General features: G+C 70.3%; 115 protein-coding genes and 1 pseudogene (2 of these 116 only partly in view). 45 read left to right on the top strand and 71 right to left on the bottom strand.

The window, feature by feature from the left end; translation table 11 throughout:
• On the top strand, positions 1-737 hold the 3' portion of the coding sequence (locus BCF44_RS32630) for a neutral zinc metallopeptidase (RefSeq protein ID WP_116178277.1). 640 nt of this gene lie to the left of the window's left edge; the window shows 737 of its 1,377 coding nt (coding positions 641-1,377); its start codon lies beyond the left edge, outside the window; its stop codon occupies positions 735-737.
• A gap of 43 nt (positions 738-780) precedes the next feature.
• Positions 781-1,173, top strand: a complete 393-nt coding sequence (locus tag BCF44_RS32625; RefSeq protein WP_116178276.1) for a VOC family protein — start codon at positions 781-783, stop codon at positions 1,171-1,173.
• A gap of 80 nt (positions 1,174-1,253) precedes the next feature.
• Here the strand turns inward: BCF44_RS32625 and BCF44_RS32620 are convergent, their stop codons facing one another.
• The 4 genes from BCF44_RS32620 to BCF44_RS32605 all read right to left on the bottom strand — a co-directional run bounded on the left by BCF44_RS32620 (position 1,254) and on the right by BCF44_RS32605 (position 7,409).
• The gene (locus tag BCF44_RS32620) at positions 1,254-1,508 is read right to left on the bottom strand and encodes a hypothetical protein (protein WP_147328716.1); all 255 of its coding nucleotides are present in this window, start codon (positions 1,506-1,508) and stop codon (positions 1,254-1,256) included.
• 9 nt (positions 1,509-1,517) lie between these two features.
• Entirely contained in the window at positions 1,518-5,837 is a 4,320-nt protein-coding gene (locus tag BCF44_RS32615; protein ID WP_116178274.1) for a Hint domain-containing protein, read from the bottom strand.
• Between the two features lie 362 nt (positions 5,838-6,199).
• Complete coding sequence (locus BCF44_RS32610) at positions 6,200-6,925, bottom strand: helix-turn-helix transcriptional regulator (protein WP_116178273.1); 726 nt, start codon at positions 6,923-6,925, stop codon at positions 6,200-6,202.
• 31 nt (positions 6,926-6,956) lie between these two features.
• The gene (locus BCF44_RS32605; RefSeq protein ID WP_116178272.1) at positions 6,957-7,409 is read right to left on the bottom strand and encodes an ArsI/CadI family heavy metal resistance metalloenzyme; all 453 of its coding nucleotides are present in this window, start codon (positions 7,407-7,409) and stop codon (positions 6,957-6,959) included.
• A gap of 81 nt (positions 7,410-7,490) precedes the next feature.
• Here BCF44_RS32605 and BCF44_RS32600 point away from each other — a divergent pair, with 81 nt between their 5' ends.
• From BCF44_RS32600 to BCF44_RS57925, 6 genes are read left to right on the top strand one after another with little or no spacing between them, the layout of a single operon-like run.
• Positions 7,491-7,841: an ArsR/SmtB family transcription factor gene (locus BCF44_RS32600; RefSeq protein WP_116178271.1), complete on the top strand. Its 351-nt coding sequence runs from the start codon at positions 7,491-7,493 to the stop codon at positions 7,839-7,841.
• The gene (gene arsB / locus BCF44_RS32595) at positions 7,838-8,914 is read left to right on the top strand and encodes an ACR3 family arsenite efflux transporter (RefSeq protein WP_116178270.1); all 1,077 of its coding nucleotides are present in this window, start codon (positions 7,838-7,840) and stop codon (positions 8,912-8,914) included. The genes BCF44_RS32600 and arsB overlap by 4 nt, the downstream gene beginning before the upstream one ends.
• Positions 8,898-9,308: an arsenate reductase ArsC gene (locus BCF44_RS32590; protein WP_116178269.1), complete on the top strand. Its 411-nt coding sequence runs from the start codon at positions 8,898-8,900 to the stop codon at positions 9,306-9,308. The genes arsB and BCF44_RS32590 overlap by 17 nt, the downstream gene beginning before the upstream one ends.
• Before the next feature lie 20 nt (positions 9,309-9,328).
• Complete coding sequence (locus tag BCF44_RS32585) at positions 9,329-9,850, top strand: DUF2306 domain-containing protein (RefSeq protein WP_211353313.1); 522 nt, start codon at positions 9,329-9,331, stop codon at positions 9,848-9,850.
• A 19-nt stretch (positions 9,851-9,869) separates the two neighbouring features.
• Entirely contained in the window at positions 9,870-10,190 is a 321-nt protein-coding gene (locus tag BCF44_RS32580) for an ArsR/SmtB family transcription factor (protein ID WP_116178268.1), read from the top strand.
• Positions 10,187-11,311 carry a GNAT family N-acetyltransferase gene (locus BCF44_RS57925; RefSeq protein WP_246015848.1) on the top strand — a complete coding sequence of 375 codons (1,125 nt, stop codon included), beginning with the start codon at positions 10,187-10,189 and terminating at the stop codon, positions 11,309-11,311. Before BCF44_RS32580 ends, BCF44_RS57925 begins: the two co-directional genes overlap by 4 nt.
• Before the next feature lie 27 nt (positions 11,312-11,338).
• Here BCF44_RS57925 and BCF44_RS55820 read toward each other — a convergent pair whose 3' ends face one another.
• Together BCF44_RS55820 and BCF44_RS32560 are read right to left on the bottom strand one after the other, a co-directional pair.
• On the bottom strand, positions 11,339-12,439 hold the full coding sequence (locus BCF44_RS55820; RefSeq protein WP_170217864.1) for a DUF6114 domain-containing protein: 1,101 nt from the start codon (positions 12,437-12,439) through the stop codon (positions 11,339-11,341).
• 73 nt (positions 12,440-12,512) lie between these two features.
• A complete protein-coding gene (locus BCF44_RS32560; RefSeq protein ID WP_116178267.1) occupies positions 12,513-13,169 on the bottom strand; it encodes a DUF6230 family protein in 657 nt (218 codons plus the stop codon).
• 236 nt (positions 13,170-13,405) lie between these two features.
• Here BCF44_RS32560 and BCF44_RS32555 point away from each other — a divergent pair, with 236 nt between their 5' ends.
• Positions 13,406-14,827, top strand: coding sequence for a neutral zinc metallopeptidase (locus BCF44_RS32555; RefSeq protein ID WP_116178266.1), 1,422 nt, complete (start codon positions 13,406-13,408; stop codon positions 14,825-14,827).
• A gap of 22 nt (positions 14,828-14,849) precedes the next feature.
• Here the strand turns inward: BCF44_RS32555 and BCF44_RS32550 are convergent, their stop codons facing one another.
• The gene (locus BCF44_RS32550) at positions 14,850-15,467 is read right to left on the bottom strand and encodes a response regulator transcription factor (protein ID WP_170217863.1); all 618 of its coding nucleotides are present in this window, start codon (positions 15,465-15,467) and stop codon (positions 14,850-14,852) included.
• Positions 15,468-15,475: 8 nt separating this feature from the next.
• The gene (locus BCF44_RS32545; protein ID WP_116178264.1) at positions 15,476-16,654 is read right to left on the bottom strand and encodes a sensor histidine kinase; all 1,179 of its coding nucleotides are present in this window, start codon (positions 16,652-16,654) and stop codon (positions 15,476-15,478) included.
• A 63-nt stretch (positions 16,655-16,717) separates the two neighbouring features.
• Between BCF44_RS32545 and BCF44_RS32540 the strand changes: the two genes are divergently transcribed.
• Positions 16,718-17,860: a fibronectin type III domain-containing protein gene (locus BCF44_RS32540; RefSeq protein ID WP_147328715.1), complete on the top strand. Its 1,143-nt coding sequence runs from the start codon at positions 16,718-16,720 to the stop codon at positions 17,858-17,860.
• A 34-nt stretch (positions 17,861-17,894) separates the two neighbouring features.
• Here BCF44_RS32540 and BCF44_RS32535 read toward each other — a convergent pair whose 3' ends face one another.
• Positions 17,895-18,857 carry a tetratricopeptide repeat protein gene (locus BCF44_RS32535; protein ID WP_116178262.1) on the bottom strand — a complete coding sequence of 321 codons (963 nt, stop codon included), beginning with the start codon at positions 18,855-18,857 and terminating at the stop codon, positions 17,895-17,897.
• An 80-nt stretch (positions 18,858-18,937) separates the two neighbouring features.
• Here BCF44_RS32535 and BCF44_RS32530 point away from each other — a divergent pair, with 80 nt between their 5' ends.
• Positions 18,938-20,275: an MFS transporter gene (locus BCF44_RS32530; protein ID WP_246015847.1), complete on the top strand. Its 1,338-nt coding sequence runs from the start codon at positions 18,938-18,940 to the stop codon at positions 20,273-20,275.
• A 69-nt stretch (positions 20,276-20,344) separates the two neighbouring features.
• Here BCF44_RS32530 and BCF44_RS32525 read toward each other — a convergent pair whose 3' ends face one another.
• From BCF44_RS32525 to BCF44_RS32515, 3 genes are read right to left on the bottom strand one after another with little or no spacing between them, the layout of a single operon-like run.
• On the bottom strand, positions 20,345-20,695 hold the full coding sequence (locus BCF44_RS32525; RefSeq protein ID WP_116178261.1) for a nuclear transport factor 2 family protein: 351 nt from the start codon (positions 20,693-20,695) through the stop codon (positions 20,345-20,347).
• A 1-nt stretch (position 20,696) separates the two neighbouring features.
• Complete coding sequence (locus BCF44_RS32520; protein WP_246015845.1) at positions 20,697-21,566, bottom strand: SCO6745 family protein; 870 nt, start codon at positions 21,564-21,566, stop codon at positions 20,697-20,699.
• Positions 21,563-21,859, bottom strand: coding sequence for an MTH1187 family thiamine-binding protein (locus BCF44_RS32515; protein WP_116178260.1), 297 nt, complete (start codon positions 21,857-21,859; stop codon positions 21,563-21,565). Before BCF44_RS32515 ends, BCF44_RS32520 begins: the two co-directional genes overlap by 4 nt.
• Positions 21,860-21,960: 101 nt before the next feature.
• On the opposite strand from BCF44_RS32515, the gene BCF44_RS32510 reads away from it, so the two are divergent.
• Positions 21,961-22,464, top strand: coding sequence for a MarR family winged helix-turn-helix transcriptional regulator (locus BCF44_RS32510; protein WP_116178259.1), 504 nt, complete (start codon positions 21,961-21,963; stop codon positions 22,462-22,464).
• Here the strand turns inward: BCF44_RS32510 and BCF44_RS32505 are convergent.
• The 4 genes from BCF44_RS32505 to BCF44_RS32490 all read right to left on the bottom strand — a co-directional run bounded on the left by BCF44_RS32505 (position 22,461) and on the right by BCF44_RS32490 (position 28,513).
• Entirely contained in the window at positions 22,461-22,781 is a 321-nt protein-coding gene (locus BCF44_RS32505) for a DUF3817 domain-containing protein (RefSeq protein WP_116178258.1), read from the bottom strand. The two genes, BCF44_RS32510 and BCF44_RS32505, sit on opposite strands and share 4 nt — an antisense overlap.
• A 181-nt stretch (positions 22,782-22,962) precedes the next feature.
• Positions 22,963-24,009 (bottom strand): ABC transporter permease, encoded by a 1,047-nt coding sequence (locus tag BCF44_RS32500; RefSeq protein WP_116178257.1) that lies wholly within the window; start codon positions 24,007-24,009, stop codon positions 22,963-22,965.
• A complete protein-coding gene (locus BCF44_RS32495) occupies positions 24,006-24,914 on the bottom strand; it encodes an ABC transporter ATP-binding protein (RefSeq protein WP_116178256.1) in 909 nt (302 codons plus the stop codon). Before BCF44_RS32495 ends, BCF44_RS32500 begins: the two co-directional genes overlap by 4 nt.
• Before the next feature lie 305 nt (positions 24,915-25,219).
• Entirely contained in the window at positions 25,220-28,513 is a 3,294-nt protein-coding gene (locus BCF44_RS32490; RefSeq protein ID WP_246015843.1) for a GH92 family glycosyl hydrolase, read from the bottom strand.
• A 353-nt stretch (positions 28,514-28,866) separates the two neighbouring features.
• Between BCF44_RS32490 and BCF44_RS32485 the strand changes: the two genes are divergently transcribed.
• A complete protein-coding gene (locus BCF44_RS32485) occupies positions 28,867-29,853 on the top strand; it encodes a LacI family DNA-binding transcriptional regulator (protein ID WP_116178255.1) in 987 nt (328 codons plus the stop codon).
• A gap of 74 nt (positions 29,854-29,927) precedes the next feature.
• Here BCF44_RS32485 and BCF44_RS32480 read toward each other — a convergent pair whose 3' ends face one another.
• Complete coding sequence (locus tag BCF44_RS32480; RefSeq protein ID WP_116178254.1) at positions 29,928-31,055, bottom strand: RNA-guided endonuclease InsQ/TnpB family protein; 1,128 nt, start codon at positions 31,053-31,055, stop codon at positions 29,928-29,930.
• Between the two features lie 125 nt (positions 31,056-31,180).
• On the opposite strand from BCF44_RS32480, the gene BCF44_RS32475 reads away from it, so the two are divergent.
• The 4 genes from BCF44_RS32475 to BCF44_RS32460 all read left to right on the top strand — a co-directional run bounded on the left by BCF44_RS32475 (position 31,181) and on the right by BCF44_RS32460 (position 35,082).
• On the top strand, positions 31,181-32,200 hold the full coding sequence (locus BCF44_RS32475) for a class I mannose-6-phosphate isomerase (protein ID WP_116178253.1): 1,020 nt from the start codon (positions 31,181-31,183) through the stop codon (positions 32,198-32,200).
• Positions 32,201-32,273: 73 nt separating this feature from the next.
• Positions 32,274-33,038, top strand: coding sequence for an ATP-binding cassette domain-containing protein (locus BCF44_RS32470; RefSeq protein ID WP_116178252.1), 765 nt, complete (start codon positions 32,274-32,276; stop codon positions 33,036-33,038).
• Positions 33,035-34,066 (top strand): ABC transporter permease, encoded by a 1,032-nt coding sequence (locus BCF44_RS32465; RefSeq protein WP_116178251.1) that lies wholly within the window; start codon positions 33,035-33,037, stop codon positions 34,064-34,066. The genes BCF44_RS32470 and BCF44_RS32465 overlap by 4 nt, the downstream gene beginning before the upstream one ends.
• 26 nt (positions 34,067-34,092) lie before the next feature.
• Positions 34,093-35,082 (top strand): ABC transporter substrate-binding protein, encoded by a 990-nt coding sequence (locus BCF44_RS32460; protein WP_116178250.1) that lies wholly within the window; start codon positions 34,093-34,095, stop codon positions 35,080-35,082.
• 149 nt (positions 35,083-35,231) lie between these two features.
• Here BCF44_RS32460 and ku read toward each other — a convergent pair whose 3' ends face one another.
• The 4 genes from ku to BCF44_RS32440 form a co-directional block, all read right to left on the bottom strand.
• Complete coding sequence (gene ku / locus BCF44_RS32455; protein ID WP_116178249.1) at positions 35,232-36,101, bottom strand: non-homologous end joining protein Ku; 870 nt, start codon at positions 36,099-36,101, stop codon at positions 35,232-35,234.
• Between the two features lie 110 nt (positions 36,102-36,211).
• A complete protein-coding gene (locus tag BCF44_RS32450; protein ID WP_246015841.1) occupies positions 36,212-36,559 on the bottom strand; it encodes a hypothetical protein in 348 nt (115 codons plus the stop codon).
• 42 nt (positions 36,560-36,601) lie between these two features.
• Positions 36,602-37,564 carry a methylmalonyl Co-A mutase-associated GTPase MeaB gene (gene meaB, locus BCF44_RS32445; RefSeq protein WP_116178247.1) on the bottom strand — a complete coding sequence of 321 codons (963 nt, stop codon included), beginning with the start codon at positions 37,562-37,564 and terminating at the stop codon, positions 36,602-36,604.
• A 2-nt stretch (positions 37,565-37,566) separates the two neighbouring features.
• Positions 37,567-38,754 (bottom strand): acetyl-CoA C-acetyltransferase, encoded by a 1,188-nt coding sequence (locus tag BCF44_RS32440; protein WP_116178246.1) that lies wholly within the window; start codon positions 38,752-38,754, stop codon positions 37,567-37,569.
• Between the two features lie 123 nt (positions 38,755-38,877).
• Here BCF44_RS32440 and mce point away from each other — a divergent pair, with 123 nt between their 5' ends.
• The 4 genes from mce to BCF44_RS32420 all read left to right on the top strand — a co-directional run bounded on the left by mce (position 38,878) and on the right by BCF44_RS32420 (position 43,305).
• A complete protein-coding gene (mce, locus tag BCF44_RS32435; RefSeq protein ID WP_116178245.1) occupies positions 38,878-39,327 on the top strand; it encodes a methylmalonyl-CoA epimerase in 450 nt (149 codons plus the stop codon).
• A 191-nt stretch (positions 39,328-39,518) separates the two neighbouring features.
• Entirely contained in the window at positions 39,519-41,033 is a 1,515-nt protein-coding gene (locus BCF44_RS32430; protein WP_147328714.1) for a beta-mannosidase, read from the top strand.
• 158 nt (positions 41,034-41,191) lie between these two features.
• Complete coding sequence (locus BCF44_RS32425; RefSeq protein ID WP_342775672.1) at positions 41,192-42,334, top strand: nucleotide disphospho-sugar-binding domain-containing protein; 1,143 nt, start codon at positions 41,192-41,194, stop codon at positions 42,332-42,334.
• Positions 42,331-43,305, top strand: a complete 975-nt coding sequence (locus tag BCF44_RS32420) for an NAD-dependent epimerase/dehydratase family protein (protein WP_116178242.1) — start codon at positions 42,331-42,333, stop codon at positions 43,303-43,305. Before BCF44_RS32425 ends, BCF44_RS32420 begins: the two co-directional genes overlap by 4 nt.
• On the opposite strand, the gene BCF44_RS32415 is transcribed toward BCF44_RS32420, so the two are convergent.
• Positions 43,302-43,880: a TetR/AcrR family transcriptional regulator gene (locus BCF44_RS32415; RefSeq protein WP_116178241.1), complete on the bottom strand. Its 579-nt coding sequence runs from the start codon at positions 43,878-43,880 to the stop codon at positions 43,302-43,304. The genes BCF44_RS32420 and BCF44_RS32415 overlap by 4 nt on opposite strands.
• Before the next feature lie 17 nt (positions 43,881-43,897).
• On the bottom strand, positions 43,898-44,257 hold the full coding sequence (locus BCF44_RS32410) for an SPW repeat domain-containing protein (RefSeq protein WP_116178240.1): 360 nt from the start codon (positions 44,255-44,257) through the stop codon (positions 43,898-43,900).
• 142 nt (positions 44,258-44,399) lie between these two features.
• Here BCF44_RS32410 and BCF44_RS32405 point away from each other — a divergent pair, with 142 nt between their 5' ends.
• From BCF44_RS32405 to BCF44_RS57920, 3 genes and pseudogenes are all read left to right on the top strand, one after another.
• A complete protein-coding gene (locus BCF44_RS32405; RefSeq protein WP_116178239.1) occupies positions 44,400-44,957 on the top strand; it encodes a dihydrofolate reductase family protein in 558 nt (185 codons plus the stop codon).
• A 101-nt stretch (positions 44,958-45,058) separates the two neighbouring features.
• Positions 45,059-46,390 carry a crotonyl-CoA carboxylase/reductase gene (gene ccrA / locus BCF44_RS32400; RefSeq protein ID WP_116178238.1) on the top strand — a complete coding sequence of 444 codons (1,332 nt, stop codon included), beginning with the start codon at positions 45,059-45,061 and terminating at the stop codon, positions 46,388-46,390.
• 57 nt (positions 46,391-46,447) lie between these two features.
• Positions 46,448-47,374 (top strand): annotated as a pseudogene (locus BCF44_RS57920) (chromosome segregation protein); the annotation flags it as partial.
• 931 nt (positions 47,375-48,305) lie between these two features.
• On the opposite strand, the gene BCF44_RS32390 reads toward BCF44_RS57920, so the two are convergent.
• Positions 48,306-48,998, bottom strand: coding sequence for an alpha/beta fold hydrolase (locus BCF44_RS32390; protein WP_116178237.1), 693 nt, complete (start codon positions 48,996-48,998; stop codon positions 48,306-48,308).
• 26 nt (positions 48,999-49,024) lie between these two features.
• Here BCF44_RS32390 and BCF44_RS32385 point away from each other — a divergent pair, with 26 nt between their 5' ends.
• Together BCF44_RS32385 and BCF44_RS32380 are read left to right on the top strand one after the other, a co-directional pair.
• The gene (locus BCF44_RS32385; protein ID WP_116178236.1) at positions 49,025-49,567 is read left to right on the top strand and encodes an AAA family ATPase; all 543 of its coding nucleotides are present in this window, start codon (positions 49,025-49,027) and stop codon (positions 49,565-49,567) included.
• 27 nt (positions 49,568-49,594) lie between these two features.
• Positions 49,595-50,089: a GNAT family N-acetyltransferase gene (locus BCF44_RS32380; protein ID WP_116178235.1), complete on the top strand. Its 495-nt coding sequence runs from the start codon at positions 49,595-49,597 to the stop codon at positions 50,087-50,089.
• Here BCF44_RS32380 and BCF44_RS32375 read toward each other — a convergent pair.
• Entirely contained in the window at positions 50,076-50,819 is a 744-nt protein-coding gene (locus BCF44_RS32375) for an alpha/beta hydrolase (RefSeq protein WP_116178234.1), read from the bottom strand. The genes BCF44_RS32380 and BCF44_RS32375 overlap by 14 nt on opposite strands.
• A gap of 49 nt (positions 50,820-50,868) precedes the next feature.
• Between BCF44_RS32375 and BCF44_RS32370 the strand changes: the two genes are divergently transcribed.
• Positions 50,869-51,210, top strand: coding sequence for a hypothetical protein (locus BCF44_RS32370; RefSeq protein ID WP_116178233.1), 342 nt, complete (start codon positions 50,869-50,871; stop codon positions 51,208-51,210).
• Position 51,211: 1 nt separating this feature from the next.
• Here the strand turns inward: BCF44_RS32370 and BCF44_RS32365 are convergent, their stop codons facing one another.
• Positions 51,212-51,508 carry a hypothetical protein gene (locus BCF44_RS32365; protein WP_116178232.1) on the bottom strand — a complete coding sequence of 99 codons (297 nt, stop codon included), beginning with the start codon at positions 51,506-51,508 and terminating at the stop codon, positions 51,212-51,214.
• 48 nt (positions 51,509-51,556) lie between these two features.
• On the opposite strand from BCF44_RS32365, the gene BCF44_RS32360 reads away from it, so the two are divergent.
• A complete protein-coding gene (locus tag BCF44_RS32360; RefSeq protein ID WP_116178231.1) occupies positions 51,557-51,754 on the top strand; it encodes an FmdB family zinc ribbon protein in 198 nt (65 codons plus the stop codon).
• On the opposite strand, the gene BCF44_RS32355 is transcribed toward BCF44_RS32360, so the two are convergent.
• From BCF44_RS32355 to dhaK, 9 genes are all read right to left on the bottom strand, one after another.
• On the bottom strand, positions 51,751-52,158 hold the full coding sequence (locus tag BCF44_RS32355; RefSeq protein WP_116178230.1) for a type II toxin-antitoxin system VapC family toxin: 408 nt from the start codon (positions 52,156-52,158) through the stop codon (positions 51,751-51,753). The two genes, BCF44_RS32360 and BCF44_RS32355, sit on opposite strands and share 4 nt — an antisense overlap.
• Positions 52,155-52,436 (bottom strand): FitA-like ribbon-helix-helix domain-containing protein, encoded by a 282-nt coding sequence (locus BCF44_RS32350; protein ID WP_211353310.1) that lies wholly within the window; start codon positions 52,434-52,436, stop codon positions 52,155-52,157. The genes BCF44_RS32355 and BCF44_RS32350 overlap by 4 nt, the downstream gene beginning before the upstream one ends.
• A complete protein-coding gene (locus tag BCF44_RS32345) occupies positions 52,390-52,650 on the bottom strand; it encodes a hypothetical protein (RefSeq protein ID WP_147328713.1) in 261 nt (86 codons plus the stop codon). Before BCF44_RS32345 ends, BCF44_RS32350 begins: the two co-directional genes overlap by 47 nt.
• Before the next feature lie 20 nt (positions 52,651-52,670).
• Positions 52,671-54,443 (bottom strand): 3-hydroxyacyl-CoA dehydrogenase family protein, encoded by a 1,773-nt coding sequence (locus BCF44_RS32340; RefSeq protein ID WP_116178227.1) that lies wholly within the window; start codon positions 54,441-54,443, stop codon positions 52,671-52,673.
• 214 nt (positions 54,444-54,657) lie between these two features.
• Positions 54,658-55,365, bottom strand: a complete 708-nt coding sequence (locus tag BCF44_RS32335) for a class F sortase (protein WP_116178226.1) — start codon at positions 55,363-55,365, stop codon at positions 54,658-54,660.
• Between the two features lie 9 nt (positions 55,366-55,374).
• Positions 55,375-55,992, bottom strand: coding sequence for a hypothetical protein (locus BCF44_RS32330; RefSeq protein ID WP_116178225.1), 618 nt, complete (start codon positions 55,990-55,992; stop codon positions 55,375-55,377).
• A 109-nt stretch (positions 55,993-56,101) separates the two neighbouring features.
• Positions 56,102-56,767, bottom strand: a complete 666-nt coding sequence (gene dhaM, locus BCF44_RS32325) for a dihydroxyacetone kinase phosphoryl donor subunit DhaM (protein ID WP_116178224.1) — start codon at positions 56,765-56,767, stop codon at positions 56,102-56,104.
• The gene (dhaL, locus tag BCF44_RS32320) at positions 56,764-57,384 is read right to left on the bottom strand and encodes a dihydroxyacetone kinase subunit DhaL (protein WP_116178223.1); all 621 of its coding nucleotides are present in this window, start codon (positions 57,382-57,384) and stop codon (positions 56,764-56,766) included. The genes dhaM and dhaL overlap by 4 nt, the downstream gene beginning before the upstream one ends.
• 1 nt (position 57,385) lies before the next feature.
• Positions 57,386-58,387, bottom strand: a complete 1,002-nt coding sequence (dhaK, locus tag BCF44_RS32315; RefSeq protein ID WP_116178222.1) for a dihydroxyacetone kinase subunit DhaK — start codon at positions 58,385-58,387, stop codon at positions 57,386-57,388.
• A gap of 101 nt (positions 58,388-58,488) precedes the next feature.
• On the opposite strand from dhaK, the gene BCF44_RS32310 reads away from it, so the two are divergent.
• Complete coding sequence (locus tag BCF44_RS32310; protein ID WP_116178221.1) at positions 58,489-59,493, top strand: ABC transporter substrate-binding protein; 1,005 nt, start codon at positions 58,489-58,491, stop codon at positions 59,491-59,493.
• 61 nt (positions 59,494-59,554) lie between these two features.
• On the opposite strand, the gene BCF44_RS32305 is transcribed toward BCF44_RS32310, so the two are convergent.
• The 5 genes from BCF44_RS32305 to BCF44_RS32285 form a co-directional block, all read right to left on the bottom strand.
• On the bottom strand, positions 59,555-61,063 hold the full coding sequence (locus tag BCF44_RS32305; RefSeq protein WP_116178220.1) for an aldehyde dehydrogenase family protein: 1,509 nt from the start codon (positions 61,061-61,063) through the stop codon (positions 59,555-59,557).
• Between the two features lie 109 nt (positions 61,064-61,172).
• Positions 61,173-62,120, bottom strand: a complete 948-nt coding sequence (locus BCF44_RS32300; protein WP_116178219.1) for a hypothetical protein — start codon at positions 62,118-62,120, stop codon at positions 61,173-61,175.
• 276 nt (positions 62,121-62,396) lie between these two features.
• On the bottom strand, positions 62,397-62,693 hold the full coding sequence (locus tag BCF44_RS32295; RefSeq protein WP_116178218.1) for a hypothetical protein: 297 nt from the start codon (positions 62,691-62,693) through the stop codon (positions 62,397-62,399).
• 16 nt (positions 62,694-62,709) lie between these two features.
• Entirely contained in the window at positions 62,710-64,404 is a 1,695-nt protein-coding gene (locus tag BCF44_RS32290; RefSeq protein ID WP_116178217.1) for a sodium:solute symporter family protein, read from the bottom strand.
• A gap of 180 nt (positions 64,405-64,584) precedes the next feature.
• Positions 64,585-64,992 carry an HIT family protein gene (locus BCF44_RS32285; RefSeq protein ID WP_394468131.1) on the bottom strand — a complete coding sequence of 136 codons (408 nt, stop codon included), beginning with the start codon at positions 64,990-64,992 and terminating at the stop codon, positions 64,585-64,587.
• A 51-nt stretch (positions 64,993-65,043) separates the two neighbouring features.
• Here BCF44_RS32285 and BCF44_RS32280 point away from each other — a divergent pair, with 51 nt between their 5' ends.
• Entirely contained in the window at positions 65,044-65,958 is a 915-nt protein-coding gene (locus BCF44_RS32280; RefSeq protein ID WP_246015838.1) for a cytochrome c oxidase assembly protein, read from the top strand.
• Between the two features lie 150 nt (positions 65,959-66,108).
• On the opposite strand, the gene BCF44_RS32275 is transcribed toward BCF44_RS32280, so the two are convergent.
• Positions 66,109-66,588 (bottom strand): transglycosylase SLT domain-containing protein, encoded by a 480-nt coding sequence (locus tag BCF44_RS32275; protein WP_116178215.1) that lies wholly within the window; start codon positions 66,586-66,588, stop codon positions 66,109-66,111.
• A 443-nt stretch (positions 66,589-67,031) separates the two neighbouring features.
• Here BCF44_RS32275 and BCF44_RS32270 point away from each other — a divergent pair, with 443 nt between their 5' ends.
• Positions 67,032-67,925 (top strand): glycoside hydrolase family 25 protein, encoded by an 894-nt coding sequence (locus tag BCF44_RS32270; protein ID WP_116178214.1) that lies wholly within the window; start codon positions 67,032-67,034, stop codon positions 67,923-67,925.
• 4 nt (positions 67,926-67,929) lie between these two features.
• Here BCF44_RS32270 and nucS read toward each other — a convergent pair whose 3' ends face one another.
• Positions 67,930-68,589, bottom strand: coding sequence for an endonuclease NucS (gene nucS, locus BCF44_RS32265; RefSeq protein WP_116178213.1), 660 nt, complete (start codon positions 68,587-68,589; stop codon positions 67,930-67,932).
• Between the two features lie 62 nt (positions 68,590-68,651).
• Here nucS and BCF44_RS32260 point away from each other — a divergent pair, with 62 nt between their 5' ends.
• The 3 genes from BCF44_RS32260 (at position 68,652) to BCF44_RS32250 (ending at position 70,990) form a co-directional block, all read left to right on the top strand.
• Complete coding sequence (locus BCF44_RS32260; RefSeq protein ID WP_116178478.1) at positions 68,652-69,188, top strand: NUDIX domain-containing protein; 537 nt, start codon at positions 68,652-68,654, stop codon at positions 69,186-69,188.
• 268 nt (positions 69,189-69,456) lie between these two features.
• The gene (locus BCF44_RS32255; protein ID WP_116178212.1) at positions 69,457-70,335 is read left to right on the top strand and encodes a LysR family transcriptional regulator; all 879 of its coding nucleotides are present in this window, start codon (positions 69,457-69,459) and stop codon (positions 70,333-70,335) included.
• Between the two features lie 10 nt (positions 70,336-70,345).
• A complete protein-coding gene (locus BCF44_RS32250) occupies positions 70,346-70,990 on the top strand; it encodes a methyltransferase domain-containing protein (RefSeq protein WP_116178477.1) in 645 nt (214 codons plus the stop codon).
• A 47-nt stretch (positions 70,991-71,037) separates the two neighbouring features.
• On the opposite strand, the gene BCF44_RS32245 is transcribed toward BCF44_RS32250, so the two are convergent.
• Positions 71,038-73,335 carry a discoidin domain-containing protein gene (locus BCF44_RS32245; RefSeq protein WP_116178476.1) on the bottom strand — a complete coding sequence of 766 codons (2,298 nt, stop codon included), beginning with the start codon at positions 73,333-73,335 and terminating at the stop codon, positions 71,038-71,040.
• Positions 73,336-73,709: 374 nt separating this feature from the next.
• Complete coding sequence (locus tag BCF44_RS32240; protein WP_116178211.1) at positions 73,710-74,483, bottom strand: enoyl-CoA hydratase-related protein; 774 nt, start codon at positions 74,481-74,483, stop codon at positions 73,710-73,712.
• Between the two features lie 401 nt (positions 74,484-74,884).
• On the opposite strand from BCF44_RS32240, the gene BCF44_RS32235 reads away from it, so the two are divergent.
• From BCF44_RS32235 to BCF44_RS32210, 6 genes are all read left to right on the top strand, one after another.
• Positions 74,885-75,883 (top strand): ABC transporter permease, encoded by a 999-nt coding sequence (locus tag BCF44_RS32235; protein WP_116178210.1) that lies wholly within the window; start codon positions 74,885-74,887, stop codon positions 75,881-75,883.
• 62 nt (positions 75,884-75,945) lie between these two features.
• Complete coding sequence (locus tag BCF44_RS32230; RefSeq protein WP_116178209.1) at positions 75,946-77,703, top strand: ABC transporter substrate-binding protein; 1,758 nt, start codon at positions 75,946-75,948, stop codon at positions 77,701-77,703.
• Between the two features lie 75 nt (positions 77,704-77,778).
• Positions 77,779-78,789 (top strand): ABC transporter permease, encoded by a 1,011-nt coding sequence (locus BCF44_RS32225; RefSeq protein ID WP_116178208.1) that lies wholly within the window; start codon positions 77,779-77,781, stop codon positions 78,787-78,789.
• Positions 78,789-79,835 carry an ABC transporter ATP-binding protein gene (locus BCF44_RS32220; protein ID WP_116178207.1) on the top strand — a complete coding sequence of 349 codons (1,047 nt, stop codon included), beginning with the start codon at positions 78,789-78,791 and terminating at the stop codon, positions 79,833-79,835. Before BCF44_RS32225 ends, BCF44_RS32220 begins: the two co-directional genes overlap by 1 nt.
• A 4-nt stretch (positions 79,836-79,839) precedes the next feature.
• Positions 79,840-80,868 (top strand): ABC transporter ATP-binding protein, encoded by a 1,029-nt coding sequence (locus BCF44_RS32215; RefSeq protein WP_116178206.1) that lies wholly within the window; start codon positions 79,840-79,842, stop codon positions 80,866-80,868.
• Between the two features lie 372 nt (positions 80,869-81,240).
• Entirely contained in the window at positions 81,241-82,062 is an 822-nt protein-coding gene (locus BCF44_RS32210) for an alpha/beta hydrolase (RefSeq protein ID WP_116178205.1), read from the top strand.
• Positions 82,063-82,115: 53 nt separating this feature from the next.
• Here the strand turns inward: BCF44_RS32210 and BCF44_RS32205 are convergent, their stop codons facing one another.
• Positions 82,116-84,107, bottom strand: coding sequence for a protein meaA (locus BCF44_RS32205; protein ID WP_116178204.1), 1,992 nt, complete (start codon positions 84,105-84,107; stop codon positions 82,116-82,118).
• A 202-nt stretch (positions 84,108-84,309) separates the two neighbouring features.
• Between BCF44_RS32205 and BCF44_RS32200 the strand changes: the two genes are divergently transcribed.
• Positions 84,310-84,915, top strand: a complete 606-nt coding sequence (locus BCF44_RS32200; protein ID WP_147328712.1) for a hypothetical protein — start codon at positions 84,310-84,312, stop codon at positions 84,913-84,915.
• Positions 84,916-84,938: 23 nt separating this feature from the next.
• On the opposite strand, the gene murA is transcribed toward BCF44_RS32200, so the two are convergent.
• Positions 84,939-86,207, bottom strand: coding sequence for a UDP-N-acetylglucosamine 1-carboxyvinyltransferase (gene murA, locus BCF44_RS32195; RefSeq protein WP_116178202.1), 1,269 nt, complete (start codon positions 86,205-86,207; stop codon positions 84,939-84,941).
• Positions 86,208-86,285: 78 nt separating this feature from the next.
• Here murA and BCF44_RS32190 point away from each other — a divergent pair, with 78 nt between their 5' ends.
• Complete coding sequence (locus BCF44_RS32190) at positions 86,286-86,858, top strand: cob(I)yrinic acid a,c-diamide adenosyltransferase (protein ID WP_116178201.1); 573 nt, start codon at positions 86,286-86,288, stop codon at positions 86,856-86,858.
• Positions 86,859-86,957: 99 nt separating this feature from the next.
• Here BCF44_RS32190 and BCF44_RS32185 read toward each other — a convergent pair whose 3' ends face one another.
• The 15 genes from BCF44_RS32185 to BCF44_RS32115 all read right to left on the bottom strand — a co-directional run bounded on the left by BCF44_RS32185 (position 86,958) and on the right by BCF44_RS32115 (position 98,908).
• A complete protein-coding gene (locus BCF44_RS32185) occupies positions 86,958-87,383 on the bottom strand; it encodes a DUF2550 domain-containing protein (protein ID WP_116178200.1) in 426 nt (141 codons plus the stop codon).
• Positions 87,384-87,410: 27 nt separating this feature from the next.
• The gene (locus tag BCF44_RS32180; protein WP_170217861.1) at positions 87,411-87,776 is read right to left on the bottom strand and encodes a F0F1 ATP synthase subunit epsilon; all 366 of its coding nucleotides are present in this window, start codon (positions 87,774-87,776) and stop codon (positions 87,411-87,413) included.
• Positions 87,777-88,037: 261 nt separating this feature from the next.
• On the bottom strand, positions 88,038-89,462 hold the full coding sequence (gene atpD, locus BCF44_RS32175) for a F0F1 ATP synthase subunit beta (RefSeq protein ID WP_116178199.1): 1,425 nt from the start codon (positions 89,460-89,462) through the stop codon (positions 88,038-88,040).
• Between the two features lies 1 nt (position 89,463).
• Positions 89,464-90,354 (bottom strand): F0F1 ATP synthase subunit gamma, encoded by an 891-nt coding sequence (locus BCF44_RS32170; RefSeq protein WP_116178198.1) that lies wholly within the window; start codon positions 90,352-90,354, stop codon positions 89,464-89,466.
• Between the two features lie 9 nt (positions 90,355-90,363).
• The gene (gene atpA / locus BCF44_RS32165; RefSeq protein WP_116178197.1) at positions 90,364-92,004 is read right to left on the bottom strand and encodes a F0F1 ATP synthase subunit alpha; all 1,641 of its coding nucleotides are present in this window, start codon (positions 92,002-92,004) and stop codon (positions 90,364-90,366) included.
• A gap of 49 nt (positions 92,005-92,053) precedes the next feature.
• Positions 92,054-92,872: a F0F1 ATP synthase subunit delta gene (locus BCF44_RS32160; RefSeq protein ID WP_116178196.1), complete on the bottom strand. Its 819-nt coding sequence runs from the start codon at positions 92,870-92,872 to the stop codon at positions 92,054-92,056.
• Complete coding sequence (gene atpF, locus BCF44_RS32155) at positions 92,872-93,408, bottom strand: F0F1 ATP synthase subunit B (RefSeq protein WP_116178195.1); 537 nt, start codon at positions 93,406-93,408, stop codon at positions 92,872-92,874. Before atpF ends, BCF44_RS32160 begins: the two co-directional genes overlap by 1 nt.
• Positions 93,408-93,929 carry a F0F1 ATP synthase subunit B gene (locus BCF44_RS32150; RefSeq protein WP_116178194.1) on the bottom strand — a complete coding sequence of 174 codons (522 nt, stop codon included), beginning with the start codon at positions 93,927-93,929 and terminating at the stop codon, positions 93,408-93,410. The genes atpF and BCF44_RS32150 overlap by 1 nt, the downstream gene beginning before the upstream one ends.
• Positions 93,930-93,934: 5 nt before the next feature.
• A complete protein-coding gene (locus BCF44_RS32145) occupies positions 93,935-94,192 on the bottom strand; it encodes a F0F1 ATP synthase subunit C (RefSeq protein WP_116178193.1) in 258 nt (85 codons plus the stop codon).
• Positions 94,193-94,266: 74 nt separating this feature from the next.
• Positions 94,267-95,007 carry a F0F1 ATP synthase subunit A gene (gene atpB, locus BCF44_RS32140; protein WP_116178192.1) on the bottom strand — a complete coding sequence of 247 codons (741 nt, stop codon included), beginning with the start codon at positions 95,005-95,007 and terminating at the stop codon, positions 94,267-94,269.
• Positions 95,004-95,417, bottom strand: a complete 414-nt coding sequence (locus BCF44_RS32135; RefSeq protein WP_211353308.1) for an ATP synthase subunit I — start codon at positions 95,415-95,417, stop codon at positions 95,004-95,006. Before BCF44_RS32135 ends, atpB begins: the two co-directional genes overlap by 4 nt.
• A gap of 17 nt (positions 95,418-95,434) precedes the next feature.
• Positions 95,435-95,620 carry an AtpZ/AtpI family protein gene (locus BCF44_RS32130; protein ID WP_170217860.1) on the bottom strand — a complete coding sequence of 62 codons (186 nt, stop codon included), beginning with the start codon at positions 95,618-95,620 and terminating at the stop codon, positions 95,435-95,437.
• A gap of 351 nt (positions 95,621-95,971) precedes the next feature.
• Positions 95,972-97,150: a glycosyltransferase family 4 protein gene (locus BCF44_RS32125; RefSeq protein WP_379799258.1), complete on the bottom strand. Its 1,179-nt coding sequence runs from the start codon at positions 97,148-97,150 to the stop codon at positions 95,972-95,974.
• A gap of 110 nt (positions 97,151-97,260) precedes the next feature.
• On the bottom strand, positions 97,261-97,908 hold the full coding sequence (locus BCF44_RS32120; protein ID WP_116178190.1) for an L-threonylcarbamoyladenylate synthase: 648 nt from the start codon (positions 97,906-97,908) through the stop codon (positions 97,261-97,263).
• Between the two features lie 196 nt (positions 97,909-98,104).
• Entirely contained in the window at positions 98,105-98,908 is an 804-nt protein-coding gene (locus BCF44_RS32115; protein WP_116178189.1) for a hypothetical protein, read from the bottom strand.
• Positions 98,909-98,967: 59 nt separating this feature from the next.
• Between BCF44_RS32115 and BCF44_RS32110 the strand changes: the two genes are divergently transcribed.
• Positions 98,968-99,564 (top strand): hypothetical protein, encoded by a 597-nt coding sequence (locus BCF44_RS32110; RefSeq protein WP_116178188.1) that lies wholly within the window; start codon positions 98,968-98,970, stop codon positions 99,562-99,564.
• On the opposite strand, the gene prmC is transcribed toward BCF44_RS32110, so the two are convergent.
• The 5 genes from prmC to rpmE all read right to left on the bottom strand — a co-directional run bounded on the left by prmC (position 99,545) and on the right by rpmE (position 104,259).
• The gene (prmC, locus tag BCF44_RS32105) at positions 99,545-100,420 is read right to left on the bottom strand and encodes a peptide chain release factor N(5)-glutamine methyltransferase (protein ID WP_116178187.1); all 876 of its coding nucleotides are present in this window, start codon (positions 100,418-100,420) and stop codon (positions 99,545-99,547) included. The two genes, BCF44_RS32110 and prmC, sit on opposite strands and share 20 nt — an antisense overlap.
• Positions 100,413-101,498, bottom strand: a complete 1,086-nt coding sequence (gene prfA, locus BCF44_RS32100) for a peptide chain release factor 1 (protein WP_116178186.1) — start codon at positions 101,496-101,498, stop codon at positions 100,413-100,415. Before prfA ends, prmC begins: the two co-directional genes overlap by 8 nt.
• Before the next feature lie 14 nt (positions 101,499-101,512).
• The gene (locus tag BCF44_RS32095) at positions 101,513-102,151 is read right to left on the bottom strand and encodes a response regulator (RefSeq protein ID WP_116178185.1); all 639 of its coding nucleotides are present in this window, start codon (positions 102,149-102,151) and stop codon (positions 101,513-101,515) included.
• The gene (locus tag BCF44_RS32090; protein WP_147328711.1) at positions 102,151-103,440 is read right to left on the bottom strand and encodes a sensor histidine kinase; all 1,290 of its coding nucleotides are present in this window, start codon (positions 103,438-103,440) and stop codon (positions 102,151-102,153) included. Before BCF44_RS32090 ends, BCF44_RS32095 begins: the two co-directional genes overlap by 1 nt.
• 606 nt (positions 103,441-104,046) lie before the next feature.
• On the bottom strand, positions 104,047-104,259 hold the full coding sequence (rpmE, locus tag BCF44_RS32085) for a 50S ribosomal protein L31 (protein ID WP_116178183.1): 213 nt from the start codon (positions 104,257-104,259) through the stop codon (positions 104,047-104,049).
• A 238-nt stretch (positions 104,260-104,497) separates the two neighbouring features.
• On the opposite strand from rpmE, the gene BCF44_RS32080 reads away from it, so the two are divergent.
• Positions 104,498-104,896: a hypothetical protein gene (locus BCF44_RS32080; RefSeq protein WP_170217859.1), complete on the top strand. Its 399-nt coding sequence runs from the start codon at positions 104,498-104,500 to the stop codon at positions 104,894-104,896.
• A gap of 108 nt (positions 104,897-105,004) precedes the next feature.
• On the top strand, positions 105,005-105,496 hold the full coding sequence (locus BCF44_RS32075) for a CHAP domain-containing protein (protein ID WP_170217858.1): 492 nt from the start codon (positions 105,005-105,007) through the stop codon (positions 105,494-105,496).
• A 130-nt stretch (positions 105,497-105,626) separates the two neighbouring features.
• On the opposite strand, the gene rho is transcribed toward BCF44_RS32075, so the two are convergent.
• The 5 genes from rho to lysA all read right to left on the bottom strand — a co-directional run.
• Positions 105,627-107,645, bottom strand: a complete 2,019-nt coding sequence (rho, locus tag BCF44_RS32070) for a transcription termination factor Rho (protein ID WP_116178181.1) — start codon at positions 107,643-107,645, stop codon at positions 105,627-105,629.
• A 330-nt stretch (positions 107,646-107,975) separates the two neighbouring features.
• Entirely contained in the window at positions 107,976-108,851 is an 876-nt protein-coding gene (gene thrB, locus BCF44_RS32065; RefSeq protein WP_116178180.1) for a homoserine kinase, read from the bottom strand.
• Positions 108,848-109,918, bottom strand: coding sequence for a threonine synthase (gene thrC / locus BCF44_RS32060; RefSeq protein ID WP_116178179.1), 1,071 nt, complete (start codon positions 109,916-109,918; stop codon positions 108,848-108,850). The genes thrB and thrC overlap by 4 nt, the downstream gene beginning before the upstream one ends.
• A complete protein-coding gene (locus tag BCF44_RS32055; protein ID WP_379799320.1) occupies positions 109,915-111,213 on the bottom strand; it encodes a homoserine dehydrogenase in 1,299 nt (432 codons plus the stop codon). The genes thrC and BCF44_RS32055 overlap by 4 nt, the downstream gene beginning before the upstream one ends.
• On the bottom strand, positions 111,210-111,875 hold the final stretch of the coding sequence (gene lysA / locus BCF44_RS32050) for a diaminopimelate decarboxylase (RefSeq protein ID WP_116178178.1). The gene runs 759 nt beyond the window's last position; the window shows 666 of its 1,425 coding nt (coding positions 760-1,425); its start codon lies beyond the right edge, outside the window; its stop codon occupies positions 111,210-111,212. Before lysA ends, BCF44_RS32055 begins: the two co-directional genes overlap by 4 nt.

Raw genomic sequence — 111,875 nt, 5'->3', positions numbered from 1 at the left:
AGGCCATCAGCGCCCTGGCCACGTTCCGGGACCCCGTCGGCACCAGCGCGGGTGAGGAGGGCGCCCATGGCGACGCCTTCGACCGGGTGTCCGCGTTCCAGGACGGCTACCAGCAGGGGCCCAAGCTGTGCGCCGGCATGACCGTGGCCAATCGGCAGTTCACGCAACGCACCTTCACCGATCCCCGCGACCAGGCCCGGGGCGGCAACCTCACCCTGCCCGACCTGGTCAACGCCCTCACGCCGGACGCCTCGTCGTTCTTCGCTTCCGTGGCCGGGTCGAACTGGTCGCAGCCCAAGCTCACCCAGACCGACGGGGCCGCCGGCTGCGGCGACCAGGGCCCGGTGGCCTACTGCCCCGACACCAAGTCGATCTCGTTGTCGACGAAGGGCACCGTGCCCTTGATCGTCTCCAACATCGGTGACTTCGCCGCCGGCACCTTGATCGTCACCCGGTACGCCCTGGCAGCGCTTTCCGCTCTCGGCAAGCCCGTCGACGGCCCCGATGCCGGGAAGGCGGCCGTCTGTCTCGCCGGGGCCTACTCGTCGTCGGTGCTGACCCACAAGGGCAACCAGTTGCAGCTGTCGCCCGGTGACCTGGACAAGTCCGTCGGCGTGCTGCTCGGCTACGACTACGCGTCGCGGGGCACCTCCGGCAAGGGCCTGCCCACCGGCTTCGACCGTGTGCTCGCCTTCCGCGCCGGCTTCTCCGGCGGTCCCAAGTCCTGCGGTGTCTGATTCCTTCAAGACCTGTCCGGTGGGGCGTCCTTAGCGTGGCCGCATGACACCTCAGCTCGCCGTCGTCGGCCTCGTCGTCGACGACATGGCCAAGTCCCTCGCCTTCTACCGCCTCCTCGGGTTGGACATCCCGTTGGATTCCGACTCCGAGCCCCACGTCGCCGCCGCGCTGCCCGGCGGTCTCCAGATCATGTGGGACACCGTCGACACCGTCCGCTCCTTCGACCCCACCTGGTCCCCGGCGGCCGGCTCTCCCCGCGTCGGCCTGGCGTTCCGGTGCGGTTCCCCGGCCGAGGTCGACCGCGTCTACCGGGAGTTCGTCGACGCCGGCCACCCGGGGCACCTGGAACCGTGGGACGCCTTCTGGGGCCAGCGCTACGCCGTCGTCCGCGACCCCGACGGCAACGGCGTGGACCTGTTCTGCCCACTGAGCTGACGCTGCACAGGGGTCGTAGTCGCTTCCCGGGTCGTCGATGCGCGGAAGCCCCGCCGGAAACATCCGACGGGGCTTCTGCGTCAACTACGCCGCTCCAGCAGGAGAAGGCGCCCGCGTTCGTTGATCAGGGCCGTGTCGACGATCGGCCTCAACTGTGGGTCGAAGTACTCGAACATCGTCCTCGCCTTGATGAACGATATTCCGAGTTCTTTGTGGAAGATACTCAGCAATCCGATGGGCGTGAGCGGCCGAGGACCCCGCGTACGTAGATATTCGAGGATCTCCATGTAACTCGCGCCTGCGTCCACACGAGAGAGCAGCTCGTCATCCGACACGATGTCCACCTACTTCGCGGGTCGCGAAAACAGTGGAGTCGCCGTGGTGTACTGACCGAATTCTCCCACCAACTTGCTTCTGTCGACCGTCACCACGGTCAATCCGTACTTGGCGCACATGTGGCCGGTGAAAGTATTGGCCGCCGCGTCCTCGAAGGACATACCGGCCCTCAGGTTCGCATTGAAGGCATCCAGGTTCGATGGCATCGCGGATATCCACAAGCCCGAGAACGCCTTGACGTTGTCCGGTCCGAAGTGGTTCATCGCGTCGGTGAACATCTGCCCACCGGACACGGAACTCGAGTTCCTTTCGACCGCCATGCTCAGTACCCCGTCAATCAGGTCCGCCCAGATCTCGCCGCCGCCATTGTACTCCGCATGGAAAGTAGTGCAGTCGGAGTTGTGCACCAGTACCGAAGTGCTACCGGCCAGCACATAGAACGTGTGCACGTCGGCGATGGTCAGGTCGTAAACAGTCTCGTCCGGCCTGCCGTTCCGGTCGTGCACGGCCGCGACCGACGGGGTGCTCCCGTCACGAGCATGGACACGATCGCCCGGCCGCAGATTGGAGGCCGTCTTCCAGCCCTTGTCGACGACGTACAGGCGATGCCCGCGAGTCGTCGTGAGCCCGCCACCGCCGTTCAGGTCGACATCGAGTAGATTCTGCGCGCTGTGATGCAGGGCGGAAATGACCGATCGGGCGGTGGTCTCCCCCGTCGTCGGATTCGTGGCTAGCACCCGGTTGCCGGCGACCAACTGCTCGATCGGCCGATGTGTGCCGTCCGCCATCAGCACCGGCGTGCCCGCCGGGAAGCTGTTGACCATACAACCCATCTGTCGGAGCTGGGCCTTGACCGCGTCGGCTTCCAACGCGAGCTTCAGCTCCGGTGCGAGCGCGGCCGACTCGAGGGCGGCCAGCGCCGCGTCGATATCGCGGCCGGTTGCGATCGCCACCCGGATGTCGCGCACGGCCTGGACGCCGACCTTCAGGTCCTCCGGCCCGACGAACAACGACGCGGTCCACCCGCAGGATCCCCAGTCGCCGAACGCGCACCGACGCATGTCGCCCAAGATCCCGAACACCACCTTGGGAACGAGGTTGGCGATGAAGTCCTCGACACTGCTCAGCAGTGCCCGGGCAATGTCCGCACGGGTGATGTGAATCCTGCGCTCGACCGGGAAATCGGTGATCTCCTTGCGGTCGATCTGGTCCTCGTGGGTATGACCCGCGCAGTCCTTGACCGCGGTGTTGGGCAGCTCGCAGGTGACCGCCCAGTAGAAGACGACACCGGCGAAGTGCACCCGTATGTCGACGTCGCACGAGCTGTTGGGATCGCTGAGATCCATGACGCACGGGTTGAGCTGTTCATATGACTTCCGGGACAACCCGCTGAGGTCGACCCGGACGTTGGCGCCGTCGATCCCACCCGGGCCGGCCTGGTTAAGCGCGTCGGTGGCGTCTTGGTCACGCTGTTGCTGCTCAGCCCGCTTGGCAGCGTCCTCCGCCTGCTGCGCGAGATCCCGGGCATTCGCGGCGGCCGCCTCGGCGGCAGTCGCATCCTTGTCGGCCTTGTCCGCAGCTGCCTTGGCCGCATTGGCATCGGCGGTGGCGGCGTCGGCAGCCTTACGAGCCGAGGCGGCGTCCTTCTCGGCGTCGGTGGCTGCCGCTGCGGCGGCGTCAGCGTCATTGCGAGCGTCACGTGCGGCGACGCCGGCTTGGAAGGCGTCGGTTTGTGCCTGCTGGTCGATCGCCTTCGTGGCGTCGTCAGCCTGTTGGGTCGCCTGTGCGTCAGCCGCTGCGGCAGCGGCGGATGCTCGTGCCGCCGCGACCGACTGGAGCGCCGATGCGGCATCGGCGGCGGCGTTGGCCGCGTACTGCGCGGCGGCCTTGGCCGATGCGTCGGCGTGAGCGGCCGCGTCGGCGGCGGCCTGCGCGGCGCGGGCGGCTTCGTCGGAGCGGGCCTTGGCGGCGTTCGCCTGTTGCTGGGCCAAGGTGTCGGCGGTCTGGCCGACCAGGACTGCCATGCCCGCGGACGAATCGGTCAGCTGGAACGGCGTGCCCAGGCGAATCGCCTCGTTGGCCGCTGTGCTGGCCTTCAAGGCCGAGTCGCGAGCGGCGGTAGCTGCCTCTGCCGCGGCGAATGCCTGCCCCGCCGTCTTGGCAGCGTCCGTCTGAGACTGGTCGGACTCTGCACGCGCGGTCGCGGAGTCTGCCTTGGCCTGCGCAGATGCGGCGTCGGCCTTGTCCGCCTGATCCTTGGCCGCCTGCACATTGCGGGCCGCCTGATCGGAGGCCACGATCGCGTCGGCGGCCGCAGCGTGCGCGGTCAGCGAGGCGGCGTGACTGGTGTTCGCATCGGACTGTGCGGACGACGCGGCCGCCTGCGCCCGGGAGGCTGCGGCATCCGCTTGGGTGGCCGCGGCACGGGCCGCCTTCGCGGCGTCCTCAGCCTGATCTGCGTCCGCCTGCGCACTGGTCGCCGCACTGGCGGCTTGGTTTGCCGCTGACCGGGCTTGGTCTGCGGCGGTCCGCGCGCCCTGTGCGGCGTCGGTGCCGTCCGCTGCCGCGGCCCAGGCATCACACGCCGCTGCACGCGCATTCGCCGCATCTCGAGCATTTGCCGCGGCCACGGCGTTGTTTCGGGCCAGTGCCGCCCGGGACTCGGCGTTCTCAGCGGCCTGACGCTTCTGCGCCGCGGTGCCTGCGGCAGCCACGGCGTCAGCCTTCTTGCTGGCCGCGGTCTGCTGCTTGGCCTGCGCGTCGGCGTCGGCCTGCTGGGCCTTGGCCCGCTGGTTCTCGGCCTCGGTCTTGGCCGCACCGGCCTTGGCCCGCTCGGACTCCGCGGTCGCACGCTGGTTGTGGGCGTCGTTCGCCGCGGCCTGGGCGCTTTGCTGTGCGTGCTCGGCGGTCGTCCGGTCGTTGTGGGCACGGGTCGCGGCGGCGGCCGCCTGCGCGGCCTGGGTCGCGGCAGCGGCCGCAGCGGCATGCGCCTGGTCGGCCGACTGCTTCGCGGCGGCCTCGGCGAAGGCGGCCTGCGTGGCGTGCGCCTGCGCGGATGCACTGGACCACAACGCATCCGCGTCGCTGGCCGCCGCCTTGCTGGCGTTGAGCGCGGTCTGCGCCGCCGCTGCCGAAGCCTGTGCGGCTGCGGCCGAGGCGGCGGTGACCTGGGCGGACTGCTGCGCGTAGGCCAAGCCCCGCCCGTACGGCGTGCCGTTGGCGGCTGCGATCGCGCCCGCCTGTGCCTGCGCCGCAATCGCAGTGTCCGACTGGGTCTTGGCCGAGGCCGCCGCCTGCTGCGCCAGCGGAACCTGCGCGGCGACACGCTGCTTGGCCGTCGCCAGGTCGCTGGCCGCCTGCGCGAGGAGTGCCTGCGAGGGATAGCCCGGTTGGGAAGGCGAAGTCCACTGCCGCTGCCAATCCAGCAGCCTGCTCACGATCGCGGCCTGACCGACCGCCTCGATCATGGCGTCCGTCGCAGATTTCAGGTCTTTGGACGCCTGCAACTCGGCCGCGACGAGGGTGGCCCGCTGTGGCGCCTGCGAGGCGTATTCGGCCTCCCATTCCGCGTTGGCGGTCGAGACCACGGTGCCGAGCACCTGGCTCGGGTCTGCCGGGTTCGCGCTGTCGCAGCTGGCGTAGCGCACCTTGAGCGCCTCGACCTCCATGCGGAACTCCGCAGAGCCAGGGGTCGGGGCAGTCTTCGGGAAGCCGCCGTACTGGAGGAACTGTCGGATGTCGTCGGCGGAGCGACCGTTGATCACCAGGGGACCGAAGTAGTAGACCGTGGCGTCAGCGGCCTTCTTCTGGTTCATCACCGTGGTCGCGGCGTCGATCGCGGCCTGGTTCGCCTTCGCGACCATATCGACATTGATGGCGTTGTACGCCATTTCCTGCCGTTTGGCCATGTAATCGTATATATCTTGTTCGAAATAGGGAATAGGGTCGGAGTAGTAAGGCTTCAGCACCGCTTCCCAGCCGGCGTGCCGCTTGCCCGCGACCTGATTCTCGGCAGCAACGTCGGTACCGTCCCGGCGGTACGCGTCGCCGATCGCTCCACTCTGGTAGTACAGGCCGTCCGCGGCCGTGCGCAGATCTGCGTCCGCGCCCGCCAGCGCCGTGTCGGCCGCCGCCTTGAGCTGCGGACCGCCGGCGTGCATGACCAGGCCGACCCGACACCGGTCCGTCCTGGCCTGCGTACCCAGGGTGGAACGCCACGTGGGCGCGTCAGCCGGCCGCGCGGCGGACGGATCACTACTCGCGACGGCCGCCACGCTTGCGGTCGTCGTCACCGACAGCAGCGCCATCGCGGCGGCCAGCCCGGTCAATGAGCCCCGCACCCATTTTCTCTTTTTGGGCGCACGGAAAGGACCACTTCTTGTCACCGTATATCCCCCTTGACAAAATCAGACATGCCGCCCGATTGTGATCAATCCCGAACACTAGCCACCAGCACTCCAAAGCAGCAATTGTGATACAGCTCACATAAATCCGACAGGTCACCCAAGCAGGACCTACGCGGCAATTGGCCCGGAAGTTACGCCAGCCGATGCGCACCCGTTCGATCACCACGGCATCCGATCGGCGCAATCAAAGGTGTGCGCACGCCAAAGCCGTGGAGCCCGATCTCACCTAGGCAGACAACACGGCCGCCCCTTGGCGATGCCCGAGGCCGGCTCGCGACCCGACATCACCTCGCGTACGTCCTCCTTCTGCCGGGAGCCCGATCCACGGTGGGCCGCACGGAAATCCGAAACTTTGTGAGGGGAACTCCGGTCAAGGCCTTCACCTCTCGCGAAAGGTGGGCTTGATCGGCGCATCCGACACGGGCAGCGATATCGGCGGCCGGGACACCATGGGTGGCCAAGGCAAGCGCCCGTTCCACGCGGAGAACCCTGGCAAGCGTCTTCGGGCCGTAACCGAACGCCGCGAGGCTCCGGCGCAGCAACTGCCGCTCGCTCAACCCCACCTCATCGGCGACCATCGCGACCGGTCGACCCGCGCGAAGGCCCGTGACAACTGCTGCCGTCACGGGATCGACCTCGATGCGGGATCGGGCGATGTCCACCAGCGCCGCGGCGCGGTTCGGGGCCGCTCCCACGCGGGCCGTCAGCTGATCGACCAGCCGCTGGGGCCAGATCTCGTCCAGCCGCACCCGGCTGTCCCGCAACTCGTGCGCCGGCACGCCCAGCACCGACGGCCCGGTGCCGGGCATGAACCGCAGGCCGGCGTAGACCCGGCCGGCCGGGCTGGTCATCTCGTGCGCGATGGTGTCGGGGCCGGCGACGATCAGGCGGCCGTCGGACCAGATCAGGTCGAGGCAGCCGTCGGGCAGGATCCGGTGCGCCTCCGGCTCGTCCACCACCCGACTCCACGCCACGGCCCCGGCCAGCCCCGTCGCCCATTCCCGGTACACGATGTCAGCATGCCACCGGGGTCCGACAGTTTCAGGAGCAGCAGTTCGCCGGCTTGGCCTGGCTGTCGTCGGTGCAGCAACCGGCGGCCGTCAGCTGCGGATCGCCGCCGTACGTCGCCGAGTCGCCCTTGACCACGTAGACCTCCCACGGCTCCTGACCGGGTCCGTGCACCCACACCTTGTCCTGCACGGCGTAGCAACAGGTCGTGTCGTTCTCGACGTCGGTGAACAGACCCAGTGCCGACAGCCGCTCGGTGGCCTCGCCGACCTGGTCGCTGGACTCGACCTCGACGCCGAGGTGGTCCATGACGGTTTCCTGGCCGGCCTCGCCCTCCAGCAACACGAGCTTGAGCGGCGGCTCGGCGACCGCGAAATTGGCGTAGCCGGGGCGTCGCTTGGCCGGTTCGACACCGAACAGCTTGCTGTAGAAGGCGATCGAGGCATCGAGGTCGGCCACTCGCAGGGCCAGTTGCACGCGGGACACGAGATCCTCCTTGGATAGACATCCATCGAATCAGTGCTTGGTTAGATTGCGCTCTAGATAGATGTCTGTCAACCTAGACGTATGTCGAAACAGTTGCCGCTGGTGGCGACCGAGTCGCAGTGCTGCTCACCGCTGACGCGCGAACCGCTGTCCGAGGACCAGTCCGCGGAGCTCGCACGGGTGTTCAAGGCGCTCGGCGACCCGGTGCGGCTGCGGCTGCTCTCGCTGATCGCCTCCCACGCCGGCGGCGAGGCGTGCGTGTGCGACCTGACCGACGCGTTCGACCTCACCGGGCCGACGATCTCCCACCACCTCAAGGTGCTGCGCGAGGCGGGCATCATCGACGGCGAGCGGCGCGGCACCTGGATCTACTACCGCGTGCTGCCCACCACGTTGCAGATGCTGTCGTCCGTGCTGATGACCACCGCATGAGCGCGGGCGTCGTGACCCGACTGTCCACCTTGGACAGATTCCTGCCGGTGTGGATCCTGGCCGCGATGCTGCTCGGCCTCGGCGCCGGCCACGTGATTCCCGGCCTGGGCGCGGCGATCGACGCCGTTCAGGTCGACGGGATCTCGCTGCCGATCGCGCTCGGTCTGCTGATCATGATGTACCCGGTGCTGGCCAAGGTCCGTTACGACCGACTGGACACCGTCACCCGCGACCGGCGACTGCTCCTGCCGTCGTTGCTGCTCAACTGGGTCATCGGACCGGCCTTGATGTTCGCGCTGGCCTGGCTGCTTCTGCCCGATCTTCCCGCGTACCGCACCGGACTGATCATCGTCGGGCTGGCCCGTTGCATTGCCATGGTCATCATCTGGAACGACCTCGCCTGTGGCGACCGCGAGGCCGCGGCCGTGCTGGTGGCCGTGAACTCGGTGTTCCAGGTGATCGCGTTCGGCGCCCTGGGCTGGTTCTATCTCTCGGTGCTGCCCGGCTGGCTCGGCCTGCCGCAGGCCGACCTCGCGGTGTCCGGCTGGGCCATCGCCCGCTCGGTGCTGATCTTCCTGGGCATCCCGCTACTGGCCGGCTACCTGTCGCGCCGGCTCGGCGAACGCGCCCGTGGCCGGGACTGGTACGAGGCCCGGTTCCTGCCCCGCGTCGGGCCGCTCGCCCTGTACGGGCTGCTGTTCACCATCGTCGTGCTGTTCGCATTGCAGGGCGCGCAGATCACCGGCCGTCCACTGGACGTCGCCCGCATCGCACTGCCGCTGCTGGCCTACTTCGCCCTGATGTGGACCGGTTCGTTCGCGCTCGGCCGGGGCCTCGGCCTGTCGTACGAGCGGACCACCACGCTTGCGTTCACCGCCGCCGGCAACAACTTCGAGCTGGCCATCGCCGTGGCGATCGCGACGTTCGGCGTCACCAGCGCCCAGGCCCTGGCCGGCGTGGTCGGACCGTTGATCGAGGTCCCGGCGCTCGTCGCCCTCGTCTACGCCGCCCTGGGGGCGCGCCGCCTGTTCAGTCCCCACGTCTCCGGGAGCGATCGTGTCCGACAAGCCTGAGGTGCTGTTCGTCTGCGTGCACAATGCCGGACGCTCCCAGATGGCCGCCGCGCTGCTGCACCACCACGCCGCCGGCAGGGTCGTCGTGCGCTCCGCCGGTTCGGCCCCGGCCGACACGGTCAACCCCGCGGTGGTGGCCGCGATGGCCGAACTCGACCTGGACCTGTCCCACGAGTTCCCCAAGCCGCTGACCGACGACGCCGTGCGAGCGGCCGATGTGGTGATCACCATGGGCTGCGGCGACGCCTGCCCGGTCTACCCGGGCAAGCGCTACCTGAACTGGGAACTGGCCGACCCGGCCGGCCGGGACGTCGAACACGTGCGCCCGATTCGCGACGAGATCGACCGCCGCGTCACCGCATTGCTGGCCGAGTTGGTACCCGGCCACGCCTGAACGGGCGCACACTGACCGGCATGGCAGCCGGCCAGATCGTCGTCGGCGGCCTGCCGATCCCGGACGACAGGCCGATATTCCTCGCCGTGCTCGCGGTGCACGTGGGCGCCGCCAGCGTGTGCGTGGTGGCCGGTGCGCTGGCTGCCTCGGCGCGCAAGCGGCCGGGACGCCATCCGCGTGCCGGCACCGTCTACTACTGGGCGCTGGCGTGCTCGTTCACCGCGCTGGTGACGCTCGCGGTGCTCCGCTGGCCGCACGATGTCGATCTGCTCGCGATCGGCGCCGTCGCCACGCTCTCCGCGGCGGTCGGGGTGTTCGCGCGCAGACGCGGCCGGATCCGGGTGCACGGCACCGGCATGGCCGTCTCCTACATCGCGCTGCTGACCGGCTTCTACGTGGACAACGGGCCGAACCTGCCGCTGTGGAGCCTGCTGCCACACGCCCTCTACTGGCTGCTCCCAGCCGTTATCGGCGTGCCGCTGCTGGTCCGGGCGCTACGTCGGGCTGGCCGACCGTCCCGTTCATCGTCTATCGTCGATTGACGATGAACGGAGGCGGGACGTGCTCGACCGTCAGCTCGCGGAGACCTATGCCGGCTGGTTCCGTGCGCTCGCCGACGCCACGCGGGTGCAGATCCTCAACCTGCTCGCCGGGCACGGCGAGCCGATGACGGTCGGCGAGATCGTCGAACGGGTGCCGGTCGGGCAGTCCACGGTCTCCGCCCACCTCAAGATCCTCGCCGAGGTCCGGTTCGTACTGGTCGAGCAGCGTGGCACCGCCCGTCTCTACCGCGTCAACCAGCGCTGCGTGTCCTGCTTCCCCAGCGCCGCCGACGTGGTGATGGGCAAGGCCCCCGTCGCCGTCGAGGCGGTGTGCTCATGACCGAGCCTGTGCGCGCCCGCTACACGGCCAAGGCGGTGGGCCTGGCCGACAAACCGTTGGCGCAGAGCAGTTTGGGCTGCGGCGATCCGGTCGCCGTCGCCGAGCTACACGCCGGTGAGACCGTGCTGGACCTGGGTTCCGGCGCCGGGCTGGACGTCCTGGTGTCCGCTCGCCGCGTCGGCCCGACCGGCCGCGCCATCGGCCTGGACATGACGCCGGAAATGCTCGCCGTCGCCCGTCGACACGCCGCCGAGCAGGGCGTCGCCAACGCCGAATTCCTGTTGGGCCGCATCGAGGACGTTCCGCTGTCGGACGAGTCCGTCGACGTGGTGATCTCCAACTGTGTGATCACGTTGTCCGCCGACAAGTCCGGGGTGTTCGCCGAGATCGCCCGCGTGCTGAGGCCCGGCGGCCGGATCGGCATCGCCGACGTGCTGGCCGATTTCTCCCTGACCGACGCCGAACGCGCCGCCGCCGAGGTCGAATGCCTGGATGGTTCGCTGACCACCGACGAGTACGTCGCCGCCCTGGCCGGCGTCGGCCTGACCGACATCCAGATCCGCCGCACGCACGACGTCGCCGACAAGCTGCACGCCGCGGTCGTCCGCGCCACCAAGCCGATCCGACCTCGCGGTGTCGCGATCGCCGTGATGACCGCCGAGCACGCCGCGCAGGTCCTCGCGATCTACCAAGCCGGACTGGACGGCGGCAACGCCAGTTTCGAGACCGCCGCGCCGAGCTGGGGGCATTGGGACGCAAGCCATCTTCCACGGCACCGCTTCGTCGCTCTCGACTCCGACGGCACCGTCCTCGGCTGGATCGCCGCCTCCCCGGTCTCCGGCCGCTGCGTCTACGCCGGCGTGCTCGAACACAGTGTGTACGTCCACCCCGACCACCAGGCCCGTGGCATCGGCGCCGGCCTCCTGGACGCGTACGTTTCCGCCTCGGAAGCCGCCGGCGTCTGGACCTTGCAGTCGGGCATCTTCCCCGAGAACACCGCCAGCCTCGCCCTGCACCGACGCGCCGGCTTTCGCGTCGTCGGCACTCGCGCGCGTATCGGCCAGCACCATGGGACCTGGCGGGACGTCGTGTTGATCGAGCGCCGGAGCTCTCGGGTCTGAATCACCGGGTCCGGCGAGATGAATCCCTCAGCTGGCGACGATCTTGGCGCCGGGGATGGTGAGGACGCCGCCGCTCTGGTCGGTGTTGGTCACGGTGACGTTCTCGAAGGTGACGTCGGGCGGCGTGATCAGCGGCGGGCTGGTGGCGGTGTAGTCGATCGGCAGCTTGATCGGGATGCCCAGGATGTTCACCACGGCGGTGCCCCTGATCTCGGCGGTGAGCATGGTGATGCCGCCGCCGGTGATGGTGGAGGTGCTGCCGGGCGCGGCGGTGGTGACGATCTTGTGGCCGCCGCCGTTGTCGGCGGTCTGCACCATGTCCTTGATCTTCACGCTGGAGGCGGTGAACTTCAGGACCTTGATCGTCTGACCGCCTACGACGGTGCTCACCACGCCGTGGAAGGCCAGGCCGCTCATGGCGATCGACGGCGAGGTGAGGGTCCACACCCGCGTCCCCGCCGGCAGGGCGGGCGGGGACGGGGTGGCGGTGGTGGTGCTGGTCACCGCCGTCGTGGTGGTGGTTGAGGCCGCCGCGCTGGTCGACGACGACGGCGTTGTCGTCGAAGTCGGCGCGGCGGTGGTCGTGGTGGTGCTGGACGCGACCGTCGTCGTGGTCGTCACCGTGGTCGACGCGGGGGTCGACGGGTCGGCCAGCGCCGCGGTGGGCTCGGCCAGGCCGTGCACGGCGATGCCGGCGAGCAGCACCAGTGCGACGACGGCCGGCGGCACGGCCTTGGCGACCTTGCGCGTGCGGGTCTTGGGCGTCCACGAGAACGCCAGCGCGGCACCGATGAGGCCCAGGAACGTGCCGATCAGGAAGCCACCCAGGTTGGTGGTGATGATCGCGGCCAGGGCGAGCACCATTGCCGTGATGGCGGCGGCGAGCCGGAACTGCGGGCGCACCCACATGGTCAGCGCGCACACCAGCATCAGGATGCCGATCAGCGCGCCGGACAGGCCGCCGAGGGTCTGGATGGACAGCACCAGGGCGCCGAGTTTGAAGCTGGCGAACGGCGGAAAGATGACCACCAGCCCGGACAGGATCAGGAACAGCCCGGCCCAGAACGGACGGCTGCGCCGCCATCGGCCGAAGGCGTGCCACGCCCTGCCGATCACGGAACCGGCCACGTGCGAACTCCCTTCAGAACACGGCTGCGGCAGCACCCGGGGGAATGTGCTGCCGCAGCCGCGTGTGATCGAACTACTTGATGCACTGGTTGTTGCCGGACACGATGCGCAGGCTCATCCCCTTGAAGGAGATGGTCTCCGCGGACGTGCCCCAGGCAACCTGCTTCAGGTTGTCGATCGTGACGTTCGTGGACTGCATGCCGAAGTCGTTGTCCCGGCCCTGCGCACCGGGCGGGCCGCCCTGAACCTGGCTGGCGTCGACGCCGATGTCGGGCTTGGTCAGCGTGAAGTCGCCGTCCACCTGCGCAACGTCGGCAACCATGTTCTTTGCGTGCATGCCCGCCGTGCCGTCCGCGGTGATCCGCAGCGTCAGGTCGCCGATGAACGGGTTGTTCGGCATGAACACCGACTGGCAGAAGTTGTCCAGGTCGGCGGTCGCGAAACCGTTGACCGCCACCGGGTGGGGCAGCACGTCGGGGTTGGCGGCGATTCCGGGGTACTGGACGAATCCGGTGCCCCGGAGCTGGGTCGCGGTCACCTCGAAACTCGTGCCGGACACCGCGAACGACGCGGCGATCGCGCCTTGGGCCACGGCCACGAGCAGACCACCGGCCAGCACGCCGCCCACGGCGAACGTGCCGGCGAAGCGCAGCCACCGGGTGCGGCCCCGGACGGGGGCGACCTCGGGTTCGACCTCCTCGCCGAACTCGACGTCGTCGGCTTCGCGCATGGCTTTCTCCCTTCCAACCGGAGAAGTGACCCGTCGGTAACTTCGTGACGAGATTCACGCGGAGACGTAGCCAACACAAGCGATCGCTGCCTCGAAACCCAGAATTCACCCCCTGGAGTGAGATCTTTTCACGTTCCGATCACGGCCGAAACGTCCGCCCAACCGCCGGACAGCGAGGCCTTTAGGCCAGTAGGGTCATCGCGGCGAAGCAAAGGGCGGCAAGGGGAAGCGCGGGAATGAGCACGACACGTCGGACGGTTTTCGCGCTGGTGGCGGCGATGGCACTGCTGAGCGGGTGCTCGGCGAAGGTGGCCGGCACGGCCTCCCCGCTGGGCCAACTGGATCCCGGCTCGGCGGCCGGCCTGCCGGTCACCAACGGCCCGAGCGGTCCCCGCCCCGGCGTGCCGGACGCCGACCTGCCGGTGATCAACACCGACGGCGGCGAGATGGACCGGCTGGCGGTCAACACCCTCTCCGACGTGGACGACTTCTGGGCCGACCAGCTGCCCCGGGTGTTCGGGCGGAAGTTCCAGCCGGCGTCCAAGCTCACCTCGTACGACTCCGACGGCGCCAACCAGCGGGTGTGCGCGGGCCGCGAGAACACCGCGGGCGTGGTCAACGCCTTCTACTGCGACCTGGACAACAGCGTGTCCTGGGACCGCGGCGAGCTGCTGCCCGGGCTGGTGCAGAACTTCGGCCCGCTCTCGGTGACGATGGTGCTGGCCCACGAAATGGGTCACGCGGTGCAGACGCAACTGGGCCCGTTGTCCGGCGTGAACAATGCGACGCCCAGCATTGTCCTCGAGCAACAAGCCGATTGTTATGCCGGCGCCTTCATGCGGTATGTGGCCGAAGGGAAGGCAAAGCATTTCCAGATGTCCACCGGCGACGGCCTGAACAAGGTGTTGGCCACCACCTTCTTCGTGCGCGACCAGCCGGGCGACTCGTTCAAGGGCAAGTCCGCCCACGGCAACGCCTTCGACCGGGTCTTCGCGTTCCAGACCGGCTTCACCGACGGCCCCAAGCGCTGCGCCCAGATCACCGTGGCGGAGATCAACGCCCGGATCACCGAGACCCAGTTCCGCGACGACATCGACGCCAACCAGAACGGGAACGTCGCGATCACCACCGCCAACCTGCAACTGGTGCTCAAGGCCCTGGGCGACGTGTTCAAGAAGACGCCGCCGAAGGTGGCCACCACAGCGGCCACGTGCAGCGACGCCAGGACGACCTCGCCGACGGCCTACTGCCCGGCCACCGACACCGTCTCGATGGACGTGCCGAAGCTCAAGGTCATCGGCACGCCCACCAAGCGGGGCACGGGCATCGGCGACTTCGCCGCCTTCGGCGAGGTGGCCTCCCGCTACGTGCTGTCCGTGCAGAAGGCGGCCAACCTCCCGCTGGACGACAGCAACACCGGCCTGCGCACCGCCTGCCTGGTCGGCTACTGGGGCGCGGCGATGAAGCAGGAGACGGACACGCTGTCGCTCAGCGCCGGCGACCTCGACGAAGCCGTCGCCGAACTGCTCACCCCGAGCAGCCTGATCGCTGCCGACGTCAACGGAAAGCCGGCGGCGTCGGGCTTCGCCCGGGTGGAGGCGTTCCGGATCGGCTTCCTCCAGGGCGCCTCCACCTGCACGGCGCAGTTTGGAAGCTGATCGGTCGGGCGAGTTCGGCGGCTCAACCGGCGGCGTCCCACTCGCGGGCGAGGCGGATGAGCTCGGACCGCCGGCGGCTGCCGAGCTTCTCCCGGATGTTCTCCAGGTGCCGGTTCACCGTGCGGACGGCGACGCCGAGCTCCTCGGCGATCTCGCGGTTGTCGTAGCCGCGAGCCAGGCAGCCGAGCACCTCACGCTCCCGCCCGGTCAGCGTCGACCGGTGCTGGAACTCGCCGACCAGCCGCGCGGCGATCTCCGGCGGCAGCACCGGACCGTCCAGCACGGCCAGCACGGCGTGGGTGAGCTCGGCGGTGGTCGCCGCCTTGCTGACGTAGCCGTGCGCGCCGGCCTTCATCGCCGCGAGCACCTCCCCCGGCGACGCCTGCGACAGCACCAGAACTCTGGTCTGCGGCCGGTGGCGCGCCAGGTACTCGATCAGCTCCAGCCCCTGTTCGTCGCCTAGTCGTAGGTCCACCAGCACGACGTGGACGAGTTCGACGTCGAGCAGCCGGCAGGCCATGGCCGCGGTGTCGGCCTCACCGACGACCGTGACCTGGGGATGGTCGGCGAGGCTGGCGCGGACGCCGGCCCTGGTCACCGGGTGGTCCTCAACGATGAGCACGCGGACGGTGGATGTCATCGACGGATTCATGGGCCACTGCTCCTCAGTTCCAGCCGCACGTCGGTACCCCGGCCGGGGCGGCTCCGGATGGTGACGCTGCCGCCCAGCCGCTCCAGCCGGGCGCGGACGCTGACCGCGAGCCCGAGCCGGCCGGAGGCGGCCAGCGCGGACTCGTCGTAGTCGAAGCCGACGCCGTCGTCCCGCACGTCGACCGTGATGCCGGAACCGTCGTCCAGCACCGAGATCCAGACGTGCTCGGCGCGGGCGTGCTTGACCACGTTGCCGAGCAATTCGTTGACGGCGGCCGCCACCTCGGCGGCGACCTCGGCCGGCACCGGGATGTGGCCGCTGTCGGCCAGCCGGACCGGCCACTGCCGATAGCCGTCGGCGACCTCGGCGACCGCCTCGACCAGGGACCGCTGGCCGGCCGGGGTGTCCTGCCGCTCGTCGAGCACCAACCGGCGCAGGCTGGCCTCCTGCCGGCCCACGTCGTCCATCAGGGCGCGCAGTTCCGCCCGGCTGACGTCGCCGCGGTCGGCGAGATCGCCGCCGAGCTTGCGGATGCCGCCCAGGCGCTGGAGCACGTCGTCGTGGATGTGGGCGGCGAGCCGCTCCCGCTCGCGCAGGCCGGCGACCACGGCACGGCCCTCGGCCAGGCGCAGCGACACCCGTTCGAACTGGCTGGTGGCGAGGCCGACCGCGGCGCCGAGCACCACGTAGGCGAGCGCGCCGCCGAGCAGGCTCAGGGCGTCCAGGAAGCCGATCGTGAACACGGAGACGCCGTTGAGGTAGTAGCCGACGGGCAGGCACAGCGCGAGGAGCACGCCCGCGAACACGCCGCCGCGCACGCCGCGCACGGTCGCCCAGGCCGCGACGGCGGCCATCGGGTAGGCGCCGGCGAAGGTCGGATGGTCGGTGAGCAGCTGGCCCTGCGGCCCCGTCCAGCCCGAGACGAACAGCGCCAGGATCGCGAACAACAGGTCGAAGGCCAGCACCTGGTCGGAGCGGCGCACCGCCGCCATGGTCAGCCAGGCCGTCCAGCCCAGCATGATCGCCAGCATGAGCACCGCCGGGACCACGCGGTCCTCCAGCACCTGGTCGCTGAGCAGCGCGATCAGGGCGGTCCACCCGACGGTGAGCCACCGGAAGCTCAGAATCAGCAGCATCGGCGCGGGGTGGGCCCGCGTCACGCCACCGTCGACCATGCGACGACCCCCATCGCTTTTCCCCTACCTACTGTGGAGCACCGACCCCTACCGTGGATACACGTGAGGGTGGGGGAACTTACCGGCATCGTCGGCGTTCAGGTTGCTTGGTGGCAACTTGGATTTCGTGGCCGACGCGCGGTGCTGTGGCGGTCGAGGTACGGCGGAACCGGTTCCGGCGACGAAGTCGGTCGCGCCTGGGCCCACCAGGTGCTGCTCGCGCCCTGGTGGTGGCGGGCCGCCCGGACCGCGGTGGCCGCCGGCACGGCCCTGCTCGTGGTGGTCATCGCCGAGGTCGGCCTGCTGCCCGAGATCGAGGACGCCACCGTCAGCGTGCTGCTGACCGTGCTGCTGTCCCTCGGCGTGACGGCCGGTCTGACCTGGCGCCAGACCCGGTGGGCGCGGGAGATCGCCGGGGCCGCCGCCGAGCACGCCCAGCCGCAGGCCGTGCTCACCCAGAAGCTGCGGCTGGCCTGCGCCCTCGTGCTGGCCGTCGCCGCGCTGTCGGTGTTCCTGCAGTCCGCCGCCGACACCGTGTCCGACGACGTCGGCTGTCAGCGCTACGGGCAGCCCGATCCACGCTTCGCGCGCTCGCAGGCCCTCGGCGGCGGCGGGGTCGGCCGGTGCCCCGGGCCGATCGGCGAGGACGCCGCCAACGGGCTCTCCCGCTACGAGGAGGCCGACGGCAGCTTCGTGTACTGGATCCCGACGCTCGGCGCCACCGTGCACATGACGGCCGCCATGCGGGCCGCCTGGCTCGCCCACCCGAGCCTGGGCCTGCCGGTGGAGAGCGACCGGCCCGACGGCGACAACCGGTACGTCAACTTCGCCCACGGCTACATCCTCGACCGGCCCGACCAGCCCTCCGAGGTCAAGACCGACGGCAGCCAGCACGAGCCGGGCGGGCCGGGCGAGACCTGCGTCGGGCCGGACCGGCCGTGCGTGACCGACGCGTCGGTGGACATCGCCGGCGGCATCGAGATCGCCTGGAAGTCCCCGCCCGCGGACGCCTACAACGTCAGCTACTGGATCGCCGGCCGGAGCGACACGTACACCGTCGAGGCCGCCGTCCCCTCGTTCACGCTGCCCGATCCCGAGCCCGGCGCGACCTACGGCTTCCAGGTGCAGGCCTGCGTGAAGCACTTCCTGGCCCGCTCCACCTGCACGCCCCGTTCCAACTCGGTGGCGGTGCAGGCGCGGCGTTGAGCTGCGGACGGGCTCGTCCGCAGCTCAACGGCACTCAGAACAGCGCGCTGGCCAGGTTGCGGCGGGCGGCGGCGACGCGGGGGTCGTCGGTCGGGAACAGCTCGAACAGGCCGACGAGGTGCTGGCGGACGCGGTCCCGGTCGTCGCCGAACGTGCGGCGCACGGTGTCCACCAGCCGGGTGAAGGCGGCCTCCACCTCGTTGCCGGCGATCTGGGCGTCGGCGGCGGTCAGCTGGGCGTCGATGTTGTCCGGGTCGGCGTCGGCGACCCCGACGGCGGACGGGTCGGCGGCCTCGGCGCGGGCGGTGAAACGCACCTGGGCCAGCGCGGCCTTGGCGTCGGCATTGGCCGGCTCGGCGGAGAGGATCTCCTCGTAGGCGGCCTCGGCGGCGGCGTAGTCGCCGCGCTCGAACGCGTCCTCGGCGGCGGTGAAGCGGGGGTCCTCGGGCTCCTCGTACGGCTGCGCGGCGCCGCCCTGCTCGGCCAGGCGGATGCCCGGCAGCTTGTCCCGCAGGGCGTCCAGCAGCGAGTCGAGCCACTTGCGGATCTCCGGCTCGGGCAGCGCGCCGGCGAACGCGTCGATGGGCTGGCCGCCGGCGATGGCCACCACGGTCGGGATGGACTGCACGCCGAACAGCTGCGCGATGCGCGGGTTGGCGTCGACGTCCACGGTGGCCAGGATCCAAGCGCCGCCCGCGGCCTGGGCCAGCCGCTCCAGCACCGGGGACAGCTGCTTGCACGGCCCGCACCACTCGGCCCACAGGTCCACGATGACCGGGACCTGCATGGACCGCTCGACCACGTCGTTCTGGAAGGTGGCCTCGCTGACGGCGACGACGAACTCGCCCGGGGCCGCGGCCTCGGCGGGGGCGCCGCCCGCGGCCGGGGCCGGCTGCCGGCTCGCCGCGTCGGCCTTCGCCTTCAGACCGGACAGGTCGACGGCGCCGGACAGCGCCGCGGACAGAGCTGCGCTCTGGCGGGGGTTTGGCCTTGTCACGGTTCCATCCTGGCACGAACCGGCGGACGGTTGCCCGCGAGTCCGCCTGACTGGACACTGTCACCGCACAGTTACGGGTCGTGACACTCAGGAGGCCAGTGGTGGCCGGCGGCGACGTACCCGCCCGGCTGGAGCGGCTGCCCGCCTCCGGCTGGCACCTGCGCGTCCGGTGGCTGGTCGGCGCGGTGACCTTCTTCGAGGGCTTCGACCAGCTGGCGATCGCCTACACGCTGCCGTCGCTGAGCCAGGAGTGGGGGCTGAGCACCGGCCAGCAGGCGCTGGCCATCACCAGCGGCTCGGTCGGCATGCTGCTCGGCGCGCTGGTGTCCGGGGTGGTCGCCGACCGGGTCGGGCGGGTGAACGTGGTGCTGCTCGCCCTGACGGTGACCTCGCTGTCGTGCATGGGCCTGGCCATCTCCCCCGGTTTCGTCCCCTTTGTGCTGCTGCGGTTCGTGCAGGGCGTCGGTATCGGCGGCGAGGTGCCGGCCGCCGCCACGTACATCGGCGAGCTGGCGCAGTCCGAGCGGCGGGGGCGGTTCGTGCTGCTCTACGAGCTGGTGTTCCCGGCCGGGTTGACCGCGGTGGCGGTGGTGGCCGCGTGGATCGTGCCGATGCTGGGCTGGCGTTGGGTGTACGGCATCGGGGTGCTGCCGGCACTGCTGATCGGGCCGATCCTGCGCTGGGTGCCGGAGTCGCCGCGGTGGCTGGAGGCGTCCGGGCGGGGCGAGCGGGCGATGGGGGTGATGGAGCGGATCGAGCGGGCCGTGCAGCGCTCGACCGGCCGCCCGCTGCCGCCCGTCGTGCCCATCACCTACGCGCCGTCCGTCCGGAGCCGCTACCTGCGGCGCACCGTCATCGTCGGGCTGTTGTGGCTGCTCAGCTACTTCGCCAACTACGGGATCGCCACCTGGCTGCCGACCATCTACACCAGCGTGTTCGGGCTGCCCGTGTCGACGGCGTTGGCGTACAGCGTAGCCACCAGCGTCGCCGGCTTCCTCGGTGCGATCGCCGTGGCGCTGCTCGTCGACCGGATCGGCCGGAGGGCGTGTCTGGCCGGCGGCAGCGCACTGGCCGCCGTCACCTTCGTCGTCCTGGCCGCGCTCGGCGCCAACTCCGCGATGGAGCTGCTGGCCCTGTCCGCCATCGGCGCGCTGTTCGTGTTCGCCGTCAACCTCGGGCTCTACCTGTACGCCCCCGAGCTCTACCCGACGCCGATGCGGGCCGCCGGGGCGAGCCTCGGCGGCGTGTGGAACCGCATCGGCGTGATCGCCGGGCCGTTGGTGGTCGGTGCGCTGGCCGCCAGCCTCGGGCTGCCGGCGGCCTTCGGGGCGCTGGGCGTGGCGATGCTCTTCGCCGCCGTCACGGCCTTCCTCGCCGAGGAGACCCGGGGCCGCACGCTGGAGGAGATCTCGCCTTAGCTTTTTCGCCACATGCGCTTCCTATGTGTCACTCAGACGCAAATGGGAAGCGCATGTGGCGACAACGGGCTAGGCGTAGGTGCCGTGGCCCTCCACCACCAGGCCGTCACGCAGCTTCAGCACCTCGCTGACCTCGCGCCCGTCCTGGTTCCGGTAGTTGATCACCATCACGGCCATCCCCGCCCGCACGCTCAGCACCTCGAACCGCAGGTTCGGGATCCGCTCCAGCCCGGCGGCGTAGTACTCCCGCACGGCCTGCTTGCCGCGCAGCGTCCCGGACTCCTCACCGCAGAACGACACCACCACCGGCGAGCTCCACACGACGTCCTCGGCGAAGTGCCCGAGCAGGCGGTCCAGGTCGTGCGCGTTCCACGCGTCCACCCACTCGGCGGCGAACTTCTCGGCGAACTCCAGCTCCACGTCACTCCCCCGCGATCTTGACCAGGTCCAGCGCCATCGGGTGCGGCTTGATCACACCGACACCTGCGGCGACGATCTTCCGCAGGAAGCCGGTGAGCAAGGTGGCCAGCCGCTCGGTGCCGGCATTGCCGAGCACCTCCCACGGCAGCTCGGCGGCGGCATCGGTGCGGGTCTCGACGTCGTGCCGGGCCCGCGCGCCGTCGGCGGTGATCCGGTTCTGCTTGTCCATCAGCCCACGGTCCCGCAACCGGCGCTGCGCGGCGGCCCAGTCGTCGCCGTCCCAACCACGCCAGGCCTCCCAGCCCTCCTGCCCGGCGGTGTCCCGATCGGCTGCGAACGCCACGAGTGTTTCGACGGGATCGAGACCGCCGGCGACCAGAGCGGCGACATGGCCGTCGCCGCGGGACTCACGCAGGATCGTGGTGGCGTGCCACAGCACGAGGTGCGGCGGATCCGGCCACGGCAGCGCCACGTTCGCGGCGGCGAGCGGCCGGCCGGCGATGGGGGCGGAGAGAGCGGCCCGCTGCGCCAACTGGGAGGCCTCGATCATCTCGTCGCCGACGACGTCGTCACCGAAGATCGCGCGCAGCCCGGCGTCCACGCCGGCGAGGCGCGCCTCCAGGAACTGCTGCGGGGCGGCGATCGTCCACGCGGCCGGGATCGCCCGCGCGACCCGGCTCAGCTTGAAGTTGTAGAAGGAGGCGGCGACGACCTCGGCCGGCACCGGGCCGAGCGGCGCGGCGCGCATCCCGAAATAGCCCATCCACCCGCCGCGACAGCCCAGCGCGTCGGTCGCGGCCCGCGCCTGCGGCGCGAAGTAGGTGACGCCGTGGAACGGCTCGAACAGCGTCCACATCCGCCGCGCGTTCACTTCAGGTAGCTCTCGACCCGTTCCACCTTGGCCTGGAGCTGATCGGTATGGCCGGGGCGGATGTCCGCCTTCAACACCAGCGACACCCGCGGCGCATGCGCCTGCACCGCCTTCACGGCGCGCTTGACGACGTCCATGACCTCGTCCCAGTCCTCGCCCTCGATGGTGGTGAACATGCTGGTCGTCTCGTTGGGCAGACCGGACTCCCGGACCACCCGCACGGCGTCGGCCACGGCCTCCGCCACGCTGTCGGACTCCCCGCCGAGCGGCGACACACTGAACGCGACCAGCATCGTTCCTCCCTGTCCTGGCGATGCCGGCCAGTCAACCCGCAACGCGGCGGTCCGGCAACAAGCCGTGATCACCGACGCCCGAACTGCTAGCGTCGACAGCCATGGCCAACCAACCGTTGCCGTTCGACCCCATCGCCCGCGCCGCCGGGCTGTGGGAGGAGCGGGTCGGCCCGTCTGGGGCGATGGCAGCGGTCACCAGCGTGATGCGGGTGCAGCAGATCCTCCAGTCCACGGTGGACGCCGCGCTCAAGCCGCACGGCCTCACCTTCGCCCGGTTCGAGGCCCTGGTGCTGCTCACGTTCTCGCGCCGCGGCAGCCTGCCGATGCGGGTGATGGGCGAGCGCCTCCAACTGCACCCGACCAGCGTCACCAACATCGTGGACCGGCTGGAGGCCGACGGCCTGGTCAAGCGCACCCCGCACCCGTCGGACCGGCGCACCACGCTGGTGGAGATCAGCCCGGCCGGCCGCGACCTGTGCGACGCCGCGACCAAGGCGGTGTCGGAGGTCAATCTGGGGCTGCGCGGGCTCACCGACCGGCAGACCGAGCAGCTCACGGATCTGCTGTCCAAGGTGCGCCGCGCCGCCGGCGATTTCGGCGACTAGGCGCTGATCGCCACCGCGCGCTCGGCGAGCCGGCCGGTGCGGCTGGCCCAGCGCTCGAACACCACCGAGCCGAACGGCGGGATGCTCGCGAACAGCGCCCAGAAGGTGGTCCTGTTGTCCCAGCCCAGGGCGCGCCGGGCCAGCAGCGACAGCACCACGTAGGCGATGAACACGATGCCGTGCACCGAGCCGAAGATGTGCACGCCGAGGGCGTTGCCCATGACGTACTTGAAGAACATGCCGATCAGCAGGCCGGCCCAGGAGATCGCCTCGGCCACTGCGACGGCGCGGAACCGCCCTGACGGGGTCTCGAACATGAACCCCAGTGTGGGGCGTGAGCGGGCTCACGCCCCGACCGGGGTTTCTCGGTCGCGCCGGCGCCTGGAGCCGCGGGCCGGAAAATCGCACTGTGACGGGCTTCCAGCCATACGCCACCTGCGGTTTCTCCCGGCCAAGGCGAAGGCGCCGGCTTAGAGCGACCGAGGCGCGCGCGCCATGTTAACTGTCCTCCCAGGAGAAGAACCGGGAGGCGGCGAAGGCCACCACGACGGTGAAGGCGAGCAGCACCGCCGTGGGCGTCACCAGCGCCTCGACTCCCTTGCCACGCACCAGAACGTCCACCATGCCGTCGTTGAGATGCCGCAGCGGCAGCACCTCGGACACGGTCTGCAGCCACTGCGGGGCGTTCTGGAGGGGGAAGAACGTGCCGGACAGGAAGGCCATCGGCAGCACGATCACGTTGGTGATGCCGGTCGCCGCCTCCTCGGACTTGGCGATCGAGCCGACCAGCACGCCGATCGAGAAGAACGACAGCGAACCGATGATCAGCAGCGGCAGCGCCAGCCACCACTGGCCGGCCAGCTGCAGGCCGAACACCGGCGTCATCGCCACCGCGATGAACAGGATCGCTTGCAGCACAGTGGTTCCGATGGTCACCAGCAACCGCGACGAGATCACCGTGCCGGTGCTCACCGGGGACAGCCGGATCCGCCGCAGCACCTGCTTCTTGCGCCAGTTGACCAGGGTCAGTGCGGAGCCGAAGATCGCCGAGGTGGCCAGGCCCCAGGACAGGATGCCGGGGGTGAGGAACTGGATCGCGGTCAGCGAGGAGTCCTCGACCTGCTGCGAGTCCAGCGTCACGGCCGGCGGCTTGCCGCTGGCCGCGAGGTTGACGTGGTCCACGACCGAGCTGATCACCGCCTGCACGGTGCCGGCCTGCACCCGGTCGCTCGCCGCGTAGCGGAGCTCGATCTTGTTTCCCTGCACGGAGATCGCCGCCGGCACGTCACCGTTCTTCACGGCCGCGATCGCCTTGTCGAACGAGTCGACGTGCTGGAAGTCGACGATGCCGGTGTTGTTCAGCGCGGTGAGCACCGGGCCGTCGCCGACCACATCGATCTTGGTCTTGTTGGAGGAGCTGCTGCCGAAGATCAGGCCGAAGATGACCAGGAACATCAGCGGCATCAGGAACGTGAAGAACAGGGCCACGCGCTCGCGGAAGAAACCCTTGAACATGGCCACGGAAAGACTGCGGAACGCGGTCATGCCCGGTACTCCCTTCCGGTCAGCTCGAGGAACACGTCCTCCAGCGTCGCGCCGCGGACCTGGAGGCCCTCCAGCGCGCCACGTTCGGCCAAAGTGGACAGAACCATCGCCGGCTTGCGGGTGGACAGCCGCAGCGAGACGCCGTCGTCGCCGGCCTCCTCGACGCCGGCGATGGCCCGTGCCTCCTCCAGTGCCAGCACGCCCCGCTCGATCAGCACGTGCGTCGGCGCGTCCAGACCCCGAACCAGCGTCGCGGGCGCGTCCATGGCCAGGATCTTGCCCTTGTCCATGATCGCCGTGCGGTCGCAGAGGATCTCGGCCTCGTCCAGGTAGTGCGTGGTGTAGACGATCGTCTTGCCGCGCGCCTTGATCGCCCGCAGCACGTCCCAGAGGTTGCGCCGGGCCTGCGGGTCCAGCGCCGCCGTCGGCTCGTCCAGGAACACGATGTCCGGGTCGTGGGCCAGCGCGCAGGCGATCGACAGCCGCTGCCGCTGCCCGCCGGACAGCTTGTTCTCCCGGGTGTTCGCCTTGTCGGAGAGGCCCACCAGCTCCAGCATGTCCACCGCCGTGGCGGTGCTCACGCCGTACAGCGAGGCGAACGTCTCCAACTGCTCGCGGGCCGTCAGCTTCTCGAAGAACGACGACGCCTGGAGCTGCACGCCGATGCGCGGCAGCAGCTTCGGGTTGCGCGGCCACGGGTTCTCCCCGAACAGCCGGACGCTGCCCTCGTCGGGCTTGCGCAGCCCCTCGATGATCTCCAGCGTGGTCGTCTTGCCCGCGCCGTTGGGACCCAGGATCCCGAAGAACTCCCCCTCGCCGACGGTGAAGGACACCCCGTCGACCGCCCACAGGTCGCCGTACCGCTTGCGCAGCCCGTCGGCGACGATCGTGCTCCCCTTGCTCATGGGCGGAACGGTAGGTCTCCGGGGGCCGAGCGGCGGGTTTTCCCCATAAGACCGGAGATTTGTCAGGGCTCCCACTAGCCCGATCGGCGGAAACGGCAGAGGCGCCCAACCGGAGTGTCACCGGCCGAGCGCCTCTGGTAGCGGCCTTGATGCAGGGAAGGACGCCTTCCCTGCGTTGAGCGAGGGTAAGGCGTCCTTCCCTGCATGAAGGGGTGAGGCGGGTCGATCGCCGGATTGCCGGTGATCGACCCGCCTCTTCTCACTCACGAAGCCGCCGCCACGTCCTTCGTGAGCTGTCCAGGGGTTCAGGCGATGGCGACGCTGAACACGTGGAAGGTGCCGCCCTGGATGGCGCCGGGCAGCGTGATGCTCTGGACCTGCTTGCCGGCCTGCAGGGCGATGGGCGCGGTGGCGAACAGGAACATGTTGATCTGCTGCGAGGTGCCGCTGCCGGCGTTGCGGTACGGCATGGTGACGACGGTCCGGTTGTTGTACGCGACCGGCGCGCCGCCGCCGCCCAGGGCCCAGTCGGAGAAGCCGACGGAGGCGGTCTGGGTGGTGCCGTCGGTGTAGGTGATGGTCAACGTGCCGGAGGCGTTGCCGTTGCCGGCGCTGCCGAGCAGTGACAGCTGGGTGGCCCCGGCGGCGGCGTCGAGGTTGATCGTCTGCCCGCCGGCGTTGACGTTGTCCAGCTCGCCCACCGGCACGTTCGGCCAGACGAACTTCAGGCCGTCGGAGTCGGTGACCGTCGCCCCCGGGGTGACCCCCTTGGCGGCCAGGGCGTTGCGCGAGTAGCTGAAGCCGCCGCCGTCGTAGTTGCCGATCTGCTGGTTGTCGTCCGGCGACGTGCCGACGTTGTTGTACGTGGCACGCAGGCTGCCGGGCTGCGCCACCAGCACGGCGAGCGTGGAGCCGGATATCGCGGATCCGTTGGCGGTGTAGGAGATCGGGATCTGGTACGTCTGCTCGGCGGTCCCCGCCGCCACGGTCACGGTGACGGGAGCGCTGGCCTTGCCGCCGGGATCGGTGGTGAGGTCGCCGGAGGACGGCGTGACCGTCAGCCCGGCGGGGGCGCTGGCGGTCCAGTGCACCTTCGAGCCCTGGCCGGACAGGTCCTGCACGCCGACGTTGGCGGTCGCGCTGCCGCCGGCGGGGGCGACGAGCCGGGACGGGTCGACGAAGGTGCTCTGGTTCACGGCGCCGTCGGTGAACGACGGCGGCGCGTCGGCGTGGGCGGTGCCCCAACTGGTGTTCGGCGTCGCCGACAGCGAGAAGTCCAGCGTGCCACCGGAGTTCACGAACGACTCGGGCAGCCACGGCTTGGTCCAGGTCTGGCCGTTGAGCTTCAGCGAGTCGATGTACGGCGTCGACGTGGACGCGCCCGGGGCGTTGATGGTGATCTTCTGGCCGCCCGGCCGGGTGATCACCGCGCCGGTGAACTCCGGCGTGTTCAGGGTCAGCTCGGCGCGGCCCGGGATCTCCGGGTACAGGCCGAGCGAGGCCCACACGTACCAGGACGACATCTCACCGAGGTCGTCGTTGCCGACCAGGCCGTTCGGCCCGGCCTTCCAGATCGCCTGCCGGATGTTGTTCACCAGCGCCTGCGCCTTGTACGGGGCACCGGTGAAGTCGTAGATCCACGGCGTCTCCAGCGTCGGCTCGTTGCCCAGGAACGCGTGCGGGTCGCTGGTGCCGGCGTTGAGCTTGGTGAAGAACTCGTCCAGCCGCTTGTTCACGGCGTCGTTGCCGCCGAGCGCGGTGACCAGGCCGCTGTAGTTGTACGGCACCATCCACGTGTACTGAGCGCCGTTGCCCTCGGTGTAGCCGCCGGGGTCGGCCGGGTTGAACGGGCTGGCGAACGTGCCGTTGGCCGCGCGCGGCTGGAGGTAGCCGGTCGCCGGGTTGTACAGGTTCTGCCAGTTCTGCGCCCGCTTGATGAAGGTGTTGTACGTGGCCGAGTCGCCCAGCCGCCGCGCGAGTTCGGCGATGGAGAAGTCGGCGCTGGTGTACTCCAGCGTGTCGGAGGCGACGCCGGGGACGTAGCCGAGCTTCATGTAGTTGGCCAGGCCCGGGCGCTCCTCGTAGCCGACGGTCGGCTGCGTGGCGCCGCGTTCCATCAGCAGCAGCGCCTGGTTGGCGTCGAAGTTCTTGGCCCCGAAGGCGTACGCTGTGGACACGATGATGTGGTACGGGTCGCCGTTCATCACGCCGGTGTAGTCGTTGGCGACCGTCCAGCGGTCCCAGGACCCGCCCTGCGCGGCGAACTGCGTCATCGAGTTGGCGATGTCGGAGGTCTCGTTCGGCGCCAGCAGGGCTAGCAGTTGGGTCTCGGACCGGTAGATGTCCCAGCCGGAGAAGTTGGTGTATATCGCGTGTCCCTTGGCGGCCTTGTGTATCTGGCCGTCGAAGCCGGGGTAGCTGCCGTCCGAGTCGGAGAACACGTTGGGCTGCAACAGGGAGTGGTACAGCGCGGTGTAGAAGATGGTCTTCTGGTCGTTGCTGCCGCCGGTCACCTGGATCTGGTTGAGCCGGCTGTTCCACGCCGCGCGGGCCGCCGCCGAGACCTGGTCGAAGGTCTTGTTCGGGTTCTCCGCCTTGATGTTGGCCTTCGCGCCGTCGACCGACACGAACGAGACGCCGACCTTCACGTTGACGGTCGGGTTGACCGTGTTGTCGAAGGTGACGTACGCGCCGCTGCCGGGCCCGGACACGGTGGTGTCCTGCGGCTTCACCGACTGCGAGGTGGCGTTCGCCTTGGCCTTGGACGTCTGCGGGGTGGCGTTGTTCGGGGCGCTGGTCACCGGGGCCTTCGGCAGCGACATGCCGCGCTCGGCGTTCTTGCCGGGCGTCACCGCGCCGTTGTGCCAAGTGCCGGTGCTGGCGAAGTTCTGGTCGAACTGGGCGTAGAAGTACACCCGGTAGTGCGAGTCGGTGCCGCAGAAGTGGCCGCTCGCGGCGTAGCCGCTGATGTAGTTCTTGCCGATGGTCACGGACGCGTCGTCGGTGCCCATGATCGAGCCGGACACGTTGACCAGCAGCGTGGAGGTCGGGCCGACCGGCCAGGTGAAGCGGCCGGCGCCGGTGCGCGCAGTGGTGCTCAGCTCGACCTTGGCGCCGTTGTCCAGGCTCACGCCGTACGAGCCGGCGGTCACCTTCTCGTTGCTGTGCGAGAAGGTCGAGATGTACTTCATCGGGTTGGCCGCGGGCGAGTCGGTGATGTCGCCGACGACCGGCATGAACGGGATGTCCTGGTACGTGTCGCAGCCGGCGCCGGACAGGTGGGTGAGACTGAAGCCCTTGATCCGGTTGTCCTGGTAGTAGTAGCCGCCGTGCTGGAGGGTCACGGTGTCCGGGCTCCACTGCACCATGCCGAACGGCACGTCCGCGCCGGGGTACGTGTTGGCGGCGCCGCCGCCGGTGCCCATGTCGGCGTCACCGGGCTGGGTGCCGATGTAGGGATCCACCCATTGGGCGAGATCCTGGGCCTTCGGCGCGGGAGCGGCGGTCGCGGCGGTGGCCATGAACGGCGACACCACCATCGCCAGCGCCGTGCCGATCACCGCCGCGGCGCGCCAGCGCCGTCTCGGGACTCCGAACATCGTGCGTCGCCTCCCGTGGCTCGAACACAGGTTCGTCGAGCGGCGGGGGTGACAACCTTGTCGCGACACCCGGCGGGCCCGCTCGACCCGTCGGCAACACTGCGGAGAGTGTCCGACCCGCGTCAAGACGCTACCGGAATTCCTGGCCGCTAATGGACAGCGACCGGCGTCCGTATGCAGTAACAACGGGCATTCACACTGTGAACAGCCAAAACTCGACCATGGGCCGGTCTCTGCGCCGTTCGTTCTTGACCGGTTCACAACCATTGACAAGCCCTGTGTGTTTCCGGTGAGATCGCGCCATCATGACAACGTTGTCGAGCCTCGGTCCACGACGGGTCCGCCGCGCCACCATGAGCGACGTGGCGCGACTGGCCGGGGTCAGCATCAAAACGGTCTCCCGGGTCGTCAACGACGAGCCGGGAGTGCACCCCGCCACCGCCGAGCGCGTGCTGGCGGCCATCGACCAGCTCGGGTTCCGCCGCAACCTGGGCGCCCGCAACCTGCGCCGCGGGTCCTCGACCGGCACCATCGGCATGGTCCTCGAGGACGTCGGCAACCCCTTCTACTCGGGCATCACCCGCGCGGTGGAGGAGGTCGCCCGGCAGTACGGGCGGCAGGTGCTCACCGGCTCGTCCGACGAGGACCCCAGCCGCGAGCGCGAGCTCGCGCTGGAGTTCTGCGCCCGCCGGGTCGACGGCATGCTCGTGGTGCCGGCCGGCATGCAGCACGGCTACCTGGTGCCGGAGATGCGGGCCGGCATGCCGGTGGTGTTCCTGGACCGGCCCGCCGGCGACGTCGTCGCCGACACCGTGCTGGTGGACAACATCGGCGGCACCGTGCTGGCCGTCCGCCACCTCGCCGCCCACGGGCACACTCGCATCGCCTTCCTCGGCGACGCCCCCGACATCTTCACCGCCAACGAGCGCCTGCGCGGCTTCCGCGAGGGCTGCGTGCGCGCCGGCATCCGTTACGACGAGGACCTGGTCGCCATGGGTCCGCACGACGAGCGGGGCATCGCCGAGGTGCTGCGCCGCATCGCCGAGCACCGGCAGCCGGCCACCGCCGTGGTCGCCGGCAACAACCGGATCACCGTGCACCTGCTGCGCGTGCTGGCCGGCCGGCCTCACCGCCCCGCCCTCGTCGGCTTCGACGACTTCGAGCTCGCCGACCTGCTCGACCCGCCCGTCACCGTGATCGCGCACGACGCCAGCGCGATCGGCAAGGCCGCCGCCGAACTGCTGTTCTCCCGCCTGGACGGGGACACGTCCCCACCGCGGCGGGTGGTGCTTCCGGTGCGTTTGGTACCCCGTGGATCAGGAGAAATGCGACCGTCATGATCCCCCACTCAGCGAAGCGGGTTGTGAACCCGCAGCTGTCGGCGAGGGACGCCGATAGGCTTGCCGCTGCCGCCCTAGCTGGCTGCCAGGGTGGGCGCTGCGTGTGGACGCATGACTTCGCCCCAGCGGGCAATACCGCGGTCCGCGATGTTGCCCGCCGCGTTGTGGTCGGCGTGCCCAACGAAGCCACAGCCGCCACACATGAACACTGCTTGGGATCTTCGATTTCTGCTGGAGACGTACCTGCACGTCCGACATGTCTGCGACGTGAAAGCCGGATCGACTTCGACCAGGACCACGCCCGCCCCGGCCGCCTTGTACCCAAGGAATCGACCGAGTTGATGGAACGCCCACTGATGCAGCGCGGCCCGTTGGGGCTTGCGAAGCCGTACCCGTTCGCGAATGCCGGCCAACTGCTCGACGGCGATTCCACGTCCGGTGCGTTCAGCCTCGGCCACGATGCTCTTGGAAATGACGTGGTTGACGTCGGTCGCGAAGCGCCGTTCCTTGCGGTTGCGACGCTTCAGCAGACGGCGGGCGGACCGGGTGCCCTTGGTTTGGAGTCGCTGACGCAGCCGGACCTGCCGACGGCGGTAGCGGTTGAGCCGCGATCCGGAGTACCGGACACCATCACTCGTGGTCGCGATGTTGACGACCCCCATGTCAACACCGAGGAAATCGGCCGGAGGACGACAGGTGACCGCCTCGACCTCACGAGTCAGGGCCAGCAACCAAACGCCACGCCGGTGGATCAGATCGGACTCACCGAAGGTGATCCCGCGGAGCTGATCACCTCTGGCCTGTTCGCCAAGTACTCTGATACCCGTCAGACGTCCGCGCACCGTCCAGATGGACGCTGTGGCCGAACTGCTCGCGCCGCTCGCCACAAATCGGAGCGACAGGCATCGGACGTCGTACGCCTGCGCGGAGTCCCGGCGCCATCGATGCCGTCTCGTACGATCGCGCGCGTAGGCCGCAGCAACCTTCCGAATGACGAGAATCGCAGGCTGAGCTGCCAGTCCGAACTCGGATCGCAACTCCCGGTAGTAGGCCTTCTGCATTCTGAACTTGCCGAAAATCTGCTGGGCGTTGGCGCGTTCGGACACCCAGTTCGCAGCAGTGTTGCAGGTGTGCAACGTCGCCAGAAGCGCCGACGCCTGTTCCGGCGTGGGCAGCAATCTGACCTGCAGCACCTGCTTCACATCACAGAAAATCGCACACGTGTTCGACCTTCGGCAAGGTATCGACCGGGTGAACCACAGAGCGGCCGAGACATGCCGAGCCCAGCTCGCCGCCGTCGCATTGGTTGCCATCGATTGGAGTCTCGTTGAGTGACGTTCTGCGGCCCGTGCGGCTGGCCGCCAACCAGCCCCGGCAGTTCTACCGGGGCGGCCAGGCGATCGCCGAGTTGCGTGGCCTGCCGGCCACGGCCGAGTTCGGTCCGGAGGACTGGGTGGGGTCGATCACCACCCAGTTCGGCAAGGACGCCGGCCTGTCGCCGCTGCCGGACGGCACGCTGCTGCGTGACGCGGTGGCGGCGGACCCGACGGCCTGGCTGGGGGCGGCGCACGCGGCGAAGTACGGGGCGGACACGGCGCTGCTGGTCAAGCTGCTGGACGCGGGGCAGCGGCTGCCGGTGCACTACCACCCGTCGGACGCGTTCGCGGCGGACCACCTGAACTGCCGGCACGGCAAGACCGAGGCGTGGATCGTGGTCGGCACCAGCGGCCCGAACCCGACCGTCCACATCGGATTCAAGGCCGACGCGGACCCGGACGTGGTGGACAAGTGGGTGACCGGCCAGGACCGCAAGGCCATGCTGGACGCCCTGAACGCCATCCCGGTCCGGGCCGGCGACACGGTGTTCATCCCGGCCGGCCTGCCGCACGCCATCGGCGAGGGCGTGTTCATCGTCGAACTCCAGCAGCCCACCGACTTCTCCATCACCATCGAGTGGGAGGGCTTCCTGGACGGCCCCGACTCGTGGCATCTCGGCCTGGGGCAGGCCACCGCACTGGAGGCGCTGGACCTGTCCGGCTGGGACCCGAAGCGGCTGGACACGATCGTCAAGCACACCGCGGACCGCCGCGAGCCGGTGGTGGACCTGTTGCCCAACAGCGACTTCTTCCGCGCGCAGCGGCTGCGCGCCGATTCCCCGATCGAGCTGGACCCGTCGTTCGCGGTGCTGGTGGTGCTGGACGGCGAGGGCCGTCTGCACACCGAGGGCGGCGACCCGGTGGCGCTGCGCCGCGGCGACACCGTCGTGCTGCCGCACGCGGCCGGATCGTCCAAGTTGGACGGTGGTCTGGTCGCGGTCAGGTGTCTACCCCCGGAGGTGCGCACATGAGCGAGCTTGCGCGCGAATCATTCAGCGCAGAGCGTCCGCGAACGCGGACACCGAGCGCCAGCGAGGTGCCGCAGTGAGCACGCCGCTGCTGGAGGCGAGGTCGCTCGTCAAGCACTACGGCAGTGTCGAGGCGCTGCGCGGCGCGTCGTTCGAGGTGGCCGCGGGCGAGGTCGTCTCGCTGATCGGCGACAACGGCGCCGGCAAGTCCACGTTCATCAAGTGCCTGTCCGGCGCGGAGCAGCCCGACTCGGGCGAGATCCTGTTGGAGGGCAAGCCGATCCACCTGGACTCGCCGACGACCGCGCGGTCGCTGGGCATCGAGACCGTGTACCAGGACCTGGCCGTCGCGCCGGACCTCGACCCGGCGGCGAACCTGTACCTGGGCCGCGAGATCAAGCGCGGGGGCATCCTCGGCGCGCTGGGCATGCTGGACAAGAAGGAGATGCGCCGCCGGGCCAGCGAGGAGTTCGCCCGGCTCGGCGTCACGCTCCAGAACGTGGACGTGCCGATCGGGGCGCTGTCCGGCGGCCAGCGGCAGAGCGTCGCGGTGGCGCGGTCCGTGGTGTGGGCCAGCAAGGTCGTGTTCATGGACGAGCCGACCGCGGCGCTGGGCGTGGTGCAGCGGGAGCGAGTGCTGGACGTCATCCGCAAGGTCCGCGACGCCGGCATCGGCGTCGTGCTGATCAGCCACAACATGCCCGAGGTGCTGTCGGTGTCGGACCGCGTCGAGGTGCTGCGGCTGGGCAAGCGGGTCGCCCGGTTCACGGCTGGAGACGCGTCGTTGGAGGACCTCGTCGGCGCGATGACCGGCGCGCTGGTGCAGGAGGACGTGTCATGACCGCAACCACGGATTCCGCCCCGCCGCAGGCGGAGAAGCGGCCGCTGGCCAGGCGGCTGGCCGGCGCGAACACGCTGTGGATCGCGCTGGTGCTGCTGGCGCTGATCGTGGTGTTCGCGATCATCGACCCGAGCGGCATCCTCAACGTCACCAACCTCCAGTACCTGCTGATCGAGACGTCGGTGCTGCTGGTGCTGTCGGTCGGCATGACGTTCGTGATCGTCACCTCCGGCATCGACCTGTCGGTCGGCACCGTGCTGGTGTTCTCCGGCGTCGCCTCGGCGCTGACCATGAACGCGCTGTCCGGCGGCGACTCCACCAACGCCGGCTGGGGCGTGATCGCCGTCGGCGGCGTCGTGGCCGTCGGCAGCGGCGCGCTGTGGGGCGTGGTCAACGGGCTGCTGATCGCCAAGGCCAGGATCCCGGCGCTGATCGTCACCCTCGGCTCGTTCGGCGCGGCGCTCGGCGCCGCCGAGTTGCTGACCGGCGGGTCCGACGTGCGCAGCGTGCCGACGGCGCTGGGCAAGGCGCTGGGCTCGGGCACGTCGTTCGGCGGGATCCCGAACATGGTGCTGCTCGCGGCGGTGGTGGCCGCGATCGGCGCGTGGCTGCTGGCCACCACCCGGTTCGGCCGCTACACGTACGCGATCGGCTCCAACGAGGTGGCCGCGCAGCGCACCGGCGTCGGCGTGACCCGGCACCTGGTGCTGGTGTACGCGCTGTCCGGGCTCCTGTCGGGGTTGGCCGGCTTCATGTCGCTGGCGTACTTCACCACCACCACGCTGACCAGCCACAGCACGGACAACCTGAACGCGATCGCCGGCACGGTGCTCGGAGGAACCAGCCTGTTCGGCGGCGTGGGGTCGGTCATCGGCACGGTGATCGGCGTGTTCATCCCGGCGGTGCTCAACAAGGGCTTCGTGATCATCGGGGTGAGCCCGTTCTGGCAGCCCATCGCGGTTGCCATCGTGCTGGTGGCGGCGGTCTGGTTCGACCAGGCCCGCCGCCGGGCACGTAACCAGCGCTGACAGAGTCACTGAAAGGTCTCTCAACGATGACAGACACTCGCAAGATCGCCGGTCTGGCCGCGCTGGCCGCCGTGTCCCTGCTGGCCACCGCGTGCGGCGGCGGCCAGGTCGGGCAGTCCTCCGGCGGATCGTCCTCTTCGGACAACAAGAGCCTCGCGCTGATCCCCGGCATCACGGCCGAGCCGTTCTACATCTCCATGCAGTGCGGGGCCGAGGCCGAGGCGAAGGCCAAGGGCTACACGCTCAAGACGCAGGCGCCGCAGAAGTTCGACCCGGCCGACCAGACGCCTATCGTCACCGGCATCCTGGCCAACAAGCCGGCGGCGGTGCTCATCGCGCCCACCGACGACAAGGCCATGGCCGGCCCGATGAAGCAGCTCAAGACGGCCGGCGTGAAGGTCATCGAGGTCGACACCTCGTTGCAGGACACCTCCGTGGCGGAGTCCTCCATCTCGTCCAACAACGAGCAGGGCGGCAAGCTCGCCGCCGACACGCTCGCCAAGCTCGTCGGCGACAAGAAGGGCTCGGTGCTGGTGCTCAACACCACCGCCGGCACGTCCACGACCGACGCGCGGGAGAAGGGCTTCAAGGAGGAGATCACCAAGTACCCCAACATCACCTACATCGGGCAGCAGTACACCGACAACGACGCCGCCACGTCGGCGCAGAAGGTGACCGCGACGCTGTCCAGCAACCCCGACCTGCTCGGCGTGTTCGCCACCAACCTGAACACCGGCGAGGGCGCGGCGACCGGTCTGCGCACCGCCGGCAAGACCGGGACGGTCAACCTGGTCGGGTTCGACGCCAGCCCGAAGGAGGTCAGCGACCTCAAGGACGGCAGCTTCCAGGCGCTGATCGCCCAGGACCCGGGCACGATCGGCAAGGACGGCGTCGACCAGGCCATCGCGGCGCTGACCGGTGGTTCGGTGACCCGCAACATCTCGACCGACCTGGTGTCCATCACCAAGGACGACATGGACCAGCAGTCGAAGTACTTCTACAAGTCGTCCTGCTGATCTCCAGGGATGGAACACCCGCCCGGTCCCCCGATGCCGGGCGGGTGTTTCTCTGCCTGGAACCTACATTTCGGTGTGACGCTGAGCGGGACGCGCCGGGTCTGTCCGAGACCTGCATTCGGTGTGCCCGAGAGCGCGACTCGCGGGGGTTAGCGGGGGGACTTGGTGGCTGTGCGGGCCGCCTGGTGGGCGCGGGTGGCGGCGGTGGTTGCCTTGGCGGCGGCGGCTTTGGCGCGGCGGACCGATCCCTTGGGGTCCAGGGCCTTGACGCTGGCCTCCAACGCCGTGAGCAGGTCACCGGAGCCGTTGGGCTGGAGCGGCACCTCGGGGCGGATCACCTCGTTGCCGGCGGCCTTGGCCTCGATCAGCTCGTCCAGGGCCTCCCGGTAGGCGTCGGTGTGCTCGCCGGGGTCGAAGTCGCCGGCCAGGCAGTCGATCAGCGCGGTGGCCGCCTTCAACTCGGGCAGTCGGACGTCCACATCCTCGTCCAGGAACGGGAAGTCGGGGGTGCGGATCTCGCCCGGCCACACCAGGGTCTCCAGCACCAGCACGTTGTCCCGCACCCGCACCGCGGCCAGCGACTCCCGCTGCCGGAAGGCGACCTTCACCAGCGCGACCCGGCCGGAGCGGCGCAGCGCCTCGGCGAACAGCACGTACGGGCGGACGCCGTTGGTGTCGGGCTCCAGGTAGTAGCTGCGCGACAGGTACAGCGCGTCGATCTGCTCCGGCGGCACGAAGGCGTGCACGCCGATCGTGCGCAGCGTCGGCACCGGCAGCGTGGCCAGGTCCTCCTCGGTGATCAGCACGACGTCACCCCCGCCGGTGTCCGCCGCCCGCCCGACCTCGGCCGCCGGCACCTCCGCGCCGTCGAGCTCGCAGTACCGGCTCAGCCGGATCCGACCGCCGTCCACGGCGTGCACCTGGTGCAGGCCGAGACCGTGCTCCTCGGTCGCCTTGTACGCCTTGACGGGAATGCTGACGAGCCCGAATCCGATGGCGCCCTTCCAGAAGCTGCGCAAGTCGACCCCTCCTAGACGACCGGCCACTCGACAACGGCGGGGGAAGCACCTCGGTGGCGCGCGAAAACGCTTGCGGTCCAGGGTAATTGGGCTGCGACGCGGGCAGGCTGCTACGAACGGGTGTCGCCGTCGGTGAGATTTTCCAGCAGTGGCAACGATTCCCCGAGCGCATCCGCCGTAGCGTCGGCGGCGTCGGACGCAGCACGCAGTACCTCGCCCAGCGCAGCCAGGGCGGCCGAGTCGCCGACATCCCTTGCCCCGGTTGGGCGGCCGCCGTCCGTGTGACCGGCCAGGTTGCCCAGCGCGACCGCCAGCTGGCGCTGCGCCCGGGCCAGCACCGGCACGATCGCCAGCACGTCGTCCAGGCCGCCGATCGTGGCCGCGCCGGCGAGCTCGGCCGCGCACGCCTCCAGGTGCGTCGCCGCCACCGTCGCCGGCAGGATCGGGGCACTGGTCACCCGCGACATCCTGCCACTGCCGGTTGGATCACCGTCGGTGACTCACCGAAGCCCGGCGATCAGGTCGTCGGCCGCCGCGTACGGATCGACCTCGCCGGTGGCGACCCGCTTGGCCAGCTGGTCCAGCGCCGTCCCGCCGCGCACGTCGGCGAGCCGGGATCGCAGCTGTGCCACGGCGATCGCCTCCACCTCGGCAGCGGCGCGGGCCTGCCGGCGCTGCTCCAGCTCGCCGTGGTCGACGAGCCACGTCCGGTGCTCGTCGATCGCCGTCACCACCTCGTCGATGCCCTCGCCCCGCGCCGCGACGGCCCGCACGACCGGCGGCCGCCAGCTCGGACCGAGCCGTTCCCGGCGGGCCAGCGACAGGCCGTGCTTGAGCTCCCGGACGGTCTGGTCGGCGCCGTCGCGGTCGGCCTTGTTCACCACGAACACGTCGGCGATCTCCAGGATGCCGGCCTTCGCCGCCTGGATGCCGTCGCCCATGCCCGGCGCGACCAGCACCAACGTGGTGTCGGCGAGCCCTGCCACCTCGACCTCGGACTGCCCGACGCCGACCGTCTCGATCAGCACGATGTCGCAGCCGGCGGCGTCCAACACGCGCAGCGCCTGCGGCGTCGCCCAGGACAGGCCGCCGAGGTGCCCGCGGCTGGCCATGGAACGGATGAACACGCCGGGGTCGGTGGCGTGCTCCTGCATCCGCACCCGGTCGCCGAGCAGCGCGCCGCCGGAGAACGGCGAGGTGGGGTCCACGGCCAGCACACCGACGCGAAGTTCCTTGCGCCGCAACGCCGTCACCAGCTGCGAGGTGGTCGTCGACTTGCCTACGCCGGGCGACCCCGTGATGCCGACGACCCGCGCCCGCCCGGTGTGCGGGGCGAGCGCGGCCGCCACGTCCCGCAGGTGCGGGCTGGCGTCCTCGACGAGCGAGATCAGGCGCGCGACCGCCCGTGGCTCGCCCGACCTGGCCCGAGCGACCAGGTCGGGCACGTCGACGGTGCGGGTCACACTCAGGCCTTGGGCACCCGCACGATCAGCGCGTCGCCCTGGCCGCCGCCGCCGCACAGCGCGGCCGCGCCGACGCCGCCGCCGCGGCGCTTGAGCTCCAGCGCCAGGTGCAGCGCGATGCGGGCGCCGGACATGCCGATCGGGTGGCCGAGCGCGATCGCGCCGCCGTTGACGTTGACCTTGTCCTCGGCCAGCCCCAGCTTGCGCGCCGACACCACGCCGACCGCCGCGAACGCCTCGTTGATCTCGACGAGGTCGAGGTCGGCCGGGTCGATGCCCTCCTTGGCGCAGGCCTTGCGGATGGCGTTGGACGGCTGCTCGTGCAGGCTCGCGTCGGGGCCGGCGACCACGCCGTGCGCGCCGATCTCGGCCAGCCAGGTCAGGCCCAGCTCCTCGGCCTTGGCCTTGCTCATCACCACGACTGCGGCCGCGCCGTCGGAGATCTGCGACGCCGAGCCGGCGGTGATGGTGCCGTCCGCGGCGAACGCCGGGCGCAGCTTGGCCAGGGTGTCCACGGTGGTGTCGCCGCGCACGCCCTCGTCGGTGGCGAACAGCACCGGGTCGCCCTTGCGCTGCGGGATCGGCACCGGAACGATCTCCTCGTCGAAGATCCCGTTCTTGGCCGCCTCGGCCGCGCGCTGGTGCGAGCGGGCCGAGAACGCGTCCTGCTCCTCGCGGGTCAGGCCGTAGCGGGAGTTGTACTTCTCCGTCGACGAGCCCATCGCGACCTGGTCGAACGCGCAGAACAGGCCGTCGTAGGCCATGTGGTCCTGGAGCGTCACGTCGCCGTACTTGAAGCCGGCGCGGGACTTGGGCAGCAGGTGCGGGGCCTGGGTCATGGACTCCTGGCCGCCGGCCACCACGATCTCGAACTCGCCGGCCCGGATCAGCTGGTCGGCCAGGGCGATCGCGTCGATGCCGGACAGGCACACCTTGTTGACGGTCAGCGCCGGCACGTCCATCGGGATGCCGGCGGCCGCGGCGGCCTGCCGGGCCGGGATCTGGCCGGCGCCCGCGGTCAGCACCTGACCCATGATCACGTACTCGACCTGCTCGGGGCGGACGCCCGCCCGGTCCAGGGCGCCCCTGATGGCGACGCCACCGAGTTGGGCTCCGGAGAAGTCCTTGAGCGAGCCGAGCAGTCGCCCCATGGGGGTGCGGGCCCCTGCGACGATGACGGAACCGGACACGACGGCCTCCAGCGACGGTGCGGGCGGTGGTCTTGTGGACCATACCGGCCGGTAGCTTTCCCTGTGGCTGTGAGTAGCCGCACAGGTCACTGCATCGTGTCAAGGCTACTACCCTGCACCGACATGAACCTGCGCGCCGAGCTCGCCGGACTTGTCACGGCCATCGACCACGTCGGCATCGCCGTGCCCGACCTGGACGCCGCGATCGCCTTCCACCGGGAGACCTTCGGGCTGGAGGTCAGCCACGAGGAGGTCAACGAGGAGCAGGGCGTCCGCGAGGCCATGCTGCGCGCCCCCGGCGACACCACCGGCGCCGCCGTCCAGCTGCTGGCCCCGTCGCGGCCGGACTCCACCATCGCCAAGTTCCTCGACCGCAGCGGTCCCGGCCTCCAGCAGCTGGCGTTCCGCGTGACCGATGTGGCCGCCGCCTGCGACACCCTGCGGGCCAAGGGCCTGCGTGTGCTGTTCGACGAGCCCAAGCGCGGCACCGCCGACAGCCGCGTCAACTTCGTGCACCCCAAGGACGCCGGCGGCGTCCTCGTCGAGCTGGTCCAGCCGGCCAAGGAGCACTAGAGCAGGCCGGAGGGAATCAATCCCTTGGGTCGCACCACGTCCTGCTGCATACGGGCCACCTGGGCGAGCATCGCGCCGGCCACGCAGGCATCACCATTGCGCCAACAGGCTGGTTACCGGAACCGCGACCGAGCGGCCGGGCGCTCCCGCACGTGTTGATGTCGGGAACGTCTGCGGCAGGGAGCGGTGTGATGAGACGCAGTGACGGCAGATTGAACGCGCCCGCCTGGCTTGGGGTGAGCATCTCGACGTCGTGGCGCGACTACGACCCGGCGGTGGTCGAGGAGGAGTTGGCGCTGCTACGCGCGCACGGCCTGAACCTGACCCGGTCCTTCCCGCTCTGGCCCGACTTCCACCCGAAGCCGGACCGCCTGGACAAGACGATGCTCCAGCGCTACGAGGACCTCCTCGACCGGCACGCGGCGCAGGGCATGGCCACGGTGTCCACGCTGCTGTCGGGCGAACCGAGCTGGTGCGGCGGCCGCGATCCGTACCGGGACGTGTGGCTGGTGGCCAGGCAGGCCTGGCACGTGCGGGAGCTGACCGCGCGCTTCGCCGACCACCCGGCAGTCGCCGGCTGGCTGCTCGAGGCGCCGGCGCGGGACGGGGAAGTCCTGGAGTCATGGGCCCAGCTGATGATCGACGCGGTGCGCGCGGGCGGGGCCCGGCAAGCGGTTTCCCTCGACCACGGGCACGACCCGCGCCGGCTCGCGGCGATCGTGGACTGGACGTGTCCGCAGGCCTCGGACGACGACCCGCTGGGCGTGGCCTTCGCCTGCGAACTGGCCCGGCTGGGCGGGCAGCCGGTGGTACTGAACGACCTCGGCGCGGGATCCGACCACTTCTGCCGGCTGGTGCTGCACGCGACGCTGCTGGCCGGCGCGACCGGCTGGCTGGCCCCGAACGCGCCGTCCAAGCCCCAACTGCTGGAGATGACCCGGTTCGCCGACACCCTCACGGAGATCGACTTCGACCGCTGCGAGCGGCTGCCGGTGGACACTGCGCTGGTCGTGTCGGCCGCCGTGGACAGGTGGTCCTACGTCGCCGCCCGGCAGGCCGACCTCGCCCTGGGGTTCGAGCACGAGGCCGACGGCATCGCCGAGGGCTACCTGCTCTACCTGGTGCCGTCGACGGCCCGGCCGGCCGCGGCCTCGTGGCGGCGGCTGGCGGCGCTGGCCGAGCAGGGGGCGACCGTCTACGCCTCGCACCCGGAACCCGACGAGATGTTCGGCGTGGAGAACCAGCGCCGCTACGGCCGGCCGCATCCCGTGTCGACCGGCCCGGTGCGGTTCACATTCCGCACCGACTTCGCCGGTCTGCACGCCGGTGACGAGTTGGTGTTCGACGCCGGCCACACCTACCTGCCGGTGCGGCCGGTGTCGGCGGAGGTGGTGGCCGTGGACGACGAGGGAAATCCCGCGCTGCTGGTCAAGCGGCACGGGGCCGGGCGGCTGGTGCTGTGCACGTATCCGTTGGAGCAGATGGCAAACGCTTACCGCCTCTACGACGCGCTGGCCGAGGCGGCGGAGGTGTACCGGCCGGTGGCGGTGCCCGACCCCCGGATCCTGGTCGACGGCCTGCGGCACGCCGACGGCCGGGAGTGGTACTGCCTGCTCAACCTGTCCCCGGACCGGGTGACCGCGCGGCCCGGCGCGACACTGCCGCCCTACGGCGTGGAATGGCTGAGCTGCGGCCGCCGACAATGACCGCGATCGGCGCCGCCGATAATTCACGTCATTCACGGAAATTCGGCCATATCTCGACCGGAGTCATAGAGGAACGGATAGTCATCGGCTAGTTTTCCAGTGCTCGACCGCCGCGCTCGTCCACGTCCATCACCCAGCCAGGAAGTGGCAGAGCAACCATGAAGGTGCTGGTCACAGCGTGTCCAACCTATGGACATTTCTTTCCGCTGGTCCCGTTGTGCTGGGCATTGCGCAACGGTGGCCATGACGTTCTCGTCGCATTGCCGGGACGTTTCGCCGATGTAGCGGCGGCCGCCGGACTGCCCGCCGTCCGGCTCGGCCCCGATTGTCCGGTACGGGATTTCGTCCCGACCGATCACGCCGTTCAGGACAACTCCACGGCGGCCCTGATCGACCACGTCGTCGCCTACTATCTGCCGCTGGCCGAACGGCTCGCCGGCCGCACGGTCGAGCTGGCCTCGCAGTGGCGGGCGGACGTCGTGCTGCACACGCCGTGGGAGCACGCCGGTCCGCTCGCGGCGGCCGTGGTCGGCATCCCCACCGTGATGCAGACCTGGGGCGTCGCGCTGCCCCCGGAGCTGCCCGGCGCCACCGCGGCGGCGCTCGCCGGTCTGCACCACCGCTGGGGGCTCGACGGCGTCGGCGAACCGACCTGGACCGTCGACGTGTGTCCGCCCAGCCTGCAATACCCCGGCGAGCCGCCGGCGGCGCTGCCGATGACGTACGTCCCGTACAACGGCTCGGGCCCGGTGCCGTCGTGGCTGCTGGAGCAGTCGGACCGCCCGCGGATCTGCGTGACGCTGGGCAGCATCCCGATCCCCGGCGACCACGCGTCCGTGCTGGACGTCGTGCTGGACGGACTGTCCGACGTCGCCGCCGACGTCGTGCTCGTCACCGGCGGCAACCTCGCGCCGCTCGACGACCTGCCACCGCACATCCGCGCCGTCACCGGTCTGCCGTTGAGCCACGCGCTGCCGACCTGCGACGTGATCGTGCACCACGGCGGGTCGGGCACCACCATGACGTCGACCGCGTTCGGGCTGCCGCAGCTGGCGTTGCCGCAGATGTGCGACCAGTACCGGCACGCCGAGCGGCTGGCCGCCGCCGGCGGCGGCATCCAGTACCTGCCGGGGCAGGTCGACGCCGAGACCGTCCGCGGGGCGGTCACCGCGCTGCTGGCCGACGGCAGCCACCGCGCGGCCGCACGCGCGCTGCGGGCGGAGATCCGCCACCGGCCGTCGCCGGATCTGGTCGCCGACAGCCTCCACGATCTCGTGTGCCTGGCGGAGGTGCGGTCGTGAACTGGGTGGGACGCACCGCCGTGGTGACCGGCGGCCTCGGCTTCGTCGGCTCGCACTTCGTGCAGCAGCTGCTCGTGCGCGGCGCGGAGGTCATCTGCCTCTACCGCACGGAAAGACCCGAGGTGATCGCCGAGTTGGACCACACCGCGCGGCTCCGGCTGATCCAACTCGACCTGCTCGACGAGAACGAGCTGCGGGCGGCCTGCCGGTACGCCGCCCGGCGGGTCGACGCGGTGGTGCACTGCGCCGCGCTGGACGGCAACGCCGAGTTCAAGCGGCGGCACTCGGCGCGGATCCTCGACGAGAACATGCGGATCGCCTCCCACGTGCTCGGCGCCGCCCGGCGCCAGCAGGTGGACCAAGTGGTGCTGATGAGCTCGGCCGAGGTCTACGCGCCGGACGCGCCGGATCCGGCCACCGAGGAGGACGACTTCCGCCGGCACGCGCACTTCACCGACAACGGCTACGCGCTGTCGAAGATGTACACCGAGATCCTCGCCGACCTGCACCGCAAGCAGTTCGACATGACCATCCACGTGCCCCGGCCGACCAACGTGTACGGGCCGCGGGACGGTGGCGGGCGGGTGATCCCGGCGATGCTCGGCCGGCTTGCCGCCGGCGAGGAGGTGGTGATCTGGGGCGACGGCCGCCAGACCCGCAGCTTCGTGCACGTCGAGGACCTGGTCCGGACCACGCTGGCGATGATCGCCACGAGCCGCCACGCCGCGGTCAACGTCGGCGGGGACGAGTCGGTGTCCATTGTGGACCTGGCCCGCCGCCTCGCCGCGCTGCTCGGACGGCCCGAGCGGATCCGGCTGGACCGGGACAAGCCGGCCGGGTCGGCCGCCCGGCGGCTGGACCTGCGGCGGATGAACGAGATCGTCGACTTCACGCCCCGCCCGCTGACGGACGGCCTGGCCGACACGGTGGCCTGGTTCCTCGCCACGCGGCGGGACCGCGCCGCCGCCTAGGGCGCCCCGGCTCCCAGGGCCAGGGCGTCGGAGATGAAGGCCAGCTCCCGCTCCATCGTCACGCTGCCGAGCTCCGGCTCGGCGGCGTGACGGGCCACCGAGTGCTGGTAGCTGACGGCCAGCGCGAGCAGCTCGGCGGCGCTGTCGACGTCGGCCTTGCACTGCACCTCGCTGCCCGCCGCCATGATCACCTTGCGGATCAGGCCCACCAGCTTGCGGAACCGGCTCTGCAACGCGTCGCGCACGGTGTGGTGGGTGTCGGCCTCGCGGTAGAGCAGGCTGCTCAGCACCAGCGACTCCTGCCGCCGCCGGTCCAGCTCGGCGAGCAGGCCGCGCAGGCTGCCGGCGACGTCGCCGTCGACGACCACCCCGGACAGGTCGATGCGCTCGTCGGGCAGCCGCTCGACGAGCGCAACGAGGAGATCCGGCTTGCGCTTGAAGTAGTAGTGCACGAGACCCTTGGGCACCCCGGCCCGTTCGGCGATCTTGGAGGTGGGGGTGGCCTCGAACCCGGTCTCGGCGAACAGTTCCTCCGCCGCCGTCAGGATTCGCTCCCGTGCCGGGATCTCCTCCACCCTCACCTCGCCAATCGTCAGTGGGAACCGGCCAGTCCCCGGTGCGCCGAGTTCGCGACCGGCACCGCGACGGCGCCCGCGAGCACGGTCAGCACGCCGCCGACCCAGGACACCCAGGAGGCGCCGGACATCGCGGTGTAGCTCATCACCCAGGGTGCCACGAACAGCAGCACGCCGAGAACGATCTGCACCCACTCGCCGGCAACCATGCTGGGCGAGGCCAGCGACCACAGCCCGTCGAGCACGACGAGCACACCCAGGACGATCATCGTCCACGCAGCGGCCGTGGAGGTCGCCACCACGATCGGCGAGAGCGCGACCAGCGCACCGATCACGACCTCGGTCCAGTCCTGCCACCTAGTCCATGACTTGGCCATTTCCAACCCCTCCACATCCTCGTGGGATCCCCCGATCATGCGCCTTGGTTGGCCGGCCGGTCAAGACTTGTGACCGGCTAGACATCTGCGGCCTGACCTGGCGTTATCCGGGAATTGTCGGGGCCGGGTCGTACCGTGCCGTATGCGGAAAATCGTGTACTCCCTGACGGCCTCGCTGGACGGGTTCTTCGAGGGGCCCGACCGTGAGATCGACTGGCACCAGGTCGACGACGAGCTGCACCAACACATGAACGACCTGTACCGGGACGTGAGCGCGTTCCTGACCGGCCGGATCACCCACGAGCTGATGGCCAAGGCCTGGCCGGCGGTGGCCGCCGACCCGGACGCGACCGCGACGATGGCCGACTTCGCCGCGATCTGGTGCGCCAAGCCGAAGCACGTCTTCTCGACGACCTGGCAGAGCACCGACTGGAACACCACCATCCACCGCGAGGTGGACGTCGAGGAGATCCGCCGACTCCAGCAGGAGCCGGGCGAGTACATGTCCGTCGGCGGCCCCGACCTGGCCCGGACCTTCCGCGAGCTGGACCTGGTCGACGAGTACCGCGTGTACACGTACCCGGTGCTCATCGGCCGCGGACGTCCCCTGTTCGCCCCGGTCGACGCCCGCGCCGACCTGCGGCTCGTCGACCTGCGGCGGTTCGGGAACGGGGTGACACTGCAGCACTACGCCCGCTGACGGGTGAACCCGGCCACATCGGTAGTTCTGGATCGTTACTCGTGGGTAACCTCCGTCCAACCTGCGATCGGACCCCAGCTAGAGGCCCCGGAGGCAACGCCGTGCAGAAGATCCTCGACGCGATCCTCGCCGACGAGCGGGACGCGCTCGCGCACCTGCCCGTTCCCGAGACCTACAAGGGCATGACCGTGCACGCCGACGAGGTGAACCTCTTCGACGGCATGGCCACCGCGGACAAGGACCCGCGCCGGTCGCTACACCTGGACGAGGTGCCCACCCCCGAGCTCGGCCCGGGCGAGGCCCTGGTCGCGGTGATGGCCAGCGCCATCAACTACAACACCGTCTGGACCTCGATCTTCGAGCCGCTGTCGACCTTCGGCTTCCTCAAGCGGTACGGAAAGACCTCGCCGCTGGCCTCCCGGCACGACCAGCCCTACCACGTGGTCGGCTCCGACCTGGCCGGCGTCGTGCTGCGCACCGGCCCGGGCGTGCAGGCGTGGAAGCCCGGCGACGAGGTGGTCGCGCACTGCCTGTCCGTCGAGCTGGAGAGCCCGGACGGGCACAACGACACCATGCTCGACCCGGAGCAGCGGATCTGGGGCTTCGAGACCAACTTCGGCGGCCTGGCCGAGCTGGCGCTGGTCAAGACCAACCAGCTGATGCCCAAGCCGAAGCACCTCACCTGGGAGGAGGCCGCCTCCCCCGGTCTGGTCAACTCCACCGCGTACCGGCAGCTGGTGTCCACCAACGGCGCCAACATGAAGCAGGGCGACACCGTCCTGATCTGGGGCGCCTCCGGCGGCCTCGGCTCGTACGCCACGCAGTTCGCCCTCAACGGCGGCGCGATCCCGGTGTGCGTGGTGTCCAGCGAGGAGAAGGCGGAGATCTGCCGCCGCATGGGCGCGGAACTGATCATCAACCGCAATGCCGAGGGCTACAGGTTCTGGAAGGACGAGCACGAGCAGGATCCGCGGGAGTGGAAGCGGTTCGGCGCCAAGATCCGCGAGCTGACCGGCGGCGACGACCCGGACATCGTGTTCGAGCACCCGGGCCGGGAGACCTTCGGCGCCAGCGTCTACGTGGCGCGCAAGGGCGGCACCATCGTCACCTGCGCGTCCACCAGCGGCTACATGCACAGCTACGACAACCGGTACCTGTGGATGAACCTCAAGCGGATCATCGGCTCGCACTTCGCCAACTACCGCGAGGCGTGGGAGGCGAACCGCTTGATCGCCAAGGGGAAGATCCACCCCACACTGTCCAAGGTGTACTCATTGTCGGAGACCGGCCAGGCCGCGCGGGACGTGCAGAGCAACGCGCACCAGGGCAAGGTCGGCGTGCTGTGCCTGGCCCCCGAGGAGGGTCTCGGCGTGCGCGATCCCGAGCTGCGCGCGCGGCATCTGTCCGACATCAACCGGTTCCGGGGCGTGTGAGGCGATTCCGCCATGCGTCGTGCACACCGGCGTCACCCGTACCGGTAGCGTGGGCACATGGCCCTTGGCAGCGACCGTGATCTCGTCCCGTTGGGAACCGGCTTCGACGTCGTCAAGCGCGGTTACGACAAAGCCCAGGTGGAGGACCACCTGGAACGGCTGGACGCCGACCTCAAGCTGCTGGCCGCCGATCGGGACGCCGCGGTGTCCCAGGCGAACGACCTGGCCAGGCAGCTGGAGAAGGCCCGGTCGGAGATCGACGACCTGCGCGGCCAGGTCGAGCGGCTGTCGCTGCCGCCCACCACGCTGGAGGGCCTGAGCGAGCGTCTGCAACGGATGCTGAAGCTCGCTCAGGAGGAGGCCAACGAGACCAAGGCGCGGGCCGAGGCCGAGGCCGGGCACATCCGGGCCCGGGCCGAGGAGGAGGGCGCCGCGCTGCGCGCCCGGTACGAGCAGATGATGCGCGACGTGGACGCGCGGCGCGCGGCCATGGAGACCGAGCACAAGAACGTGATGGAGGCCGCGCACGCCGAGGCCAAGCGCATCACGGACGAGTCGGCGCAGAAGCGGGACGAGGCCGACGCGGCGGCGGCGGCCGTCCGCACCAAGGCCGACGCCGACTCCCTGGCCAAGCGGACCCAGGTCGAGGAGGACTTCGAGATCGCCATGTCCGCGCGGCGCACCGACGCCATGCGGGCGCTGGCCGAGCAGGAGGCGTCCAGCAAGGCCGAGGCCGAGAAGCGGGTCCGGGAGGCGACCGAGGAGGCCAACCGGCGGCGGCACGACTCCATCGCCGAGGCGACCGCCCGGTTGCAGGAGGCCACCGACGAGGCGCACCGCCGGGTGCGGGAGGCCACCGACGAGTCCGCCCGCCGGGTCGGCGACGCCACGCGGCGCGTCGAGCACCTGCGCGGGCTGCGCAACCGGATCGCCGGTCAGCTCACCGAGGCCCGCGGCTTGATCATCGCCGCGGCGCCGATGCTGGAGCGGCTGCCGGAGGAGAAGGTCGCCGACGAGTCGCCGACCGTGCAGGTCAACGTGCCGGAGGGTGGCGAGGCAAAGCCGGGCACCCAGCAGGCCGGCGCCCCGGCGCAGGCCAGTGGTCCGGCGGCCCAGGGGCAGGCCTCGGCGGCAGTGCCGCAGGGCCAGACCGGTCAGGCTCCGACGCCGGCCGGCGCGGCTGCGGCGCAGGGCCAGTCCGGCACGCCGGCGGCCCCGCAAGGCCAGACCGGTCAGGCTCCGACGCAGGCCGGCGCGGCTGCGGCGCAGGGCCAGTCCGGCACGCCGGCGGCCCCGCAAGGCCAGTCCGGTCAGGCCCCGACGCAGGCCGGCGCGGCTGCGGCGCAGGGCCAGTCCGGCACGCCGGCGGCCCCGCAAGGCCAGTCCGGTCAGGCCCCGACGCAGGCCGGCGCGGCTCCGTCAGCCGTGCCGAGTCAGGCCGGCGCTCCGACGGCCGCCCCACAGGGTCAGGCTCCCGCCAACCGCCCCCAGGCCCCTGCCGCTGCTTCCCGGCCGCAGGCTCCGGCCGGTCAGCCCGCGAACACGCAGGCCGCCCCGACGCCGTTATCCGCACCCCAGGCGACCCAGGCACTGTCGCAGCCGCAGGCCGCGCAGCCGCTGACCACGACCAACCCCGCCGCGACGCCCAACCAGGTCACGCAGCCGGTGCAGCAGGTGCCCCTGAAGGGCGGCAAGCCCGGCACGCCGCGCACCGGTCGTCCCCCGGCCAAGCAGCAGCCCCGCGCCGCCGGCGCCGCGCAGCAGCAGCCCCAGCAGGGTGGTCAGCAGCCGGCCGCCGCCAAGGACGCCGAGCAGACCAAGAAGATCCAGCGTCCCAACCCGCGGCAGTCCGCGAAGCGCTGACCCAGCCTCGAACCGGTCGGGGACCGCCAACGCGGCCCCCGACCGGCCGTTCTCAGTCCGCGAACCCGTGTTCGTCGAGCCACTCCTGGACCACCGCCGCGAACGCCTCGGGGTCCTCGACCGGCGGCAGATGGCCGCAGCCGGCCAGCTCCACCACCCGCGCCCCGGGCACCTGCACCGCGCCCGGCGCCATCAGGGCGTCCTCCGCGCCCCGTACGACCAGCGTCGGCACAGTGACCTGGGCCAGCAGCTCCGTCGAGTCCGGCCGCGCCGCCATGGCCCGCTGCGCCCGCGCCACCACCGACCCCGCCTGCGACTCGATGATCGAACGCAGCGTGGCCAGCACCTCCGGCTTGGGCGCGGAGCCGACCAGGTTCGGCAGCAGGGCGTCCGCCAACCAGCCGCTCACGCCCTCGGCCTCGGCGCGGGCGGCCATCGCCAGCCGGTTCTCCCGGGCCTCCGGGGCGTCGGCGGCCGACTTCGTGTCGACGAACAGCAGGCCGGCCACCCGCTCCGGGGCCTTGCGCAGGATGGACATCGCCAGGTAGCCGCCCATCGAGCAGCCGCCGAGCACGAACGGCTCGTCGCCCAGGCCGGCCAGCACGGTGTCGGCGGCGTCGTCCAGGCTCGGCGGGCCGTCGCCGAGGTCCGGGGTGACCATCCGCAAACGTTTGGCAAACGGCTCGCGGACGCCGTCCCACATACGGGAGTCCAACGGGAAGGCGTGCAAGAGGACCAACATCATGTGCGCCGACGCTACTGTGCACGGTCGTGCCTGACCATCCGCTCATCCTGCTGACCGGTACCTCCGCCGCCGGCAAGACCACCGTCGGCCGGCTGCTCGCCGACGCGCTGCCCACGAGCGCGTTCGTCGAGGGCGACGCCGTGCGCACGATGATCCGCAACGGCCGCGCCGACATGGCCCCGGAGCCGTCGCCGGAGGCGCTGCGCCAGCTCGGGCTGCGCTACCGCCAGACCGCGCTGCTCGCCGACTCCTTCCACGAGGCCGGCTTCGCCACCGTCGTCGAGGACGTGATCATCGGCCGCCACCTGGTCGAGTTCGTGCGCTCGCTGAGGGCCCGGCCGCTGCACGTGATCGTCCTGGTGCCCGACGAGGAGACCGTCCGCCGCCGTGAGGCCGAGCGCAGCAAGATCGCCTACGACGACGTGTGGACGCCCGCCGCGCTCAACGCCGTCGTGCACCGGGACACCCCGCGGATCGGGCTGTGGCTGGACAGTTCCACCCAGACCGCCGAGCAGACGGTCGAACAGGTACTGAATCGGCTCCCGGAGAGCCTCATCGAGCACCTGTAGCGACCCTGCGGGCGCAGAATCGGGGTCATGCGGACAGCCGAACTGCGCACCGAGCGGTTGCTGCTGCGTCGGTTACGGGCCGAGGACCTGCCCACCGTGACCGAGATCCAGGGCGACCGGGAGGCGAACCGGCACAACCCGCTGGGCACCGCCAGCCCGGCGCGGATCGCCCAGCAGCTGCGGTGCTGGGTCGCCGACTGGGCCGAGCACGGCATCGGCTACTGGCTGGTGGTCGACGCCGCGTCCGAGGGGGCCGTCGGCATCGGCGGCCTGCGCCGGATCGAGCACGACGGGGAGCCGGCGCTGAACCTGTTCTACCGGTTCCGGCCGGCCGCGTGGGGGCGCGGGCTGGCGCTGGAGATGGCGCGGGCCGCCGTCGGGTGGGCCGAGCGCCGGGACCCCGGCGTGCCGGTCGTCGTGATCACCACGCGGGACAACCTGCCGTCCATTCGCCTGGCCGAGCGGCTGGGCTTCCGGGAGGCCGGGCGCGACCCGTACTGGCTGGAGTTCAGACGATGGTGACCTTGCGGTCCTCCGCCGGGCCGTCCCAGTGTCGCGGCAGCGGCACCTCGACGTCCGGCGCGACCGTGGCCACGATCGCGTCCAGCACCGCTTCGGCGTAGCCGACGAACAGGTGCTTCGCGCCGGCGAACTCCTCGATCCGGGCCTGCGGGATCGGCGCGAACCGGTCGCGGGCCTGCGCCGGCCGCAGGTAGTCGTCGAACTCCGGGACCAGGCACACCACCGGCTTGTCCGTGCCCGCCCACGCCGTCAGGTCCGAGGGAGAGCTGTAGCGCAGCGGCGGTGCGATCAACACCGCTCCCGCGACGTCGTCGACGCAGCCGTGCCGCAGGGCCAGGTCCGTGCCGAAGGACCAGCCCACCAGCCACACGTTCGGCAGGTTCCGGTCCTTCGCGAGGTTCAGCGCCGCCGCCACGTCCAGCCGCTCGCCGTCCCCGTTGTCGAACGCCCCCTCGCTGCGCCCCGCCTCGCTCGCCGTGCCGCGGGTGTTGAAGCGCAGCACCGCGATGTCCGCCAGCGCCGGCAGGCGGAACGCCGCCTTCCGGTACAGGTGCGAGTCCATCATGCCGCCGTGGGTCGGCAGCGGATGCAGGCAGACCAGCGTCGCCCTCGGCCTGTGGTCCGCCGGCGACGCCAGCTCCCCCACCAGTTTCAGGCCGTCGGCCGTCGTCAGGCTCACCGGCTCGCGGCGGGCCGGCAGCATCGTGTTGGCGCGGATGTCGGTGCTCATTACCGAAAATCGTGCCAGGTCAGGGCGTTCGCGACGGCACAATGCCGGCATGACCTCGACCACCCTGTGGCGGCCCACCGGCCCGGAGGAGCTGGAGCTGGTCCGCGCCGCCGGCTGGCGCCGCTGGCCGCCGCGGCTCCCGGACCAGCCGATCTTCTACCCGGTGCTGAACGAGGACTACGCCGTGCGGATCGCCCGGGAGTGGAACGTGCCGCACTCCGGCGTCGGCTTCGTGACCCGGTTCGCGGTTCGCACCGAGTTCCTCGACCGGTACGAGGTGCACCAGGTCGGCGGGCAGACCATTCTCGAGTACTGGGTCCCCGCCGAGGAGCTCGAGGACTTCAACGACAACCTCGTCGGCGAGATCGAGGTCGTGCACGAGTTCCGGTGAGCTAGTGCCTGCGGGTCGGCCTGCGCCGGCCTCGGCTGTTCCAGCACCCCGTGTGCCAGTGCCGGCGGTCGTCCACGCCGCCGTAGTCGTCCGCCGGCCAGGCCACCATGTGCGGCGTGCCCGGCCGGATCTCGTGGTCGCAGCCCGGGCACCGGTACTTCTTCTCCGCTCCGCCCACCGGCCGGACGTTCCAGTCCCCGTCCGGCCCCGACTCGGTTCTCGCCCACCCGAACGTCGACGGTCGCGGCTCGTCGGCGTCCCTCGGTCCGGGGCGGTGCGGTCGGTTACGGCGTGGCACGGGTGACCAGGCTATCCGGGCGCGGGTCCGGTGCCGGACAATGGCCCCATGCCGATCTACGACTTCCGGTGCCGCCAGTGCGGCGACACCTTCGAGGTGAACCGGCCGATGAGCAGCGCCGCCGACCCGGCCAGCTGCCCGGCCGGACACGACGACACCGTCAAGCTGCTGACCACCGTCGGCGTGAACACCGGCGCGGCCGCCCCCGCCGGCGGCGGCTGCTGCGGCGGAGGCTGCTGCGGTTAGGGCTGCCCGACCAGCTCGACCTCACAGGTGAGCCCGGGTGCCCGACTGAGCCGGGCGTCCATGGTCACCAGCGGCGCGCCGAGGCTCGCCGCCAGTGCGACATGGAGCGCGTCGTAGTACGTGATGGCACCGCGCAGTTGCCAGGCCGCGTCCGACAGCGGCCTGACCGCTGGATATCGGTTGTCCACCAGGTACTTGAGCGAATGCAGGGCCGTCAGGCAGTCATCAGCCGAAAGGTCGCCAGCAAGTTCCTGACGGCGGAGCACACTGCCCACCTCGGCATCGGCCAGATGCGGGACATGGCAGGTCGATGCGGCGATCCGCTTGCGGAGTTCTCGGGCTTCCTCCGTGAACACCGTGGTCGCGTAGACGAATGCCGAGGAATCCAACACGATGTCGGTCATCGGCGTTCCTCGTCCCGGTACGTCAGGATCTTGTCAGGGTCGGCGCCGCCGGATTCGGCGAGGCCCGCCTCGATCACCGCGATCACTTCCTGCTTGGTCCTCCTGGCCGCCATCGCGATCACCTGATCCCGCATGTACGCCTGGATCGACTGGCCGGCCTCCTCAGCCCGCAGTCGGATGGTCAGGTACGCGTCTTCCGGGATGTCTCGGATCTGAATGGTCGGCACATCGTCAGGGTAGCGCTGATTTAGCGCTACCGAGCTCGCGGTCGTGTTCATGGCTCGTTTCCTCGGAGGTCGAGGACAGCCGTGAGAGTGGTCGGGCCAGCCTGGCCTCGATCTCATTCAACATCTCGTCCGGTGTCCGGTGTGACGCCAGCGCGATCAGGTGCCCTCGCACGTAGTCCTCGACCGACTGGCCCGCGATGCGGGCGCGCGCGGCGATGGTGTCCAGGGTTCGAGGTGGCAATCCCGAGATCTTCATGATCGTCACGCGCACAGGGTAGCGGACGGTCACCCCGTGTAGTCGCGGAACCCCTGGCCGGTCTTGCGGCCGAGCCGACCGGCGGTGACGAGGTGCTCGAGCAGCGGCGCGGGGGCGAAGCCGGCCTCGCGGAACTCCAGGTAGAGGGTGCGCTCGATGGCCAGGGAGACGTCGAGGCCGACCACGTCCAGCAGCTCGAAGGGGCCCATGGGCAGGCCGCAGCCGACCTTCATGGCGGTGTCGATGTCGTCGGCCTCCGCATAGTGGGCCTCGAGCATCTTCACGGCGTCGTTGAGGTACGGGAACAGCAGCGCGTTGACGATGAAGCCGGCCCGGTCGCCGCAGTGCACGGGCTCCTTGCGCAGGCGCTTGCAGACGGCGTGGGCGGTGGCGACGACGTCGGGCGACGTCGCGATGGTGGAGACGATCTCCACCAACTTCATCACCTGCGCGGGGTTGAAGAAGTGCAGGCCGACGACGTCGCCGGGCCGCGACGTGGCGGCGGCGCACTCGATCACGGGCAGCGAGGACGTGGTGGTGGCGAGCACGGCCCCGGGCTTGCACACCTCGTCCAGCGCGGCGAAAACCGCCTGCTTGACGGACAGTTCCTCGGCGACGGCCTCGATCACCAGGTCGCAGTCGGCGAGCGCCTCGAACTCGACGGCGGTGTGGATCCGGGCCAGGGCGGCGTCCCGGTCGGCCTCGGCCAGCTTGCCGCGCACGACGGCCTTGTCGAGGGACTTCCGGATCTTGGCGACGGCGGCCTCGGCCTTGTCCACGCCGCGAGCCCGCAGCACGACATCGTTGCCGGCCTTGGCGAACACCTCGACGATGCCGGTGGCCATGGTGCCGGTGCCGATCACGCCGACCCGGTGCACCTCACGCGGGGTGCCGGCGACGGTACCGGCCACGGCCCCGTCGGCGACGACCACCGGCGAGTCCGGCGCCTCGTAGGTGTAGAAGCCACGCCCGGACTTCCGGCCCAGCAGCCCGGCGGTGATCATCTGCTTGAGGATCGGCGCCGGCGCGTGCAACCTGTTGCGGGACTGGTGGTACATCGTGTCGAGGATCTCGTACGCGGTGTCGAGACCGATCAGATCCAGCAGCGCCAACGGTCCCATCGGGTAGCCGCAGCCGTACCGCATCGCCGCGTCCAGGTCTTCCCTTGTGGCGTAACGGCTCTCGTACATCCGGACGGCGTGGTTGAGGTAACCGAACAGCAGCGCGTTGGCGATGAAGCCGGCCCGGTCGCCGATCACGACCGGCGTCTTGCCCAGCCCGCCGAGGAAAGCCACGGCGTCCTCGACGACGTCATGCTCGGTGACGACGGTGCGCACGACCTCCACCAGCTTGAGCACCGGCGTGGGGTTGAAGAAGTGCAGCCCCAGCACCTTGCCGGGCCGCCCGGTGTGCACGCTGATCTCGGTGATCGACAGCGACGACGTGTTGGACGCCAGGATCACGTCCGGCCGCACGATCTTGTCCAGCTCGGCGAAGATCTCCGCCTTCAGCGCCAGGTTCTCCGGCACGGCCTCGATCACCAGGTCGGCCTCGGCCAGCGCGGAAAGGCTTGTGGCGCAGGAGATCCGCTCGAGCAGCTCGGCCCGGCCGGCCTCGTCCAGCTTGCCGCCGCTGACCGCACGCGCGGTGGAGTGCTCGATGTGCCCGCGCCCCTTGGCGATCGCGGCCTCGTCCACTTCGACCGCTACGACCCGTAGGCCGTTACGCGCGCACACCTCCGCGATGCCGGCACCCATGGTGCCCAGTCCCACGATTCCAACGGTGGTGATTTCGCGCGTCACGGCGGACCTCCGGCGCTCGTCGAAGCGGCGTCACTGGCTTGCTACGCGTCAGTAACATCCGAGCTTGGCGGAGATACTGCCATGCCGCGACCGCTCGACCGGGTGAGCTTCGCCACCGAATCGTGCAAGTTCCGCTGACAGGAAGTCACCGGAAAAAGGAGCCGGCGCCGGAACGCGTCACCCAGGATCGACACGTTCCGGCGCCGACGACTTGTCAGGCGGTCAGCACCGCGGAGACGATGATGTTGTCCACGTAGTTGCCGCTGGACTTGTCGAACGCCCCGCCGCAGGTGATCAGTCGCAGCTCGCGCTGGTTGGACGGGCCGTAGACGGCCTGCGTCGGGAACTGCGACTTGGGCACCTCCTGCACCTGGCGCACCACGAAGTTCAGCACCTGGCCGCCCTGCTCGGTCACCTTGGCCACGTCGCCGGGCTTGAGGTCGCGCAGCCGGTTGAACACGCCGAGTTGGCCGCCGCCGTCCACGTGCCCGAGGATGACCGCCTTGCCCACCTCGCCGGGCCGCACGCCGAACTTGTACCAGCCGGCCTGCAGCGGCTCGTCGACCGGCGGCACCTGCACCGTCCTGTCCGCGTTCAGTCCAAGTTGGACCAACGAGGAGTGGGCGTTGATCGCGTCCACGTCCACCCGCACCGGCAGGCCCGACCGGGTCCCGTTGTCGGCCGGCGGGGCGGCCTGCTGCTGCCCGGCCGACGTCGGCGCGCCGGCGGCCGAGGTCGGCTGGGTGGCGGGCACCGAACTGGTCAGCGCCGTGTTCTCCGGCGTGCCCTGGCGGAAGATCCCGATCGCCACCCCGACCAGCGCGAACACCGCGACCAGCGCTCCGACGACGACCATCGTGGTGCGCCGGCCCGACGGCTTCCCGCCCTGGCCGGGGTTGGGGATGTGCAGTGTCGGCTCCATGCCCCGCCCTCAGCCGCGCTGGACGGCGAGCCTGCGCCTGCGGGTCACCGCGACGCCGACACCCGCGCCGGCGACGAGCACGACGCCGCCGAGTTCGGCCAGGCCGACCAGCCCGGGACCGGTGTCGGACGGGCCGAAGCCGCCGGTCTGCGGCGCGCCGACGGGCATCACCATGGTGGTCGAGGTGTCCACAGTGGTCGACGTGGTGGTGTTGGTGGTGGTCGTGGTGCCGCCGTTGCCACCGCCGCGGTTGCCGTTGTCCACGTTGATGGTGACGGAGATCTTCTGGTCGCCGCAGCGGAAGGAGATCTCGAAGTTGCCGGACTTCACGTCGTTGCGGACCCGGGCGGTGGCCTGGAGGTTGAAGTCCCTGCGGCCGGTCTTGATCCATTCCTTGACGTTGTCGAGGGCGGCGGAGATGGCGATGTCGGCGCGGTTGGAGTCGCATTTGGCGTCGAGCTTGATCACATCGCCGCCGTGGTACGAGCGCTGCGACGGCTCGATCCGCAGCGACGCGTCGCCGTTGTTGCGGTTGTTGCTGGTGTCGGCGTACGCGACCGGCGCCACCGCGACGATCGTGAGCGCGGCGAGCGCCGCGCCCGCGGCGACCACCCGAGTGACAACCATGAGCAGTCCTTCCTGAAAAGCACTGAGCCGGCCCGGTCGGTCGTGCTCGCAAGTGACGATCGCCGCCAACTACGCCGACAGCCGCCCGACCGGTTCAGTGCGTTTCGGACTACTCCTCGAAGTTGATCTCCACCAGCTTGCCGATCCGGCGCAGCGCCTCGGCCGCGTCCGGCCCATCGGCCACGACCTTGATGGTGTCGCCGCCGCGCGCGGACAGCCCCATCAGGGCCAGCACGCTGCGGGCGTCGGCCCGCTGGCCGTCGTGGTAGACGGTCACGTCGGCCTTGAGGCTGGCGATCGTGCGGACCAGCAGCGCCGCCGGCCGGGCGTGCAGGCCGACCTCGTTGCGCAACACCAGGTCCACCCCCTCGCCCTCGGTCTTGGGCTTCTCGGCGCCGAACTCCGGCGGCCGCTCGCCGGCCGCGCGGGCCACGCCGGCGAGGTCGGCCCCGCCCTGCGCGGCCACGGCCGCCGCGACCGCGCCCTCGACCACCGGGGCGTCCACCACCACCGCGTGCAGCGGGTCGCTGTGCGACTCGACGACCAGGTCGGCGATCATCCGCGCGCTGCCGAGGTCGTAGAGCAGCACCGCGCCCTGGCCGGTGTCGGCCTGCTCCAGCGCGGTGAGCACGAGGTCGAAATCGGTGCCGAGCGTGCCGTCGCTCATCCCGCCGGCCGGCCGGATGGTCACGTCCGGGGCCATCTGCGCGGTCAACTCGGCCACGCCCTGCGCCAACTTGGCGCTGTGGGAGACGATCACGAGTCCGACGGTCATGAGGCGGCCGCCGAGTCGGCCAGCGACCGCAGCAGCAGGGACGTGGAGCGGGCGCCCGGGTCGAGGTGGCCGGCCGACCGCTCGCCCAGGTACGACGCCCGGCCCTTGCGCGCCACCAACGGAATCGTCGACTCGGCACCGGTTTCGGCCGCGGCCGCCGCGGCCGCCAGGACCTCCGCCACCGACTTGTCCTTGACGGCCTCGGCTGCCTCCACCGCCGGCTGCAAGGCGTCGACCATCGTCTTGTCGCCGACCTCGGCCTTGCCCCGCGCGACGACGCCGTCCAACGCCGCCCGCAGCGCGGCGGCGACCGAGGCGCCGTCGACCTCGTCCAGCCCCGAGGCGGCACGCAGGAATGCGGTGCCCAGCAACGGTCCCGACGCGCCGCCAACCTTGGAGATCAGCGTCTTCGCCACCAGTTTCAACACATTCGCCGGAGTGTCCACTTCGGATGAGTCCAATGCGGACACCACGGCATCGAAGCCCCGCTTGAGGTTCTCGCCGTGGTCGCCGTCGCCGATCATCCGGTCCAGGTCGACCAGCTCGTCCCGGTGCGCCGCGACGACCGTCGCCATCGCACGCACCGCCGACGCCACATCCGTTGCGGTACAGCCCATGTCACATCCCCCAGCGCAGCGCCGCGGTGCGCACCGGCGCGTCCCACAGCTCCGTCAACTCGTCGTCCAGCTTCAGCAGCGTCAGGCTCATGCCCTGCATCTCCAGACTTGTCACGTACGGGCCGACCAGTCGGCGCTCCACCACGATTCCCCGCTCCGCCAACAACTTCTCCGCGATGCCGTGCGCCAGGTACAGCTCGACCAGCGGCGTGCCGCCCATCGAGTTGGTGAACAGCAGCACGCGGTCGCCCGCGGCGAAGGGCAGGTCCTCCAGCACGGGGTCTAGCAGCCGCCGCACCAGGTCGTCGGCGGGTTCCATCTGCCGGCGCTCGCGGCCAGGCTCGCCGTGGATGCCGATGCCGAGCTCGTACTCGTCGTCGGCCAGCTCGAAACTCGGCTGCCCCACGTGCGGCACCGTGCAGGCGGTCAGCGCCAGCCCGAGCGACCGCACGTTGGCGATCACCTTGCGTGCCAACGCCTCGCAGCGGTCGAGGTCCGCGCCCTGCTCCGCCGCCGCGCCGACGATCTTCTCCAGCAGCACGGTGCCGGCAACGCCGCGACGGCCGGCTGTGTAGAGCGAGTCCTTCACGGCCACGTCGTCGTCGATCACGACCGTGCGCACCTCGACGTCGTCCATCGCGACGAGCTCCGCCGCCGTCTCGAAGTTCAGCACGTCACCGGTGTAGTTCTTGACGACCAGCAGCACACCCGCGCCGCCGTTGACCTGTTCGACCGCGGCCTGCACCTGATCGGGCGTCGGCGAGGTGAAGACCGCGCCCGGGCACGCGGCGTCGAGCATGCCCGCGCCGACGAAGCCGCCGTGCATCGGCTCGTGACCGGAGCCGCCGCCGGAGATGATCGCCACCTTGCCCCGCACGGGCGCGTCGGCCCGGGCGATCACGGCCGGGTCGCGCTGCACGCGCAGCAGGTCCGGATGGGCCAGCGCCATGCCCTGGAGGGCCTCGTCGACCACTGTGGACGGGTCATTGATGATCTTCTTCATCGCACTGTCCCCTCGCCACGGCAACAATCCGGCCCGACCTTCCTACCCCCGCGAACACGCCCACCGCCAGCGGCGAAATGCAAAGGGTAGGCTCACCTAACATGAGAACCCAGGGACTCGCCGTGCTGATCGCGGCCGCGCTCGCGCTGACCGCCTGCGGGCAGGCCCCGTCGACCGACGGTCGCTCCGAGGTGGCGCAGGGCGGCCCCGGTTTCCTCGACGCCGGCGCCCGCACCGCCAAGTACGGCACCGACGCGCTGCCCGGCGTCTTCCCGCGCACCATCACGCACGCGATGGGCAAGACCACGCTGTCGAAGAAGCCGACCCGGGTGGTCGTGCTCGACACCGGCGAGCTGGACAACGTCGTCGCGCTCGGCGTGCAGCCGGCCGGCGTCGCCTTCCCGGATGGCTCGCCGGCGATGCCCTCCTACATCGGCGACAAGGCCGGCAAGCCGGCCACCGCCGGCACCCAGAACGCGCCCAATCTGGAGGCCATCTCCGCGCTCAAGCCGGACCTGATCCTCGGCTCCAAGCTGCGCGCCGAGAAGTTCTACCCGCTGCTGGCCAAGATCGCCCCGACGGTGTTCTCCGAGCGCCCCGGCTACCCCTGGAAGAGCGACTTCCGGCTCAACTCGGCGGCGCTGGACAAGACCGAGCAGGCCGACCGGATGCTCGCCGACTACGAGGCGTCGGCGAGGAAACTCGGCCAGGACGCACAGGCCAAGCTGGGCAAGCTGCCGGTGATCTCCATGCTGCGGTTCATGCCCGGCCGGATCCGGCTGTACGCGGCGAAGTCCTTCGTCGGCACGGTGCTGGCCGACACCGGCCTGCCGGTCACCGAGTCCGGCAAGGTCGACGACCTGGCGGTGGAGATCAGCGCCGAGCAGATCGGCAGGGCCGACGCCGACTGGATCCTCTACGGCACGTACGGCGACCCCGGCAAGACGCAGCAGGCCGGGGTGCTCGGCGGTCCGCTCTGGTCGACCCTGGGCGCGGTGAAGTCCGGCCACGCCAAGGCCGTGTCCGACGAGACCTGGTACCTGGGCCTGGGCGTGCTGGCCGCCAACTCGGTCCTCACCGACCTGCGCGCCACCCTGGGGGCCTGATCACGCAGGGAGGGGGCTCTCCCTGCATCGAACGCAGGGAAAGCCCCCTCCCTGCATCAGGTCACTTGCGGCCGTAGCGGAGCTTGACGATGGCCAGCAGCTGGCGGACGGTGCCGGCGCCGCGGGTGAACGACATGGGGTTGAGCAGCGGCTTGAACTTGCGCCGGGCCACCGCCTGCGGGCGGGCGAACTCGCGCAGGCCGTCCTCGCCGTGGATGCGGCCGAAGCCGGAGTCGCCGATGCCGCCGAACGGCAGCGACGGGATCGCCGCGAACGCCACCACGCCGTTGACGGACACCATGCCGGCCTTGAGCCGCCGGGCCAGTTCCTCGCCGCGGGCCTTGGAGAAGATGGTGCCGCCGAGGCCGTACCGGCCGGCGTTGGCCAGCCTGATCGCCTCGTCCACGTCGCGCACCCGGTTGATGGTGATGGTCGGGCCGAAGGTCTCCTCGGTGATCGCCGTCGAGTCCTCCGGCACGTCCGCGAGCACCACCGGCTCCACGAACGGCGGCCGCACCGACTCGACCCCGCCGACCAGCGCCGTCGCGCCCTTGTCGAGGGCGTCCTGGACGTGGCGGCGGATGATGTCCACCTGCGACGGCATGGTGATCGGCCCGAGGTCGGCCCCGGGCTCGCCGCCCGGCCGCAGCTTCTGCGCCAGCTTCTTCACCGCGCCGGTGAACTCGTCGGCGACGTCCTCGTGGACGTACACGCGCTCGACACCGATGCACGTCTGGCCGGCGTTGGACATCGCGCCCCATACCGCGGCGTCCGCGGCCAGCTGCACGTCGGCGTCGAAGTCGACGATCAGGGCGTCCTTGCCGCCGCACTCCACCAGTACCGGGGTCAGCGACTCGGCGCACGCCGCCATCACGCGCTTGCCGGTTGCCGTGGAGCCGGTGAACGCAAGCTTGTCCACGCCGGAGCGGCACAGCGCCGCGCCGGTCTCACCGAAGCCGGTGACCACGCTCAGCACCGGGTGCTCGGGGACGATCTCCGCCAGCGTGTCGGCCAGCCAGGTGCCGACGCCGGGCGTCAGCTCGGACGGCTTGAACACGACCGTGTTGCCGGCCGCGAGCGCGTACGCGATGGAGCCCATCGGCGTGAACGCCGGGTAGTTCCATGGCCCGATCACGCCGACCACGCCCACCGGCAGGTACTCCAGGGTGGCGGCCTGGTTGGACATCAGCAGGCCGGCCGACACGCGGCGCTTGCGCAGCACGCGTTCGGCGTTGCGGGCGGCCCAGTGCAGGTGATCGATGACGATCACCATCTCCAGCTTGGCGTCCGCGGCCGGCTTGCCGGTCTCGGCGCTGATCAGGCCGGCGGCCTCGTCCAGCCGCTTGACCAGCAGCCGGCGCCACGCGTCCAGCCGCTCCTTGCGCCCGGCGAAACCCAGTTCCTGCCACCACTTGCCGGCCCGGCGGGCCTGCGCGACCGCGTCCGCCACCTGCTTGGCGTCGTGGATCGGGTGGTGGGCGACGACCTCGCCGGTGCGCGGATCCAGTGAGGCGAACCGCCCGTCACCCGACGTGGTCACCGCACTGCTCTCCGGCGCTGTCTGAGTCATCGACCCTCCCGGCATTGGTCAACCCCACTTGTTACTGAAGAGTACGCAACCCGACCCGCACTCGTCAGCACCCATTCTCCCGGTCGTGTCGCCGCGCCGTGCGGGTGAATCAGGATCGAGGCAGCTTGGACGCGACGATCTTGCCCGCCGCGACGGCCCGGTCGCACACATCGACGCCCGAGCCGCCCGGCGAGTTCAGCACCTTCACGGTGACGATCTCGCCGCTGTCGTCCCGGAGCGGCATGTCGGCCCAGGCGACCTCACACCCCGTGGCCGTCGTGCTCCGGTACGCCTTCACGCCGCCGAGGTCGACCGGCGTCGGCGGGTCGCCGAAGCCCGGCACGGCCGGGTCGATGCCGATCCGGGCCGACACATCCAGCGAGACGCCGCTCAGCCGCCACGCGCAGTCGTACAGGGACTCGCTGTCCAGGCGGGGCTTCGCGCCGACGATGGACGTCACGGTCGCCTGGTCGACCAGCGTGCACGGATCCTTGCCGGCCATCACGCTGCTGCCGGCCCGGATCGCCGGCGGCGCGGTGCGCATGCGGGCGATCACCGCGGCCAACACCTGCTTGCCGACGGCACACGGGTCGCCGCCGGTCTTGGCCTCCGTACGCAGCACGATCGCCCGGCTGGGCGAACTCTGCGTGACGGCCTTGTCGGTGCAGGAAGTGTCCTCTTTGGACTCGATCACCCGCAGGCCGGCGAGGGCGATCGCGTCCCGGTCGGCCTCCGGCACCGCGTCGCCGAGCCTGACCTGCACGGTCATCTTCTGCCCGCCGACGGTCACGTCCGCCCGGCAGCCCTGGAACGGGTCGCCGGCAGGTGTGCCGCCGGGCGTGCCGACGTTGCCCAGCAGCTTGGCGTCGAGCAGCCCGCACGGGTCGGCGGCGCGCAGCTTGTCCTCGGCGAACGCCGGGTCGACCGGCCCCGAGTCGTCGCCACCGGCCGTCGCGTCGACGGTGGCGCGCGCGGACACCGACCGGGTCAGGTCCGGGCCGGAACAGGCCGTGAGCAGGGCGGCGGCCACGAGCGCGGCGCAGGCGAGGCGGAGCACGCGTGCACGGTATCGACCAGCGGCGACGCGTGTGACCCAAATCCCGTGATCGGTCTCACCGAGAGTTTCGGGAACGATTCAGAAGATCAACGCGTCATACCAGGTGCAAGGAAACGAAACCCGGAAGGGGAACTGAAAGTGATCAAGGTTCTGCGCAAGCAGGCCCGCAAGGCCGTCCGCCGGTTCGACACCTGGACCGTGGAGGCGTTCAACCCGGTGTACCCGCACCGCAGCGGCCGGCGCTGACCGCTCAGCACCGGCCGCCGGGTAGGTGGATCAGCTCTCGCCGGCGCCAGTGGCGTCGTCGGCGGGCTCGGTCCCGTCCCCCTCGGTGGTGACGGGGACCACGATGGGCCGCAACCGGGCCCACAGGGCGAAGGCGATGCCCACCAGGAGCATCACCACCCCGCCCCACAGGTTGATGTTGATGCCGGCCGCCTTGTCCAGGCCGGCCTGGCTGGTGAAGCCCAGCCCCATCACGGTCAGCACGACGCCGTAGACGAGGAACAGCAGGGCCAGCACGTAGCGGAGGTCGAACAGCCCCGCACGCTGCTTCTTCACAGGCTCGCTCATCGAAGTCTGTCCTCCCTCACCAGAAGACGATGTTCAGGGCGGCCGCCAGCACCAGCACGCCCACGCCGAGCACCACCGGCTTGCGGTACCAGCCGGCGTTCTCGCCGGTGTCGGAGTGCTTGAGGCTGTCCCGTGGCGTCAGCGACCACACCAGCCCGACCAGCTCCGACTCGGGCTTGGGCGCGGTCACCAGCGTGACGATCACGCTGATCACGATGTCCATGATGAACGCGACGCTGGCCGCCACGAAGGCGCTGCCCTGGTTGGACAGCGACAGCGCGCCGTAGCGGTTGAGGACGTCGACCGTGACCGCGGACGCGGTGCCGACGATCAGGCCGATGCCACCGGCCATCGGCGTCATGCGCTTCCAGAACATGCCCAGCAGGAAGGTCGCGAACAGCGGCGCGTTGAAGAAGCCGAACAGCGTCTGCAGATAGTCCATGATGTTGCCGAACTGGCCGGCGATGAACGCGGTGCCGATCGCGATGACGCAGCCGACGATCGTGATCAGCCGGCCGACCCGCAGGTAGTAGTCGTCGGGCTTGTTCTTGACGACGTAGGTCTGCCACAGGTCGTAGGTGAAGACCGTGTTGAAGGAGCTGACACTGGCCGCCATGCCGGCCATGAACGCCGCCACCAGGCCGGTGATCGCGATGCCCAGCATGCCGTTCGGCAGCAGGTCGCGGATCAGCAGCTCGATGGTGTTGTTGTAGGTGATGGCAGAACCCTTGGGTGCGCCGGCGGCCTTGTACGCCGCCAATTCCGGCGACACCACCGCGGCGATCATGCCCGGGATGAAGATCAGCAGCACGATCAGCGTCTTCGGGTACGCGCCGATCAGCGGCGTGCGCCGGGCCGCGGACATGCTCTTGGCCGACAGCGCGCGCTGCACCTCGGCGAAGTTGGTGGTCCAGTAGCCGAAGGACAGCACGAAGCCGAGGCCGAACACCAGGCCTATGACCGAGAGCACCGGGTTGGCGATGCCGGTCAGATTGGAGCCGGGCCAGGAGTGCAGCTGGGCGGCGGCGTCGGAGTTGGCCGCGGTGATCTTGGCCACCAGGCCGCTCCAGCCGCCCACCTTGACCATGCCGACAATGGTCAGCGGCAGCAGCATCGCGACGATCACGAAGAACTGCATGACCTCGTTGTAGATGGCGGCGGACAGGCCGCCCAGCGTGGTGTACGCCAGCACGATCGCCGCCGAGACGATGATCGCGACCCAGGTCGGCCAGCCCAGCAGCAGGTTGATCACGGTGGCCAGCGCGAAGAGGTTGACGCCCGCGATCAGCACCTGCGCCAGCGCGAAGCTGAGGCTGTTGACCAGGTGCGCGAACCGGCCGAAGCGGCGCAGCAGGAACTCGGGGACGCTGCGGACCTTGGAGCCGTAGTAGAAGGGCATCATCACCAGGCCGAGGAAGACCATGGCCGGGATGGCGCCGATCCAGTAGTAGTGCACGGTCGGCACGCCGTACTGCGCGCCGTTCGCGGTCATGCCGAAGATCTCGACCGCGCCCAGGTTCGCCGAGATGAAGGCCAGGCCCGTCACCCAGGCCGGCATCGACCGGCCGGACAGGAAGAAGTCGAGGCTGGAGGACACCGAGCGGCGGGCCAGCGCGCCGATGCCCAGTACCAGCACGAAGTAGAAGCCGAGAAGGACGTAGTCCATGGGTCCGGCGTCCAGCCGGAGGTTCGCGTCCGCGAGGACGGTCACCGGCCCCACCTCCACACATCGAACAGCACCGAACAGCATTCACCACCATGTGGCAGGAGCGAACGTTACCGCACGGTCAAGCAGCGGTGAACAGGCCAGCGGCGCGCTGTAGTTTTTGTTGGAAAGTCACACTAAATGACCATGGGTGGACCCGCACGGTGACGAGCGGTCACGAGTCGATCACGGCTCGGCGCGGAGCAGTCCCGCGACCTGGTCAAGATCACTCCGGGTAGCCACCCGCACGTCGACGTGCAGGGGGAAGCCGAGGCCGTCGCCGGCCACGCGCGGGACCACGTGCAGATGGGAGTGGAACACGCTCTGCCCGGCCGCGCGGCCGTCGCAGACCGACAGGTTGATGCCGTCGCAGGGCAGCGGGCTGCGTCGGATCCGGGCCGCCAACCGCTGCGCCAGCGGAAACATCAGCGCGCCGGTTTCCTCCGGTAGCTCCGCGAGGTTCGCGGCGTGCTTCTTGGGCACCACGAGCAGATGGCCGGGATTGATCGGCATCAGGTCGCAGAACGCGATCAGCTGCTCGTCCTCGTGCACCACGCTGGCCGGGGCCGTTCCGGACACGATGGCACAGAACACGCAATTCAGCTCCACAGTGGACGCCTTTCCCGCAGTGACACACTGGAGGCCGTGTCGGAGCCTCTCACGCTGGTCACCGCCGTCACGTCGTGGACGGCCGATCCCGTGTCCCTGCTGGTCATCGTGGTGTTGGGTGGGTGGTACGGGTGGGCCGTGCGCCGGGTCGGGGCGTGGCCGCGGGCCCGCGTCGTCGCCTTCTACGCCGCCGGGCTCGGGTCGTACGTCATCGCCACACTGTCCAGCATCGGCGCGTACGCCGACACCTTGTTTTCGATGCGGGCCGCCCAGATCATCCTGCTGCTGATGGTCACTCCCCTGGGCCTCGCCCTCGGCGCCCCGTTCACCCTGCTCCGAGACACCGCGCCGACGCCGGTGGTGGCACGGCTACGGTCGGTGCTGCACAGCCCGTTCGGCAAGGTGATCGCCTTCCCCGCCACCGCCTCCGCGCTGCTCATCGGCACGCCGTGGGCGCTGTACTTCACCGGCTGGTACCCGGCCGTGCTCCGCTCGTCGGTGATCGACGAGCTGACCCGCCTGACCCTGCTCCTGATCGGTCTTGTTTACTTTTGGTCCCGTTTGCAGCTCGACCCCGTGCCCCGGCGCTTCCACCACCTGGTGTCCGTGTGGATCACCCTCGCCGAGGTCGTCGGCGACGCCGCGCTGGGCCTGACCCTGTGGTTCTCCGGCCACATCGTGGCGCAGGACTACTATCAGGCGCTCGGCCGCGGCTGGGGCCCCGACCTGCGGCTGGACCAGACCTTCGGCGCCGGCGTGCTGTGGATCGTCGGCGACCTGGCCGGCCTGCCGTTCCTCGGGGCGCTGGTGAACCGGATGACCAAGGAGGACGCCAAGCAGGCCGAGGAGATCGACCAGGTGCTGGACGAGCGGGAGGCCGCCGGCGAGGACACCGACCGGCCGTGGTGGGAGTCGGATCCCACGCTGTCGGAACGCTTCCGCCGCCGCTGAGCCTCGCCGGACGCTGCCCTTCCGCTGTCACCGCGCTGCCCCGCCCGGAGCTTCCCGCGCACTGCCGCTGATCTCCCTCGTTTCCCTTCGGGCGCACGGAGTTCCCGCCCGACGAGGGGTCAATGGGGGCGGGAACCCCGCGCGCGCCGGTCAGGCGGGATTGCGCACCGCCTGCTCGGCGTCCGGCAGATAGTCCTTGTACAGCCCGTTCTCGTACGTCGACCACTGGTGCCAGCTCGCGCCCTGGTCCGAGATCTCGAAGGCCGCCTTGGCGTTCTGCACGGGGTCGAACGCCTGCTGTTCGCTCACCTCCGGGTGCCAGTAGTCGTTGATCTGCCACAGGCCCCGGTCGCGGGTGCAGTTCTTGTTGACCAGCACCGCCTTCGTGTAGCCCTTGCTCTCGGCCAGCGCCACCGCGACCGCGTCGACCAGACCGTCGCCGGTGAACCCGGTGTCCATGGCCAGTCTCGCCAATTGGCTCGCCGACAGCTGGTCGCCGTCGGACTCGGTGCGCAGCTGACAGGTCTTCTCGTCGGCCACCGCCTGGACCGCCGCCGGCATCGCGCCGGGCACCAGGCCGGCCAGCACCGAGGCCGCCGCAACCGCCACGAATCGGGACACCGCATGCATCACGGCTCCATCTGAACCAGCGATTCGACGGCCACGCCAGGAATCTGTCCCGATCCGGACGGAAATCGCTTGGGGCGCAACCAAAAACGCTGAACCACCTAGTGCGAACGCTGTGGTTGCCCCGTCGCGCAATTGTTGCACAACCCGAACATCACGTCAGGTCAGGGATCATGCCGACCCGCCGCTCGTGTTCTGCGCGAACCGCTCGAAACCGACGGCACTTCCGGCGCACTCACTGCTCTCGGGCCCGGACCACCCCGGCGGAGCAGCGGGTTCGGCCGAACGGGCCGCACGGCGGACGCGACGCGTGCCGCCCGTAGACCGGCGTGGCTCCATCCGGCTACCCCTGCGGCGCAGGGGTTTTCAGACGCGCGGTGGCCGGGTACTGATCCGTACGGGGGCGGAGCGCGTATCACCCGGGGTCCCGACACGGCGAGGAGCCCATGCCCGACTACGGCATCGACGTCAGCGGCTACAACACCATCACCAGCTGGTCCGCGGTCCGCGCCGGCGGCAACGCGTGGGCCTGGGCCAAGGCGACGCAGGGCGGCGGCTACACCAATCCCCTGTTCGGCGGGCAGTACGCCGGGGCGTCGGCGGCGGGACTGCTGATCGGCGCGTACCACTTCCCCGACCCGAACGTGTCGGTCGCCGCGAACGTGGACCACTTCGTGTCGGTGGCGGGCCCGCTCGGCGCGTTCCACGACGGGGCCTTCGCGCCGATGCTGGACCTGGAGAACGACCCGGGCGACGGCATCACCTGGACCGCCGGCAGCGCCAACGGCTTCGTCGCGGCGTTCCGGGACGGCCTGCGCGCGGCGACCGGCCAGCGGAAGCTGTGCGTGTACGCGTCCCAGAGCTGGTGGGCCAGCGGCATGCTGCGGCCCGACGACTGGGCCGACGGCGACGTCTTCCTCTGCGCGGCCCGGTACCAGGTGGCTCCCGGCGACGTCGGCTGGTCGCATCCGCGGTTGGCCGTGCACCAGTACACCAACAGGGCGTCGACGCCGGGTTCGGCGGCGCCGACCGACCGCAGCGTGACCGTCGGCGCGTTCGACGCCGCGAGCCTGACCATTCGAGAGGACAAGGACATGGCCGGCTTCTGGTTCATCGGCAACACCGAGAATCCCGACGCGATCGCGCTGCTCTACCCCAACGGCGACTTCGTCGGCATCACCGGCAGCAACTGGGCCGACGTCATCCGCGCCAACGGGATACCCAAGCTCGACGTGCCGCAGCCCGTGTGGGAGGACATGCGGATGCGCCGCGACAAGGACCTCGCCACACTGGCCAACCTGATCGACAACCCGCCGCCACCGACGCCGCCGTCGAGCTGACCGCTCAGAACAGGCGGAACTCGTCGGAGTCGGTGCCCTTGAGCGCCTCGTAGTCCAGCGTCACGCAGCGGATGCCGCGGTCCTCGGCCAGCGTGCGGGCCTGCGGCTTGATCTGCTGCGCCGCGAACACGCCCTTCACCGGCGCGAGCAGCGGGTCCCGGTTGAGCAGCTCCAGGTACCGGGTCAGCTGCTCGACGCCGTCGATCTCGCCGCGCCGCTTGATCTCCACCGCGACCGACACGCCGTCGTTGTCGCGGCACATCAGGTCCACCGGCCCGATCGCGGTCGGGAACTCCCGCCGCACCAGCGACCAGCCATCACCCAATGTGGTGACGTGCTCGGCCAGCAGCACCTGGAGGTGCGCCTCCACGCCGTCCTTGACCAGGCCCGGCTCGACGCCCAGCTCGTGTTTGGAGTCGTGCATGACCTCCTCCAGGGAGATCACCAGCTTCTCGCCGGCCTTGTTCTGCACGGTCCACACGCCCGGGTCCTCGATCAGCCAGCACGGCGGGCTCATCCAGTTCAGCGGCTTGTAGGCGCGGTCGTCGGAGTGCACCGACACCGAGCCGTCGGCCTTGATGAGCAGCAGGCGGTTGGCCATCGGCAGGTGGGCGGTCAGCCGGCCGACGTAGTCGACCTGGCACCGGGCGATCACGAGACGCACCCGGACGAAGGTACCGGGGCGGTTCGGCGGCGCTCGCGCGGGGCAAAATCGACACCGTGGAGATGCTTGAAACTCGTGAGGTGTACCGCAACGCGTGGATGACGGTCCGGGAGGACGACATCCGCCGCGCCGACGGCTCGACCGGGATCTACGGCGTGGTGGACAAGCCGCACTACGCCCTGATCATCCCGCTCGACGGGGAGCGCCTGCACCTGGTGGAGCAGTTCCGCTACCCGGTAGGTCTGCGCCGCTGGGAGTTCTGCCAGGGCACCGCCCCCGACCTGGCCAGCGTAGAGGCCAAGGAGCTGGCCGCCCGTGAGCTGCGCGAGGAGACGGGGCTGGTGGCGAGCGAGCTGGTGGAGCTGGGCGTGCTGGACGTGGCGCCGGGCATGTCCAGCCAGCGCGGCACGGTGTTCCTGGCGACCGGCCTGACCGAGGGCCCGCACGAGCGGGAGGTGGAGGAGCAGGACATGCGCACGGCGTGGTTCCACCGCGCCGAGGTCGAGGCGATGATCGCCCGCGGCGAGATCAGCGACGCGCAGACGGTCGCCGCCTACATGCTGTTGCTCCTCCACGAATCCCGTCAGCCCAACCGGTAGACCTGCCCGGATCGGCTCGCGCGCCAGGATGCCGCTGATCAGCGTGAACGAGCCCGAGACGCGGTCGACGCCCCGGCGAACGACCTCGACCTGGCCGAGCGCTGTGCGTTCGCCGCGCGTTCCGCGCGGGGCGAGGTCGCGCCGGTGCCTCCACTGGCGGCTCGACCGCCCCACTGACAAGGCGCTCTGACCAGCAGGACTTTCATGCCGCTGAGCGTCTCAGTCGAGTCCAGCTACATGTGCTGGGGATTGTTTTAAGCTGGGCTTCATGATGGACGTGCGTCGGCTGGTGCTGCTGCGGGACCTGGCCGAGTACCAGACGGTCACGGCGGTGGCCGACGTGCACCACGTGACCGCCTCCGCGGTGTCGCAGCAGCTGCGGGCGCTGGAGGCCGAGGTCGGCAAGCCGTTGCTGCTGCGCGAGGGCCGGACGGTGCGGCTGACCACTGCGGGGCAAGCGCTTGCGCGACGCTGCGAGGACGTGCTCGCGGCGCTGGAGCGGGCCGAGGCAGAGGTCGACCAGCTGGCCGGCACGATCGACGGCGAGCTGGCGGTCGGCTGCTTCAGCAGCGGTTTTCCGGCCGTGGCGATCCCGATGGCGGAGACGCTGCTCGCGCGGCACCCGCAGCTGACGTTCCGGTTCATCGAGGCCGAGCCGGAGGAAACCATCCCCATGCTGCGGCAGCGGCGGCTCGACCTCGTGCTGGCCTACCGGTACCGGCACCTGGGCACGGAGCTGCAACCGGGCCTGATCAGCCTGCCGCTGGGCGAGGACCCGTTCCTGATCTGCGTGCCGGAACCGCTGCGCGAGGCGGTCGAGGCGGACGGGCTGGCGGCGCTGCGGGACCAGCCCTGGGTGGTGTTCCCCTGCGGCAGCTGCCGGGAGGCGACCGTGCACGCCTGCCGGACCGCCGGATTCACGCCGCGGCTGACGCACACCTGCGCGAGCATCCAGCCGGCGCTGGACATGGTCGTCGCCGGCCTGGGCGTGACGATGATGCCGGCGATGGCCACCCGCACCGCGCCGCCGGGGCTGGCCCTGGTGCCGGCGTCCGAGCTGCACCGGAAGATCGAAGTCGTGGTCCGCGCGGGCACCGAACGGCAGCCGGTGATCGAAGCGGCCCTGCGGACGCTGGCGGATCTGTAGCTTGCCGGCCATGGACTGGCTCGATTGGCACGACGCCTACCACCGACCGGATTCCTCACTGTCACAACGGCTTCGCGCCGTGCAGGCGCAGATCCGCAGGACGCTCGACGGCGCGCCCGCCGGGCCCGTGCGGGTGCTGAGCGTGTGCGCCGGGCAGGGCCACGACCTGCTGGAGGTGCTTGCCGACCATCCGCGCCGAGGTGACGTGAAAGCACGTCTCGTGGAGCTGGACGCACGTAACACCGCAATGGCGGCAGCGGCGGCGGCCGGGCTCGACGTGGAAGTGATCACCGGCGACGCGTCGCTGACCGACCACTACCGCGGCCTCGCGCCGGCGGATCTCGTGTTGATGTGCGGGGTTTTCGGCAACATCACGCTGCCCGACATCGAACGAACCGTCGACGCCTGCCGCCGGCTCGCCGCGACCGGCGGCACGGTGATCTGGACCCGTGGCCGCACCGCGCCCGATCGCGTGCCGCAGATCTGCGAATGGTTCGAGGCCAAGGAGTTCGACCGGGCGTGGGTGTCCGAACCGGACGTCGACTACGGCGTCGGCGTGCACCGGTATCGCGGCGAACCGTTGCCGCTCGAGGAGAACACCAGCATGTTCCGCTTTGTCGGCTTCGCCGAGCTGCAGGCCGCCGGACTGACCTGAGCGGGCGGGATCCCGAGCCGCCACAGCGGGGATCCCGCCCTTCCAGGTCAGGAGGAGTAGACCTGGAACTCCGACACCTGGCCGGCCGGCCAGCCGTCGTTGCCGGTGAAGTTGAGCCGCAGGAAGCGCTGGCTCGTCTGCGGAACGGAGATCGTCACCGTGTTGCCGGTGTTGGGGTCGAACCGGTAGCCGGCGGAGCCGACGAGGGTGCTGAACGAGCCGCCGTCGTTGGAACCGAGCACGGACAGGGTCTGCGTGCGGGCGCCCCACGCGGAGGACGGCGGCAGGGTGAGCACGATCCGCCGCACGGACGTCGACGACCCGAGGTCCACCTGCAACCACTGCGGGAACGCGTTGTTGGCGCTTTCCCAGTAGCTGCCGGTGTTGTTGTCGTTGGCGTTTCCCGGCCCGTAGACCTGGGTGTAGCTGCTGGCGCTCATCGCCTTGCCCAGCGCCAGGTTCCCGCTCGGCGGCGCGGTGGTCGTGGTGGTGGTTGTCGTCGTGGTGGTCGTGGTCGGCGGCGGGTTGCCGCCGCCCGGGTAGGTGTAGACCGGCGGCGGCCAGCCGCCGCAGTACGGCGTCGACGGGTACCAGCCGGCATTGCCGCCGTTGTCGGTGATGGTGAAGCCGTTGCCGAGGCAGCTGTAGATCGGGTTGGGCGCGCCGACGTGCGCGGCGGTGACGTTGGCGAAGCTCGCCGAGCCGCCGGCCTGGAGTTGCAGCACGAACGTGCCGGTGCCGTCGATGGTGTCGTTGCTGAAGTGCACGTTGCTCACCGTCGAGCCCTCGACGGTCTGGATCGCCTCGTACGAGCTGTCCAGGAGGTTGGAGTCGGTGACGTTGACCGTGCCGTCGAGGGCGCCCTGCTGGGCGTCGAACCAGATCGCGCCGACGCCGAACTGCCAGTTGGGATCGAGCACGCCGGCGCGCAGGGTTGTGTTGCGCGCCAACGTGGTCGTGCCGGAGACGTGCACGGCGTTGAACCGGTTGGCGACGTGGATGCCGCCGCCCTGGGTCTGCGTGTCGGTCACGACGTTGTCGGTGACGCTGTTGTCGTGGCCGCCGTAGATGGCGATGTTGTTGGCCAGCATGGGCAACTCGACCGTGTTGAACGAGAAGGTGTTGTCGTGGTCGGCGTTGATCTCCGACCACATGGCCAGCCCGTCGTCGCCGAGGTTGCGCAGGAAGTTGTTGGTGACGGTGACGTGGCTGATGCCGTCGTGCAGGTTCAGCCCGTCCGCGGTGGTGTCGAGGATCCGGTTGTTCGAGACGGTGAGGCCGTCGAACGGGCCGTCCAGCCAGAGGCCGACCTTCACGTGCTGGATCCACAGGTCGGAGACCACCGAGCCGCCGCCGAGCGCGCCGCCGATGCCGTTGACCTGGTCGCAGTCGTTGCGCTCGGTCACCTCGCCCATGATCGCGAAGTCGTAGAGCTTGACGTTGCTGCTGACGCCGGAATTGCCGCCCTGGCCGCAACTGTTGGGCTCGCCGAGGCCGAAGACGCCGACCCGGTTGCCGTGCAGCACGCTGTACCACGGCCCCGCGCCCTGCATCGTCACGTTGTTGACGGTCAGGTGCTGGTTGACGGTGTAGGTGCCTTGCGGCACATAGAGGACCTTGCCCTGGGACTGTGCCGCCGCGATCGCGTTGACGAACGCGCCGCCGGAGTCGGCGGCTCCGCTCGGGTCGGCGCCGTACGAGGTGACCGACAGCGAGTTGGCCGGCTGCCCGATGGGCGCGCCTACGTTCTCGAAGTCGGCGGTGTCCAGGGTGACCGCCACCGAGGCGGCGTCGAGTTGGAACTTCACCTTGGCGCCGGCGGGAAGCGTGCTGCCGAACATCGTGCGCACGTCGTCGTACAGGTGGTGCTGGTTGCCGGCGCCGGGGTCGTTGGTGAAGGGATAGCCGCCGTAGTACCAGCTGTACTTGTTGGTCAGCGTCAGGTCGCGGTCCTTGGACCCGTTGACGTAGACCTCGATCGGCGTCGTGTAGGCCGCGCCGCCCGCCGCGTCGGGCACGGAGTAGTGCAGGGTCACCGCGTTCGCGGCCGTGGTGAGGGTGAACTCGACGTACTTGCCGTTGCCGGACAGGGTCACCGCCTTGCGGCCGGACGCCTCGCCGGCCAGGGTGCCGGCGGTGCGGGAGGGGCCGATCACGGTGCCGTTGGTGCCGGCCGCCTCGGCCTCGTACTCGGTGAACGGGACGGTCGCACCCCGACCGCCGGTGGCCGCCGCCGCGGACGGCGTGCCGTGCGGGGCGGCGAGGGCGAGTCCGACGAGCGTCGCGACGCTCAGGCCCGCCGCGGCTAGTCGCAGGGATGAGGAACGCAGGGATAGCGCAGACATCGTCGTCTCCACTTCGGCTCAGGATGCCGGTGTGACGGCCACCCTAGAAAGACGGGACGACTGACTGCAATATCTGTATCAGAAAGTTGAAAACTTTCTATCGATCAACGCAAGTATACAACTCTTGCGCAAACGTGCACCACCGGGCGGCCACCCGGCCGCCACCCCCACGCTCCACCCCCGCAACAACCAACGCAACCCCGCAAACCCCCGCGAGTCGCGCTCACAGACACACCGAAATACGGTTTCAGGCAGAAACAAGCCTCAGGTCTCAGATCTGCACGAAACCGACATTCGGTACGTCGCTGAGCGGGACGCGCGGGGGTGTGCTCGAGGCCTGCATTCGGTGTGCTCGAGAGCGCGACTCGCGGGGGTCAGGCGGACCAGGTGGGGTGGCGTTTCTCCAGGAAGGCGGCCATGCCTTCGCGGGCGTCGGGGAGCTGGGAGGCGGCGGCCATGACCTCCAGGGCCAAGGTGTAGGCGTCGGCCTCCGGGCGGTCCAACTGCGCGTACAAGGTGCGCTTGCCCAGCGCCTTACTGGCCCGGCTGCCCCGCGTCGCACGGGCCAGCAGCTCGTCGACGGCGGCGTCCAGCTCGGCGTCCGGCACGACCCGGTTCACCAACCCCCACTCCAACGCCGTCTGCGCCGGGATCGGATCACCGGTGAGCGCCATCTCCATCAGCCGCTTACGCCCGATCGCCCTCGCCACCGGCACGGACGGCGTGTGGCAGAACCAGCCCCCGTGCCCACCGGGCAGTGCGAACGCCGCCGACGACGCCGCTACGGCCAGGTCGCAGGACGCCACGAGCTGACAGCCGGCGGCAGTAGCCAGGCCATGCACGCGAGCGACGACGACCTGCGGCGCCGACTGCAAGGCCTGCATCAGCGCCGTGCAGGTGGTCAGCAGCTCACGGACGCCGAGCAGGTCGCGGGAGGCGACGTCGCCGAAGTCGTGGCCGGCGGAGAAGACCGGCCCGGCGGCGGCCAGGACGAGACCGGTGGCGTCGGTCGCGGCCACCGTCCGGACGGCGTCGAGCAGCTCGCCCAGATGGTCGGCGGACAGCGAATTGCGCCGCGACGGGCGGTTCATGGTGATCCGTGCCGTCGCCCCGGCACGGTCGAGCAGGATGTGCTGGTAGGTGGCCATGCTCCCCACGCTGCCACACCCGACAAGCATTCACAGCGTGTCACCCGCCGAATGCGCTGCGCATTCCGGCGAAATCACACAAGCACCATTGGTAGGTGAATTCCGGAGTTCGTTCGGACGATTGCCGCCACATCAGGGCGTGACCGCGACGGTCGTCACCCTCCGTCGACATGTTGGACCGAGCACCAAAGCCGGTACGTCCGTATGCCGTAGCCTCGCTTAGGCCGGACAGGGTAGCTCGGCGGCCACCTCACCGCCATTTCAATCACAATCGCGCCACGGACGGGCGATGAATCTGGCGCCACTCGGCCATAGGTAAGAGAGTCTGCTGAACTCACGGGAACTGGTGAGTTCCCAACGGTGCAATTGGTTGTGCGGTCGCCGAAGGCAGAGGTGAGACGATGACGGCGCCCATGGATGTTCCGGGCGACGCGGTCCAGGCAGAGCCTGAGGCCGTGCTGGCCGGTATGGGCAAGGCGATCGAGGGCCGGTCGCTGCGGCAGATCGCCTGGATGCGGCTGCGGCGGGACCGGGTCGCGATGGTCGGCGGCATCGTCGTGGCGATCCTGGTGGTGACCGCGGCCGTGGCCTTCGTGCTGGACCGGGTGTTCGGCATCATCCCCACCGCCACCTTCAACCAGTCGCTGATCGACCCCGACCTCCAGATCCCCAAGGGCCCGCTCGGTGGCATCAGCGCCGACCACCCGCTGGGCGTCGAGCCGGTCAACGGCCGCGATCTGCTGGCCCGCATCTTCGCCGGCTCCTGGGTGTCGCTGCTGATCGCCTTCCTGTCCACGGTGATGTCGGTGGTCATCGGCACCGTGCTGGGCGTCGTCGCCGGCTTCTTCGGCGGCTGGGTCGACACGCTGATCAGCCGGCTGATGGACGTCTTCCTGGCGTTCCCGCTGCTGCTGTTCGCCCTCGCGCTGGCCGGCGTGGTGCCGGACAACGCCTTCGGCCTCTCGGGCGACGCGCTGCGCATCGCCCTGCTGATCTTCATCATCGGCTTCTTCAACTGGTCGTACATCGGCCGGATCATCCGCGGTCAGACGCTGTCGCTGCGCGAGCGCGAGTTCGTGGACGCCGCGCGCAGCCTCGGCGCCCGGGCGCCGCACATCCTGTTCCGCGAGCTGCTGCCCAACCTGGCCGCGCCGATCCTGGTGTACTCCACGCTGCTGATCCCGACGAACGTGCTGTTCGAGTCGGCGCTGTCCTTCCTCGGGGTCGGCGTGCGACCGCCGACCCCCACCTGGGGCGGCATGCTGTCCGACGCGACGCAGTACTACCAGATCGACCCCGAGTTCATGCTCGTGCCCGGTCTGGCGATCTTCATCACCGTGTTGGCGTTCAACCTGTTCGGTGACGGTCTGCGCGACGCGCTCGACCCACGTGCCCGGTGACGGGCCAAGTTCTGCACCCAGTCTGGAATGCAGGTTCGAGAAGATGAGGGGTTGACCAGATCATGAAGAGAAAGCGGGTCATGGCGGCGGTCGCCGTCGCCTCCGCGCTCGCCGTGGGCCTGACCGCCTGCGGCGGCGGCTCCGGTTCGTCGAGCACCAGCGGCGGCGGTGGCGCGGCGTTCAACGCCGCCATCGGCAAGGTGTTCAACCCCTCTGAGACCAAGGGCGGCACCCTCAGGTTCGCCAACTCGGGCGACTGGGACTCGCTGGACCCGGCCGACATGTACTACGGCTACGAGTGGAACTTCGCCCGCCTGACCGGCCGCGGCCTGGTCATGTTCGCCTCCGCCCCCGGTCAGGAGGGCACCAAGCTGGTGCCGGACCTCGCGCAGTCGCTCGGCCAGTCCAGCGACGGCGGCAAGACCTGGACCTACAAGCTGCGCTCGGGCGTGAAGTTCGAGGACGGCACCAAGGTCACCTCCAAGGACGTCAAGTACGCCGTCGAGCGCTCGCTCGACAAGACCGTCTTCCCCGACGGCCCCACGTACTTCAACGACTTCCTGGACCTCCAGGGCTACACCACGCCCTACAGCGACCCGTCGCCGGACAAGCTGGGCCTCAAGGCCATCGAGACGCCGGACGACTCGACGATCGTCTTCCACCTGAAGACGGCGTTCTCCGGCTTCGACTACTTCGCGGCGCTGCCCTCGACCCAGCCGGTCCCGGTGGCCGCGGACAAGGGCGCCGACTACAAGAAGCACGTCGTGTCCACCGGTCCGTACAAGTTCTCCGAGAACAACCTCAGCAAGAACTTCACGCTGGTCCGCAACGACCAGTGGGACCAGAGCACGGACCCGAACCGCAAGCCGCTGCCGGACCAGATCACGGTCCAGCTCAACGTCAACGCCGATGACATCGACTCGCGGCTGCAGGCCGGCGACCTCGACATCGACATCGCCGGCACCGGTGTGCAGGCCGCTGCCCAGGGCAAGATCCTGGGCAACCCGGCGCAGAAGCAGAACGCCGACAACCCGGTCAGCGACCGGCTCTGGTACGCCGGCATCAACGGCGACGTCGCGCCGCTGGACAACGTCCACTGCCGCAACGCCATCGAGTACGCCGCGGACAAGACGTCCTACCAGGCCGCGTACGGCGGCCCGACCAGCGGCGGCGACATCGCCACGCACCTGCTGCCGCCGCCCACCCAGGGCTCGGAGAACTTCGACCCGTTCCCGTCGCCCAACCACGCCGGCGACGCCGACAAGGCCAAGCAGGAGCTCCAGGCCTGCGGCCAGCCCAACGGCTTCAGCACCAACATCTCCTACCGGGCCGAGCGTCCGAAGGAGAAGAACGCGGCCGAGGCGCTCCAGCAGTCGCTGGGCAAGGTCGGCATCAAGCTGACCATCAAGCCGTACCCGACCAGCGACTACTTCAAGCTGTACGCGGGCAAGCCGGACTACGCCAAGGCCAACGGCCTGGGCATCATGCTCACCGGCTGGCAGGGCGACTGGACGGACGGCTTCGGCTTCCTCAAGCAGATCGTCGACAGCCGCGTCATCCACGCCTCCGGCGGCAACACCAACCTGACGGTCAAGGACCCGGCCGTCGACGCGCTGGTGGACAAGGCGACCACGACGTCCGACACCGACGCCCGCAACAAGGCGTGGGTGGACGTGGACAAGAAGGTCATGTCCGACGCGTACATCCTGCCGGGCATCTTCGCCAAGGGTCTGCTGTACCGCCCGGCGAACCTGACCAACGTGTTCGTCAACGACGCGTTCGGCATGTACGACTACCTCGCGCTCGGCGTGAAGAAGTAGCCGGAAGGTAGGTGAAGGCGTAGGGCGCCCGGCCGCCGTCGCGAGACGGCGGCCGGGCGGCCGTCAGCCGTACCGGTGTTCGCATATCTGATTCGTCGCCTGATCGGCGCCGTCGTGATGCTGTTCATCGTCAGCATCGCGGTGTTCCTGATCTTCTTCCTGCTGCCCCGCATCGGCGGCGCGACCGCGGACGACCTCGCGTCCCGCTACGTCGGCAAGTCCGCGGACGTGGCGCAGATCCACGCGCTGGCGGTCAAGCTCGGCTTCACCGACCCGCTCTACGTCCAGTACGGACGGTTCCTGTCGGGCATCTTCGTCGGCGCGGACTACAACACCGGTCCGACCACGGTGCACTGCCCGGCGCCCTGCCTGGGCTACTCGTTCCTCCAGCAGCAGCCGGTGCTGCCGGACCTGATCGACCGCTTCCCGGTGACGCTGTCGCTGGCCGTCGGCGGCGCGATCGTCTGGCTGGCCTTCGGCGTCTCCGCCGGCGTGGTCTCCGCGCTGCGCAAGGGCAGCGTCTTCGACCGGACCGCGATGGGCATCGCGCTGGCCGGCGTCTCGCTGCCGATCTTCTTCACCGGTCTGCTGGCGCTGAACATCTTCAGCTACACGCTGGGCTGGTTCCCGTCCGGCAGCAGCTACACGCCGTTCACCCAGAACCCGGCGCTGTGGGCCTACGACCTGGTGCTGCCCTGGCTGACGCTGGCGTTCCTCAACGCCGCGGCCTACGCCCGGCTGACCCGGGCCGGCATGCTGGAGACGATGGGCGAGGACTTCATCCGCACCGCGCGGGCCAAGGGCCTGCCGGAGCGGACCGTCGTGGTCCGGCACGGCCTGCGCGCCGCGCTGACCCCGATCACCACCATCTTCGGCCTGGACATCGGCATCCTGCTGGGCAGCTCGATCCTGACCGAGAAAACCTACTCGCTCAACGGCCTCGGCGCGTACGCGTTGCAGGCGATCACCCAGAACGACCTGCCGAAGGTGCTCGGCGTGACCATTCTCGCCGCCACCTTCGTCATCATTGCCAACCTGGTCGTGGACATTCTGTACGTGGTCATCGACCCGAGGGTGCGTATCTAGTGACCGAGCATTGGGATCCGCCGCAGCAGCGCAGCTTCCTGGAGGTCAACGACCTCCGGGTGCACTTCCCCACCGACGACGGCCTGGTCAAGTCGGTGGACGGGCTGTCGTTCAAGCTGGAGCGCGGCAAGACGCTGGGCATCGTCGGCGAGTCCGGCTCCGGCAAGAGCGTGAGCAGCATGGCCCTGATGGGCCTGCAGCGCTACGCCAAGGCCAAGATGTCCGGCGAGATCTGGCTGGACGGCGAGGAGCTGCTGTCGGCCGACGACGAGCACGTGCGCTCGCTGCGCGGCAAGAAGATGGCGATGATCTTCCAGGACCCGCTGTCGGCGATGCACCCGTTCTACACGGTCGGGCAGCAGATCATCGAGGCGTACCGGATCCACCACAAGGTGACCAAGGCGGTGGCCCGCAAGCACGCCATCGAGATGCTGGACCGGGTCGGCATCCCGCAGCCGAACTCGCGGGTGGACGACTACCCGCACCAGTTCTCCGGCGGCATGCGGCAGCGCGCGATGATCGCCATGGCGCTGTGCTGCGACCCGGAGCTCTTGATCGCCGACGAGCCGACCACCGCGCTGGACGTCACGGTGCAGGCCCAGATCCTGGATCTGATCAAGGACCTCCAGCAGGAGTTCGGCTCCGCGGTCATCATCATCACGCACGACCTGGGCGTGGTCGCCGAGCTGGCCGACGACATCATGGTGATGTACGCCGGGCGCTCGGTGGAGCAGGGCAGCGCGCGCGAGGTGTTCCACGGGCCGCAGCATCCGTACACCTGGGGCCTGCTCGGCTCGATGCCGCGGCTGGACCGGGACCGCTCCGAGCGGCTGCTGCCGATCAAGGGCACCCCGCCCAGCCTGATCAACGTGCCCAGCGGGTGCGCGTTCCACCCGCGGTGCGCGTACAAGGACCTGCCCGGCGACGCCACCACGTCGGTGGTACCCGAACTGGTGGACATCGGTGGCGGCCACAAGGTGGCCTGTCACATGAGCGTCGACCAGCGGCTCCGGATCTGGACCAACGAGATCCAGCCGAAACTCTAGGAAGATGGAGACCACTGTGGACAGTCTGTTGACGGTTTCGGGACTGCGCAAGCACTTCCCGATCCGCCGGGGACTGCTGCGCCGGCAGGTCGGCGCGGTCAAGGCCGTCGACGGGCTCGACTTCTCGGTGCGGACCGGCGAGACGCTGTCCCTGGTCGGCGAGTCCGGCTGTGGCAAGACCACCACCGGCCGGCTGCTCACCCGGCTGCTCGAGCCGACCGAGGGCAAGATCGTCTTCGAGGGACGGGACATCACGCACCTGTCCAACTCGGCGATGCGGCCGTTGCGCCGCGACGTGCAGATGATCTTCCAGGACCCGTACTCGTCGCTGAACCCCCGGCACAACGTGGGCACCATCATCGGCGCCCCGTTCAAGCTCCAGAAGGTGGCCACCCCGCAGGGCGTCAAGAAGGCCGTGCAGGAGCTGCTGGAGCTGGTCGGACTCAACCCGGAGCACTACAACCGGTACCCGCACGAGTTCTCCGGCGGCCAGCGCCAGCGCATCGGCATCGCCCGCACGCTCGCGCTCAAGCCAAAGCTGATCGTGGCCGACGAGCCGGTGTCCGCGCTGGACGTGTCCATCCAGGCGCAGGTGATCAACCTGCTGGAGGACCTCCAGAGCGAGCTCGACCTGACGTACGTGATGATCGCGCACGACCTGTCGGTGGTGCGGCACGTGTCCGACCGGGTCGCGGTGATGTACCTCGGCAAGATCATGGAGGTCGCCGACCGCAACGCCCTGTACGAGCGGCCGATGCACCCGTACACGGTGGCGCTGCTGTCGGCGGTGCCGGTGCCGGACCCGGACAACAAGGGCAAGCGGGAGCGCATCCGGCTGTTCGGCGACGTGCCCAGCCCGATCAACCCGCCGCCGGCCTGCCGGTTCCACACCCGGTGCTGGAAGGCCCAGGACAAGTGCAAGACCGTGGAGCCACCCCTGGTGGAGCTGGCCCCCGGCCAGCAGGTCGCCTGCCACTTCCCGGAGAACGCCCCGGCGGCGACCCCGGACAAGGCCACCGCCACCGCCGAGTAACCCCCCCCAGCCAAACCCCCGCGAGTCGCGCTCACAGACACACCGAATGTAGGTCTGGGGCAGAAACGAGCCTCAAGGCTCAGATCTGCCTGGTTCTTACATTCGGTCTGTCCCAGAGCGCGACTCGCGGGGGTTTTGGCGTGTCGGGGTATGTGAGGACGGGCGGGGGTTGCCCGTTCGGACGGTGGTCGGTCAGGTTCGGCACGGTTGAGCCGAGCGCATCAGGACCACGCTGACCTGCACATATGGTGTCGCCTACAGCCAAGAACCCGTCCACGTGTGACCGCGAGCACATCGTTAGCAACTTGATTGTGCACGATGTAATCGCATACGGTTCTTCCTGTCAGCGAGACCACCGAAGGAGCACCCGAGATGCGTATCAAGGCCACCATCGCCCGCACCCTGGCCGTCGGCGTCGCCCTCGCCGCCACCGCGGCGCTGTCCCTCGCCCCGTCGTCCTCGGCCACCACCGGCACGGCGGCCGCGCCGGACACCAAGGGCCCCAAGCCCACCGTGATCCTGGTGCACGGCGCGTTCGCGGACGCCTCCAGCTGGAACGGGGAGATCGGCGAGCTCCTACGCGACGGCTACAAGGTCATCGCCCCGGCCAACCCGCTGCGCGGCGTCGCCTCCGACGCGGCGTACCTCAAGTCGCTGATCGAGAGCGTCCAGGGCCCGGTCGTGCTGGTCGGCCACTCCTACGGCGGCCAGGTCATCAGCAACGCCGCCCTCGGCGAGAAGAACGTGAAGGCGCTGGTCTACATCGCCGCCTTCATCCCCGAGAAGGGCGAGTCCGCCGGTCAGCTGGCCGGCAAGTTCCCGGGCAGCACCCTCGGCGCCACGCTCCAGCAGGTGTCGACGCCCGACGGCGTGACCGACCTGTACGTGAAGCAGGACCTCTTCCCCCAGCAGTTCGCCGCCGACGTGCCGCTGTCGCAGGCCAAGCTGATGGCCGCCACCCAGCGCCCGATCGCCGCCACCGCGCTGGACGAGCCCTCGGGCGAGCCCGCCTGGCACACCATCCCGTCCTGGTCGCTGATCCCGACCGGTGACAAGAACATCCCGGCCAAGGCCCAGGAGTTCATGTCGCAGCGCGCCCACGCGCACACCGTCGAGATCAAGGGCGCCTCGCACGCCGTGCTGGTCTCCCAGCCGCACGCCGTCACCAAGCTCATCGAGTCCGCCGCGCGCTGACCACCGACGCGAAAAGCCCCGGAAGGCAACGCCTTCCGGGGCTTTTCGCACGTTCAGAGACCCTGCGCCTCGCGGATGACGTTCACGATCTCGTCCATGATCTGGGTCAGCTCGTAGTCCTTGGGCGTGAAGACCCGGGCCACGCCCCGCTCGGCCAGCGCGGCGGCGTCGTCCGGCGGGATGATGCCGCCGACGATCACCGGCACGTCGCCGGCCCCGGCCACCCGCAGGCCCTCCACGACCGCCGGCACGACCTCCAGGTGCGAGCCGGACAGCACGGACAGGCCCACGATGTGCACGTCCTCCTGCACCGCGGCGGCCACGATCTGCGCCGGCGTCAGCCGGATCCCCTGGTAGATCACCTCGAAGCCGACGTCCCGGGCGCGCACCGCGATCTGCTCGGCGCCGTTGGAATGGCCGTCCAGACCGGGCTTGCCGACCAGGATCCGCAGCCGCTCGCCGAGCTGCTTTCCGGTCTCCTGCACACGTTCCCGCACCGCGGCGATCGCCGAGCCGGCCTCGCCGACCGCCGCCGCGGCGGAAACCCCGGTCGGGGCACGGTATTCGCCGAACGCCTCGCGCAGCGCGGCCGCCCACTCGCCGGTCGTCACGCCGGCGCGGGCGCACGCCAGGCTGGCCTCCATCAGGTTCTCGTCGGTCTTCGCGGCGTCCCGCAGCGCCACCAGCGCCGCCTCGGCCGCCGCGGAATCCCGCGACGCGCGCCACCGCTGCAACGCCTCGATCGCCTGCTTCTCCACCGCCGGGTCGATCGTCTCGATCGCCTTGGCCCCCTCGGCCTGCAACGGCGACGGCTCGCTGGTGTCGAACTTGTTCACGCCGACGATGACGTCCTCGCCGGCCTCCAGCCGCCGCCGGCGCTCGGCCAGCGAGCTCACCAGCGCCGACTTCATGTACCCGCTCTCCACGGCCGCGACCGCGCCGCCCATCGCCTGCACCCGGTCGATCTCCTCGCGGGCGCCGGCCAGCAGCTCGTCCACCTTGGCCTGCACCACGTGCGAGCCGTCGAAGATGTCCTCGTACTCCAGCAGATCCGTCTCGTACGCCAGCACCTGCTGCATGCGCAGCGCCCACTGCTGGTCCCACGGCCGGGGCAGACCCAGGGCCTCGTTCCACGCCGGCAGCTGGATCGCCCGCGCGCGGGCGTCACGGGACAGCGACACCGCCAGCATCTCCAGCACGATGCGCTGCACGTTGTTCTCCGGCTGCGCCTCGGTCAGCCCCAGCGAGTTGACCTGCACGCCGTAGCGGAAGCGGCGCTGCTTGGGGTCGGCGATGCCGTAGCGGTCGCGAGTGATCTCGTCCCACAGCTGCGCGAAGGCCCGCATCTTGCACATCTCCTCGACGAAACGCACGCCGGCGTTGACGAAGAAGGAGATGCGGGCGACCACGTCGCCCATCCGCTCGGCCGGCACCTGGCCCGAGTCGCGCACCGCGTCCAGCACCGCGATCGCCGTGCACATCGCGTACGCGATCTCCTGCACCGGCGTCGCGCCGGCCTCCTGGAGGTGGTACGAGCAGACGTTGATCGGGTTCCACTTCGGCACGTTGGCGACGGTCCAGGCGACCATGTCGGTGATCAGCCGCAGGCTGGGTCCCGGCGGGAACACGTACGTGCCGCGGGACAGGTACTCCTTGATGATGTCGTTCTGGGTGGTGCCGGCCAGCTTGGCGATGTCGGCGCCGTGCTCCTGGGCCGTGCTCACGTACAGCGCGAGCAGCCACATCGCGGTGGCGTTGATGGTCATCGAGGTGTTGGCGTCGGCCAGCTCGATCTGGTCGAACAGCTGCCGCATGTCGCCGATGTGCGCGATCGGCACGCCCACCTTGCCGACCTCGCCCTTGGCCAGCTCATGGTCGGAGTCGTAGCCGGTCTGGGTGGGCAGGTCGAAGGCCACCGACAGGCCCGTCTGCCCCTTGGCCAGGTTGCGGCGGTACAGCGCGTTGGACGCGGCCGCCGACGAGTGCCCGGCATACGTGCGCATCACCCACGGGCGATCGCGGTCGCGGTCGGTCGGGTACGGCACAGCCCACCTCCGGTCACGGCGTCGTGTCCAGTCAGGGTACTGGCGGGTAACTTGTCCTACCCGGTGGAGTTCCTCACACGATCGGTTTAGAAGGGTCACGGCGATCCGTGCAACCCGCACAAGTCACGTTCCGGCCGACAACCGGGGCGAAAACGCCGGCGTCTCCCCCGACGTAATGATCAACGATCCGAGGGGGATCACCATGGCACTCCGCACCGCCGCCGCGCTCGCGGCCGCGTTCACCCTGCTCAGCGCCCCCGTCGCGCTGGCGTCGACGACCACGGCCACCGGCCAGCCGACCTGGGACCAGCTGTACGCCCAGCAGACGCTCAACCGGGAGCACACCGCGAAGGTCTTCCCGAAGCTGGACCCGAACGCCCGGGACGTCGACCTGTCCGACTTCGGCAACGACCGGGTCAGCCAGTTCGGCGGGCAGAGCTACCTCGGCGGCCAGGTCTGGTTCACCGACACCAACGGCGGCGAGAACGTGTACCTCCAGGTCTCCGGCCCGACCACCGTCGACGCGCTGGAGAAGGGCTGCGCCAAGGCCACCCGCTGCTCCCTGGTGCACGAGAAGAACGGCTCGCACACCTACGTCCTGGAGGACGACGAGCAGACCCCGGGCGGCGTCGCCACCACCAGGTTCGCCGAGAACCTGCGGGCCGACGGCACCCTGGTGCTGGCGCAGGACCACAACTACCTGCCCCAGCGCGACGGCGGCGAGCCGGACGGCGCGATCCGCGGCACCTTCCCGCTGACCGTCGACCAGCTGCTGACCCTGGTGCGCGACAAGGCGTACCAGATCTGACGGCGCGGCCGCGCCGCCGGGACTCAGTGCTCCGGCGGCGCGGTCACCCGCTGGATGTTGGCGCCCAGGCGCTGGAGGTTCTCCACGAACTGCGGGTAGCCCCGGTCGATGTGGAACACGTCCCAGACGTCGGTGACGCCCTCCGCGCACAGGCCGCCCAGCACGAGGCCCACGCCGGCGCGGATGTCGGAGGCCCATACCGGCGCGCCGGACAGCCGCTCCAGGCCGCGCACGACGGCGTGGTGGCCGTCGGTACGGGCGTCCGCGCCCATCCGGATCATCTCCTCGATGAACCGGAAGCGGGACTCGAACAGGTTCTCCGTGATCATCGACGTGCCGTCGGCGACGGCGGCCATGGCGATCGCGAACGGCTGGAGGTCGGTGGCGAAGCCGGGGTAGGGCAGCGTGACGAAGTCCACCGCCTTGGGCCGCTGGCTCATCACCACGCGGAAGCCGTTGTCGACCAGCGACACGTCCGCGCCGGCCATCCGCAGCTTCTCCAGCACGAGGTCCAGGTGATGCGGGTCGACGCCGCGCACGGTGATGTCGCCGCGGGTCACCGCGGCGGCGAAGCCCCAGGTCGCGCCGACGATCCGGTCGCCGATCACGCGGTGCTGGGTCGGCTCCAGCTTGTCCACGCCGTGCACGGTGAGCGTGGAGGTGCCGGCGCCCTCGATCTTGGCGCCCATCTGCACCAGCATCGTGCAGAGGTCGCTCATCTCCGGCTCGCGGGCGGCGTTGTCGATCACCGTCGTGCCGTTGGCCAGCACCGCGGCCATCAGGATGTTCTCGGTGGCCGCCGCGCTCGGGAAGACCAGCCAGATCTGCGCGCCACGCAGGTCCTCGGCCTCGGCCACCACACAGCCGTGCTCGATCGTGCTGGACGCGCCGAGCTGGCGCAGGCCGCTCTGGTGCATGTCCAGCGGGCGCTGGCCGATCGCGTCGCCGCCCGGCAGCGCGACCACCGCGCGCTTGCAGCGGCCCACCAGCGGGCCCAGCACACACACCGAGGCCCGCAGCTTGCCCACCGACGGCGAGGTCGCCTCGTGGTTCAGCTCGGCCGGCGTGGTGATCGTGACCGTGCCGCCGTACACCACGACGTCGCAGCCCAGGTCCCGCAGCACGTCCGCCATCAGCGGCACGTCCAGGATCTCCGGGCAGTTGGTGAGCGTGGTCGTGCCCTCGGCCAGCAGGGCCGCCGCCATCAGCTTGAGCACGCTGTTCTTGGCGCCGACGACGTCCACCTCGCCGACCAGCCGTGCCCCGCCCTCGACCCTGAAGTGCTCGCTCAACCTGTATCTCCTAGCGTCTTCGACCCGGCGGGGCCGCCGACCATCGTACGGAAACGCGAAAAGCTCTAGGGTCCGGGTATGTCCGTGCACCTGACCCGCATCTACACCCGCGTCGGCGACGACGGCACCACCGCGCTCGGCGACGGCAGCCGCGTGCCCAAGACCTCGCCCCGGCTCACCGCCTACGCCGACGTGGACGAGACCAACGCCTGCATCGGCGTGGCCATCGCACTCGGTCAGTTGCCGGAGGAGCTCGTCGGGTTGCTCCGCAAGATCCAGAACGATCTGTTCGACGTCGGCGCGGACCTCTGCGCGCCCGTCGTGCCGGATCCCAAGTACCCGCCGCTGCGCGTCACCCAGCCGTACATCGATCGGCTGGAGGGGTGGTGCGACCAGTACAACGCGAACCTGGAGAAACTGAGCTCGTTCATCCTCAACGGCGGCACTCCCGGCGCCGCGCTGCTGCACCAGGCCCGCACCGTCGCCCGGCGGGCCGAGCGGGGCACCTGGGCCCTGATCGAGGCCGAGCCGGACCGCACCAACGTGCTGGCCGCCAAGTACCTCAACCGGCTGTCGGACCTGCTGTTCATCCTCGCCCGCACCGCCAACCCCGACGGCGACGTCCTCTGGCAGCCCGGCGGCAACGCCTGAACCCGGCGAGTCGCGCTCTGGAGCACACCGAATGTAGGTCTCAGGCATGTGCCCGAGACCTACATTCGATGTGTCTGAGAGCGCGACTCGCGGGGGTTGTCAGCTGGCCCAGGGGATGGCGCTGCCGGGTGGGCTCGACTCCAGCCAGGACAGGAAGCCGGTCATGGCGTCGACGCCCATGGCGATCTCGACGGTGCCGTCCGGTCCGTGGCAGCTGATCACCATGGAGCCCAGGGGCATCGAGTACGTCTCCGGGCCGGTGGGCTCGCGGCGGGCGTCGATCTCCAGGCCGTCACGGCGGATCACCTTGTCCGGGCCGGTGCGCACGGACAGCACCCGGTACCAGACGAACTCGTCACCGCGATAGCGGCCGACGCCGAGCTGCCAGCCCCGACCGCTGTCGTCCTTGCGGCCCCGCAGGGCCACGTGCACACCGCCGGCGCGCAGCAACCTCAGCCGGCGCCAGGCCAGCAGGCCCAGCCCCCCGGCCGTGGCGACCAGGACCACTGCCACGATCCAAGTCATGTCCACGGCCCCGCCCGTCAGCCCGGCTCAGACCGTCTGGCCCGCGGCGCGCAGCTGGCCCGCTGCTCTGGTCCGCTCCGATTCGTCGTCGCTGTCCAGGCCCGCGCGGGCCGCGTCGACGTCGATCTCGTCGGCGAGCTCCGCGGACTCGGCGAGGATGCTCACCCCGCGCTCGCTGATCGAGATGAAGCCGCCGTGCACGGCGGCGCGTACCGTCTCGCCGTCCGTGGTGCGGATCTCCACGGCGTGGCCGTCGACCAGCTGGCCGAGCAGCGGGATGTGGCGAGGCAGGATGCCGATCTCGCCCTCGATCGTCCGCGCCAGCACCATCGTGGCCTGGCCCGACCACAGACGACGCTCGACGGCGACCAACTCGACGGACATCTCGGCCACGTTCATCTCCTTCGTCGACCTCGAGGACCGATTCTACTGGTTACTGCGTGTGCTTGGGCCGCGCTCTGCCTTTGCCGCGCGTTCCGCGCGGGGCGAGGCCGCTCGGACCCGGTGCCTTCGCTTGCCGGATTTCGAGCGCCGCGTCGGCTCGGCTGGTGCGTGCGTCGGGTGGCGGCGCTCGAAATCCGCCAACCGCTCCAGGCACCGGCGCGGCCTCGCGGTGGGGGTGCCGACCGGAGTCGGCACCCCCACCGCAGAAACTCACTTGCCGGTGAGCTCCTTGTACTTCTTCTCCAGGTCCTCGAGGCCGCCGCACATGAAGAACGCCTGCTCGGGGTAGTGGTCGAACTCGCCCTTGGCGATCTTGTCGAACGCCTCGACGCTCTCCTTGAGCGGCACCGTCGAGCCGGGCTGGCCGGTGAACTGCTCCGCGGAGTACATGTTCTGCGACAGGAAGCGCTCGATGCGCCGGGCCCGCTGCACCGTCACCTTGTCCTCTTCGGACAGTTCGTCGATGCCGAGGATGGCGATGATGTCCTGCAGGTCCTTGTACTTCTGGAGCAGCCGGACGACCTCGCGGGCGACCCGGTAGTGCTCCTCGCCGACGATCGCCGGGTTGAGGATGGTCGAGGTCGACACCAGCGGGTCCACCGCCGGGAAGATGCCCTTGGAGAACACCGTCCGGGAGAGCTCGGTGGTGGCGTCCAGGTGGGCGAACGTGGTCGCCGGCGCCGGGTCGGTGTAGTCGTCGGCGGGCACGTAGATCGCCTGCATGGACGTGATCGACCGGCCACGGGTCGAGGTGATGCGCTCCTGGAGCTCACCCATCTCGTCGGCCAGCGTCGGCTGGTAACCCACGGCCGACGGCATGCGGCCGAGCAGCGTCGACACCTCGGAACCGGCCTGGGTGAACCGGAAGATGTTGTCGATGAACAGCAGCACGTCCTGGTTCTGCACATCGCGGAAGTACTCCGCCATGGTCAGCGCGGACAGGGCGACGCGAAGACGGGTGCCCGGCGGCTCGTCCATCTGGCCGAAGACCAGGGCGGTGTCGTTGATGACGCCGTCCTCGGTCATCTCCAGGATGAGGTCGTTGCCCTCACGGGTGCGCTCGCCGACGCCGGCGAACACCGAGGTGCCACCGAAGTTCCGGGCGACACGGATGATCATCTCCTTGATGAGCACCGTCTTGCCCACGCCCGCGCCGCCGAACAGGCCGATCTTGCCGCCCTGCACGTACGGGGTGAGCAGGTCGATCACCTTGAGGCCGGTCTCCAGCATCTCGGTGCGGCCCTCGAGGGCGTCGAACGCCGGCGCCTTGCGGTGGATGCCCCAGTGCTCGGCGTCCGCGGCGTGGCCCGGCTCGTCCAGGCACTCGCCCAGCGCGTTGAACACGTGGCCCTTGACGATGTCGCCGACCGGCACCGAGATCGGCTTGCCGGTGTCGGTCACGGCGTGGCCGCGGACCAGACCGTCGGTGGGCTGCATCGAGATGGTGCGGACCAGGTTGTCACCCAGGTGCTGGGCGACCTCCAGCGTCAGCAGACGGTTGATGCCGGCCGTGTCGACCTGCACGTTGAGGGCGTTGAACAGCTCGGGCACCGCGCCACGCGGGAACTCGACGTCGACGACGGCGCCGAGGACGCGAGCGATGCGGCCGGTGGAGCTGGCGGTTGCGGTAGTCATCTCACTCATCACTTCCTGCGGCTGCGAGGGCGTTGGCGCCACCGACGATCTCGCTGATCTCCTGGGTGATCTGGGCCTGGCGGGCCGCGTTGGCCTGGCGGCTGTAGTCGCGGAGCAGGTCGTTCGCGTTGTCCGTGGCCGCCTTCATCGCCCGCTGGCGCGAGGCCAGCTCGGACGCCGCCGCCTCCAACAGCGCCGAGAACAGGCGCGTGTTGATGTACTTGGGCAGCAGCGCGCCGAGCAGCTGCTCGGCCTCCGGCTCGAACTCGTACGAGGTGCGGGCCGCGGTCGGCTCCTCCTCGTACTCGACCTCGAGCGGCGCGACCTGCTTGGCCACCGGGCTCTGGGTCAGCATGGACTTGAACTCGGTGTACACCACGTGCACCTCGTCCACGCCCTCCTCGGACATGAACGACTCGACCAGCGCGCTGCCGGCCTCGGCGGCGGTGGCGTAGTCGGGCTGGTCGGACACGCCGAACCAGGACCCGGCCAGCTCCCGGTTGCGGAAGCTGTAGTACGTCATGCCCTTGCGGCCGATCACGTACAGCACCGGGGTCTTGCCCTGCTCGCGCAGCAGCGACTGGAGCTCCTCGGCACGCTTGAGCACCGACGAGTTGTAGGCGCCGCACATGCCCTTGTCACTGGTGACGACGAGCACCGCGGCCCGCTTCGGCTCCGGCCGGGCCACCAGCAGCGGGTGGTCCAGCGTGGAGACGGTGGCGAGCTCGGTCAGCGCCCGGGTGATCTCCTCGGCGTACGGCCGGGACGCGGCCATCCGCTGCTGCGCCTTGGGCAGGCGCGAGGTGGCGATCAGCTCGTAGGCACGAGTGATCTTCTGGGTGGACTGGACCGCCCTGATCTTCTGCCGGAGAACTCGAAGCTCAGCTGCCATGGGTCGTCATCACTTCTTCGGCGCGGGCCGGTTGACGGTCACGGACTCGTGGCCGACCTCGTCCGCGTCCATCGCGTCCGCCGGGTGCTCGACGACCGAGGAGCCGTCGGAGGCGCGGAAGCCCTTCTTGAACGCGGCGATCGCCTTGACCAGGCGCTCCTCGTTCTCGTCGGACAGGTCGCGGGTGTCGCGGATCTCGGTCAGGATGCCGGCCTCGTTGTGCCGCAGGTGCTCGAGGAACTCGGACTCGAAGCGGCGGATGTCCTCCACCGGCACCGAGTCCAGGTGGCCGCGGGTGCCCAGGAAGATGGACGCGACCTGCTCGTCGACCGGGAACGGGTTGTAGGCGGGCTGCTTGAGCAGCTCGTACAGCCGGGCGCCGCGGGCCAGCTGGGCCTTGGACACGTCGTCCAGGTCGGAGGCGAAGGCGGCGAACGCCTCCAGCTCCCGGTACTGGGACAGGTCCAGACGCAGCGAGCCGGCGACCTTGCGCATGGCCTTGATCTGGGCGGAGCCGCCGACCCGGGACACCGACACACCGACGTTGACCGCCGGGCGCTGGCCCTGGTTGAACAGGTCCGACTCCAGGAAGCACTGGCCGTCGGTGATGGAGATGACGTTGGTCGGGATGTAGGCCGAGATGTCGTTGGCCTTCGTCTCGATGATCGGCAGACCGGTCATCGAGCCCGCGCCCAGGTCGTCGGACAGCTTCGCGCAGCGCTCCAGCAGGCGGGAGTGCAAGTAGAAGACGTCGCCCGGGTACGCCTCGCGGCCCGGCGGGCGGCGCAGCAGCAGCGAGATGGCCCGGTAGGCCTCCGCCTGCTTGGTCAGGTCGTCGAACACGATCAGGACGTGCTTGCCCTGGTACATCCAGTGCTGGCCGATGGCCGAGCCGGTGTACGGGGCCAGCCACTTGAAGCCGGCCGGGTCGGACGCCGGGGCGGCGACGATGGTGGTGTACTCCAGCGCGCCCGCGTCCTCCAGCGCCGTCTTCACGGCGGCGATGGTGGAGCCCTTCTGGCCGACGGCGACGTACACGCAGCGCACCTGCTGCTTGGGGTCGCCCGACTCCCAGGCCTGCTTCTGGTTGATGATCGTGTCGATGCAGACCGTGGTCTTGCCGGTCTTGCGGTCGCCGATGATCAGCTGCCGCTGGCCCCGGCCGATCGGCGTCTGCGAGTCGATCGCCTTGATGCCGGTCTGCAGCGGCTCCTTCACCGGCTGGCGCTGCATCACCGTCGCGGCCTGGAGCTCGAGAACGCGCTCGTCGTCGTTCACGATGTCGCCGAGGCCGTCGATGGGCTGGCCGAGCGGGTTGACCACGCGGCCCAGGAAGCCGTCGCCGACCGGCACCGACAGCACCTTGCCGGTCCGCTTGACCTCCTGGCCCTCCTCGATCGACTCGTAGCCGCCGAGGATGACCGCGCCGATCTCGCGCACGTCCAGGTTGAGCGCGACGCCGAGGATGCCGCCCGGGAACTCCAGCAGCTCGTTGGTCACAGCGGAAGGCAGGCCCTCGACAAAGGCGATGCCATCACCCGTCGCGGTGACGGTGCCGACCTCTTCCCGGTTGACGTCCGGGGAGTAGCTGGAGACGTAGTTCTCGATCGCACTGCGGATCTCGTCCGACGAGATCGTCAGCTCCGCCATGTCGTTCCTGCTCTCACTTCGCTCTGGGTCTCTAACGTTGGGAGCCGACTCAGCCGGCAAGGTTTCGGCGCAGCAGGTCGAGCTGGCCGGCGACGCTGCCGTCGATGACCTCGTCCCCGACCTTGACCACGAGCCCGCCCCGCACCGTCGGGTCGATCTCGACGTGCGGCACGACCTGGCGGCCGTAGATCCGCTGCAGCGTGGCGGCCAGCCGGTCCACCTGGGCGGCGGTCAGCTCGACGGCGGACCGCACGTAGGCGACCGACCGCTCGCGGCGCCGCGCGGCGACCGCGGTGAGCTCCTCGAGGCCGGCGACGATGTCGCGGCCCCGCGGGGCGGTCACCAGCTGGCGGACCAGGATCTCGGTGACCGGCTCGACCTTGCCGGCGACCAGCGAGTCGACCAGCGCGGCCTTGCCGGCGGCGTTGCCGCCGCTGGCTCCGAGCACCTGGGCCAGCTCGGTCTGGCCGGCGATGATCCGGCCCAGCCGGAACAGCTCGTCCTCGACCGCGTCCAGCCGGTTGGCCCGTTCGGCGCGCACCAGCAGCGCGGTCCGGGCCAGCGACTCCAGGCCGTCCAGCAGCTCGCGGGCGCTGGACCAGCGGGCCGCGACGGCCGCCGACAGCACCTTGAGCGTGCCCTCGCCGACCTTGGCCCCGAGCAGCCCGCGCACCAGGCCCTCGCGGGCCTGCGGGTCGGACGAGGGGTCGGAGACGGCGCGGCGCAGCGCGTGCTCGTCGATCAGCAGCCGGACGACCGCGAACAGCTCCTCGCCCAGCGTCACCAGACCCTGGTCGTCGGCGCCGTCGATGACGTCCAGCAGCCGCAGCTCGGCCGCCGCGAGCGCCTCACGACTTGCGGCGTGCATCAGCTCTCTCCCTTGCTCGCGACCAGCGACGGCTCGGCGGCCGCCGCGTCACGGGCGGACATCGCGTCCAGCTCGTCCAGGAACCGGTCGACGGTGGCGCCGCGGGCGCCGGCGTCGGCCAGGTGCTCCTCGACCAGGCGGTTGGCCACCTCGACCGCCCGCTGACCGAGGTAGGCGTGCAGCTCGCGCATCAGGTGCTGGCGGCGGTTGGCGAGTTCCTCCTCGCCCCGCAGCCGGATGCGCTCGACCTCGCGGTCGGCCTGCGCGCGCATCTCCTCGACGATCCGCTGCGCGTCCGCACGCGCGTTGTCGCGGATCTTCGCCGCTTCCTCGCGTGCTTCCACCACCGCGTCGCTGTACTTGGACTTCGCGACGGCGAGCCGCTTCTCGGTCGCCTCGGCCCGTTCGATCTGGGCCTTGATGGCCTGCTGCTGAGCCTTCATCGCCTTGCTGGCCGGCGGCACGATGTACCGCACGACGAACAGGACGATGATCGCGAACGCGACGAGCTCAGCGATGTACTCGATTACGCCCATCAGCCGTTCCCCTCCAGCTCGCCGAGAATGCGGTCGACGTTGGCGTTGCTCCGCGCCGCCGGGGTGAGCTCGCCGCCGACGACCCGCCCGGCCAGCGCCGTGGACAGCTCGCCGACATGCGTGCGCAACTCGGCGACGACCTGGGCGCGCTGCGCGGCGAGCTGCTCGTCGCCGCGCTGCACGATCTGGTCGGCCTCGGCCTGGGCCCGCTGCCGCATGTCGTCCAGGATGCGCTGGCCCTCGGCCCGCGCGGTGTCCCGGATGGCCGCGGACTCGGCACGGGCCTCGGCCAACGCCTCGTTGTACTTCGCCTCGGCCTGCTCGAAGGTCTCCGCAGCCTGCCGCGACTGCTCGGCCTCCTTGCGGACCATGTCCTCGCGGTCCTTCAGCGCCTTCTGCACGGGCGGCAGCACGAGGCGCCAGATGACCAGCAGAACGATGACGAAGATGATGAGCTCGCCAATGAGGGTGCCGTTGGGAAGGAGAAAGTTGTCTCCAGCCGCGAGAACCTCGTTCCGCATGAAGATCAGGCCCCCGGCTGGGAGAAGATGATCAGGGCCATGAACGCCAGGTTGATGAAGTACGCGGCCTCGACCAGACCGACGGTGATGAAGAACGGCAGGAACAGTCGACCCTGCGCCTCCGGCTGGCGGGCCACACCGGCGATGAACTGGCTACCGGCGACACCGTCACCGATACCGGCGCCGATCGCGCCGCCACCGAGGATGAGACCGCCACCGATGTAGGCGCCAGCGGTGATGATGGCGCTGTTGAGGTCAGCCATGACTCTCCTAATCGAAATATTTCTTTGATGCCTGTGGTGAACGTCAGACTAAACCAAGCGAGAAGCCGGTCGGATCAGTGGTGATCCTCCGCCAGCTCCATGGACTGACTGAAGTAGAGAATGGTCAGCAGGGCGAAGATGAATGCCTGGATCAGACCGACGAACAGGTCGAAGAGCTTCCAGATCACGTTCGGCGCCCACAGGATGTACGGCGGGAACATCCCCATGATCAGCGCCACCATGATGGTGCCGCCGAACACGTTGCCGAAAAGTCGCAGCGAGAGCGAGATCGGCTTGGAGAGCTCCTCGACGATGTTCAGCGGCGCGAGCGCGCTGACGTGGCCCTTGGCCAGCTGCACCAGGTGCTTGCCGGCGCCGCGGCGCCGGGCGCCCGCGACGTGGTACCAGACGAACACCAGGATCGCGAGGGCGTAGGTGAAGTTGGTGTCCGAGGCCGGCGGCGGCAGCAGGTCGTGCCCGCCGATCTGCACCGGCAGCACGGCGATCCAGTTGGCGATCAGGATGTAGAGGAACAGCGCCAGGGCCAGCGGCACCACGAAGGGCGCGACCCGCAGGCCGATCAGGTTCTCCACCTGCTGCCGGGCGGCGCTGGTGATGGTCTCGAAGAACAGCTGGACGCCGCCGGGCACGCCAGCGGTGATCTTGGCCCGCAGCATGAACGCGAGGCCGATGATCACCAGGGCGGCGACCGCGCTGGCCAGCAACGTGTCCCCGTTGAAGGTCAAGCCGAACAGCTCGAAGCGGTACAGGTGCTGCCCGACCTCGATCTGAGACGCGGCCACATTCTGCGTCATTGCTGGCGAAGCCCCTTCACTGCCGACGCCGACGTACTGGCGATGATGATGAGCTGGAAGACCGCGAGGCCGAGGAAGATTCCGATGCCGTCCGGCCGGATGAACAGGCCGATGCCGAGCGCGATCGCGGTGATGATGGCGAGCCGGCCGAGCGCGGAGAAGGCGAGCGCCTTCTTGCTCGGGTTCTCGGTGACCGTCACCTTGCCGACCGAACGCTGGACCAGGCGGGTGTTGAGCAGGCCGAGCCCGAGGCCGACGACGCCGAAGACGCCCATCAGGATGTGACCCAGCAGACCCGACACGACAAGTGCCAGGACTCCCATCGCGGCCGCCATCAGGAACGGGCGGCGCATGTCGATGACACGCTGGACGTGGATGGGAGTTGGCGACGCAGCTTCCCCGGCTGACATGCTTTTCCCCTTGAACCTCATTGTTTCAGGAACTTGCGCAGCTTGGCGTACGCGTAGAGCCATGCGCTGGCCATACCCGTGGCCAAGCCGATGAAAACGAAGACCGGAGTGGTGTGCAGGAGGGAATCCAACCACCATCCGAGTCCCACTCCGCCGACGACCAGGACCACGACCGTGGAGCCGAGAACGATCAGGCTCGCCACGCTCGGGCGATCACTGGGCTGTCTGGCGGACATGACGGACGGCTGTCGCTATCCGGCGAATCGCGCGGAGAGACGATGATCAGTCAAGGGCAGCTCCTCGTCGTAGCGGCGCCGTCCGAGCTTTGTGTCGGCCGTGACCTCGGGTTTCCGATCGGTCACTGGGTCGGCAGGTCCCCGTCGTTCGGAGACACGGCGAACGCTACCACAGCGTACGGACGCCACTGCCACGGGCCCTAAGAGACGGGCTCGTGGTGCGTCCAGCGAGTCTGCAACCCCAAGGACTATACGCGCGCACGCAAGTTCGGGTTCGTTAAATCCCTGGGCAGCCTTGACAATTCGCCCGATATGGACCTAGTTGCTGCGGGCGGCCGCGCGGGCCGCCTTCAGCCGGGGCACCGCCGACACCCCCAGCGCGAGCAGCAGACCTGCGGCGACGCCGAACACCACGACCTCCACCGGGGCGAAGGCCAGGGCCACTGCGCCGAACGCGAGCAGGCCGGCCCACAGGTAGATCAGCAGCACCGCGCGGCGCTGCGAGTGGCCGATCTCCAGGAACCGGTGGTGCAGGTGCATCTTGTCGGCGTGCCCGATGCTCAGGCCCTTCCTGGTTCGCCGGATGATCGCCATGATCAGGTCCAGCAGCGGCACGAACAGCACCGCCGCCACCACGATCAGCGGCGTCAGCAGGGCGATCAGGTCGCGCGGGTCGGCGGCCGAGTAGTTCAGGTCGCCGGCCTGGGCGGTGCTGGCCGCGGCCAGCATCAGGCCGATCAGCATCGAGCCGGAGTCGCCCATGAAGATCTTGGCCGGGTTGAAGTTGTGCGGCAGGAACCCCAGGCACGCGCCGGCCAGCGCGGCCGAGATGAGCGCCGGCGGGTAGAGGTGCGCGTCGCCGCCGCGCTGATTGAGCAGCCCCAGGGAGAAGGCGCAGGTGGCCGCGGCCGCGATGAAGCCGATGCCCGCGGCCAGGCCGTCAAGGCCGTCCACGAAGTTCATCGCGTTGACCATCGTGACGGTCAGCAGCATGGTCAGCAGCGCGCCCTGGCTCGGGCCCAGGATCAGCACCGAGCCGAGGCTGTTGTTCGCGCCGTCCCACGGCACCCAGAACGTCAGCCACTGCACGCCGAACAGCACCAGGATGCCGGCCGCGGTGACCTGGCCGGACAGCTTGGTCAGCGAGTCCAGCTCGAACCGGTCGTCGATCGCGCCGACCAGCGTGATCAGCAGGCCGGCGAGCACCACGCCCCACGGCGCCAGCGAGTACGTGTACGCGACACGCAGCACCGGGAGCTGGTGCGCGAGAAGCATCGCCGCCAGCACGCCGGCGTACATCGCCAGCCCGCCCATCCGCGGGATCGGCGTGACGTGCACGTCGCGGGCGCGCGGGTTGGCCACCGCCCCGAGTCGGATCGCCACCATGCGGACCAGTCCGGTCAGCAGGAACGTCACCGCGGCGGCGGTGAGCCCGACGAGGAGGTACTCCCGGACGGGCAGCAGACCGGCCGCCGGGGTTGGCAACTGGGTACCCACGGCGTGCTGTCGCTCCTTGCTTGCTCGCGGCGACGGAATGAAGAGGCGTCTACAACGCTACCGCCAACCGTGTGGCAACCCGCCCTGGGGCTAGTTGATCACTGACGTCGTCACTTGGTGACGACGTCCTCGCCCAGCACCTCGTTCAGTTCCGCGACGGTGACCGCGCCTTCCCGCAGCACCACCGGCTTCGCCCCGGTGAGGTCCAGGATCGTCGACGCCACGCCCTTGTCCGCGGTGCCGCCGTCCAGGTACACAGCGACCGAGTCGGCCAGCTGCGCCTGCGCGTCCTGGGCCGTCGTCGCCGGCGCGTGGCCGCTGCGGTTCGCGCTGCTGACGGCCATCGGGCCGACTTCGCGCAGCAGCTCGATCGCCACCGGGTGCAGCGGCATTCGCAGCATCACGGTGCCGCGCGTCTCGCCCAGGTCCCAGTTCAGCGACGGGGCGTGGTTGAGCACCAGCGACAGGCCGCCCGGCCAGAACGCCTCGATCAGCTGGCGGGCCTGCGTGGGCACCGAGAAGACCAGGCCGTCGATCGTCGACCAGGAGCCGACCAGCACCGGGATCGGCATGTCCGGGCCGCGACCCTTCGCCTCCAGCAGCGACCGCACCGCCGCCGGGTCGAAAGCGTCACAACCGATGCCGTACAGGGTGTCGGTGGGCAGCACCACCAGGCGGCCTGAGCGGACCGCGCCGGCCGCGGCGGCCAGCCCCGCTTCACGGCTGTCCTGGCGACTGCAGTCGTAGACAGTGCTCACGCGCAGATCTTATGCCGCGCGTTCCGCGCGGAGCTCGGCCGCTCGTGACCGGTGCCTCGCCCTTGCTGGATTTCGACCGCCGCATCGGCTTGGTGGTGGGTGCGTCGAGTGGCGGCGATCGAAATCCAGCAACCGTGCGAAGCACCGGCGCGGCCGAGCGATTCCCGGGTTGCCGGCTGTTGGGGGCCGTGCCGGGTTACCGGCTCAGGGCGCGGAGTTGCCAGCGCTGCCTTCGGTACTGGTACACCGCGTAGAACACCGCCGCCGCGCCGATCACCAGGCCGGCGACGACGAGGGGCCAGCTGCCGAGCAGGCCGCCGACGATGATCGGGGCGACGCCGAACAGTGCGGCGACCAGGCCGAGGAAGGCGACCGGCTGCGGCGCGGTCCAGATCCAGGTCTGCCCGGACTGCACCTCCTCCAGCAGCGCGCGGCCGGCGGCGAGCAGCTCGGCGTCGTCGGTGCCGGACAGCGCCACCCGCCGCGCCAGGGCGTCGCACTGGGCCAGCTGGTCGGCGTCGCCGATGAGCAGCCGGCCGTCGCCGGTCTCGGTCCGCACCTCGACGGTCCGGGCCAGCAGCGCGACGGCGAGGTAGTAGCCGATGACCGGATCGCCCTTGCGGGTGCGGGCCAGCACGTCCAGTTCGGCGACGGCGGTCTCGGCCTGACCCGTCGCGGCCCGTACGAGCGCGAGCCCGAGCACCGCCAGAATGGACAGCGGGGCGACCAGCAGGGCCCGCTGGAACTGGGATTCGGCGGCGGGCCAGTCCCGCCGCGCCACGGAGACGTCCCCGAGCGCGACGTAGTCGTTGCCGTCGCCGCGAACCCGGCAGGCCTCCTCGAACAACCCCTGCGCCCCGGCCAGGTCGCCGCCCTCCATGGCCTGCCAGCCCTGCGCGAACGGGTCCTCCGGCCGTGACGACCGCAGGCCCGTCGGCACGAGTCGCCACTTGGTGGAGATGTCCTTCCACTCCCGGCTGGCCTGCCACTCGTTGCCCATCCGCGGCCCTCGCTCAGTACGCTTGTCGACGGCTCGCATTCTTCCGGACGGGGAGGGCCGTGCGCACTCCACTACAGCTGGCGCTGGTCGCGGCGGTGGGCTACCTCGTCGCGGGCGGCCTGATCGGCGTGGCCCTGCTGGCCGCGCACGGCAGCACGGCGATCGCCGGCACGCCGGGGGCCGTCCCCGCGCCCTCGTCCTCCGCGCCGGCCGGGCCGCCGGCGGGATTCCAGCAGGTCAGCGGCCCGAACGGGCTGGTCACGGTGATCCCCGACGGATGGAAGACCAGCTCCATCCGCAACGGCTTCCAGGCCGACGACCCCGCCAACGGCGGGGCCAGCGGCCGCTTCGTGCGCTACCAGGGCGTGGCCGGCGACGCCGACCTGTTCACCTGGCTCACCGCCTACGAGAAGCAGTCCTGGTCCACCCAACCGGGTTACCAGCGCGTCCAGATGACGCAGCAGAAGTTCCGCGACGACCCGGCCGTGCTGTGGGAGTTCACGTACACCCTGAACGGCCAGCCGCGGCACGTGAAGATCCTGTACTGGAACGCCGACGGCACCCAGTACGACGTCTACGCCTCCGCGCCCGCAGCCAACTGGGCGCAGACGTCGCCACTGTTCGACACCATGGTCGCTAACTCCGCAGTGCGGTAGCGAACCTCGGGCGACCGACCAGGTCCGGGTGCTCCTGGACGTCGGTCAGCACTCGCCGGGACGCCAGCAGCGCCGGCACGGACTCGCCCTGGGTGTCGTCGTGCTCGATGGCGACGCCCCCGCCGGGCACCAGCAGGCGAGCCGCCAGCGCGACCACGTGCCGGATGACGTCGAGGCCGTCGCCGCCGGAGAACACCGCCTGCGCCGGATCGTGGTCGGCGACCTCCGGTGGAACCACGGTTCCCATTGGCACGTAAGGGGGATTGCACAGCACGAGGTCGACGGAACCGTCCAGTTCGGACAGTACGCCGGGGGCGGTGACGTCCGCGGCGTGCAGCCGGATCGGGGTGTCGCCGGCGGTGACCTGCTTGTCGGCGTTGCGGCGCGCCCACGCGAGGGCGGACCGGTCCATCTCGACGGCGTGCACGACGGCGTCGGGCCGGGAATGCGCCGTGGCCAAGGCAAGCGCGGCCGAACCGGTGCACAGGTCGACCACCAAGGGTCGAGATTTCCCTTGCAGGTGACGCAATCCCCAGTCGAGCAGCAGCTCGGTCTCCGGCCGCGGGATGAACACGCCGGGGCCGACGTCCACAGTGATCGGTCCCAGCGGGGCCCAACCCAGCAGGTGCTGCAAGGGAATCCGCTTCGCCCGCTGGTGCACGAGCTTGCCGATGCCGTCGACCACCTGCGGGTCCACCAGCGGCACCAGCGGCAGCTTCATCCGCTCCACGCCGACCACGTGCGCGGCGATCTCCTCGGCCTCGTACCGCGCGCTGTCGATGCCGGCCCCGGCCAGGATCCGCTCCGCGTCGAGGATGGCCAGCCGGAGCGGCTGCCGGTGGCGCACGTCAGCCATTGCCGCCCACCCCGGCCAGCCGCTCCGCGCGGTCGGCCTCGGCCAGCGCGTCCAGCAGAGGGTCGAGCTCGCCGGTGAGCACCTGGTCCAGGTTGTGCGCCTTGTAGTTGATCCGGTGGTCGGAGATGCGGTTCTCCGGGAAGTTGTACGTCCGGATCCGCTCCGACCGGTCGACCGTGCGGACCTGGCTGCGGCGGTTGGCCGACGCCTCCAGCTGCGCCTTCTCCTCGGCCAGGGCCTGGAGCCGGGACTGGAGCACCTCCATGGCGCGGGCCTTGTTCTGCAGCTGCGACCGCTCGTTCTGGCAGGACACCACGATGCCGGTGGGCAGGTGCGTGATGCGCACCGCCGAGTCGGTGGTGTTGACGCTCTGGCCGCCGTGCCCGGACGAGCGGAACACGTCCACCCGCAGGTCCTTCTCGTCGATCTCGATCTCGACGTCCTCGACCTCCGGGTACACCAGCACGCCGGCCGCGGAGGTGTGGATGCGGCCCTGCGACTCGGTGACCGGCACGCGCTGCACGCGGTGCACGCCGCCCTCGAACTTCAGCCGCGACCAGACGCCGTCGAGGTCGTTGGTCTTCGACTTGAACACGAGCGTGGCGTCCTTGAAGCCGCCGAGGTCGGAGTCGGTGGCGTCGAGCATCTCGGCCTTCCAGCCGTGCTTCTCGGCGTAGCGCAGGTACATCCGCACCAGGTCGGAGGCGAACAGCGCCGACTCCTCGCCGCCCTCGCCCGACTTGACCTCCATGACGACGTCGGACGAGTCGTGCGGGTCGCGCGGCAGCAGCAGCTCGGTCAGCCGCTGCTCGAGCTCGGGCACCCGCGCTCGCAGCGCGTCGGCCTCGGCGGCGAACGCCGAGTCCTCGCCGGCCAGTTCGTCGGCGGCGGTGATGTCGTTGTGCACCTGCTCCAGCTCGCGGATGGTGCGGGCGACCGGCGTCAGCTCGGCGTAGCGGCGGCCGAGCTTGCGGGCCGTCGCCTGGTCCGCGTGCACCGAGGGGTCGGCGAGCCTCACCTCGAGGTCGTCGTACTCGGCAAGCAGCGCGTCTAGGGCCTCAGCGACGGGTCTGGTCACACCGTCTAGTTTGCCTAACGGCCCGAGCTCCCACCCGATCGGGCCAGCGCGACCGCCTCCAGCTGGGAGCCGACCTCCAGTTTGGCCAGGATGGACCGGATCTGGCTGCGCACCGTGGCGACCGAGACGACGAACTCCTCGGCCACCTTCGCGGCCCGCTGACCTGCGGCGAGCCGGTCCAGCACCTCGCGCTCGCGGGTGGTCAGCCGGTCCAGCAGCCGGGTCCGGTCCTGGTCGCCGCGGGCGAGCTCGACCAGCTCGCGGCGCTCCTGCTCGGACAGCATCGACCGGCCGGCGGCGGCGTTGACCGCGGCCTGTAAGAGCTGCTCGAACGGCGCGGTCTTGGACACCCAGCCGATCGCCCCGGCCACGATCGCGGCGGCGATGCGGTTACGGCTGGACGACCCCGTCACGACCAGCACCTGCCAGCCGGCGGCGCGCAGCGGCATCACCAGATCGGCGCCGTCCACGTCGAGGCCGAGGTCCATGTCCAGCAGCGCCAGGCCGCGCTCGCCGGTCTCCGCCTCGGCCAGGATCACCGCCTCGGACGTCACCTGGCTGCGGCGGGCCGGGAAGCCCTGTCCGCGCAGCGCCAACACCAGGGAGGTGGCCACGATCGCATGATCGTCGATCACCAGAACGGGTGGCTTCATCAGCGTCCCGCGGGCACGGCCAGCGCCGCGACGGTGCCGTGCCCGTCGTCGGCCGGACGCAGCGACAGCGAGCCGCCGGACGCGCCGACCAGCTGCTGGCTCAGGTGCAGCCCGAGCCCGCTGCCGCCGCGCGAGCGGTCGTGCACGCCGCGGCGGAACACCTTGCCGCGCACCTCCGGCGCGAGGCCGGGGCCGTCGTCGCGCACCTCGACCTGCACGCTGCGGCCGTTCGAGCGGGCTTTGACCAGCACCTTCGCCCCGGGCGCGTGCCGCTCGCAGTTGGCCAGCAGGTTGGTCACGACCTGCGCGAACGCGTCGGCGGGCATGGTCGTGCGCAGGCCGGGTTCGACGTCCAGCTCGACGTCCAGGCCGTTGGTGCGGCGCAGCGTGACGATCCGGGTGAGCACCGGGTCGACCGCGCAGCCCATCGGCTCGGCGCGCTGGTCGAGCAGGTTGCGCAGGCGGCCGATCTCCTCGCGGACGGCCTCGCTGAGCATCTCGCGGTCGTCGTTGCCGACGTTGCTGAGCACGTGGGTCATGCCGTCCAGGCCGGCGAGCACGTTGTGCAGCTCGTGGTCCAGCTCCGCGATGCGGTCGACCCGCAGCTGCGAGGTCTGCCAGCGCTCACGCAGCCGGCGGGCCAGCGCGGCGCACATGATGATCGCGCCGCACAGCCGCAAGCACGCGCCGCCCAGGCCCACGTTGCCGGTCTCGCGCAGGATCTGGGCGGCGAAGACCAACACCATGCCGGAGCCGATGCCGTAGGCCATCGGCACGCGGTTGCGGATGCCGTACGCGATGTAGGTCAGCGTCATCACGGCCCACGCCACCACGACGAAGTAGTTGAGCCAGCCGGCGGTGGCCGCCGCGTCCAGCGGTGGGACGGCGTTGATCGTCACCGCCATCGCGATGCTCACGCCGATGCCGAGCAGGCCGCCCTGCCAGCCCGTGGTCCACGTCGGCTGGCGCGGCGCCAGCGCGCAGGCCAGCAGCACGAGGAAGATCAGGCCGCCGCTGAGCCGCAGCAGGCCCGTCAGGTGCTGGGAGCCCGGGGTGGTGAACGCGATGATCGTCGACGGGAGCGCGACCAGCGCGTAGACCGTTACGGCGGCGGCCAGTCCGGCGATACCTCTGCTGTCGTCGATCCTGGCCAGCACGAACGCCATCACGGCGCCACACGCGGTGATACCGGCGACCGCCACGACCAGCATCAGCTGGCCCGGCTGGTCCGGGATCACGGCGCGGGCCGGCGACAGGTTGACCGCGATCGTGGCCACCACGGCTATCACGACCGGGATCCGGACAGCCGGTATTCGCGTCAACCAACCCTGCCCTGTCATGCGCAGCCCCCTGCCCACAACGTCGGCGCGGTCGTGGGAGAGCGACCGCCTTTGTGATGATTCAACCAACCGGCCTATCGACCGACCGGCCGGACGTGTTATCCGGATTTCGGGTATGAATCTCGGTCACCGAGAGGTCGCGCTTCTCGTTACCCGGCAACCACTAGCGCGGGAATACCCAATTTTGACGATGAGCGGGCCGGGCCGCCAGGGGCAGTCTTGGTGGCGTCGCACCCCGCCGGGGTCCGGGAGAGCCCCCGGTGGGGCGATGCAAGACCGTGGCGGCGCAAGTAGCCCCCAGCCTGCGCCGCCACGGCGCACCGCCACATTCCCAGCACGAACCTCTGTGGCACGAACGCGCCCGTGTCGGGGCGGGCAGGGTCCGGTGTGTACCCCCAGTTCACCGGGCCACACGCGAGAGGGCCCCACAGCCAGCGGCTGCGGGGCCCTCTCGACGCTTGCGGGGTCTGGGGTCGTCCCCCAGAAACAACGAACGGGCGATCATGTCCGCGCGGTCTGCGGACATGGGTCCACCCGAGTCCGTTCTTGGTCAGCTCACTTCTTGCGCTTGCCGTAGCGAGCCTCGAAGCGGGCGACGCGACCACCGGTGTCCAGGATCTTCTGCTTGCCCGTGTAGAACGGGTGGCAGTTGGAGCAGACCTCGACGTGGATCGCACCGGAGGTCTTGGTGCTGTGGGTGGTGAAGGTGTTGCCGCAACCGCAGGTCACGGACGTCTCCACGTACTCCGGGTGAATGCCGGCCTTCATCGTGCTTGTTCCTCTCATCGGCGGCCGCCGGGTCCCCGTGGCTGGTGCGGTGGGGTGAACCGGAGCCTGACTCGGCCATCCATTCTGCCAGATGGCCCGACACCTGCATGAACAGGGCCGGGGGCTCGTTTGTTCCCGGCGACCACTCACCGCTGGCCGCGGCCCACTGAGCGCAGCCGATGGGCCTTCCGCCGACCTCACCCACCCGCCGAATGGCCCATTCGCCACACTGTGCCCCGTGCCGTGCGCGTTGGAGGCCTGCTCGCCGGCGCGACCGCTGCCGGTCGCGCTGTGGCTGGCCGTGCCCCTGCTGTTCACGGCGACCGTGCTGGGCCTGCTCGGCGGCGCGAGCCTGCTGCTGGGCGTCGGGGACGGCACGGAGCCGGTGTCGGCGGTGGTGTTCGGCGCGGCGGCGGCCGTGACGGCGGCGCTGCACGCCGGGGCGCGCTGGGGCCGGCATCGGCGGCTGCGCCGGATCGCGCTCGGCTACCCGGCGCTGGTGCTGGCCGGCGGCGTCGCGCTGAGCTGGCTGGCGGTTCCCGACCTGGTCGCGGTGGCCGTCGGCACGCCGGCGGCGATCATCGCGGTCACCGCGTGCGTGTGGGAGCACCAACTTTCGTCTGATCACGGGGCGTGACCTGCCGGTCCCGTTTCCGGTCACGGCAACGAGCGATGACGTGTCTTCGGTCACGCCCATAGCGTTGTCCCCAGGTCGTCAAGACCCAACTCGTTGAGGGGACACATCGTGAATTCCTTTCTGCGCACCGCGGCCAGGGCGGCGTTGGCCGTGACCCTGTCCGTCACGGCGCTGGGCGCCGTCCCGCTGGCCGAGGCCTCCGCCGCGCCGGCCGCCGTCGTCGCCCCGATGTCGGCCGGCGACGGCACCGCCGCCGGCGCCGTGGCCTGGTACAAGGCGCACAACGGCAGCACCGCCTACCAGGGCCACTGCGAGAAGGCCGCCGAGCTCGCGTACGGCACGGACTACGTGTGGGCCTCGGCCGACGCGCACTGGGCGGGCGCCTCCCCCAAGCACGTTGGCGACCACAACCCGCCGCTGGGCGCCTTCGTGTACTGGAACATCAGCGCCTACGGCCACGTCGGCATCTCCGACGGCGCCGGCGGCTTCTGGGCCACCAGCGTCAACGGCAGGATCGGCCACGTCACCAAGGCCATGGGCGGCTACAACTACTTCAACAACTACCGGGGCTGGACCCCGCCGGCCCGCCCGCACCAGTGAGCCAGCGGGACCGCCGGTCCCGCCGCCGGGGACCCCACGCTCCCCCGCATGGGGGTTCCCACACATGAGAAGGGGCCCCGTCCTGAACTTCAGGACGGGGCCCCTTCCGTGTTTTTGCCGCGCGGACCGGTCAGTCGTCGGTGCCGTTGCTGCCCGGCGTCGTCTTGGCCACCTGCATCAGGAACTCGATGTTGGTACGGCTCTTGCGCAGCCGGTCCAGCAGCAGGTCGATCGCCTGCTGGCTGTCCAGGGCGTGCAGCACGCGGCGCAGCTTGTGCATCACGGCCAGCTCGTCCGGCGGGAGCAGCAGCTCCTCCTTGCGGGTGCCGGACGGGTCGACGTCGACGGCGGGGAAGACCCGCTTGTCGGCGATGCGCCGGTCCAGCTTGAGCTCGGCGTTGCCGGTGCCCTTGAACTCCTCGAAGATGACCGTGTCCATGGTCGAACCGGTCTCCACCAGCGCGGTCGCGAAGATGGTGAGCGAGCCGCCACCCTCGATGTTGCGCGCGGCGCCGAGGAAGCGCTTCGGCGGGTAGAGCGCGGTCGAGTCGACACCACCGGACAGGATGCGGCCCGAGGCCGGCGCGGCCAGGTTGTACGCGCGGCCGAGACGGGTGATCGAGTCCAGCAGCACGACCACGTCGTGCCCCATCTCCACCAGGCGCTTGGCCCGCTCGATGGACAGCTCGGCCACGGAGGTGTGGTCGCCCGGCGGGCGGTCGAAGGTGGAGGCGATGACCTCGCCCTTCACCGACCGCTGCATGTCGGTGACCTCTTCCGGACGCTCGTCGACGAGGACGACCATCAGGTGGCACTCGGGGTTGTTCGTGGTGATCGCGTTGGCGATCGACTGGAGCACCGAGGTCTTGCCGGCCTTGGGCGGCGACACGATCAGCGCACGCTGCCCCTTGCCGACGGGCATCACCAGGTCGATGACGCGCGTGGTGAGGATGTGCGGCTCGGTCTCCAGGCGCAGGCGCTCGTTGGGGTAGAGCGGCGTGAGCTTGGTGAACTCCGGCCGGTTGCGCACCTGGTCGGGCTCGAGGCCGTTGATGGTGTCCACGCGCACCAGCGGGTTGAACTTCTGCCGCTGCTGCTCGCCCTCGCGGGGCTGGCGCACCGCGCCGGTGATGTTGTCGCCGCGGCGCAGGCCGTGCTTGCGCACCAGCGACAGCGAGACGTACACGTCGTTCGGGCCGGCCAGGTAGCCGGACGTCCGCACGAAGGCGTAGTTCTCCAGCACGTCCAGGATGCCGGCGACGGGCAGCAGGACGTCGTCCTCGCGCACCTCGGTGTCGCCACCGCCGCCGCCCTGGCCGCGCTCGGCGCCGTCCCGGCCGCGCCGGCGGTCGCGGAACCGACGGCCGCGGCGGCCGCCGCGCTCGTCGTCGTCGTCCTGCTGGCGGTTGTCCGGCCGGTTGTTGTTCTGCTGCCGGTCGCCCCGGTCACCCCGGTCCCGCTGGCGGTCACCGCGGTCGCCCCGCTGGTCACCGCGGTCCCGCTGCTCGGCGCGGTCGTGCTGGCGCTCGCCCTGCTGACGGTCGCCCTGCTGGCGCTCGGACCGCTCCTGGCGCTCCTGCTGCTGCGGGCGGTCGCCCTGCTGCGGCTGCTCGGAGCGCTGCTCGGCGCTGTCGGGCGCACCCGCCGGACGGCCGGCGGCGCGGCGGCGGCGGTTGTTGCGGCGGCCGCCCTCCTCGTCACCCTGCCGTGGCGCGGGCGCGGTCTCCGCGACCGGCTCGGCCGCCGGCGCGGCGGCCTCGACCGGCGCGGCCTTCGCCTCAGCGGCAGGCTTGTCCTTCTTGGCCTCGGTGGCGCGGGCGGGCTTCTCGGCGGTACGGCGGGCCGGCTTCGACGCGGTGACACCGGTCAACGGCAGCTCGGCGGTCTCGGCGCGACCGCCGGAAGACCCCTGGCGCTCCTTGATCGCGGCGATCAGGTCGCCCTTGCGCATGCCCGCGGTGCCGCTGATGTTGAGTTGACCGGCGAGCTCGCGCAGTTCCGCGAGCACCATGCCGGACAGTCCTGCGCGGCGCTTCGTGGTGGTCAGCGGGGTCTCCTTGGATTCGGTACGGGGGGCAGGAGCCGAGTCCTGCGGGGAACCCGGCGCGGCGGACACCGCGTCGCTGCCCAAGAGATCGGTGTTGCTCACACATGTCCTTCCTGACCGGTCCGAGCCTCCTACTTGGACCAGCTGCGCCGTCCCGACTGCTGAACGGCGCGGTTGCCCGTGAGCGGGCGGAAAGCCGCGAACACGGGACTTGTCGGTCACCACAGCGGCCGGGTATCCCGCCAGACGTCGATTGGTGACGTTAGATCGGGAGATGCGTACCGGGACGAGTGCCCGGGCACGACACCGGCGCCCGTGCGCTCGGTGACTGATCTACCCTGAGGGTAGACGGCCCACCGCCGGGGTGCAACAACTGGCCCCCGGCGTGGCGTCAGCGTGTGCAACACCTCCCACCTGGACTTTGTTCCGAAATCAACCGATCGGCCGAACCTGTACGCCGTCCCGGTCAATTTCCAGCCGGTGCGCGTCGAAGCCGGTCAGATCCACCGCCGGCGGCACCTCGCGATCGCCGCTGACCAGCGTGAACACCGTCGGGCCGGCGCCGGACACGGTGGCCGGGAAACCGGCCGCGCGCAGCTCCTCGACGACACGGATCGTGTCCGGCCAGGCCGGTTCGCGATACCCCTGGTGGAGCCGATCCTCCGTGGCGGGCAGCAGGAGTCCCGGGTCCTTCGTCACAGCGTGCACCGCCAGGGCCGCCCGCCCGGCCGCGAACGCGGCGTCAACGTGCGGCACCTGCGCGGGCAGCAGGCCGCGCGTGGTCTTCGTGGACGACTCGATGGCCGGGATGAACACCATGGCGTGCAGGTCGGCGTGCGGTTCGAGGCGAACGGCCCGGTAGCACTGCCCCTTCTCGCCCTCCGACCACGCCAGCACCAGCCCGCCGAGCAGGCTGGCGGCCGCGTTGTCGGCGTGTCCCTCGAACTCGGCGGCCAGCTGCAACGCCCGGTCATCCAAGGTCTTTTCGGTCAGCGCGTAGCCGGCCGCGACGCCGGCGACCACCGTGGCCGCCGACGAGCCGAGGCCGCGGGAGTGCGGGATCGCGTTGCGGCACCGGACAATCAGCCCGTCCGGGGCGCCGTCGACGGCCCGGATCGCCCTGACCAGCAGGTGTTCCTCGGTCAGCGGGACCTGTCCCGCCCCCTCACCCCGCACTTGCACGTCCAGGCCGGACTCCGCCGCCTCGACGGTGACCTCGTCGTACAGGCCCAGGGCCAGCCCGAGCGCGTCGAAGCCGGAACCCAGGTTGGCGGTGGACGCCGGCACCCGGACGTGAACCGCCCTCACACCAGCTCCAGGGCGTGCGCCACCGCGCCGGGCTCCACCGGCAGCACCTCGACCTCCGGCAGCCCCTTCAGCGCCGTGTCCGGATCCTTCAGCCCGTGACCGGTCACGGTGCACACCACCGTGGATCCCTTGGGCAGACGGCCATCCGCGGCCGTCAGCAGCAGACCGGCGACGCTGGCCGCGGACGCGGGCTCCACGAAGACGCCCTCGCGCGAGGCCAGCAACCGGTATGCGGCAAGGATCTGGTCGTCGGTGACAGCGTCGAACAAGCCGCCCGACTCGTTACGCGCGTTCACCGCACCGTCCCAGGACGCGGGACTGCCGATGCGGATCGCGGTCGCGATGGTCTCCGGGTTCTTCACCGGCTCGCCGTGCACCAGCGGCGCCGCGCCGGCCGCCTGGAAGCCGAACATCCTTGGCGCGGCGGCGATGACGCCGTCCTTCGCGTACTCGGTGTAACCCTTCCAGTACGCGGTGATGTTGCCGGCGTTGCCGACCGGCAGCAGGTGGATGTCCGGCGCCCGGCCGAGCACGTCGCACACCTCGAAGGCGGCCGTCTTCTGGCCGTCGATGCGGATCGGGTTGACCGAGTTCACCAGGGTGATCGGGTACTCCGCCGCGGTCTTGCGGGCCAGCTCCAGGCAGTCGTCGAAGTTGCCGTCCACCTGGAGGATGCGGCAGCCGTGGGCGACCGCCTGGGCCAGCTTGCCGAGCGCGATCTTGCCGCTGGGCACGAGAACCGCGCAGGTGAGCCCCGCCTTGGCCGCGTAGGCCGCCGCGGACGCTGAGGTGTTGCCGGTGGACGCGCAGATCACCGCCTTCGAGCCCTGCGCCACGGCGAGGCTGATCGCGGCCGTCATGCCGCGGTCCTTGAACGAGCCGGTCGGGTTCGCGCCCTCCACCTTCAGGTAGACGCGGCAGCCGGACAGTTCGGACAGGTGCCGCGCCTGCACGAGGGGCGTGCCGCCCTCGTGCAGGGTGACGATCTCGGCGTCGGCCGGCAGCGGGATGCGATCCCGATAGGCGGCGATGATCCCCGGCCAGCCGGGCCTGACCGCTGTGATCATGACTCTTCCCCTTCGACCCGCATCACGCTGACGACGTCACGGACCACCGGCAGCCCGGCGATCTTGTCCACGGTGCCGCGCAGCGCGGCGTCGGAGGCGGCGTGCGTGACCACGACCAGGCTCGCGTCCACCGGACGGCCCTCCTGGCGCACCACCGCGATGCTCACGTCGTGCTCGGCGAACACGGCCGCCACCTGCGACAGCACGCCCGGCCGGTCGGCCACGTCGAGGCTGATGTGGTAGCGGGTGCTGGCCTGGCCCATCGGGCGCACCGGCAGGTCCGCGTACGCCGACTCGCGCGGCCCGCGCCCGCCGGCGACCATGTTGCGGGCCACCGCGACCAGGTCGCCGAGCACCGCGCTCGCGGTCGGCGCGCCGCCGGCGCCCTGGCCGTAGAACATCAGCTGGCCGGCGGCGTCGGCCTCGACGAACACCGCGTTGAACGCGCCGCCGACCGAGGCCAGCGGGTGGCTGTTGGGGATCATCGCCGGGTGCACGCGGACGGCCACCGACTCGACGCCGTCGTCGTCGGAGACCCGCTCGCAGATCGCCAGCAGCTTCACGGTACGGCCCAGCGCCCGCGCCGCCGCGATGTCCGCGGAGGTGACCGCCGAGATGCCCTCGCGGTGCACGTCCCCGGCGGTGACGCGGGTGTGGAAGGCCAGCGAGGCCAGGATCGCCGCCTTGGACGCGGCGTCGAAGCCGTCCACGTCCGCGGTCGGGTCCGCCTCGGCGTAGCCGAGGCGGCTGGCCTCCTCCAGCGTCTCGCCGTAGCCCGCGCCGGTGGCCGACATCGCCGACAGGATGTAGTTCGTGGTGCCGTTGACGATGCCCATCACGCGCGTGATCCGGTCCCCGGCAAGGGATTCGCGCAGCGGGCGCAGCAGCGGGATGGCGCCGGCGACGGCCGCCTCGAAGTAGATGTCCGCGCCGGAGGCGTCCGCCGCCGCGTACAGCTCGGGGCCGTGCTCGGCCAGCAGCGCCTTGTTCGCGGTGACCACGGACTTGCCGGCGCGCAACGCCTTCAGCAGCAGCGAGCGCACCGGCTCGATGCCGCCGATGACCTCGACGACGATGTCCACATCGGACTCGACGAGCGAGTCGGCGTCGGTCGTGAGCAGCTCCGCCGGCACCTCGCGGTGCTTGTTCGGCCGGCGCACCGCGATGCCGGTCAGCTCGACGGGAGCCCCGATCCTGGCCGCGAAGTCGTCCGCCTGGTCGGTGAGCAGCCGCGCCACCTGGGTGCCGACGGTGCCGCAGCCGAGCATCGCGACCTTGATGGGTTTCACTGCTATGCCTCCAGGCGGAACAGGTCGTCCTCGGTCTCCCTGCGCAGCAGCAGCCGGCTTTCGCCGTCCTTGACGGCGACGACCGCCGGCCGCGGCAGGCGGTTGTAGCCGCTGGCCATCGCGTAGCAGTAGGCGCCGGTCGCGGCCAGTGCGAGCAGGTCTCCGGGGGCGATGTCGCCGGGCAGCCAGCAGTCGCGCACGACCACGTCGCCGGCCTCGCAGTGCTTGCCCACCACGCGCGACATCGTCGCCGGCACGTCCTCGTCGACGCGGCGCGACACCAGCCGGCAGTCGTAGACGGCGTCGTAGAGGGCGGTGCGGATGTTGTCGCTCATGCCGCCGTCGACGCTGACGTAGCGGCGGACGGCGCCGCGGTCCAGCACGACGTCCTTGATCGTGCCGACCTCGTACACGGTGACGGTGCCGGGGCCGACGATGGCGCGGCCCGGCTCCACGGCCACGCGCGGCACCGGCAGGCCCTCGTTCACGCACTCCTTGGCCACGATCTGGCGCAGCTGCTCGGCGAGCTGGGCCGGCGGCGGCGGGTCGTCGTCCGGCATGTACGCGATGCCGAGGCCGCCGCCGAGGTCCACAGTGGACAGCTCGGCCAGCGCGTCGTCGCCGTGTTCGGAGTGCAGATCGGAAAGCAGCCCGATCACGCGGTGCGC

The organism is Kutzneria buriramensis (assembly GCF_003387475.1).
In the GTDB taxonomy this organism is placed as follows: domain Bacteria; phylum Actinomycetota; class Actinomycetes; order Mycobacteriales; family Pseudonocardiaceae; genus Kutzneria; species Kutzneria buriramensis.
The sequence above is the reverse complement of the archived record's forward strand: the minus strand, read 5'-3'. Positions and strand labels throughout refer to the sequence as shown.

Bases quoted from the DNA above. Each gene is read 5' to 3' on its own strand.
- BCF44_RS32555 (WP_116178266.1), top strand. From the start codon at position 13,406: ATGAGCACGACACGTCGGACGGTTTTCGCGCTGGTGGCGGCGATGGCA.
- BCF44_RS32235 (WP_116178210.1), top strand. From the start codon at position 74,885: ATGACGGCGCCCATGGATGTTCCGGGCGACGCGGTCCAGGCAGAGCCT.
- BCF44_RS32275 (WP_116178215.1), bottom strand. From the start codon at position 66,588: ATGCATGCGGTGTCCCGATTCGTGGCGGTTGCGGCGGCCTCGGTGCTG.
- BCF44_RS32170 (WP_116178198.1), bottom strand. From the start codon at position 90,354: ATGGCAGCTGAGCTTCGAGTTCTCCGGCAGAAGATCAGGGCGGTCCAG.
- BCF44_RS32115 (WP_116178189.1), bottom strand. From the start codon at position 98,908: ATGGGCAACGAGTGGCAGGCCAGCCGGGAGTGGAAGGACATCTCCACC.
- BCF44_RS32135 (WP_211353308.1), bottom strand. From the start codon at position 95,417: ATGTCAGCCGGGGAAGCTGCGTCGCCAACTCCCATCCACGTCCAGCGT.
- dhaL (WP_116178223.1), bottom strand. From the start codon at position 57,384: ATGGGCTGTACCGCAACGGATGTGGCGTCGGCGGTGCGTGCGATGGCG.
- BCF44_RS32425 (WP_342775672.1), top strand. From the start codon at position 41,192: ATGAAGGTGCTGGTCACAGCGTGTCCAACCTATGGACATTTCTTTCCG.
- BCF44_RS32210 (WP_116178205.1), top strand. From the start codon at position 81,241: ATGCGTATCAAGGCCACCATCGCCCGCACCCTGGCCGTCGGCGTCGCC.
- BCF44_RS32510 (WP_116178259.1), top strand. From the start codon at position 21,961: ATGGCCAACCAACCGTTGCCGTTCGACCCCATCGCCCGCGCCGCCGGG.
- BCF44_RS32185 (WP_116178200.1), bottom strand. From the start codon at position 87,383: ATGACTTGGATCGTGGCAGTGGTCCTGGTCGCCACGGCCGGGGGGCTG.
- BCF44_RS32255 (WP_116178212.1), top strand. From the start codon at position 69,457: ATGATGGACGTGCGTCGGCTGGTGCTGCTGCGGGACCTGGCCGAGTAC.
- BCF44_RS32335 (WP_116178226.1), bottom strand. From the start codon at position 55,365: ATGGAGCCGACACTGCACATCCCCAACCCCGGCCAGGGCGGGAAGCCG.
- BCF44_RS32625 (WP_116178276.1), top strand. From the start codon at position 781: ATGACACCTCAGCTCGCCGTCGTCGGCCTCGTCGTCGACGACATGGCC.
- BCF44_RS32095 (WP_116178185.1), bottom strand. From the start codon at position 102,151: ATGAAGCCACCCGTTCTGGTGATCGACGATCATGCGATCGTGGCCACC.
- BCF44_RS32355 (WP_116178230.1), bottom strand. From the start codon at position 52,158: ATGACCGACATCGTGTTGGATTCCTCGGCATTCGTCTACGCGACCACG.
- BCF44_RS57925 (WP_246015848.1), top strand. From the start codon at position 10,187: ATGACCGAGCCTGTGCGCGCCCGCTACACGGCCAAGGCGGTGGGCCTG.
- BCF44_RS32505 (WP_116178258.1), bottom strand. From the start codon at position 22,781: ATGTTCGAGACCCCGTCAGGGCGGTTCCGCGCCGTCGCAGTGGCCGAG.
- BCF44_RS32145 (WP_116178193.1), bottom strand. From the start codon at position 94,192: ATGGCTGACCTCAACAGCGCCATCATCACCGCTGGCGCCTACATCGGT.
- BCF44_RS32375 (WP_116178234.1), bottom strand. From the start codon at position 50,819: ATGAGCACCGACATCCGCGCCAACACGATGCTGCCGGCCCGCCGCGAG.
- BCF44_RS32585 (WP_211353313.1), top strand. From the start codon at position 9,329: ATGGCAGCCGGCCAGATCGTCGTCGGCGGCCTGCCGATCCCGGACGAC.
- BCF44_RS32550 (WP_170217863.1), bottom strand. From the start codon at position 15,467: ATGACATCCACCGTCCGCGTGCTCATCGTTGAGGACCACCCGGTGACC.
- BCF44_RS32350 (WP_211353310.1), bottom strand. From the start codon at position 52,436: ATGAACACGACCGCGAGCTCGGTAGCGCTAAATCAGCGCTACCCTGAC.
- BCF44_RS32250 (WP_116178477.1), top strand. From the start codon at position 70,346: ATGGACTGGCTCGATTGGCACGACGCCTACCACCGACCGGATTCCTCA.
- atpD (WP_116178199.1), bottom strand. From the start codon at position 89,462: ATGACTACCGCAACCGCCAGCTCCACCGGCCGCATCGCTCGCGTCCTC.
- BCF44_RS32200 (WP_147328712.1), top strand. From the start codon at position 84,310: ATGGCACTCCGCACCGCCGCCGCGCTCGCGGCCGCGTTCACCCTGCTC.
- BCF44_RS32270 (WP_116178214.1), top strand. From the start codon at position 67,032: ATGCCCGACTACGGCATCGACGTCAGCGGCTACAACACCATCACCAGC.
- rpmE (WP_116178183.1), bottom strand. From the start codon at position 104,259: ATGAAGGCCGGCATTCACCCGGAGTACGTGGAGACGTCCGTGACCTGC.
- BCF44_RS32460 (WP_116178250.1), top strand. From the start codon at position 34,093: ATGACAGACACTCGCAAGATCGCCGGTCTGGCCGCGCTGGCCGCCGTG.
- mce (WP_116178245.1), top strand. From the start codon at position 38,878: ATGAACCTGCGCGCCGAGCTCGCCGGACTTGTCACGGCCATCGACCAC.
- atpA (WP_116178197.1), bottom strand. From the start codon at position 92,004: ATGGCGGAGCTGACGATCTCGTCGGACGAGATCCGCAGTGCGATCGAG.
- BCF44_RS32190 (WP_116178201.1), top strand. From the start codon at position 86,286: ATGTCCGTGCACCTGACCCGCATCTACACCCGCGTCGGCGACGACGGC.
- BCF44_RS32150 (WP_116178194.1), bottom strand. From the start codon at position 93,929: ATGCGGAACGAGGTTCTCGCGGCTGGAGACAACTTTCTCCTTCCCAAC.
- BCF44_RS32295 (WP_116178218.1), bottom strand. From the start codon at position 62,693: ATGAGCGAGCCTGTGAAGAAGCAGCGTGCGGGGCTGTTCGACCTCCGC.
- dhaK (WP_116178222.1), bottom strand. From the start codon at position 58,387: ATGAAGAAGATCATCAATGACCCGTCCACAGTGGTCGACGAGGCCCTC.
- BCF44_RS32430 (WP_147328714.1), top strand. From the start codon at position 39,519: ATGAGACGCAGTGACGGCAGATTGAACGCGCCCGCCTGGCTTGGGGTG.
- atpF (WP_116178195.1), bottom strand. From the start codon at position 93,408: ATGGGCGTAATCGAGTACATCGCTGAGCTCGTCGCGTTCGCGATCATC.
- BCF44_RS32495 (WP_116178256.1), bottom strand. From the start codon at position 24,914: ATGAGCAAGGGGAGCACGATCGTCGCCGACGGGCTGCGCAAGCGGTAC.
- BCF44_RS32545 (WP_116178264.1), bottom strand. From the start codon at position 16,654: ATGGTCGACGGTGGCGTGACGCGGGCCCACCCCGCGCCGATGCTGCTG.
- BCF44_RS32245 (WP_116178476.1), bottom strand. From the start codon at position 73,335: ATGTCTGCGCTATCCCTGCGTTCCTCATCCCTGCGACTAGCCGCGGCG.
- BCF44_RS32240 (WP_116178211.1), bottom strand. From the start codon at position 74,483: ATGGCCACCTACCAGCACATCCTGCTCGACCGTGCCGGGGCGACGGCA.
- BCF44_RS32230 (WP_116178209.1), top strand. From the start codon at position 75,946: ATGAAGAGAAAGCGGGTCATGGCGGCGGTCGCCGTCGCCTCCGCGCTC.
- atpB (WP_116178192.1), bottom strand. From the start codon at position 95,007: ATGACGCAGAATGTGGCCGCGTCTCAGATCGAGGTCGGGCAGCACCTG.
- BCF44_RS32380 (WP_116178235.1), top strand. From the start codon at position 49,595: ATGCGGACAGCCGAACTGCGCACCGAGCGGTTGCTGCTGCGTCGGTTA.
- BCF44_RS32390 (WP_116178237.1), bottom strand. From the start codon at position 48,998: ATGATGTTGGTCCTCTTGCACGCCTTCCCGTTGGACTCCCGTATGTGG.
- BCF44_RS32490 (WP_246015843.1), bottom strand. From the start codon at position 28,513: ATGTTCGGAGTCCCGAGACGGCGCTGGCGCGCCGCGGCGGTGATCGGC.
- BCF44_RS32330 (WP_116178225.1), bottom strand. From the start codon at position 55,992: ATGGTTGTCACTCGGGTGGTCGCCGCGGGCGCGGCGCTCGCCGCGCTC.
- BCF44_RS32515 (WP_116178260.1), bottom strand. From the start codon at position 21,859: ATGCTGGTCGCGTTCAGTGTGTCGCCGCTCGGCGGGGAGTCCGACAGC.
- BCF44_RS32405 (WP_116178239.1), top strand. From the start codon at position 44,400: ATGCGGAAAATCGTGTACTCCCTGACGGCCTCGCTGGACGGGTTCTTC.
- BCF44_RS32310 (WP_116178221.1), top strand. From the start codon at position 58,489: ATGAGAACCCAGGGACTCGCCGTGCTGATCGCGGCCGCGCTCGCGCTG.
- BCF44_RS32360 (WP_116178231.1), top strand. From the start codon at position 51,557: ATGCCGATCTACGACTTCCGGTGCCGCCAGTGCGGCGACACCTTCGAG.
- BCF44_RS32260 (WP_116178478.1), top strand. From the start codon at position 68,652: ATGCTTGAAACTCGTGAGGTGTACCGCAACGCGTGGATGACGGTCCGG.
- BCF44_RS32500 (WP_116178257.1), bottom strand. From the start codon at position 24,009: ATGACCGCGTTCCGCAGTCTTTCCGTGGCCATGTTCAAGGGTTTCTTC.
- BCF44_RS32485 (WP_116178255.1), top strand. From the start codon at position 28,867: ATGAGCGACGTGGCGCGACTGGCCGGGGTCAGCATCAAAACGGTCTCC.
- BCF44_RS32370 (WP_116178233.1), top strand. From the start codon at position 50,869: ATGACCTCGACCACCCTGTGGCGGCCCACCGGCCCGGAGGAGCTGGAG.
- dhaM (WP_116178224.1), bottom strand. From the start codon at position 56,767: ATGACCGTCGGACTCGTGATCGTCTCCCACAGCGCCAAGTTGGCGCAG.
- BCF44_RS32465 (WP_116178251.1), top strand. From the start codon at position 33,035: ATGACCGCAACCACGGATTCCGCCCCGCCGCAGGCGGAGAAGCGGCCG.
- BCF44_RS32305 (WP_116178220.1), bottom strand. From the start codon at position 61,063: ATGACTCAGACAGCGCCGGAGAGCAGTGCGGTGACCACGTCGGGTGAC.
- BCF44_RS32410 (WP_116178240.1), bottom strand. From the start codon at position 44,257: ATGGCCAAGTCATGGACTAGGTGGCAGGACTGGACCGAGGTCGTGATC.
- thrC (WP_116178179.1), bottom strand. From the start codon at position 109,918: ATGATCACAGCGGTCAGGCCCGGCTGGCCGGGGATCATCGCCGCCTAT.
- BCF44_RS32560 (WP_116178267.1), bottom strand. From the start codon at position 13,169: ATGCGCGAAGCCGACGACGTCGAGTTCGGCGAGGAGGTCGAACCCGAG.
- BCF44_RS32215 (WP_116178206.1), top strand. From the start codon at position 79,840: ATGGAGACCACTGTGGACAGTCTGTTGACGGTTTCGGGACTGCGCAAG.
- BCF44_RS32160 (WP_116178196.1), bottom strand. From the start codon at position 92,872: ATGCACGCCGCAAGTCGTGAGGCGCTCGCGGCGGCCGAGCTGCGGCTG.
- arsB (WP_116178270.1), top strand. From the start codon at position 7,838: ATGAGCGCGGGCGTCGTGACCCGACTGTCCACCTTGGACAGATTCCTG.
- prmC (WP_116178187.1), bottom strand. From the start codon at position 100,420: ATGGCTGACGTGCGCCACCGGCAGCCGCTCCGGCTGGCCATCCTCGAC.
- BCF44_RS32600 (WP_116178271.1), top strand. From the start codon at position 7,491: ATGTCGAAACAGTTGCCGCTGGTGGCGACCGAGTCGCAGTGCTGCTCA.